The organism is Allobosea rubneri (assembly GCF_032464875.1).
Lineage (GTDB): Bacteria > Pseudomonadota > Alphaproteobacteria > Rhizobiales > Beijerinckiaceae > Allobosea > Allobosea rubneri.
This window is the reverse complement of record NZ_JAWDID010000011.1, coordinates 1-112034: the sequence shown is the minus strand read 5'-3', so window position 1 is coordinate 112034 and position 112034 is coordinate 1. Positions and strand designations below refer to the sequence as shown.

The window sequence follows — 112034 nt, the reverse complement described above, 5'->3', positions numbered from 1 at the left end:
CTCGCTGCCGCGGCGGCGCGCGAGATCCTCGCCGGCCGCAACTGGCGCAATCTCAAGGTCGTCGTGCTGGTCGGGCTCTTGCTCGCCGCCAATCTCGCCTTCCATCTCGAGGCCGGACTGACCGGGGGCGCCGAAGTGTCCCGCCGGCTCGCCATCGCGGTCGTGCTGATGCTGGTCGTGCTGATCGCCGGGCGGATTGTGCCGAGCTTCACGCGCAACTGGCTGGCGCCACGAGGCGAGGGGCGCCTGCCTGTGCCCTTCGCTGGCTTTGACAAGTTCGTGCTGGCCGCCAGCGCCATCGCGCTGGCGCTCTGGGTCGCGTCGCCGGACGGTCCGGCTAGCGGCTTGGCGCTCGGGCTGGCGGCCTTGCTCAATCTTGTCCGGCTGGCGCGTTGGGCCGGCGACCGCTGCTGGCGCAATCCGCTGCTGATCATCCTCCATGTCGGCTATCTCTTCGTGCCGGTCGGCTTCGCCCTGACGGCGGCCGCGAGCTTCGGCCTGGTCGGCACCGGCGCCGGTCTCCACGCATGGACGGCCGGCGCCTTCGGCACGATGACGCTCGCCGTGATGTCGCGGGCGAGCCTCGGCCATACCGGCCGGCCGCTCGTCGCGACTGCAGCGACCCAGGCTTGCTATGTGCTGGTCGTCATCGGCACGGTCGCCAGGATCTGCTCGGCGCTCGGCCATGGCCCGGCCGCGCTGTTGCATGTCGCTGCGCTGTCCTGGTCGCTCGCCTTCCTGGTCTTCGCGCTGGCCTATTGGCAGGTGCTGACCGGCGCCCGCCTCGGCCCCAAGGCGCCGTCCGTCGCACAGCAGGCTTGAGATTTAGGCGCTCTTGAACAGCGCGCCGCTCCGGCGGTGCGCTATTCCGCGTTCTCGGCCAGACGGGTGAGGGCGGCCGCGTCGCAGACCACCAGCCTCTGCCGCCCGCCCTCGACCAGCCCTTGCGTCTCCCAGGCGCTGAGAATGCGCGAGACGGTGTGCAGCGTTGTGCCGGTCATCTCGGCGATGTCGCGGCGCGAGATCGGGAAGTCGACACGCATCCCGGTCTCGACGCGCATGCCGGCCTGCTCGACCAGTCGTAGCACCGCATGCGCGACCCGGCGCTCGACCTCTTCGGTCGACATCTCGCGGATGCGGGTATGGGCCTCGTCGAGGCGCTGGCCGATGGTACGGATCGCGCTCATCGCGAGCTGCGGATTGTTCTCGACGAAACCGTCCCAGGACTCGGTCGGCCAGCTCGCGACCAGGCTGTCGACCGCTGCCGTCGCGGTGCCGGGATAATCGGGGCGGCCGAGCGCGCGGGTGAAGCCGAACAGGTCGCCGGGATGGACGACGCGCACGATGATCTGCTGGCCGTCGCGCGTCACCTGTGTGACCTTCAGCCGGCCGTGCAGCAGGAGATAGAAGGCCTTGGCCGGGTCGCCCTGCTCGAAGACCGCATCGCCCTGCGGGACACGGCGCGCATTCGCCTGCGCCGTCATGCGGTCGAGCTGTTCGTCGCCCATCGTCGCAAACAGCGGAATGCTGCGCAGGACGCTGCGGTCCATTCCCACAGTATCGTCTTTCCTTTTGGCGGACCGGAGACCTCGCCCGCGACGAAGCCCCCGGACCCGGTCGGCGCCGGATTTGAGCGCAACCATCGGCAGCATTCAAGCCCGCGCGCTAGGCGGCAAGGGCGATCCGCAGGCCCGCCAGGGCGCACAGCACGGCCGCGTAGCCGATCAGCGCGCCGGCGAGCGCCCGGCTCTCCTGCTGCAGCCGCATGAAGCCGATCACGAGGAGCGCCGCCTTGATCAGGCTCAAGGCGGCGATGGCGAAACCGCGCGGCACCTGTGGAAGCAGCATGCTGGCGATGAGGCCGAGCGCGGTCGCCAGAAGCAGGGCGCCGAGCACGAGGGGCAGCGGGAGTTCGCGGAGGGAGGACATCTCAACCCAGATAGATGACGGGCAGGATCAGGAGCCAGACGAGGTCGATCGCGTGCCAGATGGCGGCGATCGTCCCGGTCCGGCGCGGCGTCGGCCGCCAGGCGATGGCGAGCATGATCAGCGCGACGAAGAGCACATGGGCCAGATGGAAGCCGGTGATCAGGAAATAGAGCTCGACGAGGCGGCTCTCCACGGCGGTGATGGCGGGGATCTCGCGGCCATAGGCGACGAGCTTGAGCGCGACGAAGGCGAGGCCGCCGAGCGCGGCGGCGATTAGGTTCCAGCGCGGTGACGGGCCGAAGGCGGCGCGGGCGGCGAAGAAGCCGCTGGTCAGCAGCACCGCCGTAGCGGCGCCGGCGAGCGGCAGGTCGAGCGCGCCGTGGAGTCTTGCGAGGGCCTGCGGATCGAGGAGCCCGAGAATCAGGAAGGCGATCAGAAACGCGCCGAAGACGGCGAACTCGCTCCAGATCAGGATCCAGAGCAGCAGTTCCATGCCGCCTTCATTGGTCGACTGGCCCGCTGCGAAGCGGGCCGGCGGAGTATGTGCGTTCATGCGGGGAGCAGCCGGCGCAGCCCGGCGGGAACCCGGTCCTGCCAGCGCTGCTCCTTGACCAGGCGGAAGCCGAGATTGTCGGGCGGGGTGCCGACCGAGCAGCCGCCGCTCTTGGGATTGCGGATGAACGAGGTCATCACGGCGCGGTGCTGGCCTTCGACCACATAGGCTCCGCAATTCCTGGTCTCGCCGGTCATGCGGCCGGCGGCGTCCAGCGTGACGCGGCGCAGGCAGCTCTGGGTCCATTCCCAGACATTGCCGGCCATGTCGTGGATGCCGTGTTCATTGGCGCCGAAGCTGCCGACCGGGCGCGGCACCGCATCGCTCGCCGCCTTGCGGGCCGCCTCGCGGTCGTAGTCGGCGAGCCAGCGCCGGGCGGGGTTGGTGTTCTCCGGATCGAAGCCGCGCGCATCGTCGATGAAGCGCGTGCCGGCGGCGTGCGCCCATTCCCCGTCGGTGGGCAGGCGCCAGGTCATCCCGGTCTCGTGCGACAGCCAACTGGCGTAGTCGGTGGCGTCGGCATGGCTGACGCCGGTCGCCGGCAGGTCACCGCGAGCGGCGATGTTGTCCTGCCGCTTGCAGGCACCGGCCGCGACGCAGCGTGTGTAGTCGGCCACCGTGACCTGGTAGCGCATGATCACCAGCGGCTTGTCGATCTGGACGGCGACGCGCGGCGCGTCGATCGGCCGTCCGGCGCGCAGGTACTCGCCGTCGAGCCGGTGGGTCATCGTCCCCGGCGGCACGATTGCAGTCTGCGGCAACGGCACCAGCGACGGCGCGGTGCGCGGCTGGACCGCGAACAGAAGGGTGGCTGCGCCAGCCATGAACAGGAACCCGAACGAGGTCGTCAGCGCGGGAAGTCCCATACGCAGCGTCGTGCCCATCATCGTCTCCTGTCGCGAAAGGAATAGGCCTCCCCGCCGGAGCGGGGAGGCGGTGGCCGGTCAGATGCCGGCGGGCGCTACGACCTGCTTCATCAGGTCGTCATTCCACTCACCCTCGACCTTGAAGTGTCCGGCGGCGCCGAGTTCGAAGGCTTCGATCAGGTTGTGGTTGACGTAGGCGTAGATGCCCGGCTGCAGGAAGGTGTAGAGCGCCGCTCCCGCGCAGCCGCCGGGGATGAACCAGGTCTCGAGGTCCCGCTCCGGCGGGTTGCGGAACTTGCCGGTCGCCCAGACATAGTCGCCATGGCCGCCGATCAGATGCGGGCGGGTGTCGCGATTGGCCTGCGAATGGACGATCAGCACGGTCTCGCCGACCTTGGCGGTAAGCGCTGCCTTGCCGGTCAGGGCACCGACCTTGCCGTTGAAGACGACATGGGTCGGGGTCAGGGTGCGCATCGCCTTGACGACGTCGTCATGCGACTCGCCGACGCTGGCATAGCGCTTGAAGTTGCCCTTCTCGTCGCGCGGCACATAGAAATCCTGCTCGCCGACATAGTAGACCTTGTCGTACTTCAGCGCCTTGCCCTGATGGTCCTTCAGCCCGTCGCGCGGCAGCACCATGATGGCGCCGTTCATGCCGGCGGTGACGTGCCAGGGCACCATGCCCGGAGGGGCGCAGTGGTAGACGAAGACGCCCGGCCGGGTGGCCTTCCAGCGCAGCACGACCTTCTCGCCCGGGTTGACCTCGGTCAGCCCGCCGCCGCCGAGCGCACCTGTCGACGAATGGAAGTCGATATTGTGCATCAGCTCGTTGGTTTCGGCGTTGATCAGCGTCAGCTCGACATAGTCGCCCTCGTGCACGACCATCAGCGGGCCGGGTACGGTGCCGTTGAAGGTGAAGGCGAAAGTCTCGGTGCCGGCGTCGTCGAGCACGATCTTCTTCTCGTGGATCGTCATCTCGAACGCCACGAGCTTGGGGCCGCCGGTGGCGATCTGCTCATGCGCATGGACGAACGGAGGATCGACCAGCTTCGGCTTGACGCGCGGCAGCTTGGCGACGTCCGTGGCGCTCGCCTTGGTCATCACGCCCTGGGCCTGCGCCGGCGCGGAAGTCGCCGCCTGGACGATCGCCCCGGTGGCAGCTGCTCCCGCCAGAATGCTGCGGCGGGTCAGTTTGAGCTCTTCGCCCATGGCTTGTCTCCTTGCAACGACCGGACATCGACCGGTCATGAAGACTTTAGAGCCAGGGCTGAATCGCTCTTTGTTGCAGCACAACATTTTTGACGATCATGCGCCCGGCGCATGATCGTCGGCGTCATTCGGCGGCGATCATCGCCGGTTCCCAGGCGGGCTCGTAGGTCAGCGTCACCGCGACCGAAGTCACCCCGCTTATGGCGCCGGCCGCCGCGGCGACGGCCTCCCGCAGGAAACCGGCGAGCGGGCAGCCCCGGGTCGTCGTCGTCATGGTGATGGTGACCGCCCCGTCGGGTGCTGCGGCGATGGCATAGATCAGGCCGAGATCGACGACGCTGCGGCCCATCTCAGGGTCGAGCACGTCGCGCAGGGCGATCTCGACCAGACGTTCGAGCCGGGCGCTCATCAGTGCGCGCTCCCGCCGCCATGGCGGACCAGCAGGCGATAGGTCGCGCCCGCTTCGTCGAAATTGCCGGCCCATTCGTGCTGGCGCTTCGCCAGCTCCGGGAACAGGAACACCGGCTCGCGCGCCAGCAGGGCGAACAGCACGTCGCCGGCCTGCAGATCCTCCAGCGCTTCCAGTATCCGGACCATCGGCTCCGGCGGATCGAGGTCGCGCAGGTCGAGCTCCTCGATCGGTGCTCCCCAGGATACGGCCGATGGGCTGCTGCCGATGGCGAGGCCGGCCGTCTCGTCCAGCTCCGCTGCAACCGGCGAGAAGGTGACCTCCCAGTCGCCATTGCCGATGGCGCGGTCGCGCGCGGCGAAGCCGCGATTGGCCATCACCGAAAACAGCGGCACCGGCCTGAACGGCGCGATCAGGCGCAGCGACTGGCCGGGAGCCAGCGTGCTGACGGCGTCCATGATCGCCTGGAACGGCTCCTCGCCGGCCCGCAGGGCCGGCCTCACGTCAAGCTCGCGGGCTTGCAGCGGTTCGGTTGTCGACATGGGGTTGTCTCCTTTCCTCGGCGCGTGCCAGCAGCAGCCGCGGATATTCATGAAAGGCCGGCCGCTGCTCGGCCTTGATTTCGGACAAGCGCCGCACCCTCGCCAGCTCGCCGGCGATGCCGGCGCTCCCGATCAGGGCCGGCAGCATGGCATATCGGAAGGCGGTGGCGAGCCCGGCGGCGAGCGCGACCGTCCCGAGCGCGACGCCGGCATAGTAGAGAATGAACCACAGGCCGGTGCGGGGCATGGCGACGAGGTCGCCGACCCGCGGCGCCGGCCCACGCCCGAGCCGCGAGGCATAGGTTTCGAGCCAGGTCATGAAGGAGACGATCTTGATGAGCTGCGCCAGCGTCAGCCCGCCGAGCCAGCCGAAGGCAAGCAGGAAGATGAGGGACGCCAGCCAGGCGTCGGGCGCACCGGCGGCGGTCGCGACGGGCAGCAGCGGTAGCCCGAAGCCGAGCGCGGCGAAGGCCGGAATGCTCGCCAGCATATTGATCTCGAGCGCTTTCCGCCGGCGCGCGCGATAAAGGGCGAGGATGTCGCGGCCGTAGAGGCCGCCGGCGAACGCCAGCGCCGCGAGCGGCGCCGCGGTGAAGCCGGCCTCGATCCCGAAACCCGCGAGCGGGGCGAGCAAGCCCGCGAGCGCGAGGCCGAGGCCGAGGCTGCCGAAGACCAGCACGAGGCGAACCTGCCCGGCCGGTGGCTCGGGCGCCATCATGAACATGACGAGCAATCTGTAGCTGACGCCGAAGGCGATCAGGCCGAGCCAGCCGCCGAAGCCGAGCAGGGCATGGAAGGGCAGGCCGTCCGGCAGGAGCGCGATCTCTGCGAGCCAGCCGCCGCTGCCGGAGAGGATCGCCGCGAAGGTCGCGCCGCTCACAACGGTGGCGATCAGGCAGCTGAGGCCGACCAGGACGAAACGTGCGAACAGCGTTACCGGCCTTGCGCTCAGCAAGGTCGCGACCAGCATCAGGCCGAGCATCAGGAAGCCGCCGAGCAGCGCCAGGGCGGCCAGCGGCATCAGCGCCAACGGCCAGTCGGCCCAGCCGGCCAGGGTGGTGAAACCGGCACAGAGCAAGAGCAGTCCGGAGAGGATCGCGAGCAGCGCCGGCAGGGCGAGCCCGGGAAAGGCGAGGGGGCGCGCGACCAGCACGGGCACGAACTGGAGCAGCGCCCCCGCCATGGCGAGGCTGAGCCAGCCGATCGCCACGACATGGACGACCACGAGGGTCGCAGGCTCGAGGAGCCCGGCGCCGGGATAGCCGACGCCGGCAACGGTAAGAACCTCGGCCGCCAGCAGAAAGGCCAGTGCGGCCGCGAAATAGCTCATCGTCCAGCGGGACAGAGACGCCATCGGCATGGCCGGGTCTCCCGAGCGGGGCTGGAGCATCGGACCGGAAAGTGCTTTCGGCTTTCCGGCGGAATCCGATGCTTCGAGATAAAGGTGGATCGCAGTCAGCGCCTGATATGGCGCGCGGCGACCTGGCGGGCTTCAGTGGCCGCAGGTGCAGGCATGGCCTTCGTCATGGCCGCCGCAATCGGCGCCATTGGCCTCGCCGCGGCCGATCTCGACCTGCCAGATCTCGGGCCCCTGCACGATGTAGGCCCAGCTATAGGTTCCGGGATAGCGCGCCTCGATCTGTCGGCGCAGCGGCGCCGGATCATGATCGTTGACGATGCTGAAGCTCTCGCCGGGCGGCAGGCGTTCGAGGATTCCGAAGATCGTCGCATGGCGAACGACCGGCGGGATCATGCGGACGTCGAGGGGTTCCAGCGGCATTGTCGTCATGGTGTCGGCTCCGGTAGCGCCCCGGAAAATGCGGGGCCCTGTCGAGCCTAGCGGCGCTGCGCCTGCGGCAATTTGTCGAATCTCAAAGAGCGCGCAGGCAGCCGCCTCATTGTTCGAGAAACAGCACGGTCGCGATGGCGAGCGACATCAGCACCGCCGCGGTGACGCCACCCTTCTGCAACACGCCCATGCGGTAGAGCAGCAGCGCCATCACGATGATGGCGGGCGTGGCGACGGCAAGGCCCATCTGGGCATCGGTCATGGCGGGGGCTCCTCAGGCTGCCAGCGCGCGGTAGATCGCCGGCAGGGCGGTCGGCAGGCGCTCCAGCTTCGACACCACAGCATGGCCGTTGCGTCCGAACAGATAGGGGATGTAGGCGCGCGACTCGCGGTCGACCGTGACCGCGAAGACGCAGATGCCGGCGCGGCGCGCCTCAATCACCGCCATGCGGGTGTCCTCCATGGCGAAGCGACCCTCATAGTGGTCGATGTCGTTGGGCTTGCCGTCGGTCAGCACCAGCAGCAGCTTGCGACGGTCGGGGCGGGCCTTGAGCCCGGCCGCGGCATGGCGGATCGCCGCGCCGATGCGGGTGTAGTAGCCCGGCTTCAGCGCGGCGATGCGCGCCTCCACCGCCGGCCCCATCGCCTCGTCGAAGCGCTTCAGCGTCTCGATCCGCACCCAGTCGCGTCGGCGCGAGGTGAAGGTCAGGATCTCGTGGTGGTCACCGCAGGCGGCCAGACCATGGGCGAAGACGGTGAGCGCCTGCTTCTCGACGTCGAGCACGCGCAGATCGTCGAACCAGGAATCGGTCGAGAGCGAGACGTCCATCAGCGTCGTGACTGCAAGATCATGCGCTTGCGGCCGGCTGGCGATATGGATGCGGTCGCTCCCGGGGCCGCCGGCGGCGAGGTCGGCCTGGCGGCGCACCACCGCGTCGAGATCGAGATCCGGTCCGTCGATCTGGCTGCGCTGCGGCTCGCGCAGCGGGCGCAACGCCTCGAATTGGCGGCGCACCTGCCGCACCAGCGCCCGCGTCGCGGGATCGAGTGCGGGCGCCGCGATCTCCTGGCCGGCGATGGCGGACAGGACGCGGCAATAGTCCTCGCGATAGCTGGCGCTGCGGAAATCCCATTCGGGATAGGTCAGCGGCCCGGCCAGCACCGTCTCGTCCATCGCTTCCGGTGGCAGGTCGAGATCGAAGCGGAAGCGCGAAGCCGGGCGGCCCTTGCGCTCGCTCAGCACCATGTCGTCGAGCTCGTCGGCCGCCTCGGGGTCATGCTCCTCGCTGTCGTCGGCGGGGCGGTCGACAGCGACCATCTCCGACATCGCCAGGATCGTTTCGAAGCGGTTGAGGACGAAGGGGCTGCGCTCGCTCCAGGCTTCCGCGGTCTCGTCGCGGCTGGCGGCATAGGTCTTCATCTCTTCGGCGGCATGCGGCGTCGCCGGGAGCGGCCTGTCCTCGTCCCTGCGGCGCGAGCGCGCGAGCTTGGCGGCGCTGGCGAGCGGCCAGAGCGGAACGTCGAGCGCCGGCAGATAGCCGGGCGGCGCCTTGACCGGCCAGTCCTCGGATTGGATCGGCAACTCCTCGCCGCGCAGCTGCGCCGTGATCAGCGCCTCGACCTTGCTCTCCGTCGCCGGCAGGCTCTGGCGTCGGCGGTCTGCCAGCGTCGCCGCGGCGAGCCTCGCATAGGTCGGTGCCAGGCCGGGGAAGGTCGCCAGGACGTCGCGGACCAGGTCGCGGGCGAGGGCGATCAGGGCGAGGTCGCGCTGCAGAGGGTCGGTTTCCGCGACAGGCTGTGGTGTCATCCGCGCCATGCAGGCGGTCAGCCAGACATAGAGGTCGCGGTTCAGGGCGACCTCGGGGAAGATGGCGATCTCGACAGGCAGCTGCAGGCTGTCGGAGGCGCGCAGCGCCTGCGCCAGACGTTCCTCGCCGAGGCCGACGCGCTGCCGCAGATTGAGCCGGTGGGGCGCGGCGCGCTCGCGGGCGGGGACGATCCTGACGCCGGATTCGCCGCCGAAACCGCGGAAGCAGACGGCGAGCGCCGGCGCCATCGCGGCCAGGCTCACCGCCGCCTGCGGGTGATGCGCCAGGCTGCCGGTGTCGCCGACCAGCTTGTGCCAGAAGCGCCCGACGGTTTCCTCGAGCTCGAGGAAGTCCAGCATGGCGCTCTCCTAGCCGAGAACCGCGCGGGCGACCTCGACGAGGCCGGCTCGCACTTCGGGCTCGTCGGTCAGCGGCTCGATGATCGCAGCCATCACCGCCTCCTGCCGCGGCAGGCCGGCCGCGATCAGGCTCGCGGCATAGACGATCAGGCGGGTCGAGACGCCTTCCTCGATATCCTGTCCCTTCAGGCTGCGCAGCCGCCGGGCGAGGTCGACGAGCGGCGCGACCGCGCTTTCGTCGAGCCCGCTTTCCTGCGCGACCACGGCGATCTCCCGGTCGCGCGGCAGGAAGTCGAAGCTGATCGAGACGAAACGCTGCCTGGTCGACGGCTTCAGGTTCTTCAGGAGGTTCTGGTAGCCGGGGTTGTAGGAGACCGCGAGCATGAAGGCGGGCGGGGCCGAAAGCAGCTCGCCGGTACGCTCCAGCGGCAGGATGCGCCGGTCGTCGGTCAACGGGTGCAATACGACCGCGACGTCCTTGCGGGCCTCGACGATCTCGTCGAGATAGCAGAGCCCGCCCTCGCGCACGGCGCGGGTCAGCGGCCCATCGACCCAGACGGTCTCTCCGCCCTTGAGCAGATGCCGGCCGGTCAGGTCGGCAGCCGAAAGATCGTCATGGCAGGCCACGGTGAAGAGCGGCAGGCCGAGGGTGGCCGCCATATGGCTGACGAAACGGGTCTTGCCGGAGCCGGTCGGCCCCTTGAGCAGGAGCGGCAGCCGCTTCTCCCAGGCCTTCTCGAACAGGGCGCGCTCATTGCCGGAGGCGCTGTAGGCGGGGATGTCGCAGCTGTCGGCGAGCGGTGCCGCGAGTGGCGGAGGCGAGATCATGTTCATCGTCTGAATTCCCTGGGAAGCATGCGGTCGGGGCCCGCCGGCCTGAGCCGGCGGGCCTCAGCGTCATTCTGCGGGCTGGGCGAGGCCGAGGGCCTGCGGCTCGCGTTCGCGGCCGGGCACGAGCACCGCCCAGGCGAACATCAGCACGGCGATCACCACCACGACCCCGGAGCCGAGCCGGACCCAGTAGAACAGGCCGAGCTGGTCCTGGACCTCCATGAAGGACTGGCCGAGCACGCGCTGGAGATGGGTCTGCACCACGCCGGCGAAGGTCAGGGCGAAGGTCATCACCATCATCGCCGGCACCATCAGCCAGAAGCTGACGATCGAGAGCCACTGGTTGTACGGCGCCCGGTTCTTCAGCTCGGGAATGGCGTAGGCCATCACCGCGAGGTTCAGCATCACATAGGCGCCGAAGAAGGCGAGGTGGCCATGGGCGGCGGTCAGCTGCGTGCCGTGGGTGTAGTAGTTGGTGAAGGACAGCGTGTTCAGGAAGCCCCAGATGCCGGCGCCGATGAAGGCCATCACCGAGCAGCCGATCGACCAGAGCAGCGCCGCGCGGTTGGGATGATTGCGGCCGGCCTTCCAGGTCATGTGGACAGTGAACATCACCATGGTGAAGAAGGGAGCGACCTCCAGCGTCGAGAACAGCGAGCCGATCCACTGCCAGTATCCGGGCGCGCCGATCCAGTAATAGTGGTGGCCGGTGCCGAGGATGCCGGAGAACAGGGCTAGGCCGACGATCACGTAGAGCCACTTCTCGACCACCTCGCGGTCGACGCCGTTGAGCTTGATCATCAGGAAGGCCAGGACCGAGGCCATGATCAGCTCCCAGACGCCTTCCACCCAGAGATGGATGACGTACCACCAGTACATCTTGTCGAGCGCGAGGTTGATCGGGTTGTAGAAGGCGAACAGGAAGAAGATCGCCAGGCCCCACAGGCCGAAGAGCAGGATGTTGGTGACGGTCGTCTTGCGGCCCTTCAGCGAGGTCATGGTGATGTTGAACAGGAAGATCAGCACCACCACGACGATGCCGACCTTGATCGCGAAGGGTTGCTCGAGGAATTCGCGGCCCTCATGGATGCGGAAGAGATAGCCGACCACCGCCACCGCCGCCGCGATGAAGAACAGCCAGAACTGGATGACGGCCAGCTTGGTGCTGTAGAGCTCGGTCTGCGCCTCCTCGGGCAAGAGGTAATAGGTCGCGCCCATGAAGCCGAGCAGCAGCCAGACCACCAGCGCGTTGGTGTGGATCATGCGGACGATGCTGAAGGGCAGAAGCTCGGACAGCGTATTGGGCAGGACGTAGATCAGTCCGGCGAGGGTTCCGAACGCCACCTGCGCGACGAACAGCGCCAGTGCTCCGTAGAAGTAGAGCATTGCGACGCTTTGGGTCTTGTATCTCGTTGTGTTGTAGCCACTCATGGCTCTCTCCTGTCGCGCTGTCTCAACCGGCATCGTTGGGCGGCCACTTCTGGGTCTTGATCCGGCTCGTCCATTCCAGGAAATCGGCGAGATCGTTCAGCTCTTGATCGGTCAGGTTGAACTGCGGCATCTGGCGCCGGCCCTCGATGCCGGTCGGCTGCGCCCCCATCCAGGCCTTCAGGCTCTCGCGCGCGCCGGCATGGTCCTTGTCGCCGCCATAGCGCTTCCAGACATTGCCGAGCTCCGGCGCGAAATAGGCGCCTTCGCCGAGCAGCGTGTGGCAGTTGATGCAGGAGTTGCGCTCCCAGACATGCTTGCCGCGGGCGACCGCCTGGGTCAGCGTCGATTCATCGGTCGATTGCGTCCGGATGAACCAGTGGCTGTGGGCCGTAAGGCCGACGAAGATGGCGAAGAAGAAGATCGACCCGCCATAGAAGACGTTTCGCGCCCCCGCCTTTGTCAGACGTTCGGCCATGCATTTCCCCTTCCGCTGAATAGCCGTTGCGGCGGCAGACCGGCGACGGCCGGCGCCGCGCTCCCCGTCCGGTCGCGGAAGGGAGCGGCCTAGCGATAGCTGGTCGCCCTCCGGGCTTGTTTGCGAATTGGCAAACAGGAAGCGCGCGGAACTCCGCCGCGGCCCAAGCGGCTTCGTCGCTGCGATGCCTGCGCCGGAACCTCGCGCGCATTGGCCCGTTGCTCCCGAGAGGAGACAACGCCATGGCCAATCAGAGGACACCGATGTTGACGGACGCGCCGGCGGTCTACCGGACGGCCCAGCGACCGGGGCAGTCCGGGGCGCCGGAGCAGAGGCGCAACGGGCCAAGCCCGCTTTCCCAGCATCCGACTGGGCCCCACGCGCCTTTCGAGGAGCATGAAAGCGACGGCGCCGCGGCGATCAGGCACGGGCGGCAAGTCGCACCGCCGCCCGGCAGCGCGAGCAGGCGAGGCTAGACAGGGACCGCCCGTCCGGCCGCACCACGGTTCGTTGCAAGAGGTTGGTCCCCTCCGGGAACCATCCTGCCTGTCCGGTGTTGACCCAGACCTGCAGCAGCAAGCCAAGGAGGACGACATGGCCGATGTCGGCAATGCGCAGCGGGAGATCCGCAGGATCGCCTACCGGCTCTGGATGGAGGAGGGGCAACCCGAGGGCCGCGACCGCGAGCACTGGGAGAGGGCCAAGGAGATCTGGAACTTCCGCCATCGCGACGACGAGGCCGAGACCTCGGATCGGCAGATGGAGGCCTCGGGTAGCGGGTACACGGCGCCGAGCGACGCCACGCCCCGGCGCAGGCCCCAATAGCCGACGGCAGCCGCCGCCGGCGCTGCAGAGCCCGAGTCCTGCGATGGCAAGTCCTGAGCTTGCGCGCTTTCACGCGCAACGCTGATCTCAGGACGCGTTCGGCATGCGCGGCAGCAGGAAGGCCAGCAGGCCGACGGCCGGCAGCCAGGAGCAGAGCTTGAAGACTGCGACGATGCCGATCTGGTCGGCCAGCGCGCCGATCCCGGCTGCGGCGATGCCTCCGAGGCCGAAGGCCAGCCCGTAGAACAGCCCGCCGACCAGCCCGACCCGGTGGGGCACGAGATCGATGGCGTAGATCAGGATCGCCGAGAAGGCGCTGGCCATGATCAGGCTGATCAGGATGCTAAGCACGCCCGTCCAAAACAGGTCGGCATAGGGCAGCAGCAGGGCGAAGGGCAGCGAGCCCAGGATCGAGATCCAGATCAGCCGGTCGCGGCCGATCCGGTCTCCGATCATGCCGCCTACGATGACGCCCACCGCACCGACGACGAGATAGAGGAACAGCATGATCTGCGAGAGCTGCAGGCTGATCCCGAAGCGCTCGATCAGATAGAAGGTATAGTAGGAGGTGAAGCCCGCCGTGTAGGCGTTCTTCGAGAACAGGATGATGATCAGCACGGTCATCGCCAGGGCGATATGGCCGCGCGGCAGGCGCGCCGCCGCCGGCTCGGCGGGCCTATCCTTGCTCGCCGCCGCCTGGTCGCGCCGCATCGCGGCATAGCGTGCGCCGGTCCAGGCCATCAGCACCATCGCCGCCAGCGCGATCACCGAGAACCAGGCGAGGCTCTGCTGCCCCCGGGGCACGACGATGGCGGCAGCCAGCAGCGGGCCGATGGCGTAACCGGTGTGGCCGCCGATCTGGAAGATGCCTTGGGCGAAGCCCTGCCGGCCGGCGGCGGCATGGCGGGCCATCCGGGTCGCTTCGGGGTGGAACACCGCCGAGCCGAGCCCGACCAGGCCCGCCGAGACCAGCACCATCTCGTAGCTGACCGCGAAGGAGAGCCCGAGCAGGCCGAGCAGGGTCGAACCCATGCCGGCGACCATCGCATAGGGCCAGGGCCGGCGGTCGGTGACATATCCGAGCACCGGCTGGAGCAGCGAGGAGGTCACCTGGAAGGCCAGAGTGATCAGGCCGATCCGCGCGAAGTCGAGCTGGTACGCCTCCTTGATCAGCGGGTAGAGCGCCGGGATCATCGACTGGATCAGGTCGTTGAGCAGATGCGCCATGCTGAGAGCCGCCAGCATCGGCATCAGCGGGCGGGCGGCGCGGGCGTTCAGCGGGATCGAGGTCATGGTTCAGGCTTGGGCGCGGCCAGCCGCTGCGTCAATTGGCGCGCGCTGCATCCGGCGCATGGCGTCCATGGCGCCAAAGCCGAAATCGCGCCCCCAGGTCCAGTTTTAGCGGCCGGGCTGCGTCGCCGGCGCCAGCTTGACCTCCGGCTTCGCCTCCTCGTCGGCCTTCAGCCGGCTCTCGCGCAGGGCATTGGCGCTTTCCAGGATCGGATAGCCGATCGAGGCCGCATGGCCATGGATGCGCTTGAGATCGCGGATGATGTCGAGATGGATCGCGCTGGTTTCGATCGATTCCGGCCGGCCGCTGCGCAGGCGCTCGAAATGGCTCTCGGTGGCGTGGCGCTCGGCGTCGCGCATCGGCGCCTTCTCGGCGAAGAGCTGGCGCGCCAGCGCGACATCGCGGGTGGCGAAGACGTTGAGCGCGAGGCGCAGGCCGGAGGCGACGCGCTGGTGGAAGTCGCGGATCTCGGCGAGACCTTCGGGCGAGAACGCGTAGCGCTTGCGGATCTTCTTCTCGCCGAGCTCGCGCAGGTTCTTGTCGATGATGTCGCCGATATGCTCGAGATTGGTGATCAGGGTGATGATCTCGAGCAGCCGGCGGCTCTCGGCCTCGCTGAGTTCGTTGCGCGAGACCTTCACCAGATAAAGCTTGATCGATTCATGGATGGCGTCGACGCCGTCATCCGCCTCGGCGATGGCGCGCGAGAGCTTCAGCTCGTCCTTCTCGATCATCTGCATGGTGTCGTGCAGCATCGCCTCGACGCGGTCGCCGAGGCTGAGCGCCTCGCGCATCGCGCCGGCGAGGGCCTCGGTCGGGCTGTCGAGCACGCTCGGGTCGAGATGGCGCGGCTTGACGACGGCATCGGCCGACTTCTGGCCCGGCATGAGCTTGCCAACCAGCGCCGAGATCGGGCCGACGAAGGGCAGGAAGATCAGCGCGCCGATCAGGTTGAGGCCGACATGGAACTCGATGGCGAGGCGGGCATCGGGGCCGGGCAGGGCATTCAGCCAGGCCGAGAGCGGCTTGGCGAAGGGCAGCAGGGCGGCGACGAGGATCAGCCGCGTCAGGAGATTGCCGACGGCCGCGCGCCGCTGCGCCGCCGGAGCCCCGATCTGGTCGAGCACCGGGATCAGCGCGTTGCCGAGATTGGCGCCCAGCACCAGGGCGATCGCCGTCGCCGGAGGAAACAGGCCGGAGGCCGCGAAGGTCGCGATCAGCAGGATGACGGCGATGCTCGAATGGGTCAGCCAGGTCGCGGCGACGGCGACCAGCACGGCGAGCAGCGGCTCGCCGGAGAGCGCGCCGAGCACGGTGCGGAAGGTCGGCGACTGGGCGAGCGGTGCGGCGGCCGCGTTGAGTTCGATCAGCGAGAGCAGGATCAGCCCGATGCCGACCAGCACGCGCCCGATATTGCGGGCCCGGTCCATCGCCTCATGCCCGAGATAGAGCGCGACGCCGACCGCAAGGCACAAGCCCCAGACCCAGCCGAGATCCATCGAGATCACGAAGGCGGCGAGCGCGGTGCCGAGATTGGCGCCGAGCAGCACCGCCAGCGCCATTGCGGGCACGATCAGGTCGCGCCCGGCGAAGGAGGAGACGAGCAGCGTCGTCGCCGTCGAGCTCTGCAGCACCATGGTCACGGCGATGCCGCTGCCGAAGGCTGCGAAACGGTTGCGCGTGAAGCTCTGCAGAGCCTGCCGCAGCGAGACGCCGAAGGCGCGCATCGCCCCCGTTCGCACCAGCCGCACCGCCCAGATCAGCAGCGCGACGCCGCCTGCAAGGTGGATCAGGATGGTGGTGGCGTTGTCGCTCGCGTTCATCGTGCCGAGGGTCTTTCCGAGGTTCTATCGACTCAAGGCCGCAGCATAGCTCGGATTCCTGAGTTTTTCATTAGCCAGCTTATAGGCTATGCACGCGAAACATGCTGATATTGCGGCAGAAATCGGCGATTGGAGAAATCTGTTTTTGCGCCGTTCCGCTCAGGCGGGCGGGATCAGCGTGACCCCCGAATTCGCGAAACCGAGCCGCACCGGAGTGCCCGGCTCGAGCATCGCATGGGCGCCGTAGCGGACGACGAAAAGCTCGCCGAGCGCGGTCGCGACCATGATGTCCTGGTGGTTGCCGAGATAGGTGCATTTGCGCACCGTGCCGGGCAGGCCGGCGCCGGCCTCCGCGCCATCGATCAGCAGGCTCTCGGGGCGGATCGCGATCCTGGCCGGTCCGGCCGCAAGCCCGCGCGCCGGCAGCGAAAGCGTCGCCTGTCCGAGCGTCACCGTCGCCATCTCGCCGGAGACCGAGCCGATCGTCGTATCGAGCAGGTTGGCGTCGCCGATGAAGTCCGCGACGAAGGCGTCGACCGGCTGCTCGTAGAGCTCGCGCGGCGCGCCTTCCTGGGCGATGCGGGCGTTGGACATCACGATGATCCGGTCGGAGACGGCCAGCGCCTCCTCCTGGTCATGCGTGACATAGGCGACGGTCAGGTTGAGGTTCTGCTGCAGCTCGCGGATTTCCTCGCGCACTCGCCGGCGCAACTTGGCATCGAGATTGGACAGCGGCTCGTCGAAGAGCAGCACCTGCGGCTCCAGCACCAGCGCGCGGGCGACCGCGACGCGCTGCTGCTGGCCGCCGGACAGCTCCGAGGGAAAGCGCTTCTCGAAGCCCTTGAGGCCGACCAGCGCCAGCTTCTCCAGCGCCATGTCGCGCGCGGTCTCCTTGGAGAGCCCCTTTACGGTCGGCCCATAGGCGGCGTTCTCCAGCACGCTCATATGGGGAAAGAGCGCATAGGACTGGAACACCATGCTGACGTCGCGGTCGGCGGCCGAGAGCTTGGTGACGTCCTTGCCGCCGATCAGGATCTGGCCTTCGCTGGCGATCTCGAGCCCGGCGATCATGCGCAGCGTCGTGGTCTTGCCGCAGCCGGAGGGGCCGAGCAGGGTCACGAGCTTGCCGGCCTCGATCGAGAAGCTGACATTGTCGACGGCCGTCACCGCGCCATAGCGCATGCTGACATTGCGGAACTCGACGGAGGCGGGGCCGGCCTTGGGCATGGCTTATCCTTGTTTGATCGGCTCGGCGGCGGAGGAGGCGAGCGCGGGCGTGCCGCGCCGGCCGAGCTTGCGCTCGCCGACGCCGAGCTGGATCAGGCTGATCCCGATGGCCATCACCACGATCAGGACCGAGGAGTAGGCGATGGCGAGGCCGAACTCACCGGCCTCGACGCGTCCGACGATATAGGCGGTGGCGAGGTTGTACTCGGCCGAGACCAGGAAGATCACGGCGCTGACCGTCGTCATGCTGCGCACGAAGCTATAGACCAGCGCCGCGACCAGGGCAGGGCGCAGGAGCGGCAGCACGACGCGCCAGAGCGTGGTGAAGCTGCGGGCCGAGAGCGTCGCCGAGGCCTCGTCGAGCGATTTGTCGATCTGCGACAGCCCGGCGATGCCGGAGCGCACGCCGACCGGCATGTTGCGGAAGACGAAGGCTATGACGAGGATCAGCCCCGTGCCGGTGATCTCGACCGGCGGCACGTTGAAGGCGAGGATGTAGGCCACGCCGAGCACCGTGCCGGGAATGGCGAAGCTCAGCATGGTCGCGAATTCCAGCGCGCCGCGGCCGGCGAAGCGCTGGCGCGTCAAGAGGTACGCGGTGAGCAGGCCGATCAGCGCTGTCAGCGGGGCCGAGATCGCCGCGAGCTTCAGCGTGGTGAAGAAGGACGGCCAGGCCGAGCCGTCGAAATGCAAGCCGCGGCTGAAATCGATCGAGAAGCCGGTGATGTAGTGCTGCAGCGTCGGAGTGTAGTCGCGCCCCATCGTCTTCACGAAGCCGCCCATCAGGATGACGACGTAGATCACTGCGGTCAGCGCCACCCAGGGCCCTATCACGAGCGCGGAGATCCAGGTGATCCGGCGCGGCAGCGGCGTCGGCAGGCCGGAATCGCCCTTGCCGGTGACGGTCGTGTAGGACTTGCTGCCGAGCCAGCGCTGCTGCGCCCAGAAGGCTGCGAGGGTGAAGCCGAGCAGCACGATGGCGAGTACCGCAGCCTGCCCCTGATTATGCGCTGCGCCGACCACGGCGAAGAAGATCTTGGTCGAAAGCACCTCGAAATTGCCGCCGAGCACCAGCGGGTTGCCGAAATCGGCCATGCTCTCGACGAAGCCGAGCAGAAAGGCGTTGGCAAGGCCGGGCCGTAGCAAGGGCCAGGTAACGGTCCGGAAGGTCGTCCAGCGCTTGGCGCCGAGCGTCTGCGAGGCCTCTTCCAGGCTCGGCGCGATGCCCTGCACCACACCGATCAGCACCAGGAAGGCGATCGGCGCAAAGGCCAGGACCTGCGCCAGGAGCACGCCGGGCAATCCGTAGATCCAGCGCGAGCGCGGGACCCCGAACCATTCGAACATCAGGGTCGAGAACAGGCCTGAGCGACCGAAAAGCAGGATCAGCGCAAGACCGATGACGAAGGGCGGCGTGATGATCGGCAGCACGGTAAGCAGGCGCATGGCGCGCTTGCCGGGCATGCCGGTGCGCAGGATCAGCAGCGCGCAGGCGAGGCCGAGCAGGGTGGTGATCACGCCGGTCAGCACGGCCAGGATCAGCGTGTTCCAGGCAACGCCGCAATTGGTGTTGGCGGTGAGGCAGCCGAGGCCCCAGATCGTCGGGCTGAGGAAACGCTCGACGAACTCCCCGAGCGCCAGGCCGCCATCGGAGTCGACCAACGCGCTCTGCAGGATGGTCGACACCGGCAGGAAGATGAACAGCCCGATCAGCATGATGACGATGCCGATCGAGGACGTCGTGAAGATGTCGCCGCGGCAGACGCCGCGATAGGCCAGGCCGTGGCAGAGCAGCAGCAGCAGCGAGAGCACGGTCAGGAAGGCGCCGAAGCCAATGCCGGGTTGCGCCGCGCCGGCGCCGCCGAGCAGCGCCGCGAGCCAGGGAATCCCCTGGCCCTTGAGCGTGACGGCGAAGCCCTGGGCGAAGAAGAAGACGAGCCCGGCGAGCCCGGTCCAGATCAGGGCGGAGCCTGTCGCGGTGTCGGGTTGCCGGTTGCTCAGCAGCGTCGCCACCACAAGCGCGATGCCGACCGGCAGCAGCCAGGGCGCGCTGCCCGAGAGGGCCAGCGCCAGTGCCGTTCCGGCCTTGCCGAATGGATAGCCTGCGAGCCAGCCGAATCCGGTCAGGCTCATCCCCTCGGTGAGATACCAGGGGATGAGCGCATAGCCGAGCCAGCCGACCAGCAGCGCGAGCCGGGTCGCGGGACGCATCGTCTTGATCTCGCTTTCGTCAGTACCGGATCACTTCGGCAGCGCCTTGATTTCCTTGTCCCACTTGGTCAGCAGGCGGACGCGCTCGGCCGAGGAGCCGTATTTGACAAAATCGTAGTTGATCAGCTTCATCTCCGACATTTTCGGCGCCTGAGCCGGAACCGGAGCGTTCTTGTTCGAGGGCACCTGGTAGGACTTCGCGGGGGCGCCGAGCGCCTGGGCCGCCGGCGTCAGGGCCCAGTCATAGAACTTCTTAGCATTGTCGAGATTGCGCGCGCCCTTGATGATCGACATCGAGCCGATCTCGTAGCCCGTGCCTTCGCAGGGAGCGACCGGCTTGATCGGGTCGCCCTGCACCGCGAACACGACGGCGTCGTGGATGAAAACGATGCCGACCGCGGTCTCGCCCAGGCTCGCTGCCTTGGCGGGGGCGGCGCCCGACTTGGTGTACTGGCTGATGTTCTTGTGCAGGGCCCTGAGATAGTCGAAGCCCTTGTCCTCGCCCATCAGCTGCACCACCGTCGCGAGCAGCGTATAGGCCGTGCCCGAGGAGTTCGGGTCGGCGACCTGGACGTCGTCCTTCAGCTTGGGATCGAGCAGGTCGGCCCAGCATTTCGGCTCGGCGAGGCCCTTGGCCTTGATCTGCTGCGTGTTGAAGCCGTAGCCGAGCGCGCCGGCATAGATGCCGACCGTGCGCTTCTTGGCGGCGTCCCATTGTGAGATCGCCCAGGGATGCAGGTCCTTGTTGACCGGCGATTCGTATTCGAGGGTCAGGCCCTCCTCGGCTGCCTGGAGATGCGGGTCGCCCGTGCCACCCCACCAGACGTCGCCGCGCGGATTCGAGGCCTCCGCCTTGACCTGCGCATAGACCTCGCCGGCCGATTTGCGGGTCATCGCGACCTTGATGCCAGTTTCCTTCTCGAAGGCACCGCTCATCGCGCGGCACCATTCCTCCTGGACGCCGCAATACATCACCAGCGAGCCCTGCGCGCTGGCCGGTGTCGCCGCGAGCAGCGCGCCGCCGGCGAGCGTCGCCAGGAGCCCCGCCCGGAGCCAGTTGGATTTCTGCATGTCGTCCTCCCCGATGGTTGATTTTTGTTCTTTTGTTCTTGCAGCGATACTGATGGTTCGCGGGAAAAGATCAATCACCCTTGCGCCGGCAAATGATCCCGGTGATCCGTTCCAACTCGGCCGAGAGGCCGGGTGTGCAGCAGAGGATCGGGTTGCCGGTGCGGATGCCGTCGCCGGCGAAGAAGTCGTTGAGATCGGCGCCGGCTTCAGCGGCGATCGCCATGGCGGCCGCGACGTCCCAGGCATTGATGTGGTGCTCGGCATAGCCGTCGGTCCGGCCGACCGCGACATGGCAGATGCCGAGCGTGCCGGAGCCGACGCGCCTGACCGATGCACCCGCCACCAACGTCCCCTGCACGGTGGCGAGATAGTCCGCGTGCGGAATCCGGGTCGACCAGCCGATCTCGATGCAGGAATGGGCCATGTTGGTCTGGCCGGAGACCTTGATCGGCTCGCCGTTCAGGGTCGCGCCGCGGCCGCGGCGGCCAACATAGACTTCGTCCAGTGCCGGGGCGCTGACGATGCCGATCTCGGGCACGCCGTTCAGCAGGAGGCCGATCGAGATGCACCAGTTGCGGTCGCCATGGGCGAAATTGGCGGTGCCGTCGATCGGGTCGATGATCCAGACCGCATCGGCCGCCTCGCCGCCGCCTTCTTCGCCGATCACGGCGTCGGCAGGGAAGAGCACCGCCAGCCGTTCGCGCAGGAAGGCCTCGACCGCGCCGTCGGCGACGGTGAGCCAGTCCTGTTCACCCTTCATGGTGATGCCGAGGCTGTCGCGCTTGTTGAAATAGTCGAGTGCCAGGCGGCTGGCCTCGGCGACGAGGCCGAGGACGGCGAACTGGCGCAGGTCGAGATCGGCAGGCGACATGATCAGATCGTCTCCAGCGCGACGGCGACCGGCTTGCCGGTGCGGCGCGATTCGGTCGCGGCGTCGGCCAGGATCTGGGCCTTGAGCCCGTCCTGTCCGGAGGGGGCGGGCTGGCGCCGGTCGCGCACCGCGGCGATGAAGGCGTCGAGCTCGGCACGATAGGCGCCGGCATAGCGCTCGAGGAAGAAGTTCTGCACCGGGTCGGCGCGGAAGCCGGCGCCGGTCGCGATTTCGACCGTGGTCTCATGGATGTTGCCGGCGCGCAGCATGCCTTGCGAACCATGCACCTCGATGCGCTGGTCGTAGCCGTAGGACGCGCGGCGCGAGTTCGAGATCTGGGCGATCTTGCCGCTCGCGGTGCGCATCAGCACGGCGGCGGTGTCGACGTCTCCGGCGGCGCCGATAGCCGGGTCGACCAGGGCCGAGCCGAGCGCGAAGACCTCGACCGGTTCCTCGGCCAGCAGGAAGCGCGCCATGTCGAAATCATGGATCATCATGTCGCGGAACAGGCCGCCCGAGCGCTTTACATAGTCCACCGGCGGCGGGGAGGGGTCGCGCGAGATCACGCTGACGATCTCGATCGCGCCGGCCTCGCCCATGCGCAGGCGCTTTTCCAGCGCAGAGAAGTTCGGGTCGAAGCGGCGGTTGAAGCCGATCATCAGCGGCTTGCCGGATTTCGCGACGATATCGAGGCAGCGGCGGATGCGGGCAGCGTCGAGATCGACCGGCTTCTCGCAGAACACCGCCTTGCCGGCCGAGACCGCGGCCTCGATCAGATCGGCATGGGTGTCGGTCGGCGTGCAGATCAGTACAGCATCGATCGAGGAATCGGACAGGATCGCCTCGGCACTGGCGACCTTGGCGCCGGAGACAGCGGCGAGCGAGGCCGCGGCGTCATGCGAGGCATCGGCCAGCGCGACCAGGGTGGCATCGCCGCGCGCTGCGACATTCAGCCCGTGAATCCGGCCGATCCTGCCGGCGCCCAAAAGACCAAAACGCATCGTGATCCTGTTTCCCGTCGTCGAGTTGCGGCCGCGCTAGTCGTGCGCGCCGAGAATGCTCTGGTCGAAGTCGATATTGGCGCCGGTCATCAGCCCCGACTCCGCCGAAGCCAGATAGGCGACGGCCTTGGCGACCTCGCGCGGATCGATCAGCCGGCCGAAGGGCTGGCCGGCGGCGGCCTTGTCGAGCCAGCCATCCTCGGCGCCATGGCGCAGGCGCATGATCGCGTCCTCGCCCGGCGTCGACATCCAGCCGATATTGAGGCCGTTGACCCGGATCCGGTCGGCGAGCAGCCCGTAGGCGGCGTTTTTCGTCAGCGTCGCGAGCGCGCCCTTCGAGACGCTGTAGGCGGCGAGGAAAGGCTGTCCGCCATGAGCCGACATCGACTGGATGTTGACGATGGCGCCTTGCGTCTTCTCGCGCCGCATCAGCGTCGCCGCGTCCTGGATCAGGAAAAACGGCGCGGTCAGGTTGACCGCCATGATGCGCTCGTAGAGTTCGGGCGAGGTGTCGAAGATGGTGCCGCGGTCGGTGTCGCCGGCGGCGTTGACCAGAATGTCGAGCCGCCCGAAGGCCTTGTCGGCCGCCGGAACGATCGTCCTGACGGCGGCGAGATCGGCGAGGTCGACGCTGTGGAAGCGGGCATCGCAGCCGCCGGAGCGCAGGCTCTGCGCCACCGCTTCGCCGCGCTCGCGGTTACGGCCGGTGAGGATCAGGCCGGCGGCGCCGCGTTCTGCGAGTTCGCGCGTGATCGCTTCGCCCAGCCCTTGAGTCGCGCCGGTGACGACAGCCACCTTGCCTGCCAGATTGCGGCTGAAATCCCGTGCTTCCGACAACTGGCGCCTGCTCCCCAAATCCGAAATTTCGGCACAGATTTTTTGTTCTGCTTGACTAGTGGAACAAATATTTCAATCTTCGCCCCCGCAAGTCAAGGCCGCCGCAGAGCCGGCCGGACGCGATTGGAGCCCCATGTCCGCAGAGCTTCAGCAGGGAACGCCAAGGCCGGATTTCGAGGGCTTCGTCGCATTGCTGCGCGAGCGTGCCCCGCTTCTGCCACGGCGGCTGCGCCAAGTCGCCGACCATGCTCTGGCCCATCCCGATGACATGGCGTTGAACACCGCCTCGCAGATTGCGCAGAAGGCCGGCGTGCAGCCCTCGACCCTGGTCCGCTTCGCCCAGGCGCTCGGCTATTCCGGCTTCAGCGAATTGCAACAGGTCTTCCGCTCCCGGCTGCGCCAGCAATTGCCCGACCATCGCGAGCGACTCGTAGCTTTGCGCGAGGGCGGGGCGGCCGGGCCCGGCATGGCCGCGGCGCTGCTCGACGGCTTCGTCCATGCCGGCGAGGCCTCGCTGAAGCGATTGAGGCGCGGACTCGACGCCGCTCTGGTCGAGCGGGCAACCGACATGCTCGCCGAGGCTCGCACCATCGTGCTCGTCGGCGCGCGCCGCATGTTCCCGGTCGTCGCCTATCTCGCCTATGCCTTCGGCAAGCTCGGCATCCGCGCCGTGCTGGTCGACAATGTCGCGTCGCTGGGGGCCGAGCAGGCTGCGATGGCCCGGCCGGGCGACGTGATGTTCGCGGTGAGCTGCGCGCCCTACACCCCGGCGACGATCGAGATGGCGGCGGTGGCCAAGGCTGCCGGTGTCCCGGTCATCGTCCTGACCGACAACGCGCTCAGCCCGCTGGCGGCGCATTGCGATCTCTGCCTCGAAGTCAGCGAGGCCGATTATGGTGCCTTCCGCTCGATGGCCGCGACCTTCGCCCTCGCGATGACGCTTGCCGTCGGCACTGCCGAGAAAGTCCGCGACGATGCCTGAACCTGTGCTCGATCTCGTCAGCATCGGCCGTTCCTCGGTCGACCTCTACGGCCAGCAGATCGGCGGCCGGCTCGAGGACATGGCGAGCTTCTCCAAGGCGGTCGGCGGCTGCCCGACCAATATCGCCATCGGCACCGCCAGGCTCGGGCTGAAATCGGCGGTGATCACCCGCGTCGGCGACGAGCAGATGGGCTGCTTCATCCTCGAGCAGCTGCAGCGCGAGGGCGTCGAGACCAGCGGCGTCGTGGTCGATCCGAAGCGGCTGACCTCATTGGTGATCCTCGGCGTGCGCGACGAGAAGACCTTTCCGCTGATCTTCTACCGCACCGATTGCGCCGACGCGGCGCTCGACGAGAGCGAGATCGACGAGGATTTCATCGCCTCGGCGAAGGCGGTCGTCGTCACCGGCACGCATTTCGCGATCCCCAACGCCGCGAAGGCGCAGAAGAAGGCGATTGCGCTCGCCCGCAAGCACGGCCGCAAGGTCGTGTTCGATGTCGACTACCGGCCCAATCTCTGGGGCCTCGCCGGCCATGCCGCGGGCGAAGAGCGCTATATCCGCTCGGATAACGTGACCCAGCATCTCCAGGCGATCCTGCCCGATTGTGATCTGATCGTCGGCACGGAAGAGGAACTGCATGCAGCCGGCGGCTCGGAGGATACGCTCGCCGCGATCCGCAACATCCGGGCGCTGAGCCGGGCGACCATCGTCTGCAAGCGCGGCCCGATGGGGTGTGTGGTTTTCCCTGGAGCCATCCCAGAATCAATCGAGGACGGCATCAAGGGCCCGGGCTTCCCGGTCGAGGTCTACAATGTGCTGGGAGCGGGCGACGCCTTCATGTCCGGCTTCCTGCGCGGCTGGCTCCGCGACGAGCCGGTCGAGACCTGCTGCAAATGGGCCAATGCCTGCGGCGCCTTCGCCGTCTCGCGCCTGCTCTGCTCGCCGGAGAGCCCGACCTTCGCCGAACTGCAGTTCTTCCTGAAGCATGGCTCGCCGCATCGGGCACTGCGCCATGACGTTGCGATCAACCATGTCCATTGGGCGACGACCCGGCGGCCGCAGGCCGAAACGCTGATGGCGCTCGCCATCGACCACCGCGCCCAGGTCGAGGCGATGGCGGACGAGGCGGGCGCGCCGCGCGAGCGCATTCCTGCCTTCAAGCGGCTTGCGGTCGATGCCGCGGCGCGGGTCGCCAAGGGCGCGCCGGGCTTCGGTATGCTGCTCGATGGTCGCTATGGCCGCGAGGCGCTGTTCCGCGCCGGCGATCACGGTTTCTGGATCGCCCGGCCGCTCGAGGTGCCGGGCTCGCGGCCGCTGCGCCTGGAGACGGATGCGGACGGCTCGCTGGGCGCCGCCTTGAACGAATGGCCGGTCGATCACATCGCCAAGGTGCTGGCCTTCTACCACCCCGATGACGATGCGGCGCTGAAGGCCGGGCAGGAGGCGACCCTCAAGCGCGTCGCGCTTGCCTGCCGGCAGGTCGGCCGCGAGCTGCTGGTCGAGATCATCTGCTCGAAGAACGGGCCGGTCGGCGACGACACCATGGCGAGCGTCATGCGCCGGCTCTACGAGATCGGCATCAAGCCGGACTGGTGGAAGCTGGAAGGCCAGCCGAGCACGGCGGCCTGGGCGGCGGTCGATGCCGCGATTGCAGAGAACGACCCCTATTGCCGCGGCGTCGTGCTGCTCGGCCTCGATGCGCCGGCCGCCGAACTGGAAGCCGCTTTCCGGCTGGCCAAGGGCGCGAGCACGGTGAAGGGTTTTGCTGTCGGCCGGACGATCTTCGGCGATGCGGCACGCGGCTGGCTCGCCGGCAAGCTCGACGACGAGGCGGCGACCGCGATGATGGCCGAGCGCTTCGGCCAGTTGGTCGGCGCCTGGCAGCGCGGCTGAGGAGAACGGCGATGGCCACGATCAGGCTCACCATGGCGCAGGCGCTCGTCGCGGCGATGGCGGCGCAGAAGACACGCGTCGGCGGCCGCACGCTGCCGCTCTTCGCCGGCGTCTGGGCGATTTTCGGCCATGGCAATGTCGCCGGGCTCGGCGAGGCTCTGCATGGCGCCCGCGACATCCTGCCGACCTTGCGCGCCCATAACGAGCAGGCGATGGCGCATGCGGCGATCGCCTTCGCCAAGGCCTCGCGCCGGCGCCGGATGATGGCGGTGACGAGCTCGATCGGCCCCGGCGCCACAAACATGGTGACGGCGGCCGCGGTCGCCCATGTCAACCGCCTGCCGCTGCTCCTGCTGCCGGGCGACGTCTTTGCCGGCCGCCGGCCCGACCCGGTGCTTCAGCAGATCGAGGACTTTGGCGACGGCACCGTCTCCGCCAATGACTGCTTTCGTCCGGTCTCGCGCTATTTCGACCGGATCACCCGGCCGGAGCAGCTGATCCCAGCCTTCGAACGGGCGATGCAGGTGCTGACTGATCCGTCCGATTGCGGCCCGGTGACCTTGGCGCTTTGCCAGGATGTGCAGACGGAGGCCTACGACTATCCGGAGAGCTTTTTCGCCGAGCGGATCTGGCAGCCACGCCGGGCGCGTCCCGACGAGCAGGAGCTGGCGCAGGCGGTCGCGCTGCTGAAGGGCGCCCGGCGCCCGCTGATCGTCACCGGCGGCGGCGTGCTCTACAGCGAGGCCGAGGGCGAACTCGCCCGCTTCTGCCTGGCGCACGGTATGCCGAGCGCCGAGACGCAGGCCGGCAAAAGCGCCCTGCCGCATGACCATCCGCTTAATCTCGGCGCGATCGGCGTCACCGGTACCGGCGCCGCCAACGATGCCGCGAAGACAGCTGACGTCGTGCTCGCAGTCGGCACTCGCCTGCAGGATTTCACGACGGGGTCACGTGCGCTGTTCGCCGATCCGGACTGCAGGATCATCGGCCTGAACACTCAAGGATTCGATGCCGGCAAGCACGGCGCGCAGCCGCTCCTTGCCGATGCCAGGGCGGGGCTTGCCGAGCTGGAGGCGGCGCTGACGGGCTGGCGGGCACCGTCTGACTGGACGACGCAGGTGCAGGCCTCGCGCGATGCCTGGCTTGCCACCGCCGCCCGCTATACCGCGGCCGGAAACCAGGCGCTGCCGAGCGATGCGCAGGTGATCGGCGCGGTGCAGCGCCAGAGCCGGGCGAGCGATGTCGTGCTCTGTGCGGCGGGCGGCCTGCCCGGCGAACTGCACAAGCTCTGGCAAGCCGGCGCGCCGGGTGGCTACCACATGGAATACGGCTATTCCTGCATGGGCTACGAGATCGCCGGTGGCCTCGGGGCCAAGCTCGCCGACCCCGCCCGGGAGGTCGTCGTCATGGTCGGCGACGGCTCCTACCTGATGATGAACTCCGAGATCGCGACCTTGGTCATGCTCGGGATCAAGCTCACCATCGTCGTGCTCGACAACCGGGGGTTTGGCTGCATCAACCGCCTGCAGAACGCGACCGGCGGGGCCTCCTTCAACAACCTGCTGCGGGATGCCCGCCATGAGGTGCTTCCGGAGGTCGATTTCGCGGCGCATGCCGGCGCGATGGGCGCGATCTCCCGCAAGGTCGCGAGCCTGACTGAGCTGGAAACCGCACTCGCCGAGGCCCGGGGCCACGATCGCACCAGCGTGATCGTCATCGACACCGACCCGCTGATCTCGACCGATGCCGGCGGGCACTGGTGGGATGTCGCGGTGCCCGAGGTTTCTGTGCGCGACGAGGTCAAGGCGGCGCGCCAACGCTATGACGGCGCGCTCGCCGCGCGCGACAACTGAGTCAAAGAGGACGACATGCCTATCCGTATCGGCGCCAATCCCATCGGCTGGTCGAATGATGATTTGCAGGAGATCGGCGGCGCGACCTCGCTTGAGACCTGCCTGGACGAGGCTCGGGAGGCCGGCTTCGTCGGCATGGAGCTCGGCCACAAGTTTCCGCGCGAGCCCAAGGCCCTGAAGGCTGCGCTCGCGCCCTTCGGCATGGCCTGCATTTCCGGCTGGTACTCCGCCGAACTGCTGAAGCGCGATGCCGAGGAGGAGATGAGGCATCTGCGACCGCATCTCGACCTGCTCAAGGCGATGGGCTCGAACGTGCTGGTCTTCGCCGAGACCTCGAATGCGATCCATGGCGACCGCAGCAAGCCCTTGTCGCAGCGCCCGGTGATGGAGGCGGGCGACTGGGCGCAGTTCGGAGCGCGGATCACCGAGGTCGCCGAGCGAACGCTCGCCGAGGGCGTCAGGCTGGTCTACCACCACCATATGGGCACGATCGTCGAGAGCGAGGCCGATATCGACGCCTTCATGGCGGCGACCGGCGAGGCCGCGCATCTGCTGCTCGACACCGGCCACGCGACCTGGGGCGGGGCCGATCCGGTCAAGCTGGCGCAGCGCTATCGCGCCCGCATCAGCCATGTCCACGCCAAGGACGTCCGCAAGGGTGTGATGGAGCAGGCGAGGGCGGAAGACTGGAGCTTCCTCGATGCGATCCTCGGAAAGGGCGCCGATCTCGGGGTCTACACCGTGCCGGGCGACGGCATGGTCGACTACCCGGCAGTGTTCAAGGCGCTGCCCGGCTATTCCGGCTGGGTCGTCGTCGAGGCCGAGCAGGACCCCGAAAAAGCCCATCCATTGACCTATGCCAAGAAGGGCGTCGCCCATCTCGAGGCGAGCCTGAAGGAGGCCGGGCTCGTTTGAGCCCGGGATCGCCATGTCGAAGCTGCTGGTGAAGCCGCAGGCCCCCGATGCCGATGGGTGCATCCACGAGATCACGCCGGAATCTGCGGGCTGGGGCCATGTCGGCTTTGCCGTTCACCGCCTTGCCGACGGCCAGACCCTGTCGCGCGAGACCGGCGATCGCGAGCATTGCCTCGTCCTGCTTTCGGGCAAGGTGGCGGCCCGTGCCGATGGTCAGGATTTTGGTGTGATCGGCGGTCGGGCTTCGCCATTCGAGGCCGATCCCTGGTCGCTCTATGTGCCTGCCGGCTCCGCCTGGAGCGTTGCCGCACGTGGGCCGTGCGAACTCGCGATCTGTTCGGCGCCGGGGATCGTCGGCCAGCGCCCGCCGCGCCTGATCGCGCCCGCCGATGTCGGCTGCCTGACGCGCGGCCAGGGCAGCAATGTCCGCCATGTTCGCAACATCCTCCCCGAAACCGAAGCCGCCGACGGGCTGCTGGTGGTCGAGGTGATCACCCCGGCCGGCAACTGGTCGAGCTATCCGCCGCACAAGCATGACGAGGACCGGCTGCCTGACGAATCGCAGCTGGAGGAAACCTATTACCACCGGCTGAACCCGCCGCAGGGCTTCGGCTTCCAGCGCGTCTATACCGATGACCGCTCGCTCGACGAGACCATGAGTTTCGAGAATGGCGATGTCGTGCTGGTGCCGAAGGGCTATCATCCCGTCGGCGCGCCGCATGGCTACGATCTCTATTATCTCAATGTGATGGCCGGCCCGAAGCGGATCTGGAAGTTCGCCAACGATCCTGCCCATGACTGGCTGATGCCGCGCTAGCCACGGCGGGCCGTCGGTCGCCTGCCTACGCGGTCGCGTTCGACCTTGCCTCGTCATCCCGGGCTGCTTCGATTCGCGGCTTGTCCGGGATGACAGGAGGGAGGCCGCGAGCCTGAACAAAATCTGCGAAAGGCGCTTCAGGTCTTTGAGCTGAAAGGGTCTTTCTGACTTCCGCCACCCGCGGTTGAAACCCTGCCTCAGAGATCGACTAGCACCCAGAGCACGACGGCGTCTGTCGGACCCGACGAGGTCCAGGTGTGCTCGGTGCTCGCGTCGTAATAGACCGAATCGCCCTTGTTGAGCTCGAGCGGCTCATAGAGCGCGCTGTGCACGATCAGCGTGCCTTCCATCACCATCACGAAGATCTCGGCCTCCGACTTGGCCCAGGCCGGATAATCGTCCGGCGAGCGTGCCGTCACCGTGGTCAGGATCGGTGTGGCGCGCTTGTTCTTGAGGTCGGCGCACAGCAGCATGTTGTTGCAGGTCACCGTCGCATGGCGGCTTCCGGCGCCGGCCCGCGTCACGCTGCGCCGGCCGCGGAAGGCGCCAGGGTCATTGTCCTGGTCGTTGAGCAGGGAAACCAGCTCGATGCCGAGCCCCTGGGCGATACGTTGCATCGTCGAGATGGTCGGCGAAAGCTCGTTGCGCTCGATCTTCGAGAACGCCGAGGAAGAGACGCCGGTCAGCCGGCTCGCATCCTGCAAGGTCAGCCCGCGGCGCTTGCGCACCTTCAGCAGCCGCGCGCCGATGTCGAGATGCCCCCGCGCGTCCTCGGAATCGTGATCGACCGGGCGGCCTGCGCCGCGGGCCGTGTCGTCCCGGTCGAGCGACGAGATTTCCGGCATCCTGATCTCCCTGGCGCAGCCGGAAGGCTGCAATGCCTCCGGCCCGGACTCTCATAGCGGGCAGCATAGGGCATGGAAAGCGCTTGATCCATAATGCTCCACAAATTGTCGGATAGTGGATTTTTGTATCTTAGTATTGACATCGGTCGAATGGTGGATGAGCGTTGGATTGGCTGACGAGCCGGCAAACCGCTGCGCGACGCTCCGTCCAGGGCATGCGCCGGCTTGAATCCGGTTGGCAGCTAGACAAGGGAAACGCTTGATGACGCTCACGAAAGACCAGTTGAACGGCCTCTACACGGCCATCGTCACCCCGCTCGCCGAGGATGGGTCTGTCGACGTCAAAGCCCTGAAGAAGCTGGTGCGCTTTCAGCTCGACGCCGGCGCGGCCGGCATCGTGCCGATCGGCGGCACGGGCGAGTATCCTGCCTTCTCTCGTGACGAGCGCCGCACCATCGTTGCGACCTGCGTCGAGGCCGCCGATGGCAAGCCGGTGATCCCGGGTGTGCTCTCGACTGGTTTCGAGGACGCTCTGGAAGCCGGCCGCGACTTCGCGGCGGCGGGCGCCGCCGCTGTGATGACGGTCACCCCCTATTATGCGCCCGGCACCCAGGACGGCATGCGCGCCTATTTCCGGCGCTACCGGGACTCGCTCGACCTGCCGGTCATGCTCTACCAGATCCCGCGCCGCACCACCGTCTCCGCCTTCGCCGACACGGTGCAGGCGATGGCCGAGGACGGCTCGATCATCGGCATGAAGTACTCGTCCTATGACATGCCGGACTATATCCGCACGGTGAAGTACGCCGGCGACAAGATCGCGATCCTCAGCGGCGAGGAGCCCCTGTTCGCGACCCATGTCGCGCTCGGCGCCCGCGGCGGCGTGCTGGCCTCGGCGACGATCTATCCGAAGATCTGGATCGAGATCTTCGAGCTCGCCAAGCAGGGCAAGCTGAACGAGGCCCTGAAGCTCCAGGACAAGATCGATCCGGTCATCGATTCGATCTATGTCGAGACCAATCCCGGCCCGCTGAAGCGCTACATGGCGCTTGCCGGCATGCCGGTCGGCGGCGTCCGCCTGCCGTTGCAGGGCCCGAGCGCCGAGACGATCGCCAAGCTCGAGACCGCCGCCAAACAGGCGAAATCGGTCAGCCTCGCCTGAACGAAGGGAACCGCATCGTGCTCGATCGGCTGCGCGATATCGTTGGCGACAAGGGGCTCATCGCCGATCCCGGCGAGATGGCCCCCTGGCTGACCGATTGGCGCGAGAGGCGCCAGGGCAGGGCGCTCTGCGTCGTTGCCCCGGCCTCCACCGCCGAGGCCGCAGCCGTGATGCGGCTCTGTGCCGAGCAAGGCCAGCCGGTCTTCCCGGTGGGCGGCAACACCGGGCTGTGCTTCGGTGCGGTGCCCGAGAGTGGCCGCGCCGAGAAGCCCGGAATCGTCCTGTCGCTGCGCCGGATGAACAAGATCCGCGCCATCGACCGTGCCGGCAATATCGCGACCGTCGATGCCGGTGTGGTGCTCGGCGACCTGCATACGGCGGCAGCCAACGCCGGACGCCAGTTCCCGCTCCATCTCGGCAGCGAAGGCAGCGCCCAGATCGGCGGGCTGATCTCGACCAATGCCGGCGGGACGGGCGTCGTCCGCTACGGGCCGATGCGCGATCTCGTCGCCGGGCTGGAGGTCGTCCTTGCCGATGGCCGCGTGCTCGACGATCTCGCAGCCCTGCGCAAGGACAATACCGGCTATATGCTTCGGCACCTGTTCATCGGTGCCGAAGGAACGCTCGGCATCATCACCGGCGCGGCGCTGCGGCTGCACCCGCAGACCCCGAATACCGCCCACGCCTGGGTCTCGGTGGCCGATGCAGCCGCTGCGGTCGCTCTTCTCGCCGCCATGCAGGATCGGGCAGGCAGCGCGATCCAGGCCTTCGAACTGGTCTCCGCCTCGCAGTTCGAGCTTGTGGTTCGCCATGTCGAGCGCATCCGCATTCCCTTCGATGCCATTCCGGTCTGGTCGGTGCTGATCGAGCTCAGCAGCGAGGATGGCTCGACCGACCTTGGCGCCGTTCTCGAAGAGGTCCTCGGCGACTGCCTGGAAAAGGGTACGGTGGTCGATGCCGTCGTCGCCGCCTCGCAGCAGCAGGCCGACGAGTTCTGGCATGTCCGCCACTCGGTCTCCGAGGCCAACAAGAAGGAGGGCATCGGCGTCGTCCACGACGTCGCCGTGCGGACCTCCGATGTCGCGGGCTTCATCGCGGCCGCTGATGTGGTTGCCGCCGCGCGCTATCCGCAGGCCGTGACTCAGGTGGTCTGCCATCTCGGCGACGGCAATGTGCACTACATCCTGATGTTCCAGCGCGCCTTCTGGGCGAGCCTGCCGGACACGGAAGCCTTCGCGCTCGAAGTCGAGCAGGCGGTTCATGACGTGGCGGCGCGCTTCCGCGGCACTTTCAGCGCGGAGCACGGCGTCGGCCGCAAGCTGACCGAGGAACTCGAACGCCTCGCCGACCCGCTGCGTTACGAGCTGATGGGCAAGGTCAAGGCGCTGTTCGACCCGCATGAGCTGATGAATCCCGGTGTCCTGCTTCCGGCCAAGGCCGGGTGAGGGCGCTGCAAGAAAATCCGCCAGCGCTTCCCTCGGGGCGCGGGACGGCCTACCCGCCGAGACAAGCGGGATCGCGCTCCATCGACCATGGGGCATGTTTTCAATCGGGAGAGACGACATGACGACACGCAGGGATCTCGCCGGGCTGCTCGGCGCCGGCGCGGTTGCGGCAACGGCGCTGACGCTGGCTTCGAAGGAAGCCAGCGCGCAGGCGGCCACCACCAATACCTTTGAGCGCATCCTCAGCTCGAAGAAGCTCCGGATGGGCGCCGTCGCCGCCGGCCAGCCCTGGACCTTCAAGGACCGGGCGACCGGCAAATGGGGCGGGCAGTTCGTCGACATCGGCACCGCGCTCGCTGCCGACATGGATGTGCAGCTGGAGATCGTCGAGACCACCTGGGGCAACGCCGTCCTCGACATCCAGGCCGACAAGATCGACATCATGTTCGGCATGAACCTGACGCCGAAGCGCGCCCTGGTCGTCGACTACACCTCCACGGTCTATGACAGCGCGCTCGTCGTCATCGCCCGTCCCGGCTTCGAGCCGAAGAACTGGGCCGATCTCAACGACCCCAAGATCAAGATTTCGGTCGATGTCGGCTCGGCACACGACCATGTCGCCGCCCGGCTCTGCCCGAAGGCGCAGATCGTGCGCTTCAAGTCGCTGGAGGAGGCGACGCTCGCGCTCCGCAGCGGCCGCGTCGACGCCCAGAGCATCTTCTGGATGGGCGGCGTGCGCGCCGTGAAGCGCGACCCGGGGCTCGGCAAGGTCATCGTGCCGCAGCCGATGTTCGGCTCGACCTCGAACGCCATCGTGCGCCGCGAGACCGACAAGACCTGGCGCGACTTCGCCTCGGCCTGGATCACCTATTCGCGCGGCCTCGGCCTGATCCGCGAGGCGGTGGTGAACAGCCTCGCCCAGGTCGACCTGACGCTGGATGACATCCCGCCGGGCGTCACCTTCTGAGTGTGGGACAGGGTCTCCGGCTTCGCGCCGGAGACCCTCTTCCGGTTTCACCGGTTCCTGCGGCCTGGTCGCCGGGCAGGCTTGCGAAAGGGAAAAGATGTATACGTGGCGTTTCGATGCCGTCTGGGGCTACCGCGACCTGTTCCTGACCGGAACCGCGGTGACGATCGGTCTTACCATTGCAGTCGTCCTGCTCGGCCTCGTCGTCGGGCTGATCGCCGGTCTCGCGCAATTGTCGCGCTCTCCCGCGCTGCGCTGGCTGTCCTGGCTCTATATCGAGATGTTCCGGCTGACGCCGCTGCTCGTGCTGCTGCTCTGGTTCTACTACGCGCTGCCGATGCTGACGGGCATCAAGATCGACGCGCTGACGGCGGCGGTCGTGACGCTCTCGCTCTATGGCGGCTCGTTCTATGCCGAGGTCATTCGCGGCGGCATCGTCTCGATCGAGACCGGGCAGAGCGAGGCGGGGCTCGCGCTCGGCATGACCCCCGGCAAGGTGATGCGCCGCATCGTCCTGCCGCAGGCGATCAAGCGGATGATCCCGCCGCTGATGAACCAGTCGATCATCCAGTTCAAGAACACGTCGCTGGTCTCGGTTCTGGCGGTGCCGGACCTGCTCTACCAGGGTCAGATCGTCGCCATGGAGACCTATCGCGCCCTCGAGGTCTACACCGTGATCGCCGCGATCTACTTCGTCGTCCTGCTGCCGGCGACCGTGATCGTCAAGCGCGCCGAGAAGCGCCTGTCGCAGAGCAATTGAGGCAGAGATGACCACCAGCAAGATCGAAATCTCGGGCCTGCGCAAACAGTTCGGCGACCTCGTCGTCCTGCGTGACATCAACCTCAAGGTGGAAGCCGGCGCGGTCATCGCGCTGATCGGGCCCTCGGGCTCCGGCAAGTCCACCTTGCTGCGCTGCATGAACCTGCTCGTCGTGCCGGAAGGCGGACGTATCCGCATCGGCGACGATGTCTTCGCCTTCGACGGCAGCGCCAAGCTGCCCGGCGTGCGCGAACAGGCGCGCTTCCGCTCGAACACGGGCATGGTGTTCCAGCACTTCAACCTGTTCCCGCACATGACGGTTCTCCAGAACGTTATGGAGGGTCCGCTCTCGGTGAAGAACATGCCGAAGGCGGAGGCTGACGCGCTCGCCCGGCGGCTGCTCGACAAAGTCGGCCTCAGCGACAAGGTCGATGTCTTCCCGAACAAGCTCTCGGGCGGCCAGAAGCAGCGTGTCGCCATCGCCCGCGCGCTGGCGATGGAGCCCTCGGTGATGCTCTTCGACGAGGCGACCTCGGCACTCGACCCGGAGCTCGTCGGCGAGGTGCTGAACGTCATGCGCGCGCTTGCGGCCGAAGGCATGACGATGATCATCGTCACCCACGAGATCGGCTTCGCCCGCGAGGTCGCCGACCGCCTCGTCTTCATGCGCGACGGCGTGATCGTCGAGGAAGGGCCGGCCCGTGAGGTGATCGACAACCCGAAGGAAGAGGCGACCCGCGCCTTCCTCAGCCACTTCCACAATCGCGGCTGAGCCCTGAGGGCAGGACGATGACGGCTTCTTCCGGTTCGCATGTCGCCGTAATCGGGGGCGGCATCGTCGGCCTCGCCGCTGCGTTGGAAATCCAGCGCTCCGGCCATCAGGTGACCCTGATCGAGCCTGAGGAGCCGGGCGGCCGGCAGGCGGCCTCCTATGGCAATGGCTGCTGGCTCAACCCCGGCGCGATCATGCCGATCTCGCTGCCGGGGCTCTGGCGCAAGGTGCCGGGTTTCTTGCTCGATCCGACCGGACCTTTCGTCATCCGCTGGCGCGACCTGCCCGGGCTCGCCGGCTGGCTGCTCGATTTCGTGCTCGCCGGCCGCAACTGGGATCTGGTCGAGGCCTGCGCGCGCACCCGTTTCGAGCTGTGCAGGACCGCCGTCGACGAGCATGTCGCGCTCGCCGAGGAAGCGGGCGTTCCCGAGCTGATCCGGCGCGAAGGCGTGATGTACGTCTATCTCGATCGCTCGGAGTTCCTGGCCGAGGAGCGCGTCTGGCGGATGCGGCGCGAATTCGGCGTCCCCTTCAGCGAGGTTGGGGATGAGGAGCTGCGCCGGATCCAGCCGGAGCTGGCGCCGCGCTATCGTTTCGGTGCCCGGCTCGATGGCGGCGCCTACGTCGTCGACCCCGGTGCCTATTGCCGCGCGCTGGAGCAACTCCTCCTGCGTCGGGGTGGCAAGCGCATCGTCGCGCGCGCCACGGGCTTCGAATTCGCGGCGGGGCAGCTCAGCGCGGTGCGGTCGCAGGCCGGCCCGGTCTCCTGCGATAAGGCGGTGATTGCCGCCGGTATCGGCTCCCGCGAGCTGGCCCGTCAGGCAGGCGACCGCGTCAAACTGATCTCCGAACGCGGCTACCATGTCGTGCTGCAAGAGCCAGGCTTCGACATCCCTTGCGGCCTGATGCCGTCCGACGGCCTGATGGCGGTGGTCGCGACCCGTGAGGGGCTAAGGCTCGCCGGACAGGTCGAGCTCGCCTCGGTCTCGGCCGCGCCGGACTGGCGCCGTACCGAGATCCTGCTCGGTTTCGCCCGCAAGATGTTCCCGCAGCTGAAGATCGACGAGGCCAGGCTCGACCGCTGGATGGGCCATCGTCCCTCGACGCCGGACGGTCTGCCCTGCATCGGCGTCTCCACCGGCAGCCGCGATATCTTCCATTGCTTCGGACATGCCCATACGGGATTGATCCAGGCGCCGACTTCGGCCCGCCTGGTTGCGGCGCTGCTCGACGGCCGCGCGCCGCCCTTCGACCCGGCGCCATTCTCGGCAGGAAGGTTTGGTTGATGAGCGACGGTCTGCTCTATCTTTCTCGGCGCGAGGTTCGCGCGCTCGGCATCTCGCCCGGCGAGGTCCGCGAATCCGTGCTCCAGGCCTTCCGGGACCATGCTGCCGGGCTGAACCGCAGCCTGCCGAAGAAGTCGCTCGATCTCGGCCCGGGCCACGGCTTCCAGGCGATGTCCGCCGCCTCCGAGCCGGAGGCGATCGCCACGGTGAAATGGGTGTCGATGGCGCCGGTCGCGCCGGACAGCACGGCGCCCGGCATCAGCGCCCTGATCTGCGTCAACGACTATGCGACCGGCCTGCCCCTTGCTGTGCTGGATGGCGACGAGATCACCCTGATCCGTACCGCCGCAATGTCGGCCGCCGCCGCCTCCTATCTCGCTCCGGCTGAGCCGCTCACGATCGGCTTCGTCGGCTGCGGCCTGCAGGCCCACGCCCATCTCGCCGCCTTCCTCGATCTTTATCCCGGGCTGAAGACGGTGCTGGCGCTGAGCCGCAGCCGGGCTTCGGCCGAGCGCTTGGCCGAGGCAGCGGCGGTGCGCGGGCTTAGGACCGAGATCCTCGCCGACGCGGACGAACTGCTCGGCCGTTCCGACATCGTCATCTCGATGGTGCCGGGCGCGCCCGGGCTGAAGCCCTTCCTCGATGCCGGCCGGATGCGGGCCTCGTCCTTCGCCTCGGCGGTCGACATCGGCCGCAGCTGGCTTCCCGAGGCGCTGCCGGCCTTCGACTTCCTCGCGACCGACAGCCTGGCGCAGTCGACCGCGCCCTATGACGTCAATTCGCAGCCGGTCGAGACCGTCCGCTTCCAGGACGACCTGATCCAGATCGCGGCGCGCGGCGCCGGGCCGGCCGGGCAGGGGCGCCGGATGTTCTGCTTCCGCGGCTTCGCGCTGGCCGATCTCGCTCTGGCCGGACTGGTCGTCCGCAAGGCGCGCGCGGCCGGCGCTGGAACGAGACTGGAACGATGATCCTGACCGGCCTGAACGCCATCCTCAATGTCGAGGATGCGCGGCGCGCTGCCCGCCGGCGCCTGCCGCGTGGACTGTTCGAATATGTCGACCGTGGCGCCGAGGACGAGATCTCGATCGGCGGCAACCGGCGCGACCTCGATGCGGTGAAGCTCGCGCCCTCCGTGCTCGTCGATGTCTCGCAGCGCACGCAGGAAGCCGAGGTGCTCGGCCGCCAGCAGCCGTCGCCGCTGGTGATCGCGCCGACGGCCGTCGCCGGCCTGGTCTGGCGCGACGGCGAGATCGCCCTGGCGCGGGCTGCCGCCGCGGCGGGCATCCCGTTCTGCGTCTCGACCCAGTCGATCACCTCGATCGAGCGGATCGCGGACGAATCCGGCGCCGAACTCTGGTTCCAGCTTTATGTCTGGAAGAACCGCGAGCGCACTTTGGCGCTGCTCGACCGGGCCTGGGCGGCGGGTGCGCGGACGTTGGTGCTGACCGTCGACACGGCTGTGGGCCCCAACCGCGAATACAATCTACGCAACGGCTTCGGCATTCCGCTCAAGCCCTCGCTGCGCGCCGGGATCGATCTCGCGCTGCATCCGCGCTGGACCTGCGACGTGCTGCTGCGCTCTCTCATCGCCTCCGGCGTGCCGACCTATGCGCACTACCCGGACGAGTTCCGCACCCAGCTCGGCCGCGTCTCGCTCTCCGACGAGATGTCTCTTGCGACCGACGTGACCTGGGAGGATGTCGTGCTGCTGCGGAAGCGCTGGCAGGGCAAGCTCGTGCTCAAGGGCGTGCTGCGCGTTGACGATGCCCGCAAGGCGGCCGAGTACGGCGCCGACGCTATCGTCGTCTCGAACCATGGTGCCCGCAACCTCGATTGCGCGCCGGGGCCGGTCGAGGTGCTGCCCGCCATCGTCGACGCGGTCAGCGATCGGCTCGCCATCCTGGCCGATAGCGGCGTCCGGCGCGGCGCCGACATCGCCCGTTTCCTGGCGCTCGGCGCCTCGGGCGTGCTGATCGGGCGGGCGACGCTCTATGGCGTGGCGACCGCAGGCGAGGCCGGGGCGAGCCGGGTGCTCGACCTCCTGCGCAACGAGCTCTCAATCACGATGGGCATGCTGGGCGCGAGAACGCTCGCCGACTTGCCGGGCTGTCTTGCCCCGTCGAACCGCAGGTAGGGCGGCGCGAGCAGAGGCTTGAACCGGCGCATCGGCCTGAACCGACCGGCGGCGGCTCACTTTGCGGCAGGAAGGCCGAGCTTCCAGCAGAGTTCCGGCTCGCCGTCCCGCACGAAACTGGCATAGTCGCGCAGATGGACGCCGTCGCTGAAGGCGGCGCGAGGCTCCGGAACGCGTTCCGCTCCGGCAAAGAGGTCTGCATAGACGCAGCGCTGCGGCTCGCATGAACCGGCCAGCAGAGACGAGTAGCGGGTCGCCGCCGACCGCGGAAACAGGACGGCCTCCTTGTCGGCGACCGGCGGGATGGCGATCACGGCGCGGCGGTCGCTCCATGAGGTGCTGAGGCGTTGCCTGAGGCCTCCGAGGCCGGCCTTGAAACTGCTCTCGCCCTTCGCGGTCTCTGGTTCACGCTTCACCCAGATGTCGTTTGTGCCGATCGAAAGCAGCACCGCTTCGGCCTTGTGGGGCGGGGTTATCCTGCGGGCGAGATCGAGAACGTCGCCGACGAGTGCTCCCGACAGGCCGGCATTGACGACTGGCAGGCCGCAGAAGCTGGTCAGGAACAGCCGCTCGGCATGGGAATCGCCCATGACCACGATGTAAGGGCCCCTGACCTGATCGAGCTGGGTCCGTATGGTCTCAAGGCGAAGCTGCCGAAAACCGTCGAAAGGTCGGCGTAGCTCGCCATTGGCGAGCCAGCCATGGCCGGCCCAGCCGATCGTGGCTGCGAGCAGCATGAGGGAGGTGACGAGCATCGTCACTCCGACCCGCTTCAGCGTGTCGTGCGACAATGCGGGCCGGCGAGCAGTTGCAGCAGGCAGGCTCATAGCAGATTGGCCAGCCCTGCGAGCGAGCCGACGAAGGCGAACATCCGCGACGTGACGGAAGGGCGCTTCTGCTGTGGAGCAGCAATCTGGACTGGGCCTTGCGGCGCGTTGAACGAGACCGGGCGCCTCGGTGGCAGCGTCGCGATGACCGGGGATGCCTTGTGCGGCCGCGCCGGCGAAGCGGCCATGATGGCGACTGGCTTGCTGACGGTTGCCGCCGCGGCGGAAGTGCTCCGCATCGGTTCCGCGGCGAAAGCAATGTTGGTGTGGGGCATCGCCGCCAGTGCCCACTCTGCTCGGGCGAGGTGCGTCTCGAATTTCGGTGGTGCCGAAGCATTGCCCGGCAGCCGGTCGATGATCTTGCCCGTCGCGCTGTGCTGTGCCGCGATCGGATGCGGATTCGGTGCGGTGGGTGCCTGGACATTGGGCGCGCCGAGCAATGCGGCCGCGATGAAAGGGGCGGCCAGGGCGGTTAGCCGGCGGCGGTTCTGGGCAATTGCGAACATGACTGTCCCATTCGGTTCGCTGGGACAGTCGCGAGGCGGTCGGGCGAAATGCCGGCGCGAATGTTGCCGAGTGTTTCGCGCGTGTTGAAAGTTGTAGGTGCTTCGGCGCTCACGGCTGCGAGGGAGGCGCATGCCGCAGCAGCCTGATCCGGGCGATGAGGCCGCGCGGCAGGTTGTCATGCAGCGTCAGGTTCCCGCCATGGGCGGCGGCGATGGACTGCGCGATGGCCAGACCGAGGCCGAATCCCTCTGAGTCGATCCGACCGCGCGCTTCGTCGCCGCGCATGAAGGGCTCTAGCAGTCGCTGACGGTCATTTTCCGGGATGCCGGGGCCGTCGTCCGCGACCTCGATCAGCAGGCTTTCAGTCTCATCGTTCAACCGGACGATGGTTTGCGTTCCATAACGCACGGCGTTTTCGACAAGGTTCGTGACGGCACGCTCGAGTTGCTGCGCATCGCCCGTCACGACGATCCAGCGTGGGCCGTCATAGTGGATCTTGTGTCCGATATCGCTGAACTCGTCGGATATGGTCTGGAGCAGGCTCGATAGGTCGAAGGCGGCGCGCTTCTCGCGGCGGTTGGCGTCGCGGAGATAGGAAAGCGCGCCCTGGACCATCGTGTCCATATGAGCGAGATCGCGGGTGAACTGGCCGCGCAGCACGCCGTCCTCGATGAACTCGACCCGCAGGCGCATGCGCGTGATCGGCGTTCGCAGATCATGGCTGATCGCCGCCAGCATGCGCGTGCGGTCCGCGAACAGCGCGTGGATCCGGTCCCTCAGCCTGTTCAGGGCGCGCGCGGCGGTCCGGACCTCGGCGGGGCCTTCCTCCCGCAGCGGCGACGGGTCGCGATCGATCGAGAATTCTTCCGCCGCCGAGGCGAAGCGCGCCAGCGGCGCCGTGATGCCGCGCGAAGCCCAGAGGGTGAGGGCGCCGACATTGAGGCCGACAAGGGCGATGGTGGCGAGCACCAGAACCGAAAGCGGGCGTGGCGGTGGTTCCATGACACCGGCGGCGATCGTAACCTCGAGGCCGGCTCCGTCCGGAAACCCGATCGCGAACTGCCGCGGCGGCCCGCGCCCATCCGGCTCCGATAGAGGCGCTACCCGAAAGCCGTCGCCCAGGCGTCGGGCAATTCCGCCTCTGTCGGGATCCGGAGCAGCCCCCGGCGAGCGCCCGGAGAAGCTCTCGGTGAGCGTGAAGGCGAAGCGCTGATCCGCGCCGTTCGCGGTCGCGATCAAGGACTGGCGTTGTTCAGCCGGCGTCTGCGCCACGAGTTTGCTGATGGTCGCGATGGTTTCGAAGGCCGGCGGTCCCGGCCAGTTGCGTGGGGCTTGCAGGTACAGTGCGATGGCGAGGATCAGGTAGAGCAGGGCGATGACGCCGGCCACCAGCAGAGCGACCTGGGTCCCGATGCGGGCCGGCAGGCGAAACCACCGCCTCATCGCCGTTCGACGGCCGGAGTGAAGAGATAGCCGCCCGAGCGGATGGTCTTGATCATTTCCGGCTCGCGCGGATCGCGTTCGATCTTCTGGCGCAGGCGGCTGATCAGGATGTCGATGCTGCGCTCGAAGGGCGCGGCCGAGCGCCCCTGCGTCAGGTCGAGCAGGATGTCGCGCGAGAGCACGCGCCCCGGCCGCTCGCAGAAGGCCCGCAGCAGATCGAACTCCGCCCCGGTCACGGCGACGCGGATATCGTCGGGATTGCTCAGCTCGCGCTTGCCCGCGTCCAGGGTCCAGCCGTTGAACGCGAAGGCGCCCGGAGGGGCGTCCTGGTCAGGTTGCGCGCCTTGCTGCCGGCGCATCACGGCGCGGATTCGGGCCAGCAGCTCGCGCGGATTGAAGGGCTTCCCGAGATAGTCGTCGGCGCCCATTTCCAGGCCGATGATCCTGTCGACGTCCTCGCTGTGTGCGGTCAGCATGATGATCGGGATCGTTGTGCTCTGCCGAAGGCGACGGCAGATCGACAGCCCGTCCTCGCCAGGCAGATTGAGGTCGAGCACGATCAGGTCGAATCGCCCCTCCCGAAGAGCCCGGTCCATCTCGCGGCCGTCATGCACGGCTACGCTGCGCATGCCATTCTGGGACAAGTAGCGCGCGACGAGCGAGCTGATTTCGCGGTCGTCCTCGACGACCAGAATATTCGCCGATGTGTTCACGTCGATTACCAATGCCTCACGCGCCGCAACCATATCGGAGCGGCTTGTCCTCTGCAGCCCGGTGGATAGGCACCTATTGTTTCTGACGTGCCCGGCGAATGTTGCCGGGGCGTTGCAGTTTGTTTCCGGCAGAAACGTCGCCGCTGGCCGGATGGCTGCTCAGAGCTGCGACTCGATCGGCAGCACTCCGATGACGCTTGCCGCGAGGCGTCGGCCGAGACCCGCTCCAGGTTCCGAACGCAGCTTGCGCGCCTGTGTTGCCGCGGCATCGTTCCAGACGAGGCTGCTGCCTTCGATCGCGACCTGGTAGCTGCAGTTCGGGGAGGTCTGCGAGACGAAGATCGCGCGCATCTGCTCGACCAGCCGAGCGTCGTTGAAGATCACCCCCATCTCGGTATTGAGCGAGGCCGAGCGCGGATCGAAATTGAACGAGCCGACGAAGCCGACCCCGTCATCGACCGTGAACGCCTTGGTGTGCAGGCTCGCGCCGCGCGAACCGAACAGCGAGGGCCCATCGCGAATGATTTCCGGCCGGAGTTCGTAGAGGGCGACGCCGCTTTCGAGCAGGGGCTTGCGGTATCTCGCATAGGCGCCGTGGACGGCGACCACGTCGGTCGCGGCGAGAGAGTTGGTCAGCACCGAGATCTTCACGCCTCGCCGGGCGAGGGCGGCGAAGGCCGAGGCGCCCTTCCTGCCGGGAATGAAATAGGGCGAGGTGATGTTGAGCTCGTTGCGCGCGGCGGAGAGCGCGCGCAGCAGGCGCCCTGCCAGCCAGCCGGTGCCGCGCGGATCCCAGGCTTTCGCCGGCGGGTCGGAGACGACCTCGACCTCGGCGCTCCAGAGCAGGGAGCGGCCGGCCTCGGGCAGCACGTTGGCCTCCTTGCGCTCGGCGAGATTGGTCAGGAAGGGCGCAGCGTTGAGCAGGCGACGCGAGGGCCGCCTTGCCTGGCTCGCGAGCTTGCGGCGCAGCTTCGAGCGGCTGAGCGAGCAGAGCGGGATCACCGCGGGACTGTTCCAGAAATCGTCGAAGATGCGCTCGGCCTGCGGCACGGCCTCGCCGACCAGCAGAACGTCGAGGTCGTGGAAGTTGGTGGTACGTGAGGCGTCGAAATAGGCATCGCCGATATTGCGCCCGCCGATGATGGCGATCCGGCCATCGGCGATCCAGGCCTTGTTGTGCATCCGCCGTGTCGCCTTGAAAGCGCGCAGCGCCAGCTCGATTCCGCGCCGCAGGGAGCTGGAACGGTTGCGGCTCGGGTTGAACAGGCGGACCTCGATGTTCGGGTGGCGGTCGAGCCCGAGATAGCTTGCATCGTCGCCGCGCGTGTTGATGTCGTCGATCAGCAGGCGCACGCGCACGCCGCGGTCGGCGGCGGCGATCACCTCGCGGGCGAGCAGCCCGCCGGTCAGGTCGTCGAGCCAGTAGTAGTACTGCAGATCGAGGCTGCGTCCGGCATTGCGCGCGGCGAAGGCGCGCACGGCGAAGGCCTGGAGATTGTCGGCGACCAGCAGCAGGCCGCTCTGGTTCGGATGGTCGCGCAGCAGGGGTGCGACAGCACGGTCGAGAGCGGTTTCCTCATCGGAAACGGGCAGCGCCATGGTCGGTGCGCCGCGTGCCCGGCGGCTGAAGCGGCCATAGGAATAGATGGCGGCCAGCGACGAGAGGACGAACAGCGTCACGCCGAACAGCACGATCTCGAAAATGTGCATTTCCTCCTGCCGCTTTACCTCTTCCATCATAACGGGCTATCGCCGATGTCGTTCATTCTTTCGCGAACGACAGAACCTCGCCATGTTTGACGCATTGATCTCCTGCCGCCCTGCTGCGATTGCGGCACGGCAGTTGCTTGCGACCGGCTATGGAGATCGATGAAGTCATGCAGGATACGGAGCATCGCGGCCTGGCCCGGATTCGCCGGCTGCGCCCCGTCCGGATATCGACCTGGAGCAGGGATCGAGCGGGGAAGGCCCATGTCGGCAAGCCGCCGCGCAGCACGGATCTTCTGGTCGCCTCCTACAACATCCATAAGGCCGTCGGCCGCGACCGGCGTTTCGACCCCGACCGCATCGTCGACGTGATCGACGAGATCGGTGCCGACATCATCGCGCTGCAGGAGGCCGACCAACGCTTCGGCGAACGCGCCGGGCTGCTCGACCTCGAGGCGCTGAAGCGGCGTACCGGCCTGATCGCGGCGCCGGTGCAGGGCCGCGGCCATGGCTGGCACGGCAATGTCGTGTTGTTCCGCCCCGGCATCGTCACCGCGACGCGCGAGATCGTGCTGCCCGGCGTGGAGCCGCGCGGCGCCCTGATCGTCGATCTGACGCTGCCGGGAGGCGATGTCCGCATCATCGGCGCGCATCTCGGCCTGCTGCGCCATTCGCGTTCGCGCCAGATCGAGACGCTTATCGCCGCCGCCAAGCCGACCGATGGTCGCCCTGTCTTCCTGATGGGTGATTTCAACGAATGGCGGGTCGGCCGCCGCTCGGCGCTGCAGGGGCTCGCCCCGAAATTCGGTCCGCTCCAGGCGGCGATCCCGAGCTTTCCGGCGCGTTTCCCATTGTTGGCGCTGGACCGGATCGTCGCCTATCCCGCCGACCTGATCGCCAGCGTCGAGCTGCACGATTCACCGCTGGCGCGTGTCGCCTCGGATCACCTGCCGATCAAGGCCTCGGTGCATCTGCTGTCGGAAGATCGCTCGCCGCATTGAGAGCAGGGGCCGCGGTGTCACGGTCCAGATCAGCGTGAGTTCTGTCCGCGGCGCGGGCTCGGCCTGTCCGCGGCATGCTCGTCGCGTGTCCAGCGCAGGAAGGCCGACAGGCGCAGCAGGCTCTGCTTGGTCAGGTGCAGGATGACGTACATCGCGGGTCTCCAAACGGCGACGAGCCCACGATAGCATCGTGGTGCTTTTAGCGTTGTTGACGCGGCGCAAGCTGCTCCGACAAATCCCCGCGAACGCCCGGCTCAGCTCCGAGGCGTTGCGCTGATCATCCGCGGTCAGAGCCCTGTGGGTCAATGAAACCGCATTTCAAAGATCGACGCGAAGCCGAGAAAACGTTCTTCCGGGGTGTCGGCCTCCGGAAGAGAATGCTGCCCGCGCCCCCGGCAAGGGGCGCGGCGTTTGGCGGCGAGGCCAAGCGGGCTCGCCTCAGACGGCGGCCTTCTTAATGGCGTCGAGCGTCTCGCTGCCGAACTTGCCGACGAAATCCTTCTCGACCTCGGCGGTCACGATCCTCGCGAAGGAATCGCGGTCGGGGGTCTCGACGGCCTGCATGCCGGCCTTCTTGAGGGCGGCGAGGCTCGATCCCTCGGTGTCCTCGTTCATCTGGCGCTGGATGCCGGCGATCTCGACTGCGATCGTCGGCAGCATCGCCTGGATGTCGGCCGGCATCGCGTCGAACTTGGTCTTGTTCATCACCAGCGGGCCGGTGGTGAAGGCGTGCCGCGTCAGCGAGAGATGCTTCTGCACCTCGTTGAACTTGGCGTTCAGGATCAGCGTCACCGGGTTTTCCTGGCCGTCGACCGCGCCGGTCTCCAGTGCCGTGAACAGCTCGGTGAAGGCCATCGGGGTCGGCACCGCGCCGAGCAGCTGGAAGGCCTTGATATGGGCCGGATTCGGCGTGGTGCGGATCTTCAGGCCCTTGATGTCGGCGGCGGTCGCGACCGGGCGGCGATTGTTTGTCAGGTTGCGCCAGCCGATCTCCCAGGTCGCGAGCGCCTTGAGGTTCGAGCCCTCGAGCTCCTTGCGCAGGCCGTCGCCGATCGGGCCGTCCATGACGATCGCCGCATGCTTGCGGCTCTGGATCAGGAAGGGCAGGTCGAGCACGTTGAGCTTCGGCGCGAGCCCGGTGAAGAACGGATTGCCGGTCAGGCAGATGTCGAGCGAGCCGCCACGCACCGCACTGATCGTCTGCGCGTCGGAGCCGAGCGCGCCATTGGCGAAGACCTGGACTTCGTAGCGGCCCTGGCTCTTGGCCTTGACCTGCTCGGCGAAGAGCAGCGCGGCCTTGTGCCAGCTATCCGCTTCGGGGTGTGGGTGGGCGAAGCGCAGCTTCGTTGTCTGCGCCAGGGCCGGGCGGCCGATGGCGAACAGGGCGATGCCGGCGCCGGCACCGGTGAGGGCGGTCCTGCGGGTGATGCTCATGATGGCGTCCTCCTTGTGTGGTTTTGTCGTCGTCTTGTTCTGTCGTCGGGTGTGGCAGGCGCGTTAGCGCCCGTAGAACCATCGGGCCGGCACGGTGACGATCTCTGGCACGAGGATCAGCAGCAGCAGCACCGCGCATTGCGAGAGCAGGAACGGCATCACGCCGCGGATTACCTTGTCCATCGGGATGCGCCCGACGGCGCAGACCACGTTCAGCACGACGCCGACCGGCGGCGTCAGCAGCCCGATGGCGTTGTTCATGATGAACATCACGCCGAAATAGACCGGGTCGATGCCGGCCTGCTTGACGATCGGCATCAGCACCGGCGTCAGGATCAGCACGGTCGGGATGAAGTCGAGCGCCGTGCCGACGACGACGACGAGGAACATCATCGCAAACATCAGCAGGGTCTTCGACTCGATCAGCGGGCCGAGGAGACCGGCGACCTGGCCGGGGATGTCGGCGATGGTGATGAGCCAGGCCGAGACCATGGCGGCCGCGACCAGGAACATCACCGCCGCTGAGGTCTTCAGCGCGGAGAGCAGCGCCGGCCGTAGATGCTCGATCTTGAGTTCGCGATAGACGAAGGCGCCGACAAAGCCGGCATAGACCGCCGCGACCACGGCGGCCTCCGTCGGCGTGAAAGCGCCGGCCTTCATGCCGCCGATGATCAGGAAGGGCAGGCCGAGGGCCCAGAGCCCGTCGAGCAGCGCCTTGCCGACCTCGCGGCTGCTGGCGCGTTGCACGCGGGCCGCCGGTTCGTCGCGGGCCACGATGTACCAGGTGATGAACAGCGCCAGCGCCATCAGGATGCCGGGCACGATGCCGGCGATGAACAGGCGCGTGATCGAGACGCCGGCCGCGACGCCGAACACGACGAAGCCGATCGAGGGTGGGATCACCGGAGCGATGATGCCGCCGGCCGAGATCAGCCCGGCTGCGCGCGGCAGGTTGTATCCGGCCGCCCGCATCATCGGCAGCAGAATGGCCGCGAGCGCGGCCGTATCGGCGACGGCCGAACCCGAGATGCTCGCCATCACCAGTGCGGCGATCACCGCGACATAGCCGAGGCCGCCACGGACATGGCCGACGATCGTCACCGCGAGCGCGATGATCCGGCGCGACAGCCCGCCGGCGTTCATCAGCTCGCCGGCGAGCATGAAGAAGGGCACGGCCATCAGCGGGAACGAGTCGGCACCGCCGACCAGGTTCTGCGCCAGGATCTGCGCGTCGAAAGTGTCGAGCTGCAGCATCAGCGCGACGCCGCAGACCAGCAAGGCGAGCGCGATCGGCATGCCCAGCGCCATCGCGCCGAGCAGCGAGCCGAGGAAGACGAAGATCGTCACCGCTGCTTCTCCTCGGCCTGATGCGCCTCGAAAGCTGTCAGCTCTTCCGATTCCGCCCCGAATACCAGCTCGGCATCCGGCATCCGGCCGGTGAGCAGCCGCGCCAGCGCGATCAGGTTTAGCGCCGCGATGCCGAGCCCGCCGGCGAGCCCCGCGAAATAGGTCACGGCGACGGGCACGCCGGTGACCGGCGCGTGATTGTCGAGATTGATCACCGCCTGCTGCCAGCAGCCGATGATCAGCAGCACCATGCACAGCAGCGAGAGCGCCTCGACCGCGAGCCGGCACCACCAGCGGCCATTCCGGCCCAGCATGTTGACGACCGTGGTCATGCCGAGATGCTGGCCGTCCTTGGCGACGAGGAAGGCGCCGCCGAAGGTCAGCCAGACGAAGACCATCCGGGAGACTTCCTCCGACATGATGATCCCGGAATTGAAGCCGTAGCGCAGCACGACATTGCCGAAGACCATCGCGATCATCACGACGAAGCCTGCGATCAGCAGGTCTTCGGTGATCCGCAGCAGCAAGGCACGCAGTTTCATCAGCGCGCTCCGGCTGCCGCCACGGGCGCCAGCCCGTACCAGCGGGCGGCATTGTCGTGGAACAGCGCCAGCCGTTCCGCGGGCGCCCGATCGGTGGTCGCCGCCTTGAAGACATCGAAGATCGTGCCGAAATCGGCGCAGAGCCCGTCCACCGGGAAGTTGCTGGCGAAGGCGCAGCGTTCGACACCGAAGGCCGAGATCATGCCCGCGATCACCGGGGCCTGCAGCTCGAGTGTCCACGCGCGGCCTGGGACGCCGATGCCGGAGATCTTGGCAACGACATTGGGCTGCTTCGCCAGGCGCTCCAGCGCGGCTTGCCAAGCCGCGAGCGCTTCGGCACTGCGGTCCGAGGGCAGGCCGGAATGGTTGAGGATGATCGTGGTGTCGGGGAAATCGCGTGCAAGCTCCGCCGCCTCGTCGAGATGCCACCACGGCGTCTGCAGGTCGAAATGCAGGCCGGCCGGGGCGAGCTTGGCATAGCCCTCGCGCCATTTCGGATCGCGCATCGAGCCCGGGGCATTGAAGCCCGCATGATGCGCCTCGCGGCTCACCGCCGCCGGCTTGTGGCGGACGCTGCGCACGATCGGCATGTCGCGATAGGCGGCAGCGACCGAGGCTGCGTCCTCGCCGTCGAGCCAGATCTGGCCGATCGCAGCGTCGGGTGCGCCATGCTCGGCTGCGACCTCTGTCGCCCAACGCATCTCGCCGACGGGGTCGCGCGGATCCCATTCGCCCTCCATCAGCACGCTGCCGACGACGAGATGGCCGGCAGCGACGCGCCGATAGTCGGCCGGCATGAAGTCGCGCCGGATCGCCGTGTAATCGCCGTAGCGGAAATTCGTCAGGATGTGGTCGCTCAGCCAGGGATGACGGTTCCGGCCGAGATCGAAGAAATGGTGATGCGGATCGATGATTGGCAGGACCGCATCGTCCCCGGTGTCGAGGAAGCGGGCGCGTTGTGCGGGGGAGGCGACGGGCATCTGCTCAGTTTCCGGCGGCTGTTCGGGCGCGGCCGGGCGACGAGCCGGGCCGGTCGGAGGCCGGGACTGGGCACATATCGCGGTCTCCCCGATGTTTCCTCGATGGTCTCGTCGCTTGAGCGATCGTTTGGCAGGCTATGCTGTATGCTGCATACAGCATAGCCTTAACAATGTGTCAAACCTTGCCGGTGTTGAACAGGGCGTCCTGCTCGCGGCGCAGCTGCACCAGCGTCGTCGACTCATCCAGCGCGATGTCGGCGCAGGTCAGGATCGCGCCTCGTGCCACCGGCCGAACCACAGGCCGGCCAGCGGTCAGGTAGTACGGCACGGGCTCGTCGGCGCCGAGCGGGCGCGCCGGCTGGAGCAGCGGCTCGAGCCCGCCGATGACATGGCGATAGCCCATGGTCAGCGTCTCGCCGGGGACGAGGTCGCGGCTGGCGCGGGCCACGAGGTCGACGCGCGGCAGCACCTCGGCGCCGCCGGTCGACTGCCCGAGCAGCGCGGCCGAGAGGGCCGACATCGGCGCTTCGGCACCGAGCAGATGGACCGGGTTATGCACCAGCACATAGCGGCCATCGGGCGAGCAGGGGATGCCCTTGCCGGCGAACAGCGCCCCGGTCGTAAGATCGGGCGCCTCGGCGATGACGAAGACGCCGCCGGCGAAGGACAGCTCGTCCGGCCGGCGCAGGCAGTTGAACATGTCGACCTTGCCGGAGCCGGAGAGCAGGCCGCCCTCGGAAGCAGGCCGGAAAAGCGTCGGCAGCTCGGTGGTACGCGCGATCGGCGCGTGCATCTCGGCGATATCCGGCATCAGACCGGTATGGTTCGAGACGATGCCCATCTCGCAGAGGTCGGGCACGGTGGCGCGCGGGAAGGGCAGCTTTGCGCGCTCGGCCAGCAGCGGCAGCGGGTTGCTGCCGAGGCGGCCGAAGGCGGCGGCGAAATCCTTGGCGTCGGCCGGGGTTTCCCAGGCGGTGACCGTGCCGGTCTCCGGATCCCAGACGAAATCCGACTCGCTCGACTTGCCGGCGGCGACGATCGGCAGGCCGAGCATGCGCGCCCAGCCGATCAGGCCGATCAGCAGGCTGGGCTGGTCGCCGTCGACCGGAGTGTGGACGACACCGTTCTGCTTGGCCTTGTGCGCCAGGATCGGGCCGATGATGCACTCGGCCTCCTTGGTCACCATGACGCAGTGGCGGCCGTTCTCGATCGCGGCGAGGGCGACTTTGGCTGCGCCTTCCGGATCGCCGGTCGCCTCGACCACGAGGTCGACGGCCAAGCTGGCGAGATGGTCGGAATTGTCGATCAGCGCGACGAGGCCGCGCTCGAGCGCAGCCTTCGCTTCGGCCGCACTCCGGCAGTCGGCGAGGTCGCTTTCGCTGAAGCCGCCCGCGAGCGCGGCCTTGCGGGCGCGGGCGAGATCGAGGTCGCAGACCACGCGCGGCGCGATATGCGCGGTGCGGCGGGCCTGGCCGATGAAGCTGGCGCCGAATTCGCCGGCGCCGACGAGGGCAGCCGAAACGACACGCCCGGCGACATCCGGCCGGGAGGCGAAGAAGTTCTCGATGTTCAAGGTCTTGGACTTTCAGTTCGGGATTGAATCGGGCCGTGTCAGACCGGCAGACCCTCGATGGCGTAGAAGCGCGCGGGCGCACCGTCGGCGTTCGGAATCAGCAGCGGTGCTGCCGAGAACAGGTTGCGCGGCGCGCTGAGGCGGCTGGTGTTGCAGACGTATTCGATCAGCGTGACGCCGTGCGAGAGCAAGACGTGATGCGTCACATGCTCCGGCTTCGGCACCTCCTTGCCTTCGAGCAGCAGGCGGATCGGGTAATCCTGCGGGAAGTCGAAAGCGACGGCGGTCGGCTTGCGGGCCGCCAGCCACTGCGCCGATTCAAGCGTCAGCCAGGGCGCTTCTGTCCAGAAGGTCTTGTCCTGATAGTCGCGCCGGTCGCTCCAATGCGCGGCGAGCAGGAGGATTTCGCCCTCCTTGCCGCCGGGGTCGGCGGCGGCGAGGTGCTCGGGCTCGATCGGCGCATTCGCCGGGCGGGCGCTGAGGTCGAGCACGCGGCAGGCGCCGACCACTTCCGAGAGCGGCGTCGCCTCGATCGTCGGCGCGCCGGCGACGAAATGCGCGGCGGCGTCGACATGCGAGAAGCCATGGCAGGGGCCGGCGATCTTCGAGACGCGGAACTGGTCGCCCGCGGCGATGTCGCCCTTGATCGAAAGTTCGACGGGCCAACGGAAATGCGGCGCGATCGGCATGCTGAGGTCGATGATTTTCATGGCAGCATCCAGCAGAGCTCGGCTCCGCCCTCAAAAAAATGTTGCGGGCGGGCTCTCGGTAGAGGGTCGGCATCTTGCATGCAAGAAAATTTGACCGTCAAGTGTGACGGGAGTGTACAACCGGCCATGACCATTTCGGACGATACGACGCCGCTCGCGGCGCTTCTCGCGCAATTGCCGCCGCCCGAGCCGGGCAAGCGCAAGGGCCATCTGCACGGCAACACCGTCGCACGGCTGCGCAATCTGATCGTTACCGGCGTGCTGGCGCCGGGGACCAAGCTGAACGAGCGTGAGCTCTGCGATCAGCTGGCGATCTCGCGCACCCCGGTGCGGGAAGCGATCAAGACGCTGATCCAGGACGGCCTGCTGCGCGCTCTGCCCAATCATTCGGCCGTGGTCTCGGAGCTCGATCTCGACGAGGTCGTGGCGCTGATCGAGGTCGTGACGGTGGTCGAGGGCCTCGCCGGCGAGCTGGCGGCGAAGCACATCAGCGACGAGGCCGTGGCCGAGATCGGCATGCTACACTACCGCATGCTGCTGCATCATGCCCGCGACGAACTCCCCGGCTACTTTGAAGCCAACAAGGCTTTCCATCGCCGGATCGTCGAGCTTTCGGGTAATTCGATCCTGCTCTGGGTCTGGGAGCTGTTGGCGCTCAGGGTCGATCGCGCCCGTTTCTCCTCCAATCTCTGGCCGACACGCTGGCGCACCGCGATCGAGGAGCATCAGCAGATCCTCGATGCGCTGACCGCGCGCGATTCGGCCCGCGCCGGCCAGGCGCTGCGCAGTCATGTCCGCAACGGCCTCGAGGGGCTGGTCGCCTCGCTGCGCGCGAAGCAGGCGGCCGCGCAGCCCGAGGCCGAACGAGGCAAGAAGCAAGGCGGGGCCACCTCGCGATAGCGCCGCATCTTTCGGCAGGGCGCCGAACGCGGTTGACGGCCCGCATTCTTGCATGCAACTTTTCCGGTGAGGCCGCACAGACGGCTCGTACGGTCGCTGCTGACAAAGCCGGCGGCCGGCTGCAATCACCGGGGAAGGAAGAACGCCATGGTCGGGAAGATCACGTGGACGCGTCGCTCGCTGCTGGGGGCCGGCGCGGCACTTACTGTCGGCCTGCCGGCGATCAGGCCCGCCCGCGCTGCTGTCGAATTGCGGCTGACCCACCCTGCCGACACCAGCCATCCCGTGCACATCGAGGCCGAGGCGATGGTCAAGCGCATCGCCGAGCGCACCAATGGCCAGGTCAAGATCGCGATCTTCCCGAACAATGCGCTGGGGTCGCCGGTCGAGGCGGCGCAGCAGACGCGGCTCGGCGCAATCGACATGATGATGCTGAACCCCGCCAACATCGAGGCGCTGTCGAAGACGATCGGCGTCATCAACATCCCCTACCAGTTCGACAGCTACGAGCACGCCCACAAGACGCTCGACGTCACCGGGCGCGACTGGATCGCCGAGCAGCTCAAGATCGCCGGCTTCACCTGGATCTCCAATCTCGAATGGGGCTTCCGTGCCGTCACCAACAGCCGCAGGCCGATCAACCAGCCGGCAGACGTACAGGGCCTGAAGATCCGCGTGCCGCCCGAGCTCGCGATCAAGGCCGCCTTCGAGGCGCTCGGAGCCAGCACCCAGACCATCGCCTTCCAGGAGGTCTATCTGGCGCTCGCCAACAACGTCGTCGATGGCCAGGATAATCCGGTCGGGACCACCTTCGCGGCCAAGTTCTACGAGGCGCAGAAGCACATCGCCCTGACCCGGCACATCTACGCCTCGATCATGTTCTGCGCCAATCCGCGGGTCTGGACCGGCAAGCTCACCGAGGAACAGCGCAAGATCATCAGCGAGGAAGGCACCAAGGCCGGTGCCGGGGCCCGCAAGGGGGTGCGCGACAACGAGGAGAGCAATCTCACCGCCATGGAGAAGGCGGGCGTCGCGGTCACCCGGCCGGATGTCGCGCCCTTCCGCGACAAGATGGGCCCTGCCTATGAGCAGCTGCGCAAGGCGCTCGGCGACGAGACCTGGAACAGCTGGACCAAGCTGGTCGCAGCCGCCCGCGCCTGATCGAGAACCAGACGCCGACCATGCTCATCACCGCCATCCTGCTCGGCGTCTGCTTCGTCATCCTGATCGGCCTGCCCATCGCGGTGGCGCTCGGCCTCGTCGCCATCGTCACCATGGTGGCGACGGTCGGGCCCGATCTGCTCGTCATCTTCATCCAGCGTACCTATGCGGGAACGACCTCGTTCCCGCTGCTGGCGATCCCGTTCTTCGTGCTTGCCGGCAATCTGATGAATGTCGGCGGCACGACCGAGCGCATCTTTAGCGTCGCGCAGCTCTGTGTCGGCCGGATCCGCGGCGGCCTCGCCCATGTCAACGTCGTCGGCAGCGTGATCTTCGCCGGCATGTCGGGCTCGGCGGTCGCCGATGCCGCCGGCATGGGGGTGATCGAGCACCGCGCCATGACCAAGGCCGGCTATAGCGGCCGCTTTGCCGCGACGATCACCGCGGTCTCCTCGACCATCGGTCCGATCATCCCGCCGAGCATTCCCTTCGTCATCTATGGCAGCCTCGCCAATGTCTCGGTCGGGGCGCTCTTCCTCGCCGGCATTGTACCCGGTCTCCTGATGGCGGTGGCGCTGATGGCGCTGATCGCCGTCTCGGCCAAGCACATGAACCTGCCGCGCGGAGAGGCGCTGCCGCCCTTGCCCGTCGCCGCGAAGACGGTCGCCAAGGCCGGGCCGGCGCTGCTGCTGCCGCCGACGATCCTGCTCGTCATCTTCACCGGCCTCGCGACGCCGACCGAAGCCGCGGTCGTCGCAGCCGCCTATGCCTTCATCCTCGGCCGCTTCGTCTATCGTGAGCTCGACTGGGCGGCGACCCTCGACGTGCTCTGGGACACGGCGCGCCAGACCGCGCAGGTGATGTTCATCATCGCGCTCGCCGCCCCCTTCGGCTGGGTGCTGATCCAGCAGCAGATCCCCAACGCCATCCTCAACGCCTTTCTCGGCCTCTCCTCCGAGCCCTGGGTGATCCTGCTGGTCATCAACGCGGTGCTGCTGATCCTCGGCATGTTCATCGAGGGCATCGCCATCATGATCATCGCCTATCCGGTGCTGCTGCCGATCATCGCCAAGATCGGCGTCGATCCCGTGCATTTCGGCGTGATCCTGGTACTCAACATCATGATCGGGCTGGTCACGCCGCCGGTGGGCCTCTGCCTCTATGTCGTCGCCGGCATCGCCAAGATCTCGATCGCCGAGATCACCCGCGAGATCTGGCCCTATGTGCTGGCGCTGATCGCGGTGCTGATGCTGATCACCTATGTGCCGGCGATTTCGCTCTGGCTGCCGCACACCCTCGGCTACGGAGTCGCGCGATGATCGCCGCCCTGCGCTTCGCCGACCGGCTGGTCGGGGCTCTCTGCAAGGGCGGGGCGATCGTCTGCCTGCTCGGGCTCTTCGTGCTGCTGGGCAGCGCGATCGTGCTGCGGCTCGTCCCGCTCTTCACGATCATGGGCTATGACGAGATCGTCGAGCTGCTCTTCATCTGGCTGGTGATGCTGACCTCGCTGGCGCTCTGGCGCGAGGGCTCGCTCTATCGCGTCGTGCTGTTCGAGGATCTGCTGCCCGTACCGATGCGCCGGTTCCTCGAGATCGGCATCCATGCCGTGATGTTCGGCTTCGCCCTGGTTCTCGTGGTCTATGGCCGGGAGTTCATGGAGATGTCGGGCGAGACCACACCCTTCCTGCGGCTCGACAAGGGCTGGTGGTACGCCGCCATCCCGGTCACGGGCGCGCTGATGGCGGTCTACAGCCTGGTCTGGATCTGGCGGGCGGTCCGGCGCGGCGAGACCCTCGAAGCGACCGCGACGCTGGTCGGCTGATTCCTCTGATCTCAAGGACGATGCGAATGGCAAGGCTTGCAGGCAAGGTCGCGATCCTCACCGGCGGTGCCGGCGGCATCGGCGCGGCGACCGCCGAACTCTTCGCCGAGGAGGGCGCGAAGGTCGCGCTCGTCGATATCGACGCCACGGCGCTCGCCGAGGTCGCAGCGCGGATTCGCGCTGTCGTGCCGGGCGCGGAAATCCTGGAGATCGCCAGGGATGTCGGGCAGGAGGCTTCGGCGGCGACGATCGTCGCCGAGACGCTCTCCGCCTTCGGCCGGCTCGACATCCTCGTCAACAATGCCGGCATCCGCTCCTATGAGCCGCTCGACGAGGCCAAGGCCGAGACCTGGCAGAAGATCCTTTCTGTTAACCTGCTGAGCTATGCCTATCTCGCCCGGGAGGCGCTGCCGGCGCTGCGGCAGGCGGGGAAGGGCGCGATCGTCAACATCTCCTCGACGCACGCCTTCAACCCGCGCGGCGGCATGGGCCAGTACGACGTCGCCAAGGCCGGCATCATCTCGATGACGAAGACGCTGGCCTTCGAGGAGGCCGATCGCGGCGTGCGCGTCAACGCGGTTTGTCCGGGCCTGACGCTGACGCCATTCCATGTCCGCCGCTTCGCCCCGCAGGGCAAGAGCGAGCAGGACCTGCGCACCGAGAAGGTCGACCACAACATCCAGCGCCGCTGGGCCGATCCACGCGAGGTCGCCTGGCCGATCCTCTGGCTCGCTTCCGACGAGGCGTCGTTCATGACGGCATCGGTGATCATGGCCGATGGCGGCACCCGCGTCTGACGGCGCGGGTACCGGACAGCGGACAGTTCAGGCGGGCTACTTGCCCTGCCAGTTCGGCGTCCGCTTGCCGAGGAAGGCTTCCATGCCCTCGCGGAAGTCGGCGCTGGTGTAGCAGAGCGCGACGAGGTCATCGCCGTCGACATCGGCGCTGGCCGCCTCGGTGAGCCGCCGCAGCGCCTCCTTGGTGGCGCGCATCGTCAGCGGCGCATGGCCGCGAATGGTCTCGGCGAGCTCCTTCACGCGCGCCAGCAGCGCGGCGTGGTCGGCGACGAGCTCGTTGTAGAGGCCGACGCGATGGCCTTCATCGGCCTCGACCAGGCGGGCGGTGAAGATGATGTCCTTGACCCGGGCCGGGCCAAGCAGGCTGGCAAGGCGGGCATAATTCGCCATCGACAGGCAGTTGCCGAGCGTGCGCGCCACCGGGAAGCCGAAGCGGGCCGATTGCGTCGCGATCCGGAGGTCGCAGGCGCAGGCGATCGCCGCGCCGCCACCGGTGACGGCGCCTGAGATCGCCGCGATCGTCGGCACCGAGCAGCTCTCGATCGCCGTGATCACCTTCTCGATGCGGTTCTCATAGGCGAGCGCATCCTCGGCCGTCTTGAACTCGCGGAACTGCGCGATGTCGGTGCCGGCGGCGAAGGCTTTCTCGCCGGCGCCGGTCATCACGATCACCTTGGGCGCGCCGTGGCTGTCGGGGGCGCTGCAGATCTCCGCCAAACGCTCATACATGGCGAAGGTCAGCGCGTTGCGGGCCTGCGGCCGGTTCAGCGTGATCGTGCCGATCCCGTCGGCGACGTCGTAGAGAAACTCGTCAGTCATCGGAAAACCTCTTCAGATCGCGCCGTCGGCGCGCAGTTGCGCGATCGCCGCGGCGTCATAGCCGAGCTCGGCCAGGATCTCGTCATTATGCTCGCCGGCGTCCGGGGTCGGCGAAACCACGCTCGCCGGGGTGCGCGACAGGCCGACAGGCTCGCCGATGACCCGGATGTCGCCGAGAACCGGATGGGTGACGGGCTGCGCGATGCCGAGATGCTGCACCTGCGGATCGTCGAACATGGCGTCGACCGAGTAGATCGGCCCCGCCGGCACCGAAGCCTTCTCGCAGGCGTCGAGCCAGTAGGCGCTGTCCTGCGTCGACATGATCTTCTCGAGCAGGATGCGCAGCTCAGGCCGTGCCGCATAGCGCTTCTCGACGCTGTCATAGCGCGGGTCGCTCGCCAGCTCCGGCCGGCCAAGCACCCCGCAGAAGGAGCGCCAATGCCCCTCGGCGCCGACGCCGAGATTGATGTGGCCGTCGCGCGTCGCATAGACGCCCATCGGGGTCGCGTAGGGGTGGTCGTTGCCGGCCTGGGGCGGCACCGTACCCTCGACCAGGAAGCGCGCCGCCTGGAAATCCATCATCGCGATCTGCGCCTCGAGCAGCGAGGTCTGCACCCACTGGCCCTTGCCGGAGACCGCGCGCTCCTGGAGCGCGACCAGCGCGCCGATCGCCCCATAGAGGCCGGCGGCGGAATCGGCAACCGCGATGCCGGCCCGCACCGGTCCCTGGCCCTGAAGGCCGGTGACCGACATCATCCCGCCCATGCCCTGGGCGATCTGGTCGAAGCCGGCGCGCAGGCGATAGGGGCCGGTCTGGCCGAAGCCGGAGACCGAGACCAGGATCAGGCGCGGATTGAGGGCATGCAGCGTCTCGAAATCGAGGCCGAGCCGGTCCTTCACGTCCGGGCGGAAATTCTCGATCAGCAGGTCGGCATCGGCGATCAGCCGGCGCAGCACCGCCTTCCCGGCTTCCTTCTTCAGGTTGAGCGTGAGCGAGCGCTTGTTCCGGTGCAGGTTCTGCATGTCGTAGCCATGCCGGGCCCCGCTCATATTCTCGTTCGGGTCGACCCCCGGCGGGCTTTCGATCTTCAGCACGTCGGCGCCGAAATCGGCGAAGATCCGGGCGCAGGTCGGGCCGGCGCGGACCCGGGAGAGATCGAGGACGCGCAGATTCTCGAGCGCGGAGGACGGTGTCGGACGAGGCATGATGTTCCAGAAGGGCTCTATGGGGGCGCGACTATCCCGTCATCGGCCGGGAGCGTCAACGCTAAAGCCATTTTGTATGCAAGATTTGCTGGCTGGCTATGTGCACTGCGCTCGCGACGCGGCTTCACGAGGCGGAGAGCGGCGCAACCTTCGGCCGCGATGCCGTTGCGTCGCTTCTCTGCTGCACTATCTTCAGCAGGCCCGGTGACGGCCGACCACGAGCGATCGGCGAGATCGATGCTGTCCGGGCGTTTTCCTCGAATGGAAAGAGATCGTCATGCGCTATCACACGCTTGGCCAGACCGGCCTGCTCGTCTCCGAACTATGCCTGGGCACCATGACCTTCGGCGGCGGCGGCGAGGGCTTCTGGGGGCATATCGGCAGGCTCGAGCAGCAGGAGGCGGACGCGCTGGTCCGGACGGCGCTCGATGCCGGCATCAACTTCATCGACACCGCCAATGTCTATGCCGAAGGGCGTTCTGAGCAGATCACCGGCCAGGCCCTGCGCAACCTCGGCATTGCCCGAGATGAGGTCGTTGTCGCGACCAAGGTCTTCAGTCGCATGGGGCAGGGCCCGAACGGCAGCGGCGCGAGCCGCTACCACATCATGGAGCAGGCCAAGGCCAGCCTGAAGCGCCTTCAGCTCGACCATGTCGATCTCTACCAGATCCATGCCTTCGACAGCGTCACCCCGATGGAGGAGACGCTGGAGGCGCTCGACAGCCTCGTCCGCCAGGGCCATGTCCGCTATGTCGGCGTCTCGAACTGGGCGGCCTGGCAGGTCGCCAAGGCGCTCGGCATCTGCGAGCGGCGCCAGCTCTCCCGCATCGCCTCGCTGCAATCCTACTACACCATCGCCGGTCGCGATCTGGAGCGCGAGATCGTGCCGATGCTGCTCTCCGAGAAGGTCGGCCTGATGGTCTGGAGCCCCCTCGCCGGCGGCCTGCTCTCCGGCAAATACGACCGGCGCAACGAGCAGGGCGGCGATGGCCGCCGCGCCAGCTTCGACTTCCCGCCCGTCGATCGCGAGCGCGGCTACGACGTCATCGACGCGATGCGCGGCATCGCCGAGACGCACGGACGCAGCGTCGCGCAGATCGCGCTCGCCTGGCTTCTGCACCAGCAGGCCGTGACCAGCGTGATCGTCGGCGCCAAGCGCCCGGAACAGCTTGCCGAGAATCTGGCGGCGGTCGATATCGTCCTGTCGCCCGAGGAGCTGGCGAACCTCGACGCGGTCAGCGCCCTGCCGCGCGAATATCCCGGCTGGATGCTGGAGCGCCAGGGCGCCAACCGCACCAAGCCGGACCCGCGCTGAGACCATTGCGTCCCTTTCCGGCGTAATATCAGGATCTTCCGCCGGAAATCTGAATCGATCTCGCAGGGCCCTGAATCGCGATGGCAACTGTCGAAGCCGGCTCTGCGAGGAGCGGCCTCGGCGGCCGGCCCGGTTCATGCTAGGTCGACGGGAGAGGAGCCTGTCCCGGCTGATCGTGCGGCCGGGAGCGCGACCGGCCGGAGGGCGGGATGACGACGAGCGAGAAGCCTGACAGTGAAGTTGCGGACGCGCAGCACTTGCGCGCCCTGGTCGGCGAGGTCCATCTGCTCGCCGAGCGCAAGGTGCTCGACCGGCTCGACCATTTCTGCCGTGACTTCATCGCGCTCTCGCCCTTCCTGGTGCTGGCGAGCTCGGACAGCGAGGGCCGCGCCGATGCGAGCCCACGCGGCGATGGGCCGGGCTTCGTCCAGGTGCTCGACGAAAAGACCCTGCTGATCCCCGACCGGCGCGGCAACAACCGCGTTGACAGCTTCGGCAATGTGCTGAGCTCGCCGGGCGTCGGGCTGGTCTTCTTCGTGCCCGGCATCAACGAGACGCTGCGGGTCAACGGCCGGGCGAGGCTGACGTGCGACGAGGCATTGCTCGAACCGACGACCGTGCAGGAGAAGACCCCGAAGCTCGGCCTGCTGGTCGAGGTCGACGAGGCCTATTTCCACTGCGGCAAGGCCCTGATCCGCTCGAAACTCTGGGCGCAGGATGCGCAGGTCGAGCGCGGCAGCTTCCCGACGCTCGGGCGCATCGTCGCCGAGCAGACCAAGGCGGTGGACGCGGCCGAGGCCGATGCCAATCTCGAAGAGGCCTACCGGACGCGGCTCTACTGAGCCGCGCGCTTCACTGGCCGTCGATCGACACGCTCTTGACCACGGCATAGACGGACTGGCCGGGCTTCAGGCCCAGATGCGCCGCCGATTTGCTGGTCAGCCGCGCGAGCAGGCTGGCGCCATTGCAGTCGATCCCGATCTCGAGGGCCGATCCTCCGCTCCGGCGCGCGCCGATCTCGGCGATGGTGCCGCTGAGCACGTTGAGCGCGCTGATGCCTTGCAGCGGCTGCAGGCTGATCAGCACGTCGCTGGCGAGGATGCGCACGCGCAGCTGGCTGCCGGGAGGCTGCGCCCGATGTGGTACCTGCACCTGCCCGGCCTGGGTTTCCAGCACGGAGAGGCCATGCTCGGGTTCATGGCGCAGGATTCGCGCGTCGAGAACCGAGCCGGCTTCAGGCGCTGCCGACAGCAGCGGCACGTCCGGCCGCGACATCAGGTCGATCGTGCTGCCGCTGGCGATGACGCTGCCCTGATCGAGCACGACGAGATTGGACGCCAGCCGCGCAACCTCCGCGACCGAATGCGAGACATAGACGATTGGAATGCCGAAAGCGTCGCGCAGGCGCTCGATGTAGGGCAGGATTTCGGCCTTGCGCGCTTCGTCCAGCGAGGCGAGGGGTTCGTCCATCAGCAGAAGGCGCGGTTTGGCCAGCAAGGCGCGACCGATGGCGACGCGCTGCTTCTCGCCGCCCGAAAGCCTCCCGGGGTGGCGGTGGAGCAGGTGCCCGATGCCGAGCAGATCCAGCACGTCCGCGATCTCGCTGCCGACGGTATCGGTCTTGGGCGCGAACCATTGGCCGTAGAGCAGGTTCTGCCTGACCGTGAGATGCGGGAACAGCCGCGCCTCCTGGAAGACGTAGCCGATGCGGCGCTTGTGCTTGGGCACGAAGATGCCGCGTTCGCTGTCGAGCAGCACCTGCCCGTCGATCGCGATGCGCCCGCGCTGTGGCCTAATGAGTCCGGCGATGATGTTGACCAGCGAGGTCTTGCCGGAGCCCGAGCGTCCGAACAAGGCGGTCAGGCGGCCGTTCGAGGTGAAATCGGCCGCGAGCGCGAAGGCGCCGAGCTGGTGCGAAACCGCGATTTCGATGGCGTTGGTCATTCGACTGCGATCCGCTTTCCGATAACCCGCGCCAGCACCTCGGAGGCGAACAAGGCCGCGACCGAGATCGCGATCGAGATCAGCGTCAGCCGCAGCGCGCCGGCGTCGCCGTTCGGGACCTGGGTGAAGGTGTAGATCGCTGAAGGCAGGGTCTGCGTTTCCCCGGGAATGTTGGAGACGAAGGTGATGGTGGCGCCGAACTCGCCCATCGCCTTGGCGAAGCACAGGATCATGCCGGCAAGGATGCCGGGCAGGCAGAGCGGCAGCGTCACCGTCAGGAAGACCCAGGCCGGGCTCGCCCCGAGCGTCCCGGCCGCATCCTCCAGCTTGCGGTCGACGGCCTCGATCGAGAGGCGGATCGCGCGGACCAGCAGCGGAAAGCCCATCACGGCGCAGGCCAGCGCCGCCCCGGTCCAGCGGAAGGACAGCACGATCCCGAACCAGTCATAGAGCCATTGGCCGATCGGGCCGCGGCGGCCGAAGCCGATCAGCAGCAGGTAGCCGGTGACGACGGGCGGCAGGATCAGCGGCAGATGCACGACGGCATCCAGCAGCGACTTGCCCCAGAACCTTCCGCGCGCCAGCAGCCAGGCGATGGCGATGCCGAAAGGCAGGCTCGCCACCATGGCGGTGGTGGCGACGAGCAGGCTGAGCCGGACCGCCGTCCATTCCTCGGCGGAAAGCCAGTCGCTCACGAAGAGCTGGCAGGCTTGTTCAGAACCGTGAAGCCCTGCTTCTCGAACGAGCCCTTGGCGCCGTTGCCGCGCAGGAAGGTAAGGAAGGCGGCGGCGTCGGGGTTGGTCGAATCCTTGGTCACCGCGACCGGGTAGATGATCGGCGGGTGGCTGTCCTCCGGGAAGGTCGCGATCACCTTGACCTTCGGATCGGCGGCGGCGTCGGTCGCGTAGACGATGCCGAGCGGCGCTTCGCCACGGGAGACGAGCAGCAGCGCGGCGCGGACATTATCGGCCTGCGCGACCTTGTCCTTGACCTTGTCCCAGCCGCCGAGCTTCTCCAGCGCCGCCTTGCCGTATTTCCCGGCCGGCACGGAATCGACATTGGCCATGGCGAGGCGGCCCGCGCCGAGCGTCGCGGCGAGATCGACGCCGGGCGCCAGCGTGGCGGTCGCGGTCGAATCGGAGGGGGCGATCAGCGCGATCCGGTTGGCGAGCAGGCTGACGCGGGTATCGGGCTTGATCAGGTTCTTGCCGGCCGCATAGTCCATCCAGTCGAGATCGGCCGAGAGGAACATGTCGGCGGGGGCGCCTTGCTCGAGCTGCTTCGCGAGCGCGCTGCTGGCGGCATAGGAGATCTTCGGCGCCGGCTTGCCGCTCTCCTTGACCCAGCTCGCGGCAGCCTCGTCCAGCGCGTTCTTCAGGCTGGCGGCTGCGAAGATCACCAGTTCCTTCGACTGCGCCTGCGCCTGCGAGGTGGCTGCGGCGAGCCCGATCAGCAGCGAGGCGGCAAAACCCAGGACTTGACGACGGGGGAATGACATTGCTGACCTCGCTTTGGCTGTTGTCGCTATATTCATTTGAATATAGCGCAAGGCTGCAAAGGTCGAGTCCGCATGCCGCGGCTCGTCGTTCCATCTGGAGACGATCATGAAGATCAGCGCCCGCAATCAGCTCAAGGGGACCATCGTCGAGATCACCAAGGGCGCAACCACCGCTCATGTCCGCCTCGATGTCGGCGGCACGATCGTGACCTCCGCAATCACCAATGCCGCGGTGGACGAGCTCAAGCTGGCGGTCGGTCAGAAGGCCTATGCCGTGGTCAAGGCTTCCGACGTGATGATCGCAATCGACTGAGGTCGAAGCGCCGGAGCGATTGCCGGCCTGCGTCGGCCCGGCTAGCCTCCCGAAAAGAAAAAGGCCCGCGCCGGAGCGCAGGCCGAAGTCTAGGGAGGAAACGCCCAAGGAGGGCGCCACAGCATCTCTGCTGCGGTGCACAAGAGATAGGGCGTTCCGCGGTGCGGTACAAGGGGGAAAGGGCAGAATTGCTGTCCTTTTTTTGTGCAGCTTGCTGCCTCTTGCGCCGGCCGTGGAAATGGCAGGCTGCGACCATGGCTTTTGGGCAACGGGCAATCGGAAACGCTGTCGCCGGCCTCGTATTTCTGCTGGCGGCGTCGGCCGGATTCGGCTTCCGCACGGTCGCGCAGATTCCGCCGTCGGAGGCCGAGATCGGCGCCTATAGCGGGCTGCATGCTGCGGCCCATCGCGGCGACATGGCCGCGCTGGAGCGAGTTCTGGCGCAGAAGCCGGCTCTCGATGCCCGCGACGGCCATGGCCGCACAGCGCTGCATGTCGCAGCCCATGCCGGCAAGCGCGAGATCATGCGAGCCCTGGTTCGGGCAGGGGCCGATCCGCGTGCGCTCGACGGCCAGCGCTATGACGCGATCACGATCGCGGCGGTCAACGACGATGCCGAAACCATGCGGGTCGCGCTCGCCATCGGCGGCGATGCGCGTGCCGTCACCAGCCCCTATGCCGGCACGGCTTTGATCGCCGCCGCCCATCTCGGCCATGACGAGGTCGTCAAGGCGCTGATTGCGGCCGGTGCGCCGCTCGATCATGTCAACAATCTCGGCTGGACCGCGCTGATCGAGGCCGTGATCCTTGGAGATGGCGGCCGGCGCCATGTCGAGACCGCCCGCGCGCTTGTTGCGGCCGGCGCCCGCCGCGACCTTGCCGACCGCAGCGGCGCGACGCCGCTCGATCACGCGCGCCGCCGCGGCTATGCGGCGATGATCGCGGCTCTGGAGGTTCCCTAGCTCGGAAATTGCGGGTCGGGCAGGCCTGCTACCAAGGCCGTCAGACCGTCGCTGTAGCGCTGGCGCAGATCCGTCCAGTAGGGGTGGTTGCTGTCGTACTTTGCGAGCGTACGCGTCGAGAAGCTGCCGCTCTCGTAGTGCAGCATGTCGATCGGAGGCGCGACGGAGAGATTGCTGCGGATCGTCGCGTCGAAGGAGAGCAGGGCGAGCTTGGCGGCCTCGTCGAGCCCGCTCGTCGGGCTCAGCGCCCGGTCGAGGATCGGCTTGCCGTACTTGGTCTCGCCGAGCTGGAGGAACTGCGTGCGGCCGAGCGCCTCGATGAAGTTCCCGGCAGAGTAGACCTGGAACAGCCGGTGCGGCTCTCCGGCGATCTGCCCGGCAACGAGAAAGGTGCCGTTCGGGTCGCCATAGGGCTCGACGAAGCTGCGGTTGAGCCGCAGCACCTCGCGCAGCGTGCTGCCGACGATCTGCGCCACGTCGAACATGGTCCGGGCCGCCAGGATGTCCCGGTTCTCGACGCTGCCGGCGCTCTCCTGCTTGTGGCGGCTGTACTGGCGGATCATCGTCACCACCGCCTGCGTGGTCGCGAGATTGCCGGCCGAGAGGATGGCGATGACGCGCTCGCCCGGCACTTCGAACAGAGCGAGCTTCTCGACCACGGCGATCTGGTCGACGCCGGCGCTCGACCTTGAATCGGAAGCGAGGATCAGCCCGGCGGGCAGGAGGATTCCAAGGCAATAGGTCATCGCGCGCCTCCGCAGCGATCGCCAGCATGACGCAGCTCGGTTGGACTTGCCAAGGCCGGCACGAGAGGAGAGCCACGCGCGGGCCGATTGCCCGGCGGCCGACGGGATGCGAGGCTGCGCCCGAGAAGGCCCGCATGGGCCGGCGGCTGGAGCCATGGGCGGATGCAGGGTCTTTCCGAGGTCGTCGCCGCGGTCCATGCCGATGTTGCCGGCCATATCGGCGCCGGGCGCGTCGCCGACTACATTCCGGCCTTGTCGCAGGTCGACCCCAGGCGCTTCGGCATCGCTGTCATCACCTGCGATGGCGAGCGGGCCTTCGCCGGCGATGCCGCGGTCCCGTTCTCGATCCAGAGCATCTCCAAGGTCTTCACCCTGACGCTGGCGCTCGAGCGGGTTGGGGCGCGGCTCTGGCAGCATGTCGGCCGCGAGCCCTCGGGCTCGCCCTTCAATTCGATCGTCCAGCTCGAGCAGGAGCGCGGCGTGCCGCGCAACCCCTTCATCAATGCCGGGGCGCTCGTCGTCACCGATGCGCTGCTCGCCGGCCGCCGGCCGCCGGAAACGATCGCGGAAATTCTCGGCTTCCTGCGCGCCCGCGCCGATGATGCCGAGGTCTCGATCGACCGTGAAGTGGCGCGCTCGGAAGCGCAGACCGGCTTTCGCAATGCCAGCCTCGCCAACTTCATCCGGGCTTTCGGCAACCTCCAGAACCCGGTCGCCGAGGTGCTCGAGGTCTATTTCAATCAATGCTCCCTGCAGCTGAGCTGCCTTCAGCTCGCCCGGGCCGGCCTCTTCCTGGCGGCAGACGGCGTCGACCCGCTCAGCGGCGAGACGATCTGCCGGCCGGCGCGGGCCCGCCGGGTCAAGGCGCTGATGATGACCTGCGGCCATTACGACGCGTCCGGCGAATTCGCCTTCAAGGTTGGGCTGCCTGGCAAGAGCGGCGTCGGCGGCGGCATCCTCGCCATCGCGCCCCGTCGCGCCGCCATCGCCGTCTGGTCGCCGGGGCTCAATGCCGCCGGCACGTCGCTGGTCGGCGCCTTGGCGCTGGAGAGCCTGGTGGAGAGGACCGGCTGGTCGGTGTTCTGAGGCCGGCAGCGGAGGCCCAGGCCGGTCTCAGAAGCTGACCCTCAGGGTTGCGGCTCCGGCATAGGACTGGGTGTTCTGCGAGAGTTCGGCGTCGAAGCGGGCGCCGAGGCTGACGGTGTTCGAGAGCCGGACATCGATGCCGGTGGCGATCAGCGCCGCATTGCGGTCGGGCCTCGTGCCCTGGAAGCCGAAGCCGGCGCCGGGCAGGCCGATCAGGCTTGCGGTGAACTGGTTGTCGCGACGGGCGTAGTAGCCCCAGCCGAGCTTGCCGAAGGCGGTGGTCGAGAGCCCGAACAGAGTGGTGGCCGCATCGATCCTGAGGCCGAGTTCGGCGCGGGCTGTGGTGCCGTCGCGGCTTTGGACGGCGACGCCACTGGGCAGGCCGGTAACGCCGTCACGCTCGACGAAGCTAGGAGTGCGAAGGTTCTGGGCGGTGAAGGCGGCGTAGGGCGAGGCGCTGAGCCCGCCGAAGGAGGCGAGGCGCCAGGCGGCTTCGGCGCGGCCGCTCCAGATCTCGGCGCGATATTTGGCGCGGACGGCGAAGGCGCCGATCAGCGGGATGGCGCGGTTCGTCTCGACATCGGCCGAGGCATAGCCGAGCGAGGCGCCGAGCGAGAGTGCGCCGATCCGGGTCATGCCGTAGAGACCGGCCTGCAGCATGTCGGCCTTGGCGTCGCCGAGGGCGCCGGACAGGCTGGAGCGCGTTTCGCCGGCGGCGATCGCGACGCCGAGGATGGTGTCGGGCAGGACGCGCAGATCGACGCCGAGCGCGAGATGGCCGCTCGAAGCGTCGCTGGCGTGGCTGCCGCGCGCGATGTCGGCGCCCGAGCGGCTCCTGCTGCCGAAGCCCTGGCCCCAGACATTGTAGAGCCGGTCGGGCACGAATTGCGGTGCGATGCGCGGGCCCTTCTCCGAGGGCAGCTCGGCCTGCGAGCCGGTCGAGGCGTAGGAGCCGGCCGTGGCGAAGGCGCCGGTGGCTCCAGGCATGGCATTGGGATCGCGGCCGGTGGCGAATGGGTCGAGCATCGCCCGCAGGAAGCCGCCCGCGGCCTCCCAGCCCATCATGCCGATGGTGGAGTGGACCTCGCCGCTCAGGGTGCCGAGCGCCGCGATCAGGGCCTGGCGGTCGCCGCGGGCATAGATCTGGTAGAGGAAGGAGGGATCGGCGCCGTTCGCCACGGCGCGGTCGATCGCGGCGGCCACCGACCAGGTGTTCAGCGAGAGGCCGGAGGCTGTGCTGTAGACCGGATTGGGCGCCGGGCTCGGCGGATTGCCCGGTGACGGGCTCGGGGGCACCTGTTCCGGATTCGAGCCGGCATCGACGAGGGAGCCGGGCTTCAGCGTCACCGTGACGTCGTTGCCGCCATAGGTGACTTCGCTGGTGACGCCGACGCCGAAGCTGCCGCTGGTGTTGACGGCGCCGAAGGTACCGCTGCGCCCACCCGCCGCGCTCAGCACCGTATAGGGCGCGTTGAAGCTGTAGCTGCCGCCGCCGGCGACGAGCTGCAGTGTGCCGGCAAGGCTCGCCGTGCCGCCGACGCTCAGCAGATCGGACGCGCCGCCGACGATCTCGGCCCGATAGGTCGAGCCGGCATTGAAGGTCACGTTGCCGCCGACCGTCAGCATGCCCACCGAGTTTCCGGGCGAAAGCGTGGCGCCACTGGCGAGGGTGAGGCTGCCGATCATGCCGCTGCCGCCGAGCGTTCCGCCGGCGAGGACCGAGATCGCGCCGCCGAGCGAACCACCCGAGGCATCGCCGACCAGCAAGGTGCCTCCGGAAATAGAGGTCGTGCCGCTGAAGCTCCCGCCGTTGCCGGTGAACAGGGTCGTGCCGGCATGATGCTCGATCGTGCCGGCCCCCTTGATCTCGGCGGCGAGCCGAAAATCCGTGCTGGTGTGGTTGAACACCAGCTTGCCGGTGCCGGCGCCGAACTGGACAGTGGTGGCGTCGATCACGCCGGCTGCCGCAGCTGTGCTGCCCGCGGCTGCGCCGATGTTCAGCGTGCCCCGGCTACCGGCTCCAAGCGCGATCTGGACCACGCCGCGCAGCGTTGCGCTGTCGGAGAGCGTCAACTCGCCTTTGCCCAGGTATCCGACTGCGGTGTACGTGCTGCTGGCGATCAGGCTGCCGGCGCCGCGCAGCTCTGCTCGGCCCTCGCCAGTGGCCGTGGTGCCGAGGAGCAGATGTGTGCCCTGAAGCACGCCGCCTGCGTTCACCGAGATCATGGCCGAGGAGCCCTGGCCTGCCCAGATCTGCCCCGCCTCGAAACGACTGCCGGCTCCCGTGACCGTCAGCGCGCCGGAGGAGTTGGCGCTGCTGGCGAGGTTGATACGCCCCGTCTTGGCGGTGGCGCCGCTGCTCAAGGTGAACTCGCCGCTGCCGCTGCTGCCGATGGTGAAGGTCCCGCTCGCAATTTCCCAGCGCGAGCCAGTCCCGCTGACCGTGACCACTCCAACACCGGTCGAGCCGCTCCCGAGGGTCGTTCCTCCCGTGATGATCGCCTTGCCGCCCGCAGCAACGGAGATCGTGCCGCGGCCGTTGCTGCCGATGGTGCTGCTCCCGCTCGCTGTCCACTGAGAGCTCGTTCCAGAGATCGTCAGCGTGCCGTTGCCGGACCGGTTGGTCGTGCTGTTGTGATGCACGCCCATGGTCATGCTGCTCGTGGTCAGCGTGCTGCCGCCGAGGACTTCGACCGTGCCGGCTCCGTAGGAGCCGATGTTCATCGAGCCGCCGTTCCAGCTCGACGCCGCTGAAAGCCGCGCCAGTCCGGATTCTGTCTCCCGCGCATTGCCCGCATTGTTGATAGACTGCTCGCCGATAACGGCTGTGCCGGTCGTCAGGCTGGCGCCGCCCTGAACGTAGAGGCTGGAGCCGCCGAGGCCGTTTTCGTAGCCGACGAACAGGGTTCCAAGGCTGGTTGTCCCGCCCGAAATGACCGGCATCGCCGGCGCCGGGCCCGCGACGACCGGGTTGCTGCCGGCTGTCGGGGCCACGCCGGTGTTCCAGTTGTCGCCGTTGTTCCAGTCGCTGCTCGCACTGCCGTCCCAGCGCATCTGCGCCTGGGCCAGCCCGGGCAGGGCGAGGGCGATGGCCGTACTGCCGAGCAGGCACGCCAAGGAGCGGTTCCGATAGGAAATCCGGTTAGCCATCGCAGGACGGGCTCTCGCAATGTTTGCAGCAGGCGATCCGGGCCGGAGGAACCGGCCGGAGCTACGTCAACTGCGCCCTGCCTGGAGAGGCAGCGGCACCGGGGGCGAGAGTCGTCATCACCCACCGCGCCGCGAGGCCCGGGCTCTGGAGAATCCTGAGTTAACGTAACGTTAGAATGACTTGCATGCAGTCAATTTCGGCGGAAGGCCAAAACGAAACGCCGGGTGGCGATGCCACAAAGAAACCGTAATCTGTGGCGCCTAGGCCACAGTTGCCGCAGGCGGGCGCCCGAGTGTTCCAGCGGCGCCACGCCCGAATGTGAGTGAAAGGCGAGATGCGCCTCAGCCCTTTGCCGGGCCGGTCGCGATCGGGCGGTCGCTCGCGCCCCATTCCGACCAGGAGCCGTCATAGATCGCACGTGCAGGCTTGCCGAGCGTCTCCAGCGCGGCTGAGAGGATCGCGGCCGAGACGCCTGAGCCGCAGCTCGTCACCATCGGCTTGTCGAGGTCGACACCGGCCTCGCGGAAGGCGGAGGCGAGCGCTTCGGGCGCCTTGAGCTTGCCGTTCACCACCAGCGCCGAAGAGGGCAGGTTGAGCGCGCCCGGCATATGGCCGGAGCGGACGCCAGGCCGCGGTTCCGGCGCTTCGCCGCGGAAGCGATCGGCCGGGCGGGCATCGACGATCTGGGCCGAGCCGGTCTCCAGCGCCTTCGCCACATCGTTCATGTCGGCGACGGCGGAATGGTCGAGGCGCGCCGTGAAGCTGCGCGGCTGGCGGGCGCGGGGCGCGCCTTCCTCGACCGGGCGGCCCTCGGCCAGCCATTGCGGCATGCCGCCGTCAAGGATCACCACGTCGCGGGCACCGAAAGTGCGGAAGGTCCAGCGCACGCGCGGCGCCGAGAACAGGCCGAGCCCGTCATAGACGACGATGCGCATGCCGTCGCCGATCCCCATGGCGCCGACCGCTGCGGCGAAGGCCTCGGGGCGGGGCATCATATGCGGCAGCGCCGAAGTCGTGTCCTTCACCGCGTCGATATCGAAGCGCACGGCGCCCGGGATGCGGCGCTCGGCATATTCCGCGGCCGGGTCGCGGGCCTGTGCCGGCAGGTACCAGGAGCCGTCGACGACGACGATGTCCGGCGCGTCGAGCCGCTCGGCCAGCCATTGCGTGGAGACGAAGACATCGTTGCTGGCCATGGGGCGTTTCCTCGAAGGAGTCTGATTTCAGTGACTTGAAGGAATGTCTTCAGGCGAGCGCGATGCGGACGCGCCGGTTCTGCTTGCCCTTCTTCTCGATGTCGGTGACCAGGACCTCACCGATCTCGGAGGTGTTGCGCACATGCGTGCCGCCGCAGGGCTGGAGGTCGATCTCGCCGATCTTGACCAGCCGGACGCGGCCGGAGCCGCGCGGCGGCTTCACCGACATCGTCTTGACCAGGCCGGGATTGGCGTCGAGCTCCTCGTCGGTGATCCAGCTCTCGGTGACGTCGGCATTGCGCGCCACGAGCGCATTGAGCTTCTCGGCGATCTCGGCCTTGTCGAGGCCGCCTTCCGGGATGTCGAAATCGAGCCGGCCGTCGCCCTCGCCGATGGCGCCGCCGGTGACCGGATAGGGCAGAACGACGCTGAGCAGGTGCAGCGCGGTGTGAATGCGCATCCGCTTCAGCCGCCGCTGCCAGTCGAGTCGGGCGGTGACGGCGTCGCCGATGGCCGGAGCCGCCTGGCCTTCGAGCGGGACGTGCAGGATGCGGCTCTTGTCCTCGGGATTGTAGATGGCGGTGCCGATCGCGATCTCGCGGCCATCGGCCGTGACCAGCAAGCCGGCATCGCCGGGCTGGCCGCCTCCCGTGGCGTAGAATACCGTCCGGTCGAGCTCGATGCCGCCGCGTTCGTTGATGGCGAGCACGGTCGCCACGGTTTCGCTCTGATAGGCGTCGGCGCGGAACAGCAATTCGGTCGGCATGAAGATCTCCCTGGGATCGTCAGCTTATCGCAGGCCCGGCGGCCGCGGCAAAGATGCCTGCGATCGGGCGTCCTCTTCGCCGACGGGGCTTCCGCCGCGCTGCAGCTGTGACTAGGTTGCCGGGCTGGATCGCCGGTCCGTCACCGGCGTGGGGACCCCTCGATGACCATGCCACGCATGCAGCCGAAGGACGGCGTCGCCTGGATCACCGGTGCGAGCTCCGGTATCGGCGCGGCGGTGGCGCTCGAACTGGCGCGGCGGGGCTGGACGGTCGCGATCACGGCGCGGCGGCTCGAACTGCTCGAGGAGGTCGCATTGCAGGGCGCCGGCCTTTCGGGGCGCATCGTCGCCCATGCCGGCGACGTTACCGACCCCGAGGCGATGCGCGCCGTGGTCGAGGGGATCGAGAGCGTTCACGGGCCGATCGCGCTGGCGTTCCTGAATGCCGGAACGGCCCAGGGAAACCGGCCCGACGGCCTGGATGCGACGACCTTCGAGCGCATCTTCGCTGTCAACCTGTTCGGCGTCGTGCGCGGGCTTGCGGCGCTGATGGAGAACATGAGCGATCGCGGCAAGGGCCAGATCGCCGTGAATGCCTCGCTCGTCGGTTATGCGGGCATGCCCGGAAGCGGCGCCTATGGCGCGTCCAAGGCGGCCGCGATCCATCTCTGCGAGAGCCTGCGCTTCGAATGCGACCGCCTCGGCATCCGCCTGCAACTGGTCAATCCCGGCTTCGTCGACACGCCGATGACCAAGCGCAACACCTTCGCGATGCCGCTGCTGATGACGGATCAGGCGGCAGCGGCGCGCATCACCGATGGCTTCGCCCGTGGCGGCTTCGAGATCGTCTTCCCGCGCCGTCTCGCCTGGACCCTGAAGCTCATCAGGCTGTTGCCCTATCCGCTCTATTTCTGGGCGGCGCGGGCGCTGGCAGGCGGTGCGAACCGCGACGGCTGAAGCGGCCGCCGCACCTCGCACCGGATGCTCAGCGTTCGACGATGGTGGTGAAGCCGCCGAAGATCATGCGCTTGCCGTCGAAGGGCATGTTCTCCATGTCCGGCTTCAGCCGTGGGTCGGCCATCACCTTGGCCATGACCTCGTCGCGCTTGGCGCGCGATTCATAGGTTGCCCAGGAGAAGACGACGATCTCGTCGTCCTTGGCCTGCACGGCTCGCGGAAACGAGGTGAGCTCGCCATAAGGCACGTCCTCGGCGACGCATTCGACATAGCTCAGCGCGCCATGCTCCATCCAGACGTCGCCGGCCAGGCTGGCGAGCTTGCGGTACTCCTCGATCTTGGCTTTGGGAACGGCGAGCACGAAGCCGTCGACATAATAGGACATTTGCCTCTCCTGTTTCGAATTCAGGACCATAGGACGATCGGTCTTAGGTTGATCCGACAACACGGCGCGGACAGTTTCGTTCAGGAGCCTGCGGAGCGCCCAAGTTCCCGCAGGCCCGGAGGTCATGTGTCAGGCGGATTCCGATCCGGTCTCGGCCCGGAGCTCTGCCAGCGCGGCCAGCGCACGCCTGCGGCCGAAGTCGAGATCGACGATCGGGCGGGGGTAGTCCTCGCCGAGACTGATTCCAGCCTCCCGCAGAACGGTTTGCGGAGCAGTCCAGGGCTTGTGGATGAACTTGGCGTCGAGCTTCGTCAGCTCCGGCACGAAGCGCCTGACATAGGCGCCGTCTGGGTCGAACTTCTCGCCCTGGGTCACCGGGTTGAAGATACGGAAATAGGGCGCGGCATCGGCCCCCGACCCCGCCACCCACTGCCAGCTCGCGGCGTTGTTGGCCGGGTCGGCATCGACCAGCGTGTCCCAGAACCAGGCTTCGCCCGCGCGCCAGTCGGTCAGCAGATGCTTGATCAGGAAGGAGGCGGTCACCATGCGCACCCGGTTATGCATCCAGCCCGTTTCCCAGAGCTCGCGCATGCCGGCGTCGACGATCGGGTAGCCGGTCAGCCCTCTCTGCCAGGCAGCGAGACCGGCGGCATCTTGTTCCCAGCCGAAGCCGTCGAAGCGCCGGTTGAAGTTGCGGGTCGCCAGCTCCGGGTTGTGAAAGAGCAGGTGATAGGAGAATTCGCGCCAGCCGAGCTCCGACAGGAACTTCTCGGCGTCGGCGGGACTGCCTCTCGTCTCGCCCGTCTCGAGCGCCATCTGCACCGTATGCCAGATCTGGCGCGGGCCGATCTCGCCGAAGCGCAGATGCGGCGAGAGCCGTGAGGTCCCCGGCCGGTCGGGCCTGTCCCGCTCGGTGCGATAGCCCGCGAGACCGTCGTCGAGGAAATCGGCGAGGCGGGCCTGGGCGCCGTCCTCTCCGGGCATCCAGCTCGCACGCAGGCCCCCGGCCCAGTCGGGCTTGCGCGGTTCGAGACCGAGCTCTTCGATCGACAGCGTCATGCTGCGCAGGGTTGCCGGCAGCTTCGCCTGGCGAATGCCCTCTGGCGCCGGCAGGGGCGGGCGCGGCGTGCCGCGCTCGCGCGCCGCGCGCCAATAGGGCGTGAAGACCTGCATTGGCCCGCCGGCCTTGCTCTTCACTTGCCAGGGCTCGTTGAGCAGGGCCGCGTTGAAACTCTCCACGACGACCCCGCTGGCGACGAGCTCCGCCTTCAAGGCCTTGTCGAGTGCGATCGCGCTGGCCTCGTAGCGCCGGTTCCAGGCAACGAGGCCGATGCCGGCATCGCGGACGAGCCGGGGCAGGATCTCGGCCGGATCGCCGCGCATCACGAGCAGTTCGCCGCCGCGTGCTGCAATCGCCGTCGAGAGCGCCATAAGCGAGCGCGACAGCCACCAGCGCGCGGCGCCGCCAAGCGCGCGCCGCTCCGGCGATGTGTCGAAGATGTAGAGGCAGAGGCTCGGGCCATGATCCAGAGCGCCAGTCAGGGCCGGATTGTCGGAGAGGCGCAGATCCTCGCGGAACCAGACCAGGGCAGGGCTTTGTGTCACCGTCCCACCGCTCCCTTCCGCCGATGCCGGCACCCGGGATGAGGGTGCTGGTCGCTTTGCCGTAACGTCATTGCGTGCTGCTGCCTGCCGGGGCCGTGATACACTTGCCCCGGCTGCGGGTCGAGGACGGGGTCCAGCTCAGGGGAGGCGGTCTCATGGCGACACCGGAAGTGGAGGCACTGACGCGCCGCGTGGCCGCGCTCGAAGCCCAGCTCGCGGCCCTTCTCCAGGCGATCAATGTCGGTCGCGGCGGTTCGGTGGCGATTACCGCGCCGAACGGGCTCAGCATCACCGTGGGCGGCAACTGCACGATCAGCGCCGGGGCCGAGCTGGCGCTGAACGCCGGCAGCAATTTCAGGACCAGCGTCGGCAGCGCCTATACGCTGCAATCCGGCGCCGGCATCAGGCTCGCGGCCGGCACGGGCATCGGCATCTTCGCCGCGACGGCGCTCAACCTCAATGCCAACAGGCAGATCAGCCTGGCGACGCGCGCCTTCGAGGTCGCGGCCTCGGTCAGCATCGACATCGACAGCAGCAAGGATTTCACCATCGCCAGTGGCAGGGCGCTCAGCGTCGAGGCTGCCGACGGCATGCTGCTCGATTCCGGTGCGGCCTCGCTCCACCTGAAGAAGGACGGCTCGGTCGATCTCAAGGGCAAGGACGTCAACATCCGGGCCGGCGGCAGGATCAACGCAGTCGCCAGCTCCGACGTGACGATCAAGGGCTCCAAGATCCTGCAGAACTAGGATCTTGCGGAACTCAGAGCCCTCGCTCGGCTACACCCTTCGGAAATGAAAACCCCGCCCGGGCCGGGTGGCCGGGGCGGGGCTCGTTTCGTGTTCGCGCCTCAATGGCCTTGGGGTGCGGTGCCTTCCGCGACCGGCTTCTTCTTTCTCTGCGGGGCGAGCGACGCGAGCCAGCGCACAACCACATAGAACACCGGCGTGAACAGCAGGCCGAACAGGGTGACCCCGATCATGCCGGAGAACACCGCAATGCCGAGCACCTGGCGCATCTCCGCGCCGGCGCCGACCGAGATCGTCAGCGGCAGCACGCCGAGGATGAAGGCGAGCGAGGTCATCAGGATCGGCCGCAGCCGGGTCCTGGCAGCGGCGATGGCGGCATCGCGCCGGCTCATGCCCTCGTCCTCGGCCTGCTTGGCGAACTCGACGATCAGGATCGCGTTCTTGGCCGCGAGGCCGACGAGCACGACGAGGCCGATATCCACCAGCACGTTGCGATCGAAATCCTTGTAGCCGACGCCGATCATCGCCGCGAGGATACACATCGGCACGATCAGGATGACGGCGAGCGGCAAGGTCCAGCTCTCGTAGAGCGCCGCCAGCAGCAGGAAGACGAACACCACGGCGAGACCGAAGGCGATGATCGCGGTGTTGCCGGCGAGCTTCTCCTGCAGCGCGATCTCGGTCCATTCGAAGCCGAAGCCGGCCGGCAGGACCTGGCTCGCGATCTTCTCCACCGCCGCGATGCCCTGGCCGGTCGAGTAGCCGCGTGCCATCGACAGCTGCACCTCGGCTGCCGGATAGAGGTTGTAGCGCGGCACGCGATAGGCGCCGGTCGTGTCAGAGAAGGTCGCGACCGAGCCGATCGGCACCATCTCGCCATCGGCATTGCGGGTCTTCAGGTTGGCGACGTCGCGGATGTCGAGCCGGTGCGGATTATCGGCCTGGGCCGTGACGCGGAAGGTCCGGCCGAGCAGGTTGAAGTCGTTGACATAGGCCGAGCCCATATAGATCGACAGCGTTTCGAAGATCCGGGTCACCGGCACGCCTAGCATCTCGGCCTTGGTCCGGTCGATATCGGCATAGATCTGCGGCGTCCGCGTCGAGAACAGGGTGAAGGGCTGCTGGATGCCGGGAGTCTGGCCCGCGGTTCCCGCCACGGCCCAGGTCGCTGCTTCCAGCGCCGTGAGGCCTCGGCCGCCGCGATCCTGGACATAGCCCTTGAGGCCGCCGCCGCTACCGATGCCCGGCACCGCCGGAGGTTCGATGATCAGCGCGAAGGCCTCGCCGATCTGGAACAGCTGGGTCCTGAGGTCGTTGAGGATGCCCTGGGTCGTGAGGCCAGCCTTGGCGCGCTCGCGGAAGTCGCTGAGCGTGACGAAGGCGACGCCGGCATTGGGGGCGAGCGTGAAGGTCGCCCCGTCGAGACCGGCGAAGGCGACGGCATGGGCGACGCCGGGCCGCGACAGCAGAATGTCGGTCGCCTTGCGGATGACCGCGTCGGTGCGCGGGAGCGACGAGCCCGGCGGCAGCTGGAAGACGGCGATGAAGTAGCCGCGGTCGAGCTGCGGGACGAGGCCGGTCGGGACTGCGGCGAGGCGTTGGCCGGCGACCGCGATGAGGGCGGCATAGACCAGCAGCATGATCACGCCGAAGCGGATCAGGCGCGAGGTCACCGCGCCATAGGCGCGCGAGAGCCAGTCGAACGCCATGTTGAAGTACTTGAAGAACCAGCGCAGCGGCGCGGTGAGCGTCGCCAGGACGCCCCTCGGCTCCTCATGGCTATGCGGCTTCAGCAGGATCGCAGCCAGCGCCGGCGACAGCGTCAGCGAGACGAAGCAGGAGATCGCCGTCGAGGCTGCGATGGTCACCGCGAACTGCTGGTAGAAGGTGCCCTGCAGGCCGGTGATGAAGGCCGTCGGGATGAACACCGCGCAGAGCACGAGCGCGATCGCGAACAGGGCGCCGCCGACCTCGTCCATGGTCTTGTGCGCGGCGTCCACCGCGCTCATACCTTGCGCCAGATAGCGCTCGACGTTCTCGACGACGACGATCGCGTCGTCGACGACGATGCCGATCGCCAGCACCAGCGCCAGCAGCGAGATCGTGTTGAAGGAGATGCCAACCGCGCTCATCACCAGGAAGGTGCCGACCAGCGAGACCGGGATCGCGATGATCGGGATGATCGCGGCGCGCCAGGTCTGCAGGAACAGGATCACGACGATCACGACGAGCACGACCGCCTCGAGCAGCGTCGTCACCACGGCGGAGACCGATTCCCTGATGAACTCCGTCGGGTTGTAGACGATGGTGTGTTCGACACCGGCCGGGAAGTTCTTCGACAGCTCCTGCATCGTCTTGATGAGAGCGTCGGAGGCCGCGAGCGCATTGGTGCCCGGGCGCTGGAACACGCCGATCGCGACCGCTTCCTTGTTGTCGAGATAGGAGTTCGAGAGATAGTCCTGCGCGCCGAGCTCGACGCGCGCGACGTCGCGCACGCGGATCGTGCCGCCATCCGCGTCTGAGCGGACGACGATGTTGTAGAACTCGTCGACGGTGGTGAGGCGACCGAGCGTGTTGACCGAGAGCTGGAAGGCGCCGTCCGAAGTGGCCGGCGGCTGGTTGATCGCGCCCGCCGCGACCTGGATGTTGGCGGCGCGGATGGCGGCGACGACATCGCCGGCCGTCAGGTTGCGCGAGGCGACCTTGGCCGGGTCGAGCCAGACGCGCATCGAATAGTCGCGCGCGCCGAAGACCTGGACGTCGCCGACGCCCTCGACGCGGGTCAGCACGTCCTTGACGTTCAGCGTCGTGTAGTTCGAGACATATTGCTGGTCGCGCGAGCCGTCCGGCGACAGCATGTGGATGACCATCAGGAAGTCCGGCGAGGCCTTGCGGACCTGCAGGCCGAGCGTGCGCACCTCCTGCGGCAGGCGCGGCTCGGCCGCCGAGACGCGGTTCTGCACCAGCACCTGGGCCTGGTCGACATCGGTGCCGCCCTTGAAGACGACGTTGATCGTCACGCGCCCGTCGCCGGTCGATTGCGACGAGATGTAGAGCATGTCGTCGACGCCGTTGACCTCCTGCTCGATCGGCGCCGCGACCGTGGCGGCGACGACCTCGGCCGAGGCGCCCGGATAGGTCGCGGTGATCGTCACGGTCGGCGGCGCGATCTCGGGATACTCCGCGATCGGCAGCGTGCGCAGCGTGATGGCGCCGGCGATCGTCAGCAGCACCGAGAGCACGGTGGCGAAGATGGGCCGGTCGATGAAGAAATGGGCGAAGCGGAACATTGTCGGGTCCTGGCCGGAAGGGCAGGGCGGACGGGCGGGCCGTCAGCGCTGGTCGCGGGGCGCGCCTACTTGGCGGCCGCCGCCTTGATCTCGGATGGCTGCGGGGTCACCGTCACGCCGGGCCGGACCATCGGATTGGCGAGGCCGTTGACGATCACCTTGTCGCTGGCGCTCAGGCCCTTGGTGATCACGCGCAGCCCGTCCGTGATCTGGCCGAGGGTGACGGGCTTGGGCACGACCTTGTTGTCGGCGCCGACCGTCAGCACGATCTTGTTGGCCTGGTCCGAGACGATCACCGAATCCGGCACCAGCAGGCCATCGACCTCGCCGGCATCGAGACGCAGCCGCCCGAAGGCGCCCGGCGTCAGGAAACGGTCGGGATTGGCGAAGACGGCGCGGCCGCGGATCGTGCCCGAGCGCGCATTCAGCGTGTTGTCGACGAAGTCGATCTTGCCGATGCGCGTCCACGTGGTCTCGTCGGAGAGACGCACGCGCGCCTCCGGAGCGACGCCGCGCAGGCTCGCGAGGCGGGCGTAGCGCAGGTAGTCCGACTCCGAGACGTCGAAGACGAACTTGATCGGATCGAGCGCGACGATGGTCGTCAGCAGGGTTGCGCCCGACTGGCCACCCGCGATCAGGTTGCCTGGGTCGACACGGCGGTTCGAAAGTCGTCCGGCGAGCGGCGCGCGCACCTGCGTCCATTCGAGGTTGAGCTCGGCCGTCTTCAGATTGGCCTCGGCCGCCTGGTGCGAGGCGATCGCGCCGTTGAGGTTGGCGCGGCGCTGGTCGATGTCGCGGGCGGTGATCGTCCGGTTCTGCGTCAGCGCCTCGGCGCGTTCGACCTCGTTCTGGTTGAGGTCGACCTGGGCCTTGGTGCGGGCGACCTCGGCGCGCGCGGCGTCGACCGCGAGCGTGTAGGGTCGCTGGTCGATGGTGAAGAGCAGGTCGCCCGCCTTCACCATGTCGCCGTCCTTGAAATGGACCTTGTCGACGAAGCCCGAGACGCGGGCTCGCACCTCGACCTGCTCGTCGGCCTCGAAGCGGCCGGTGAACTCGTCCCAGTTGGTGACGCGTTTGGCGAGCGGCGTCGCGACGGTGACCGGCGGCGCCGGCGGCGCGCCCTGGGCCATGGCTTCGAGCGAAAAGGCCGGAAGCAGGGCCGCCAATGCGAGGAGCGCCCGGCTGGAGCGACGGCGGATCATATGAAACTCCGAAAATGCGTGTCCGGCGCAACCTTGCGCGGTTTCCGGCCAATCCGGCTAAAAGGCCTTGCCGCTGACGATTGTCAAGTTCCATCACTCGACAGTGCAGCGGTCTTGTGCGTTGCGGAAGGGATTGTGGCCCTACCGCAACGTGACGGCAACAGATGCTTGCTGGCGGCTGCCCAACGCTCTACCTGAGGTGGTCGTCAATTTCTGGCAGGGCCGGCCCGCCCGCCGTTTCCGGAATATCGCCATGAACGCCCATTCACGTCCCGCCGATCCGAAGAAGCTCATCAAGGGCGCAACCGGTGACTGGGAGGTCGTGATCGGCCTGGAGATCCACGCCCAGGTCACGTCCAACGCCAAGCTCTTCTCCGGCGCCTCGACCGAATTCGGCGGCGAGCCGAACGCCCATGTCAGCCTCGTCGACGCCGCCATGCCCGGCATGCTGCCGGTGATCAACGAGGAATGCGTGCGTCAGGCGGTGCGTACCGGCCTCGGGCTCAACGCGGCGATCAACCATCGCTCGGTGTTCGACCGGAAGAACTACTTCTATCCCGACCTGCCGCAGGGCTACCAGATCAGCCAGTACAAGCACCCGATCGTCGGAGAGGGCGAGATCGCGGTCGACCTGTCGCCGACCGAGCAGATCAGCGTCGGCATCGAGCGCCTGCATCTCGAGCAGGACGCCGGCAAGTCGATGCACGACCAGCACCCGACCATGAGCTTCGTCGACCTCAATCGCTCGGGCGTCGCGTTGATGGAGATCGTCTCCAAGCCGGACCTGCGCTCGGCCGACGAGGCCAAGGCCTATGTCTCGAAGCTGCGCACTATCCTGCGTTATATCGGCTCCTGCGACGGCGACATGGAGAAGGGCAATCTGCGCGCCGACGTCAACGTCTCCGTCCGTAAGCCGGGCGAGCCCTTCGGCACGCGCTGCGAGATCAAGAACGTCAACTCGATCCGCTTCATCGGGCAGGCCGTCGAGGTCGAGGCCCGCCGCCAGATCGGCATCCTCGAGGATGGCGGTAAGATCGACCAGGAAACGCGCCTCTACGACCCCGGCAAGGGCGAGACCCGCTCGATGCGCTCGAAGGAAGAGGCGCACGATTACCGCTACTTCCCCGATCCCGACCTGCTGCCGCTCGAATTCGACGATGCCTTCGTCGACGATCTGAAGCAGCACCTGCCCGAGTTGCCGGACGCCAAGAAGGCCCGCTTCATCGCCGAATACGGGCTCTCGCCCTATGACGCCTCGGTGCTCGTCGCCGAGCGCGACCAGGCCGACTATTTCGAGGCGGTGGCGAAGGGCCGCGACGGCAAGGCCGCTGCCAACTGGGTGATCAACGAGCTGTTCGGCCGCCTCAACAAGGAAGGCAAGGACGTCTCGACCTCGCCGGTCTCTGCCGCGCAGCTCGGTGGGCTTGTCGACCTGATCGGCGAGGGGGTGATCTCCGGCAAGATCGCCAAGGACCTGTTCGAGATCGTCTGGACTGAGGGCGGTGATCCCCGCGAGATCGTCGAGGCCCGCGGCATGAAGCAGGTCACCGACACCGGCGCGATCGAGAAGGCAGTCGACGAGATCATCGCCGCCAACCCAGACAAGGTCGAGCAGGTCAAGGCGAAGCCGACCATGCTCGGCTGGTTCGTCGGGCAGGCGATGAAGGCTTCGGGCGGCAAGGCCAACCCGCAGGCCCTGAACGAGATCCTGAAAGCAAAATTGGGAATCTAAAGCCTGAGACACGCGGTCATCCCGGACAAGCGGCATAGCCGCGAAGATCCGGGATCCATCGAGGGGCTGGATGCTCTACGATGGATCCCGGCGCTCCGCTTCGCTGCGGCCGGGATGACGTGGCTGGGGCGTCGCCGACCCTCGTCTCGCAGGCGCACGCCGTGACCCAGACCGGTCTCATCATCCGCGATGCGCTCGCCGCCGATCTGCCGGCGGTCCGTTCGCTGCTGGTAGAGACCTGGCACGCGACCTATGACGGCATCTATGGCTGGCGCCGTGTCGCCGAGATCACCAATGCCTGGCATTCGCTCGATGCGCTTTCCGCCCAGCTCGGGCGCCAGAGCGGTGTCTTCCTGATCGCCATGCTCGGCCAGGAGGTCGTCGGCACCGCCTCCGCCCGCAGCGAGCCCGATCATGCGGCGCTGCTGACCCGGCTCTATGTCCTGCCGGCCAGGCAGGGCGAGGGGATCGGCCGGACTCTGCTCCAGGTCGCGCTCGCCTGCTTTCCGGATGCGCCGGTGGCAAGGCTCGAGGTCGAGAGCCAGAACGAGCTCGCCATCGCCTTCTACGAACGCATGGGCTTCTTCCTGCAGCGCCAGGCCCGTTTCGACGGCCGCGAGGACACGCCCAACACCCTGATCATGGCCAAGCGGCTGTTCGTGAGCTGATCGTGCCCGCGCCCTCCCTTCCTCCGGAGACAACGATGAACGACGTGTCCAATCGAGATGGAATTGCGATGCGCGAGGCGACCCGTGCCGATGCAGCGCGGATTGCCGGCCTGATCCTGATGGGCGCGGCCAAGCAGACGCGAACGGCGGCCGAGATCGAGGACGAGGCGGCTCATCCGGCCTATCTCACCGCATTCGACGAGGTCTCGGCGAGCCCGCACAACACGCTCTTCGTCGCCGAGATCGACGGCGCTGTGGTCGGCACCTTGCAGGTGACCCTGATCCCGGGCCTGGTCAATCGCGGCCGCAAGCGCGCCAAGCTCGAAAGCGTCCATGTCGACCCGGCTCAACGCAGCCGCGGCATCGGCGCCGTCATGGTCGCTTTCGCGGTCGATTTCGCTCGGCGCAACGGGGCCGGCCTGGTCGAGCTGACCTCGAACAAGTCCCGCGAGGCGGCACACCGCTTCTACCGGGGGCTCGGCTTCGAACAGAGTCATGAGGGCTTCAAGCTGGAGCTCTGAGCCGGCGGCCTTGCCCTCTCACGGCATGGCGCGCCCGCCCTGGACGCGCGGCGAATCGGCTTACGCAGCCGCAGGCGGCTTCCTAGATTGATCGGCCAACCTCAACGCAGACGAGGAAGCATCGCATGTCGCAAGTGCAGGCCAAGCCGATCGACCTCTATTACTGGCCAACGCCGAACGGCTGGAAGATCACCATCATGCTCGAGGAACTCGGGCTGCCCTATAACGTCATTCCGGTGAACATCGGCAAGGGCGACCAGTTCAAGCCGGAATTCCTCGCCTTCTCGCCGAACAACCGCATGCCGGCGATCATCGACCCCGAGGGGCCGGACGGCGAGCCGATCTCGGTCTTCGAGTCCGGCGCGATTCTGCAATATCTCGGCCGCAAGACCGGCAAGTTCTATCCGACCGACGAGCGCGCCCGCGTCGCGGTCGACGAATGGCTGTTCTGGCAGATGGGTGGCTTCGGCCCGATGCTCGGCCAGACCCATCATTTCCGCATCTACGCGCCGGAGAAGGTGCCATATGCGGTCGACCGCTACACCAATGAGGCGAACCGGCTCTATGGCGTGCTGAACCGGCGCCTCGAAGGCCGGGACTATATCTGCGACGCCTATTCGATCGCCGACATGGCCTGTATCGGCTGGGCCCGCGGCTGGGAGCGCCAGGGCCAGGACATCAAGCAGTTCCCCAATGTGGCGCGCTGGATCGAGACGATGCTGGCGCGCCCGGCCGTCCAGCGTGGGCTCAAGGTCGCCGAGGAGCTGCGCAACCCGGCCGGCATCTCGACGCCGGAGGAAAAGGCCGTGTTGTTTGGACAGAAGGCACGCTGAGGCGCTTCAGGGTCTACCGTCATGCTCGCCCTTGTGGCGAGCATCCACGTCTTGAACACCGCACGCGATTGGCGAAGCGAAGACGTGGATGGTCGGGACAAGCCCGACCATGACGGTTGGCCGAGCTTAGCGGCACTGCGTCAATTGCTCCGCGACCACTTCACCGAGCGGCAGATCAGACCGCCCATGACGCAGCCGGCGGTGGTCAGCGTGTCGCCGGCGAGCGTCATCGTGCCCGAATAGGTCTTGCCGTCCTCGGGATTGAACGCACTGCCGCTCCATTTCCCTGCACCTGACGGCTTCATGTCGTAGAAGATGCGCTGGCCGAGCTTGGCCGGGCCGCTGCTGTCCTTGAGCCAGGAGATCGTGCCGCAGACGGCATCGCCGCATTTCGCAAGGCGCACTTTGGAGGCGCCGCTGTCGCGCAGCCAAGTGCCGGTGACCTCCTGGGCCAGGGTCGGGGTTGCGAGCATGGCGAGCGTGGCGGCGACCGCGTATGGGCGAAGCCTCATGACGTTCCTCCTCAGGCAGTGACCAGCGTTGATCGCATGGTTCAGATGTAAACTATATCCGAGCCTGGACTGGCTTCAAGAGGGCGCGCCGGCTGGCGCCTAGCCTCAGCCGAATGCTCGCGAAGGTGAATCCTCCGTCAATGCCTGCCGTTGCGTAACGTTGGCAGCGCTTTGAAATCATTCGTCATTTCGGATTTAGAGGCTGAATCGAACGTTGATTTAACCGCGCGCTTACGAGTCGTTGAGCTTCGATTCATCTCGAATTTTAGCGGAGTCTTTTACCGCCGGGCTCGAACCTCCTCCTCACGAAGCGCGGCCCAGGAAGGGCCGGGCCACGATGAAAACAGGGTGGTTTGTCATGGCACGCATGGAGATGAACGCGATCCCGGCTTCGCTGGCGATCCCGATGGAAGCCTCGGCGGAGGCGTATTACGAACTGGGGCTGATGCACGCCGCCGGCCGCACGGCCCCGGTCGATCTGGTCGCCGCGCAGAAATGGTTCAACGTCGCGCTCGCCAAGGGCTGCAGCCGCGCCGCGGCCCACCGTGCCGAGCTGGCCCAGGAAATGAGCCGCGAGGAAATCGCCGAGGCGCTGCGCGAGGCGCGCAGGTTCTTGACGCGCCATTGAGGCGGGAAAGCCGTCGGTAGCCTTGTGGCACGGAAGGGGCGCCGCTATAAGCGCGCCGCATTCTCCCGATTTTGCCCCAAGGATTACAACGATGGCTGTCCAGCGTACCTTCTCCATTCTCAAGCCCGACGCGACGCGCCGCAACCTCACTGGCGCGGTCAACGCTGTCATCGAGAAGGCCGGCCTGCGCATCGTCGCGCAGAAGCGCATCCAGATGACCAAGGCCCAGGCCGAGACCTTCTACGCCGTCCACAGCGCGCGCCCCTTCTTCGGCGAGCTCGTCGAGTTCATGACCTCCGGCCCCGTCGTCGTGCAGGTCCTCGAAGGCGAGAACGCCATCGCCGCCTACCGTGAGGTGATGGGCGCCACCAACCCGGCCAACGCTGCCGAGGGCACCGTGCGCAAGCTCTTCGCCGAGTCGGTCGGCGAGAACACCGTCCATGGTTCGGACGCCCCGGAGACCGCCGCGATCGAGATCGCCCAGTTCTTCGCCGGTAACGAGATCGTCGGCTGAGCCGACTGCCTCTTTCAGGCATCGAGAACAAAGAAGGGCGGGTCCGCAAGGACCCGCCCTTTCTCTTTCGGCCACCGCCCCGGACGAGGCGGTGGAATATCTGGCGAGTCTGCTACTTGAAGCCGAGATCGAAGGCGTAGGTCGCGGAGACGCCGACCGTGATCGAATCGCGCGCGCCATAGGTCTTGACGATCGGCGCCTTGGCGGCGTCGCCCATCAGGTGCTTGTACTCGACATAGGCCGTGGTCTGGAGCTTGTCGCTCCAGGCATAGGTCGCCTGGGCGATCGCGCCGACCGAGTGCACGCCGGTGTTGAAGCGCTGCAACAGGCCGCCATTGCCGGCCCAGGCGCCGCCGAAATAGGTGCGCACATAGTCGGCACTCGCGACGGTCATGCGTGGCCCGGCGCCGATCGACCAGGCGCCGATGCGCTGGAAGGCCTCGACCTTGAACTCGGCGACGACGCCGTCATGCGCGACGATGCCCCGGCGCAGGTCGACGCGGCCGCGCAGCCAGGACGTCGGGTAGAATTCGGCGAAGGCGCCGGCCTCGCCGCCGAACTTGGTGTCCGGCACGCCGGTGATGCGCAGCGCCGCGTTGGTGCTCGCCTTGCGCTCCCAGAGCAGGTTGCCGGAGAAGCCGACGCGCCAGGCCTTGCCGGAGAAGAAGCCGATGCTGATCGCGTCGTCCTCGGCCGACCACCAGGTGCTGCGAGTGCCGCGTCCGAGCGAGATGATGCCGCGCGGCCGGAAGATGTAGTCGTTGGAGCCGACATAATCGGGCTGGTAGCGCAGGCCTGCACCCAGCGTCAGGTGCCAGTTCTGGACCGATTCAGGCGAGGTGTACTGGGTGTATTCCGGAGATTGTGCCTTTGCAGGAGCCGCAAGCACGGAAGCCAGGCCGACAAGACCCGCAAGGAACGCAACGCAACGCATCATCACAACTCCGGCGCCGAGGCGCCCCAGACCAGACCAACGGCGACAATGTGATTCATTAGTCTTAACCCGAGGTTGATGCGCCGCGTCGGGGCGGACGGAAAGCTGCTGCCTACCAGAAGAGGCCGATTCGGTACGAATCGGAACCATGCGCCCTCTCGCCGCCGGTCTTGGCGGGAACGACTTCCGGAGAGCCTGGACCTGTTCTAGGAAGGATGCATGACAGAACTTCCTCGCGTCCAGCGCCTGCCTTCCGTCTGTCCGCATGATTGCCCATCGGCCTGTTCGCTGGAGGTCGAGGTCATCGACGGCCGCAGCATCGGGCGGGTCCGCGGCAGCAAGCGACAGACCTACACCGACGGCGTGATCTGCGCCAAAGTCGCGCGCTACGCCGAGCGCATCCATCATCCTGACCGCCTGCTGTATCCATTGCGCCGCGTCGGCCCGAAGGGCTCGGGCGCCTTCGAGCGCATCTCCTGGGACGAGGCGCTGGACGAGATCGCCGAGCGCTTCCTCGCGCTGGAGGAGCAGTTCGGCGCCGAGACGATCTGGCCCTATTACTATGCGGGCACGATGGGGTTGGTGATGCGCGACGGCATCAACCGCCTGCGCAATGCCAAGCGCTATTCCGGCCAGTTCTCGACGATCTGCACGACGTCCGCCTGGACCGGTTACATCGCCGGCACCGGACGGCTCGCCGGGGCGGATCCGCGCGAGATGGCGAAGTCCGACTGCGTCGTGATCTGGGGCACCAACCCGGTGCACACCCAGGTCAACGTCATGCACCACGCGGTCAAGGCCCGTAAGGAGCGCGGCGCCAAGATCGTGGCGATCGACATCTATCGCAACGCCACGATCGACCAGGCCGATCTCGGCCTCGTATTGCGGCCGGGCACCGACGGCGCGCTCGCCTGCGCCGTGATGCATGTGCTCTTCCGCGACGGCCTCGCGGACCGCGATTACCTTGTCCGTTTTGCCGACGGAACCGAGGAGCTGGAAGCGCATCTGGCGACGCGCACGCCCGAATGGGCCGCGGCGATCACCGGCCTTTCGGTCGAAGAGATCGAGGCCTTCGCCGAGCTCGTCGGCACCCGCAAGCGCAGCTATTTCCGGCTCGGCTACGGCTTTGCCCGCCAGCGCAACGGCGCGGTCAACATGCATGCGGCGCTCTGCGTGCCGACCGTCACCGGCGCCTGGCAGCATGAGGGCGGCGGCGCCTTCCATTCGAACAGCGGCGTCTACAAATGGCGCAAGGGCCTGATCGAGGGGCTCGACAAGGCCGACCCGAAGGTTCGTCAGCTCGACCAGTCGCAGATCGGCCGCATCCTGACGGGCGATGCCGAGGCATTGCGGCAGGGCGGGCCGGTGAGGGCGCTGTTCATCCAGAACACCAATCCGGTTTCGGTCGCGCCCGAGCAGGAACTGGTCAAGCGCGGCTTCGCTCGCGACGACCTCTTCACCGTCGTGCACGAGCAGTTCATGACCGAGACCGCCGCCATGGCGGACATCGTGCTGCCGGCGACGCAGTTCATGGAGCATGACGACCTCTATCAGGGCGGCGGCCACCAGCACATCATGTGGGGCGGCAAGCTGATCGACCCGCCGGGCGAGTGCCGCTCGAACCATGAGGTGATCTGCGCTTTGGCCCAGCGCCTCGGCGCCGAGCATCGCGGCTTCTCGATGAACCCGCGCGAGATCGTCGACTGGACCTTGCAGCAGACCGGACGCGGCACGCTCGAGGAACTGATCGCTAGCGAATTCCATGACATCCAGCCGGATTTTGAGACGGCGCATTATCTCAAGGGCTTCGGCTGGCCGGGCGGCAGGTTCCGCTTCAAGCCGGACTGGAGCAAGGTCCCCAACAGCAATGCCGGCCTCACCGGCCCGCATGCCGCGATCCCGGCCATGCCCGACCATTGGAACGTCATCGAGACGGCAGATGCCGAGCATCCCTTCCGGCTCGCCACCAGCCCGGCCCGGAACTTCCTGAACTCGTCCTTCACCGAGACGCCGACGGCGCGCAAGAAGGAGGGCGGGCCGACGCTGATGCTACATCCGGACGACGCGGCGAAGCTGGGAATCGCTCAGGGCGACGCGATCCTGGTCGGCAACCGTCGCGGCGAGGTGCATCTCGACGCGGTGCTGTTCGACGGGCTGGTGCGCGGCGTCGTCATCGCCGAGTCGATCTGGCCGAACGGCGCCCATCGCGGCGGGCGCGGCATCAACACCCTAACCGGCGCGGACTCGATCGCGCCTTTCGGCGGTGCGGCCTTCCACGACAACAGGGTCTGGATTCGCAAGGTGTGACCTTTGCGTCATTGATTTTTCACCGATGCTGTGGACCATCCTCCGCTACGCAGGCGGGTCAATCGAGAGCGGATTCGGGGTTTCGCTCGGGCTGCGCCGCGAAGACGGAACGGTATCGACAATGATCACGCGGCGGGTTGGTGCGGCCTTCTGGGCCGTGGGTTTGTCCATGCTGGTTTCGCAGGGGGCGCTGGCCGCCGCCGGCACCAGCGCCTTGCCGCCGCCGGACCCAACCGCCAAGAACCTGACGCCCTACATGATCCAGCTGCGGGCCTTCGACGCCTGCCTGGTCACCCAGTCGCGGCTGATGAACACCACCCGCGAGGCGGTGCATTCGCCGTGCAGCTGCTACGCCAAGGGCACGGTCAACGCGATGACCAAGGACGAGCTCCAGGCTTTCCGGGAGACCGGCTACTTCAACGATTCCGCCCGCGCCAAGGGCTATGACTTCATCGACCGCTGCAAGCTGCAGCGGCCTTGAGCCCGTCTGGCGTCAGACCGGCGCGGCCTCCGCGTCGGCCTTGAAGTAGCGATCCCGCATCCGGCCCGCATAGGCGACGAGGTTGGCGTGCTCGGCGAGCGCGCCCCGCAGCGGTGAGTCGAAGGTCTCGCACAGCCCCGAGATCATGAAGGCGCCGAGCGTCGCGTCGCCGCCGCACGGGGCCGGACCGGTCAGGTAGGGCTTGCTGCCTAGCAGCCCGGACAATGAATCCAGCGCCTGCCGTGCCAGGATCAGCCGTTCTTCGTCGCTGTGCCGGCCGATGCCGTGGCCGTGCAGGTTGCGGCGCACTTCGCGCTTGACCATGGCGATCACAAGCGGTCGCAAGGGCGCGGGCACGGCGTTGAAGAAATGGCGCGGGCCCTTGTCGAAATTGGCGGGATTGGCCCAGCGCTCCTGGACGATCTGCCAGTAGAGGTGATCTTCCAGCATCTTCTCGACTGCCCAGGCGAGGCCGCGCTGCTCGGCGCTCAGCCCCTTGTCGAAGTCGATGACGTGCTTGCGCTCGAGATGCAGCCTGATGAAGCTGGTGTCCGGAATGATCTCCCCATCATCGACCAGCACCGGGAACTTGCCTTTCGGCGCCTTACGCAGATTGCCGCGAATCCGGCGATAGGGCAGTCCCGACATCTCCATCAGGATCATGGCCTTGACGCAGAAAGGGCTCGGGTCCGGCAGGCCGAAGCCGGGGCCGAAAACGTGCAGCTCCAACATGAATCCTCCTCGAGCCGACACATTTTCAGGCTGGCCGGCCACCATACTGCTGCCACGCTCCTGACAATGATTGTCAGGGCGTCTGCGGCAGAGTGACGCTAACCGATCTTTCCCGAAGCGGAAGCCCCGTCATGCAACGCGCTGAACGTTTGCTCGATCTGATTCAGGGGCTGCGCCGTCGCCGCCGCCCCGTCACCGCCGAGACGCTCGCTTCCGAGCTCGATGTCTCCGTGCGCACCGTCTATCGCGATATTGCCGCGCTGCTGCGTCAGGGCGTGCCGGTGCGCGGCGAGGCCGGCATCGGCTATGTCCTCGATGCCGGCTTCGACCTGCCGCCGCTGATGTTCTCGCCTGATGAGATCGAGGCCGTGCTGGTCGGCATGCGCTGGCTCTCCGAGCGCGCCGACCCGACGCTGGCGCGCGCCGCCGAGGACGTCGTCTCCAAGGTCGCGGCGGTTCTGCCGGCACATCTGCGGCCGATCCTGCTCGACGGAGCGCTGTTCGCGCCGGCCTATTGCAAGGACATGGTGGTCGATCAGGTCGACGTCGCGGCGGTGCGCGCCGCGATCCGCAATGGCCGCAAGCTCGAGATCAGCTATCGCGACGAGGCCGGGAAATCGTCGAGCCGGGTGATCTGGCCGATCGGCCTGACCTTCTTCGAGCGCGTGCGCATGGTCATCGCCTGGTGCGAGCTCAGGCAGGCCTTCCGCCATTTCCGGACCGACCGCATCGCCGAGCTGACGGCGCGCGAGGAGCGCTATCCGGCGCGTCGCGCCGACCTTTTCCGCCGCTGGCAGAAGGAGGAGCAGGAGGTCGCGGCCCGGCGGGCGCTGGAGCAGCAGGCGGCGGTGGCGGCGAGCGTCCAGTAGGCGTGCGCTGTCCGTTCGGGGCGCGCTGGGCTAGCGCATTTGCTGGTCCAATGCGCGCAGACTTTCCGCCGCTTGCAGCAGGCCGGCCTGCATTGCCTTTTCGTACCAGATGCGGGCTTGCGGAAGGTCTTGCGGGCCGCCTTCGCCTTTTTCAAGCAGGACGCCGAGATTGTACATCGCGATCTTCTCGCCGCCTTGCGCGGCCTTCTCGAACCAGCGCCGTGCTTCCGACATATCCTGCGGTCCGCCGAGGCCACCCTCCAGCATGGCGCCGACATTGATCATGGCCCTGATCTCGCCGGCCTGAGCTGCCTGCTCGTACCAGCGCCGGGCCTGTGGCAGGTCCACAGAGCCGGCAACGCCCATGCGCAGCATGTCGGCCAGGTTGTTCATGGCGTCCAAGTGACCGGACTGGGCGCTTCGCACGAGCCAGAGCCGCGCCTGAGGCACGTCCTTAGGGCCGCCACGGCCCTGCGCCAGCATGATGGCAAGGTTGTTCATGGCGTCGGGAGCGTTGTCCGGGAAGCGCTCGGCGAGCCAGCGGCGCGCCGCTGGTAGATCACGAGGCATGAGCGGGTCTTTGACGACATCGAACCATAGCATCACGCTTCGCTCGCCCTCCTGCGCGGCCTTCTCCAGCCATCGCCGGGCATCCGGCTCATTCCGCGGGCCACCCAGCCCGCTGTCGAGAACGCGGGCCAAATGATACATGGCGTCGTCATTGCCGGCCTTCGCCGCTTCCTCATACCAGTGCCGTGCAGCCGGCAAGTCCGCAGGGCCGCCGAGCCCGTTTTCCAGAATCTGGGCGAAATCGCGCATCGCCCAGACGTTCCCGGCTTCCGCGGCCTGCCCGTACCATCGCCGGGCCCCTGGCAGCTCCTGGGGGCCGCCTTGCGCGCGCTCCAGCATGATCGCGAAGAAGTACATTGCTTCGGGATTGCCGGCCTGTGCGGCCCTTTCGAACAGGCGCCGTGCCTCCGCGCGGTCCTCCACGCCATCGAAGCCCTGTCGCAGCGACTTGCCGGCTTTGACCATGGCGAGGACATGGCCTGCTTCGGCCGCCTGGCGGTAGGCCGGGAGTGCCTCCTTGCCGCGCTGCGCGCTCTCATAGGCGCGGCCGAGCTGATAGCTCAGCCGGCGCACATGCGGCTGCTCCTCGATCGCGGCGCTGCAGGGGGCGATGGCGTCGCTTTCGTTCGCGCCAAGAAAAAGGTTGGGCCATTGGGCTCGCGTCGCGGATGCGATGCGGCGGTGGTCGATGCGTTCTAGGCTCCACCGATCCAGCCCAGCGGATCAGGGAGAAGAGCGATGGAGTGCTTTGTCGGCTTGGACGTTTCGGTGAAGACGACGAGCGTCTGCGTGATGGACGCAGGCGGAACGATTATCCGGGAGGGCAAGACTGAGAGTTCGCCCGAAGCCATCGGAGCGTTCCTGTCCTCATGTTGCGACCGCTATGCGCGGGTCGGCCTGGAAGCCGGCCCGCTCTGCCAGTGGCTGTATGCCGGTCTGGCGAAGGCAGGCTTCCCGGTGATCTGTATCGAGACGCGCCACGCCCAGGCGGTGTTGAGCGCCCGGCCGAACAAGACCGACCGCAACGATGCGCGCGGCATCGCGCAGATGATGCGGGTCGGGCTCTACCGCCCGGTCCACGTCAAGACGCTGGCCAGCCAGAAGATCAGGGCGCTCCTGAGCGGCCGACGCTTCCTTCAGGCCAAGCTGCTCGATGTCGAGAACAGCATTCGCGGCCTGCTCCGCAACTTCGGCCTGAAGGTTGGCATGGTGACACGGACTCGCTACGAAGCGCGCATCCTCGAACTGATCGAGGAGATGCCCTCATTGCAGGCGATCATCGAGCCGATGCTGGCGGTACGCCGGGTCGTTCGAGAGCAGTATGTCGGTCTGCACAAGAAGATGCTGGCTCTGGCGCGCGCCGACGATGATTGCCTCCTGCTGATGAGCGCGCCTGGCGTCGGCCCGTTCGTCGCTTTGACCTATCGTGCCGCCGTCGATGAGCCAGCCGGGTTCCAGCGTTCGCGCTCTGTCGGCGCCCATTTCGGATTGGCACCGCGAACCCATCAATCGGGCGAGATCGACAGACGCGGCAGGATCACCAAGAACGGTGACGAGACACTCCGATCAGCCTTGTTCGAGGCGGCGCTGGTGCTCTTGCGACCGCAGGCCAAGCCCTCGGCGCTCAAGGCGTGGGGCCTGCGTGTTGCCAAACGGCGCGGCATGGCCAGGGCGATGATCGCGGTCGCGCGCCGCTTGTCCGTCATCCTGCACCGCATGTGGGTCGACCGCGTGCCGTTCCGCTCGACGGCCGAGCCAGCCCAAGCCTGACCTCACTAACAGCGTTTCGAGATCCGTCGCAGGGCGGAGCGATGTCCCCTAGGGACCGGAGGGCGGTGAGATCGAGGCGGGGTTGAAGGACCATCAGTCACTTCGCGAAAAAGCATGATCCACCACTCGTCGGACCCAACCATGAAGCGGCCACTGCGCCGACTTCGGAGAGAAGCCAGAGACCTAGCGGGACTGTTAGCTTAAGGCCATAGCGGACGCTCTTGCGATCGTCGCAACCCCGATGGCATGCTTCCCGGCTAGACCCCCGCGGGAGTAAATTGAGGATGCACAGCGGCTCATGCCTTTGTGGTGCGGTCACCTTCGCGGTGGCTGACACTCTGCCAAATCCTAACTTCTGCCATTGTCGGATGTGCCGGAAGCACTCGGGTCATTATTTCGCGTCCACCGACGTGCCGAGGAGCGCCCTAACGATAGTCGGTGAGGAGAACGTGGCGTGGTTTCAGTCGTCGGAGAAGATCCGGCGCGGCTTCTGCTCTACATGCGGCTCGTCTCTGTTTTGGGATCGGGCGGATCGGGACTGGATTGCCATTGCAATGGGCGCTTTCGACGGACCGACAAGGACCAAGGCAAATTTGCATATCTACGTCGGTGACAAGGGGGATTACTACGAGATCGCTGACGGCCTGCTGCAGTACGACACCGTCCCACCCCGCAACTGAGAAATTAAAGCGGCTTGACACCCATGGCCCAATAGAGAAGCCGGCCGATCAGGTTCGTGGCATTCGGGACCGCAAGGACCCGTTCCGGATCCTCCGGATTCCCGGCGAGCACGTCGCAGTTGCGCACATTCGCGCTGTGTTCCGGGGACGAGGCGCGGGGAGACCCTTGCGCCAGCACTGCGCCGACATAGTCGGAAAGCGGCCCCCACATCGCATAGCCCGTCAGGCCCAGCGATATTGCGAGTGATACCCAGCGGAAAATGGCCAAGCCCGCCTCCGATACAACGCTCGGTTGCGGTCATGCGTCGCCAAATGGCGGCTGTCGAGGTGAGCTTGCCGGGATAGTTAGCGGCGCAGCCTTGTCTGTGCTGTAGCCAAGCAAGCTACGTGGTTGGCGCCCTCAAGTTCCGACGCCAGCGCTGGTTTCCAGTCTGGCCGCGCCAGACGCCACCAGAGCGAGCGCCCTGGGATAGAGGGCGTGCTCCTGCTGCAGCACGCGCGCAGACAGGCTTGCCTCGTCGTCGCCCGGCAGCACCGGGACTTTCGCCTGGAGGATGGTCGGGCCGGCGTCGAGCTCGGGCACGACGAAATGCACGGTGCAGCCATGCTCGGCGACGCCGGCTTCCAGCGCCCGGGCATGGGTATGCGTGCCACGGAAGTCAGGCAGCAGGGAAGGGTGGATGTTGACCAGCCGGCCCTGCCAGCGCGTCACGAACCAGGGCGTCAGCACCCGCATGAAGCCGGCGAGCGCGACGAGCTCGATCTGGTTGACGCGCAGGACCTCGTCGAGCTTGCGCTCGAAGGCCTCACGGTCCTTGCCGAAGGGGCGATGGTCGACGCTGGCGGTGGCAATGCCGGCCTGGCGGGCCCGCTCCAGCCCGCCGGCCTCCGGCAGGTTCGCGGCGACCAGCACGATCTCGGCCGGGAAATCGGCGGCCTGCGCTGCTTCGATCAGCGCGACCATGTTCGAGCCGCGGCCCGAGATCAGGATCGCGGTGCGGACCCGCCGCGGCGTCGTGCTCACAGGCCGAGCTTCCCGCGATAGGCGACCTGGCCCTCGCTGCCGGCCGGCGTGACCTCGCCGAGCCGGACCGGCGCTTCGCCGGCCTCGCGCAGCGCGGCGACGACGGCGTCGGCCTCGGCCGCCGAGGCGACCACGATCATGCCGATGCCGCAGTTGAAGGTGCGCAGCATCTCACGCTCGGCGACGCCGCCGACCTCGGCGAGCCAGCCGAATACCGGCGGCACCGGGATCGCGGAGAGATCGAGCGTGACGCCGAGATCGTCGGGCAGGACGCGCGGGATGTTGTCGGGGAAGCCGCCGCCGGTGATGTGCGCCAGCGCCTTGATGCCGGGCGCCGCCTTCAGCGCCTGGAGCAGCGGCTTCACATAGATCCGCGTCGGCGTCAGCAGCGCTTCGGCGAGGCTCTGTCCGGGCGCGAAGGGGGCGGGGGCCTCCCAGGCGAGGCCGGAGAGCGCGACGATGCGCCGGACCAGCGAATAACCGTTGGAGTGCACGCCGGAGGAGGGCAGGCCGAGCACGACGTCGCCAGCCACCAGATCGGCGCGGGGCAGCAGCGAGCCGCGCTCGGCAGCGCCGACGGCGAAGCCGGCGAGGTCGTAATCCTTGTCGGCATACATGCCCGGCATCTCGGCGGTCTCGCCGCCGATCAGGGCGCAGCCGGCCTGACGGCAGCCTTCGGCGATGCCGCGCACGATCTCGACGCCGGCCTGCGGGTCGAGCTTGCCGGTCGCGTAATAGTCGAGGAAGAGCAGCGGCTCGGCGCCCTGCACGACGAGATCGTTGACGCACATCGCGACGAGGTCGATGCCGATGGTCGAATGCCGGCCGCTCTCGATCGCGATCTTCACCTTGGTGCCGACGCCGTCATTGGCGGCGACCAGGATCGGGTCGCTGAATCCCGCCGCCTTCAGGTCGAACAGGCCGCCGAACCCGCCGATCTCGGCATCCGCACCCGGCCGCCGGGTCGAACGCACCAGAGGCTTGATCGCATCGACCATGGCATTGCCGGCATCGATGTCGACGCCCGCCTGCGCATAGGTCAGCCCGTTGCCGCCTGTCTTGGTCATGAAACCGCGCTCCTTGCTGTGCGGGGAGCGATAGGCAAGGGCGGCCCCGCTGGCAAGCCGGCAGCGGCCTTTCCGCGAAAGCGTTTCGCAGTTGTCCAGCACATGCATTAGCCTTCAGTCGTAGTTCTCGCGACGAATCCTGGCCACGATCCCGGCGATGACGCTTCCGAACCTGATCACCATCGGCCGTCTGATCCTCGTCCCCCTGGTGATCGCGATGATCATCAACGAGCGCTGGCTGGCTGCCTTCCTGCTCTTCGTCGCGGCCGGGATTTCCGACGCGATCGACGGCTTCATCGCCAAGCGCTTCGACATGGGAAGCGAGCTCGGCGCCTATCTCGACCCGATCGCCGACAAGGCGCTGATCGTCTCGATCTACATCACCCTCGCCATGGTCGGGGCCATCCCGGCCTGGCTCGTCATCCTGGTCGTCTCGCGTGACATCATGATCGTCACGGCGGTGATCCTGTCCTGGCTGATGGAGAAGCCGCTCGAGATCGCCCCTTTCGCCGTCAGCAAGCTCAACACGGCGGCGCAGCTCATCTTTGCCGCGCTGATGCTGGGCTCGCGCGCCTTCGGGCTCGATCCCGGCCCTGCGATCCCGGTCGCTCAGCTCGCCGTGGCGCTCTTGACGGTCGGTTCGATGGCGGCCTACCTCGCCTTCTGGCTGCGCCATATGGCGGCCTGAGCTTGGAACCTCGCCGATGCGCTCCTATTCTCTAGGACGCCCGGCCGGCCTCCCGGGCCCTGCGGACAGTGCGTAACGGCGAGTTCAGGACAGCGGATGAGTCTTCAGCGTCAACTCGCCTTCTGGGCCCTCACCCTCGCGGTTTTCGTGCTTGCGCTGCTCCTGTTGCGCGACGTGCTCCTGCCGTTCATTGCCGCGCTGGCGCTGGCCTATCTGCTCGATCCGCTCGCCGACCGGCTGGAGCGGTTCGGCATGCGCCGCCTGACCGCGACCATCGTCATCCTGTGCGTCTTCCTGCTGCTCTTCGTGCTGGCGCTCGTGCTGCTGCTGCCGCTGCTGAGCCAGCAGCTTGCCGGCCTCGTGGCGCGCCTGCCTGAAGTCGCCGCCAAGCTCCAGGCGCTGGTCATGGAGCGCGGTGCGCCTTTGATCGAGCGCTTCGGCGGGGCCAAGCTCGCCGAGGATGCCCAGAGCCAGCTCGGCAATTTCGTCGGCGAGGCGACCAAATGGGTCGGCGGCCTTCTGCAATCGCTCTGGTCGGGCGGCACCGCGATCATTGGCGTCTTCTCGCTGCTGGTGCTGACGCCGGTCATCGCCTTCTATCTGCTCGCCGACTGGGACCGCATGGTCGAGACCGTCGATGGCTGGCTGCCGCGCGACCATCGCGACACGATCCGCGGCCTGCTGCACGAGATGGACACCGCGATCGCCGGCTTCCTGCGCGGGCAGGCGCTGGTCTGCCTGCTGCTCGGGCTGTTCTATGCGGTCGGGCTCTCGCTGCTCGGGGTGAACTTCGGCGCCCTGATCGGCATCATCTCCGGCTTCCTCTCCTTCATCCCCTATGTCGGCTCGCTGACCGGGCTCGTGCTGTCCGTCGGTGTCGCGACCGTGCAGTTCTGGCCGGACTGGACGATGCCGCTGGCGACGCTCGCCGTCTTCGCCGCGGGTCAGTTCTTCGAAGGCAATATCCTGCAGCCCAAGCTGGTCGGTGACTCCATCGGCGTCCACCCGGTCTGGCTGATGTTCGCGCTGCTCGCCTTCGGCTCGCTCTTCGGCTTCGTCGGCCTGCTGCTCGCGGTGCCGCTGGCGGCGATCATCGGCGTCTTGATGCGCTTCGCCCTGCGCCAATATCTCGCGAGCAATCTCTATCATGGCGCTGCCCCGAAGGCCGCAGCCAAGCATGTCGACCGTCATGCCGGGAACTGAGCCGCCGCGCCGGCCGCGCCAGCTCGCCTTCGACCTGCCGGTCGACAGCCGGCACGGCGTCGAGGATTTTCTCGTCGGCCCCTCCAACGAGCAGGCCTATGGGCTGGTCGAGAGTTGGCCCGCCTGGCCGGATGCCTGGCTGCGCCTGGTCGGGCCCGAGGGCTCGGGCAAGACGCATCTTGCCGCGATCTGGGCGGCCCGTGCCCATGCCTGGACCTTGCAGGCCGGCGAGATCGACGAGGCCAAGGTGCCGCATCTCGCCTCCGGCGGGGCGCTGGTCATCGAGGATTGCGATGCCGGCCGGCTCGACGAGCGGGCGCTGTTCCATCTGCTCAACGCGATCAAGGCGCGCGGCGGCTTTGCCCTGCTGACGGCGCGGACGTCGCCGGATCAATGGGGGCTGAGCGTGCCGGACCTGCTCTCGCGCCTGCGGCTCGCCCCCGCCGCCGAGATCGCGCCGCCTGACGATGCGCTGCTGCGGGCGCTGCTGGTCAAGCTCTTCGTCGACCGGCAATTGATCGTCGACACCAGCACCATCGAGGCACTGGCGCTCCGCATGGAACGCTCCTTCGCAGCGGCCCGCGACCTCGTCGACGCCATCGATCGGCTCTCGCTCGAGCGCGGCCGGCGCGTCACCCGCGCCATGGCGAACGAAGTCGCGGCCAGCCTGTTCGACGCCGACTAGGTTCAGGCCTTGGCGGCTGCTGGCGTCGCCACCAGCCGGGCATGGATCGCCTCGAGCAGCATGTCGTGCGCACGCGCGGCGATGGCGTCGAGCGACGGTGTCTTGACGAACATAGCCGCCGCCTTCTCCGTCAGCTCCTCGCGGGTCGGCAGCGTCGGCATATGCCATTGCGCCATCGCCTCATGGGCCTGGAGCTGGATGGCGTGCAGACGCTCGCCGGCGCGGCTCTGCATCGCGGCGAGCGCCTCGCGCAGCTCAGGCAGGGTCAGGGTTGGCAGGGCGGGCAGATGCATCTCCGGCAGGCCGGGCGCGTTGGCATAGGCATCGCGCAGACCCTGGACGATCCGCTCGACCGGCACGGAGGCGGCGAGGCGCTCCGCGGAGCGCTCGATGACGCGCGGGGGCAGGGCCTGCGAGCGGTCGATCACGGCCTGCGGCGGCGCCTTCAGGTCCCAGACCAGACGAAGCTTCGACAGGCCGAGGATCAGGTAATAGGTCGGGTCCCACTGCCACCAACGGAAGCCCTGGCGCACGCTGTACTGATAGGCATGGTGGTTGTTGTGCCAGCCTTCGCCCATGGTGATGATCGCCAGCCACCAGTTGTTCCGGCTCTCGTCGCCGGTGACGTAGTGCTTGTCGCCATGCACATGGGCGAGCGAGTTGATGCAGAACGTGCCGTGGTAGACCAGCACGGTCGAGATGAAGAAGCCGACGAACAGGCCCGACCAGCCATCGATGGCGAAGCAGGCGAGGGCGAGCAGGATCGCCGGCGCGAGTTCGAAGCGGTGCAGCAGCTGAAGCTCGGGGAAGCGGGTGAGATCGGTGACGGTCGAGCCGTCGAACTCGTGGTGCTGGCGGCTGAAGATCCAGCCGACATGCGAATAGAAGAACGAGCTCTGCACCGGCGAGTGCACATCGTGCTCGGTGTCGGCGAAGCGATGATGATGCCGGTGCTTCGAGGCCCACCAGATCACGCTCTTCTGGGCCGTCGATTGGGCGAGGAAGGCGAGGACGAACTGGCCGATGCGGCTGATCTTATAGGAGCGATGCGAAAAGTAGCGGTGATAGCCGGCCGTGACGGCGAACATGCGCAGCCAGTAAAGCCCGAAGCAGAGCCAGAGCGAGGTCGCGCTCACGCCGCTCCAGAGCGCGCCGAAGCAGGCGAGATGCGCCAGGATGAAGGGCACTGCCGAGGGGTAGACGATGTCGTCATGGTCGTGGGCTGAAGAGAGTTCTGACAAGATCGTTCTCTGGAAATGTCTGGCGCGGCATGCGGGATTCGCATGCGACCAAACAGGAGAGCGAGTTTGAGCGCAAGGTTCCCGAGCCCTTATGGCGACAATTGCGGCAGCGGGCCGCACGGCATGCGCCGCCGTCATGGGAAAAGGGCCGGAACGCACCCGCCGCGAGCATTGCTCATGGCGTTGGACCTCGAATGTCATCGAAGCGTTACGCTAGGATGCCTTGAGGGTGAGTGGGCCGATGGTCGGCCGACGGCAAACCGACACAGACGACAGCTACAGGATCGGCAGTGACACGAGCGGCAGCGGCGAAGGCGAGGCGAATGAACCAGGATCTGGCCGAAGCGGCGGCTTCGAGGGCAGCGACGCCGGCACCGGACGCCACGGTGCTCACTATCGACCATGAGCTGCGCCAATCGCCGCAGCGCTTCATGAATCGCGAACTGTCCTGGCTGCAGTTCAACCGCCGGGTGATGGAGGAAGCCTCCAACCGCAACCATCCGCTGCTGGAGCAGCTGCGCTTCCTCTCGATCTCGGCCAACAATCTCGACGAGTTCTTCATGGTCCGGGTCTCCGGGCTGCGCGAGCAGCTCAAGGCCGGCGTGGTGACGCCGAGCCAGGACGGGCTGAGCCCGGCCGAGCAGCTCGTCGCATTGGGGGCGGCGGTGTCCGACCTGACCCGCGACCAGCAGACGCGCTGGGTCGAGCTCAGGCAGGACCTGCAGGACAACCGGATCATCTTGCTGAAGGCTGCCGATATCGGCCCGCAGGAGCGTGTCTGGCTCGAGGATCGCTTCCTGCACTATGTCTTCCCGGTGCTGACGCCGCTCGCGATCGACCCGGCCCATCCTTTCCCGTTCATCCCGAATCTCGGCTTCAGCCTGGCGCTGGCCCTGGAGCGCATCAGCGACGGGCGCGCGCTCGACGCGCTGATCCGCGTCCCCGGCAAGATCGACCGCTTCATCGAGGTGCCTGATCTCGCCCGCGATGGCGTGCAGCGCTTCATCATGCTCGAGGACCTGGTCTCGCTGTTCATCGGCAAGCTCTTCCCCGGCTACGAGATCAAGGGCACCGGTTCCTTCCGAATCATCCGCGACTCCGATCTCGACATCGAGGAGGAGGCCGAGGATCTGGTGCGCGTCTTCGAGAGCATGCTGAAGCAGCGCCGCCGCGGCGTCGTCATCCGCCTCGAGCTGCATGCCGACACGCCGGACCACCTGCGCCAGCTGATCGTGCGCGAGCTCCGGGTCGATCCTGACGAGATCGTGATCGTCGACGGGATGATCGGCCTGAACGAGCTCTCGCAGCTCGTCGGGGTCGACCGGCCTGACCTGAAGTTCAAGCCCTACAATGCCCGCTTCCCCGAGCGGATCCGCGAGCATGGCGGCGACTGCTTCGCCGCGATCCGCCAGAAGGACCTGATCGTCCACCACCCCTATGAGAGCTTCGACGTCGTCGTGCAGTTCCTGCAGCAGGCGGCGCGCGATCCCAATGTCGTGGCGATCAAGCAGACGCTCTACCGGACGTCCTCGAACTCGCCGATCGTCCAGGCGCTGGCCGAGGCGGCCGAGGCCGGCAAGTCCGTCACGGCGCTGGTCGAACTCAAGGCCCGCTTCGACGAGGAAGCCAATATCCGCTGGGCCAAGGACCTCGAGCGCGCCGGCGTGCAGGTCGTCTACGGCTTCATCGAGCTCAAGACCCACGCCAAGCTTTCGATGGTGGTGCGCCGCGAGGCGGGGCAGCTCGTGACCTACTGCCACATCGCGACCGGCAACTATCACCCGATCACGGCGCGCATCTACACCGACGTCTCCTTCTTCACGGCCGATCCGGTGATGGCGCAGGACGTGGCGCGGATCTTCAACTTCATCACCGGCTATGCCGAGCCGGCCGAACTCGAGCGCATGGCGGTCTCGCCGGTCAACCTGAAGAAGCGCCTGCTCGACGACATCGCCGAGGAGATCGAGCATGTGAAGGCAGGCCGCAAGGGCGCGATCTGGGGCAAATGCAACTCGCTGGTCGATCCCGAGATCATCGACGCGCTCTATGACGCCAGCCAGGCCGGCGTTCAGATCGATTTCGTGGTTCGCGGCATCTGCTGCCTGCGACCCGGTGTCCCAGGCCTTTCCGACAATATCCGGGTCAAGTCGATCGTCGGGCGCTTCCTCGAGCATACCCGTGTCTATGCCTTCGGCGCCGGGCACGGCATGCCGTCGCCCAAGGCGAAGCTCTACATTTCCTCGGCCGATCTGATGCCGCGCAACCTGGACCGCCGTGTGGAGGCGCTGACGCCGATCCTCAACCCCACCGTGCACCAGCAGCTTCTCGAGCAGATCATGCTGGCCAATTTTCTCGACAACGAACAGAGCTGGACCATCTTGCCCGATGGCGGCTCGCGACGCATTGTCCCGCCGTCGGCCGAAGAGTCGTTCAACGCCCACAAGTACTTTATGACGAATCCGAGCCTGTCCGGTCGTGGAAAATCACTCTCCAGTTCAAGTCCTCGCAGCCTTTCCCGCCGTTCCGGCAAGAAGGCCTGAGCAGGCGCAAGGGCGTTTGAGCCTGGGTGATACCGTCGCCATCATCGATATCGGTTCGAACTCGGTCCGCCTCGTCGTCTATGAGAACCTGTCCCGGGCTCCGGGGCAGGTCTTCAACGAGAAGGAGATGGCGGGGCTCGGCCGTCAGGTCGCCTCGACCGGCATGCTCGCCGCCGATGCGGTCGAGAAGGCGCTGGCGGCGCTCGTCCGTTTCCGCATCCTCTGCGAGGCGATGCATGTCGCGCAATTGCGCGTCATCGCCACGGCAGCGGCGCGCTATGCCTCGAACGGCCCCGATTTCATCGCCCGCGCCGAGGCGGCGGTCGGCCAGCCGATCGAGCTGATCTCGGGCGACCGCGAGGCCTATCTCTCGGCGCTCGGCGTCATCTCCGGTTTCGACCGGCCCAATGGCGTGGTCGGCGATCTCGGCGGCGGATCGCTCGAACTCGCGGCGGTCGACGGCAGCAGGGTCGGGGAGGGCGTCAGCCTGGCGCTCGGCGGCCTCGCGCTGATGGACCGCGCGAAGAACTCGATCAAGGCTGCCGAGAAGATCGTCCGGGACGATCTCGACAACCACCCGCAGCTCGCCGCGATGCGTGGCCGTGATTTCTTCGCCGTCGGCGGCACCTGGCGCGCGCTCGCGACGCTGCATCAGCGCCAGTCCGGCTATCCGCTCAACGTCATGCACGGCTACACGGTATCGGCCCGCGAGGCGAGCGAGTTCGTCCGTCTTGTCGAGCGCGCCGACGCCGCCATGCTTGAATCGATCGAGGCGATCTCCTCGGCCCGCCGGCCGCTGCTCGCCTATGGCGCGCTCGTGCTCGACCAGCTGATCAAGCGCGGCCGCCCGCGCCAGGTCGTGATCTCGGCGCACGGTGTCCGCGAAGGGCTGATGCATGAGCAGCTCGCTCCGGCGGAGCGGGATGCCGACGCCTTGCTCCGCGGTGCCCAGGACTACAACCAGCTGCGCGCCCGCGATCCGCGCCATGCCGCGGATCTGATCCCCTGGGCCGAGCGGCTGCTCGACAGTGCCTATCCGAACGATGAACCGGCCTTGAAGCGCCTGCAGATCGCTGCGTGCCTGCTCTCCGATATCGGCTGGCGGGCCCATCCCGACTATCGCGGCGAGCAGACCCTCAACGTTATCGCCCACGCGCCGTTCAGCGGCGTCGACCATGCCGGCCGCGCCTTCCTGTCACTGACCGCCTTCTACCGCTATGCCGGGCTGAAGGGCGCGGCTCCGGCTGCGGAAGGCCTTCGCCGCCTGCTGACACCGCGCGTGCTGGAGCGAGCGCATGTGGTCGCGGCGATCTTCCGCGTCGCCTATCTGATGTCGGCCGGCATGCCCGGAATCCTGTCGCAGACGACGCTGGTCTGCGATGACCGCCGCCTGATCCTGAGCCTGCCGCCGGAATTCCGCTCGCTGGCCAGCCAGCGCGTCACCGGGCGGCTGAAGCAGCTTGCCCGCCTGCTCGGCCGCGAGGTCGAGATTCGCTGAGGCGCGAGCGCTCGGCGCGCGCTCAGAGCACTTCGAACCAAGTCCAGAGGCCGAGGTCGAAGCGCTCCAGCACCGTCGATGAAATCAGCCAGCGGCCGGGATTGTCGGCGATGAAGGCGATGTGCAGGCGCTTGCCCTCGGGAATCTGCACCGTGTCGAGGAAATAGGGCTCCCAGCCATCGTCGAGCGGGTGCAGCAGCCGGAAGCTGTGGCCGTGGACATGGAAAGGCTGCAGGAAGTCGGTCTTGTTGGTGATGCCGATCACCACCGGCGAGCCCCGCCGGACGCTGAGCAGCGGCTTGCCCTGCGCATCGCCCGTTCCGCCGTTGAGGCGCCATGGCCGCGCCTGGTCGACGCCGTCGAGATTGAGCTTGTTGTCCGCGCCGACCTTGGCGCCGCCTTCGACGAGGATTTCGGCCCGGCTGGCGTTCTGCAGCCTGACCTCGGCCGGCAGCGTCGGATTTGGCGCCAGGGCCGAGATCGGGCCGGCGGCGACGCGTTTTGTCCCGGGCTTGGCGGCCTCGCTGACGAAGCGCACCAAGGGCATGCCGGGGCCGATCAGCGCCGTGACGCTGGCGCTCGCGCCGATCTCCTCCGGCATGTCGAAGATCACGTCGTAGCGCGTGCCGGGCGCGAAGGGCAGTTGGGCCCGCACCGGCTCGAAGGTTTCGGTCGGCTGGCCGTCGACCGCGACGACGAAGGCTTTCAGCCCGTCGAAGCGCAGGCGCATGATCCGGGCATTGCAGGCATTGGCGAGGCGCAGGCGCACGCGTGCACCCGGCGGCAGCGCGACCCGCTCCGGCGGCGGCTTGCTGTTGACGGTGAGCCAGCTGCCGAGCCGGCCGGCGGCGGCACCCTCCTGGCCGGTCGCGGGGAAGGGCAGGAGCTTGTGATCGTCGCCGAGCAGCCAGTCGCCGACCAGCACCGGCAGGTCAAGGTCGACCGCCGGCGGCTCCTTTTCCTCGACGACGAGAAGGCCGCAGAGCCCGCGTCCGGCCGGCTCGGACGAGCCGCCGAGCAGGAGTGGCCGATAGAGGTAGCTGCCGGAATCGCGCGGTGTCAGCCGGTATTCGAAACTGTCGCCCGGAGCGGTCGCCTCCTGGCTGAAGCCGCCGACGCCGTCCATGGTCTGGTCGTGACGCAGTCCGTGCCAGTGCAGGGAGAGCGGCTTGTCGGTGCGGTTCTGCAGGTTGAGCCGCAGCGTTTCGCCGAGCTTCATGCGCAAGGTAGGTCCGGGACTGCTGCCGTCGAAGGCCCAGACCTCGCTTTCCGTCGCCGGTGCCGGCCGCAGCCGTGCCTTGGCGGGCGCGGCGATCAGCTCGCGCGCCGCTGGGGTGGGTGCGGGCTCGCTAGCCTGGCTGGCCACCGCCGGCGCCGGCGCCTGCGCTCGTAGCGGCGCGGCGCTGCCCAGAACGGCTATTCCCGCGATGCCGGCGAGCGCCTGGCGGCGATTCGGTCCGGCCTGCGGGCCGGTCGCGGGAAGATCGGTTTTCATGACCAAGCGACATAGCGCGGCCCGTCGCCGCTGGCGAGAGTGGGTGCCTGACAGGCTCCTTCGCAGAAACGTCGCATTTTTTTGCTGCATCCTCCGTCGCAAATGCGTATAGCACCGCGGCCCAACGATGGCGGCGCTGCGTTTGCTCGCACGCGGTGTATCGGTTGGCGGGCGTGGCGGAACTGGTAGACGCAGCGGATTTAGGTTCCGCCGACGCAAGTCGTGGGGGTTCGAGTCCCTTCGCCCGCACCAGGATGCGAATTTCGCGAGCGCGGCGGCGGTCATCCGGCGTCGCGCTTTGGACATTGAAGTAACGAGCTGTTGGCGGATCAGAACGATGAACGTGACCGAAACCCTGTCCCAGGGCCTCAAGCGCGAATTTCAGGTGGTGCTGAACGCCGCCGACCTGAAGACGAGGCTCGATGACGAACTGCAGAACCTGCAGGGCAAGGCCAAGATCAACGGCTTCCGCCCCGGCAAGGTCCCGGTCGGCCATCTGCGCCGTCTCTATGGCCGCTCGGTCATGGCCGACGTCGTCCAGAACGCCGTCAACGAGGCCAACCAGAAGATCGTTGCCGACAACGGCCTGAAGCTCGCCTTCGAGCCGCAGATCAAGTTCCCCGAGAACAAGGACGAGATCGAGGCCGCGATGGAGGCCAAGGGCGACCTCGCCTTCACCGTCGCCCTCGAAGTGCTGCCGAAGATCGAGCTCGCCGACCTGTCGGACGTCTCGCTGGTCAAGCCGGTCACCGAGACCCCCGAGGCCGATGTCGACGCCGCGCTCGAGCGCATGGCCGGCCAGAACCGTCCCTTCGCCAGCAAGGGCGACGACGCCGTCGCGGAGAAGGGCGATCGCCTGCTGATCTCCTTCACCGGCACGCTCGAAGGCCAGCCCTTCGACGGCGGCACCGGCACGGGCATCCCGCTCGACCTCGGCTCTGGCCAGTTCATCCCGGGCTTCGAGGACCAGCTCCAGGGCGCCAAGAAGGGCGAGCAGCGTACCGTCTCGGTGACCTTCCCCGAGAACTACACCGCGACCCACCTCGCCGGTAAGCCGGCCGAGTTCGCCGTCACCGTCGACGACGTGCAGGCCCCGGGCGAGCTCAAGATCGACGACGAGCTCGCCAAGGGCTTCGGCATGGAGTCGCTCGATGCGCTGAAGGCCGCGATCCGCGAGCAGCTCGGCCGCGAGCTCGGCGCCCAGTCGCGCCGCAAGCTGAAGAAGAGCCTGCTCGACGCGCTCGACACCAAGTACGCCTTCGAGCTGCCCCCGACCCTGGTCGACCAGGAATTCGGCAGCGTCTGGAGCCAGGTCGAGGCCGACATGAAGGAGGCGAAGAAGAGCTTCGCCGACGAGAATACCACCGAGGAAGAGGCGCGGGCGGAGTACCGCAAGATCGCCGAGCGCCGCGTGCGCCTGGGCCTCGTGCTGGCCGAGATCGGCGAGCAGGCCAAGATCCAGATCGCCGACGACGAGGTGACGCAGGCCCTGATCGAGCGTGCCCGCCAGTTCCCGGGCCAGGAAAAGGAAGTCTGGGAGTTCTATCGCAAGAACCCGCAGGCGCTCGCCGAGATCCGCGCCCCGATCTTCGAGGAGAAGGTCGTCGATCACCTCCTCGGCCAGGTGAAGGTCGAGGACAAGAGCGTCTCCCGCGAAGAGCTCTACGCCGATGACGAGGCCGAAGGCGAGGAGAAGGCCAAGCCGGCCAAGGCCAAGAAGGCCAAGAAGGCGGCCGCCAGCGACGAGGCCTCGGCCTGAGCCCGTTTCGGCGCCAAGGTTGATGATTTCGCGCCGCCCGGCTTCGGCCGGGCGGCGCTTCCCTTTTCAGGCGGGGCCGGCATGCTTATGTGGGGCCTTCGCCGATATCGGCTGATTCCCGCCCCCTGCACCTCAAGGACTGGCTGCGATGCGCGATCCAATCGAGACCTACAACAATCTCGTCCCGATGGTGGTCGAGCAGTCGAGCCGCGGTGAACGCGCCTTCGACATCTATTCGCGCCTCCTGCGCGAGCGGATCATCTTCCTGACCGGCCCGGTCGAGGACTACTCGGCGTCGCTGATCGTGGCGCAGCTGCTTTTCCTCGAGGCCGAGAACCCGAAGAAGGAAATCTCCTTCTACATCAACTCGCCCGGCGGCGTGGTCACCTCCGGCCTGTCGATCTACGACACCATGCAGTTCATCCGTTGCCCGGTGACCACGCTCTGCGTCGGTCAGGCTGCCTCGATGGGCTCGCTGCTGCTCACCGCCGGCGCCAAGGACATGCGCTTCGCCCTGCCGAACGCGCGCATCATGGTCCACCAGCCCTCCGGCGGCTTCCAGGGCCAGGTCACGGACATCCTGATCCATGCCCGCGAGGTCGAGAGCCTGAAGCGGCGCCTGAACGAGATCTACGTCAAGCACACCGGCCGTTCCTACGAGGACATCGAGGCGGCGCTGGAGCGCGACAACTTCATGACCTCCGAGCAGGCTCGCGATTTCGGCCTGATCGACAAGGTCATCGACAAGCGTCCGGAAGAGGCCGCCTGAGCGACCGGGATCCTCCTGCCAGGCCAAGGCTTGGCGTGCCGGGCAGGAGGGCCCATATTGCCTATCACTAGGCCTCATGTTTGCATGAGGGAATCGGAAGGGCGCGTTAGGCGCTCGATGGGTCCGATTTTGGGTCAGTTTCGTCGGCGCCTGAGCCACAGCGATGCGTTAACCCAATAATCGTGATCTGAGCGCCTACTATGACGGAGAGACGACATCGGCCCGCCGTTATTCGGTGGCTGGCTTCGTCTTCCGAGATGGAGATCGACAATGAGTAAGGTCAGCAGCGGCGATTCGAAGAGCACGCTCTACTGCTCGTTCTGCGGCAAGAGCCAGCACGAGGTCCGCAAGCTGATCGCGGGCCCGACGGTGTTCATCTGCGACGAGTGCGTCGAGCTGTGCATGGACATCATCCGCGAGGAGTCCAAGTCCGCGCTCGTGAAGTCTAAGGACGGCGTGCCGACGCCGAAGGAGATCCGCAAGGTCCTCGACGACTATGTCATCGGGCAGGACCACGCCAAGAAGGTGCTCTCCGTCGCCGTCCACAACCACTACAAGCGGCTGTCGCACGCGACGAAGCACAACGACGTCGAGCTGGCGAAGTCCAACATCCTGCTGATCGGGCCGACCGGATCGGGCAAGACGCTGCTCGCGCAGACGCTCGCCCGCATCCTCGACGTGCCGTTCACCATGGCTGATGCGACGACGCTCACCGAGGCCGGCTATGTCGGCGAGGATGTCGAGAACATCATCCTGAAGCTGCTCCAGGCCTCCGACTACAATGTCGAGCGGGCGCAGCGCGGCATCGTCTACATCGACGAGATCGACAAGATCAGCCGCAAGTCAGACAATCCCTCGATCACCCGCGATGTTTCGGGCGAGGGCGTCCAGCAGGCGCTGCTGAAGATCATGGAAGGCACCGTCGCCTCCGTGCCGCCGCAGGGCGGGCGCAAGCATCCGCAGCAGGAGTTCCTGCAGGTCGACACCACCAACATCCTGTTCATCTGCGGCGGCGCCTTCGCCGGGCTGGACAAGATCATCTCCGGCCGCGGCAAGGGCACCTCGATCGGCTTCGGCGCGACCGTGAAGGCCCCCGACGACCGCCGGACCGGCGCGATCTTCCGCGAGGTCGAGCCCGAGGATCTGCTGAAGTTCGGCCTGATCCCCGAGTTCGTCGGCCGTCTGCCGGTGCTGGCGACGCTCGAGGATCTCGATGAGGCCGCGCTCAAGACCATCCTGACCGAGCCGAAGAACGCGCTGGTCAAGCAGTACCAGCGCCTGTTCGAGATGGAGGACACCGAGCTGACCTTCACCGACGAGGCGGTGAGCCTGATTGCCCGCAAGGCAATCGAGCGCAAGACCGGCGCGCGTGGCCTGCGCTCGATCATGGAAGGCATCCTGCTCGAGACCATGTACGAGCTGCCGGGGCTGGAAGGCGTCGAGCAGGTCGTCATTGGGCCGGAAGCGGTCGAGACCAAGTCGCGCCCGCTGTTCATCTACTCGGACAGGGAAGAAGAGGCCAAGTCGGCTTCAGCCTGAGTTGGCACTAAGCTGTCCCACTTTCAGACGCGCGCCTCATGGCGCGCGTTTTGCTTTGTCGAGCTGGTGGCCGCGACTGCACGAAACTGCTTCGGCCATCTGCCCGGGTCGCGGCTTCGTGTCCTGGCATGCAGTGGAAGCTGCGGTGGACTGCGCCGGCGGGTCGCTTGAAAGCTGGCCGGGAAGCATCCACTTTAACATCACCTGCGAGACAGCGTGCCTTTGAGGGCGTGAGTCGCAGGGGCGGTTGGCGCGAATGGTCGCGCCGGCGCGGAACGTCCGGTTCGGTCGCCCATCCAGGGGATCGGTCGGGCGAAAACTTGAAGGACAAGACATGACAGGCTCGACGCCCCGCGCTCCGCTCGTCCCCGGCACGACCGGCACTTATCCGGTCCTTCCGCTGCGCGACATCGTCGTTTTCCCGCACATGATCGTGCCGCTCTTCGTCGGCCGCGAGAAGTCCATTCGCGCGCTCGAGGAGGTGGTCAAGAACGACGGTCTGATCCTGCTCGCCACCCAGAAGAACGCTGGCGACGACGATCCGGAGACCAAGGATATCTATGAGATCGGCACGCTCGCCCGCGTGCTGCAGCTGCTGAAGCTTCCCGATTCCACCGTCAAGGTGCTGGTCGAGGGCGTCGGCCGCGCCAAGGCGCTGAGCTACAGCGCCGATGACAGCTTCTACCAGGCCGAGGCCGTCGCGCTCGAAGAGGAGCCCGGCAAGAAGGTCGAGGTCGAGGCGCTCGGCCGCTCGGTCGTCAGCGAGTTCGAGAGCTATGTGAAGCTAAACAAGAAGATCTCGCCCGAGATCGTCGCTGCGGTCTCGCAGATCGACGAGCCGGCCAAGCTCGCCGACACCGTCGCCTCGCATCTCGCCGTGAAGATCGCCGACCGCCAGGCCGTGCTGGAGGTGATGAACGTCGCCCACCGGCTCGAGAAGGTGCTCTCGCTGATGGAAAGCGAGATGTCGGTGCTCCAGGTCGAGAAGCGCATCCGCTCGCGCGTCAAGCGCCAGATGGAGAAGACCCAGCGCGAGTACTATCTCAACGAGCAGATGAAGGCGATCCAGAAGGAGCTCGGCGACGGCGAGGAGGGCCGTGATGAGCTCGCCGAGCTGGAAGAGCGCATCGCCAAGACCAAGCTGACCAAGGAAGCGCGCGACAAGGCGCTGGCCGAGGTCAAGAAGCTCAGGCAGATGTCGCCGATGTCTGCCGAGGCGACGGTCGTGCGCAACTATCTCGACTGGCTGCTGGGCATCCCCTGGCAGAAGCGCTCGAAGATCAAGAAGGACCTCGCCGCAGCCCAGCAGGTGCTCGACGACGATCATTTCGGCCTCGACAAGGTCAAGGACCGGATCGTCGAATACCTCGCCGTCCAGCAGCGTGCCAACAAGCTCGCCGGCCCGATCCTGTGCCTCGTCGGCCCTCCGGGTGTCGGCAAGACCTCGCTCGGCAAGTCGATCGCCAAGGCGACCGGCCGCGAGTTCGTGCGCATGTCGCTCGGCGGCGTGCGTGACGAGGCCGAGATCCGCGGTCACCGCCGCACCTATATCGGCTCGATGCCCGGCAAGATCATCCAGTCGATGAAGAAGGCCAAGACCTCGAATCCGCTCATCCTGCTCGACGAGATCGACAAGATGGGCCAGGACTTCCGCGGCGACCCGTCGGCGGCCCTGCTCGAGGTGCTCGATCCCGAGCAGAACGCGACCTTCAACGACCATTACCTCGAGGTCGACTACGACCTGTCGAACGTGATGTTCGTGACCACGGCGAACACGCTGAACATCCCGCCGGCCCTTCTGGACCGGATGGAGGTGATCCGCATCGCCGGCTACACCGAGGACGAGAAGGCCGAGATCGCGCGTCGCCACCTGATCCCGGGTGCGATCAAGAAGCACGGCCTCGAATCCAAGGAATGGTCGATCGACGACGAGGCCCTGACGACGCTGGTCCGCCGCTACACCCGCGAGGCCGGCGTGCGTAACCTCGAGCGCGAGATCGCCAACACCGTCCGCAAGGCGGTGAAGGAGATCGTGCTGTCGAAGAAGAAGAAGGTCGCGGTCACTCCCGCGGTGCTGGAGGACTATCTCGGCCCGCCGCGCTATCGCTATGGCATGGCGGAAACCGAGGATCAGGTCGGTGTCGTCACCGGTCTGGCCTGGACCGAGGTCGGCGGCGAGATGCTGACGATCGAAGGCGTGATGATGCCCGGCAAGGGCAAGATGACCGTCACCGGCAATCTGCGCGACGTGATGAAGGAATCGATCTCGGCGGCGGCGTCCTATGTCCGCTCCCGCGCCATCGATTTCGGCATCGAGCCGCCGCTGTTCGACCGGCGCGACATCCACGTCCACCTGCCGGAGGGGGCGACCCCGAAGGACGGTCCGTCAGCCGGTATCGGCATGGCCACGGCGATCGTCTCGATCATGACCGGCATCCCGGTCCGTCGCGACGTCGCCATGACCGGCGAGGTCACGCTGCGGGGCAGGGTGCTGCCGATCGGTGGCCTGAAGGAGAAGCTGCTCGCCGCCTTGCGCGGCGGCATCAAGAAGGTGCTGATCCCCGAGGACAACGCCAAGGACCTCGTCGATCTCCCGCAGTCGGTGAAGAGCGGGCTCGAGATCGTCCCGGTCTCGCGCATGGACCAGGTGCTCCAGCACGCGCTGGTGCGTCAGCCGACGCCGATCGTCTGGGAGGAAGACCTGAAGGCGGCGACGCCGAAGGCATCCGAGGACGACGCCGCGGCGGGCCTTGTCGCCCACTGACGCGGGAAGCATCGCAAGCAGGGAGCCGCCGGCGCCAGCCGGCGGCTTCTCTATTGGGCCATGGGTGTCAAGTCGGCTGACGACGAATGTCTCAGATGGGCCGGAAGGGGAAGTTGGCTCTCTGATCAGTCGCGTGTTCCCCGTGGAAGAGGCCGGCCCGTGACGACTGT

The 112034-nt window shown here is 67.4% G+C and carries 105 protein-coding genes and 1 tRNA gene (1 of these 106 running past the window's edge); 49 read left to right on the top strand and 57 right to left on the bottom strand.

Going from position 1 to position 112034, the window contains the following annotated elements; genetic code table 11:
• On the top strand, window positions 1-822 hold the 3' portion of the coding sequence (locus RKE40_RS10030) for an NnrS family protein (RefSeq protein ID WP_316018092.1). 384 nt of this gene lie to the left of the window's left edge; 822 of the gene's 1206 nt are visible here — the last part of the coding sequence; the start codon falls outside the window, past its left edge; its stop codon occupies window positions 820-822.
• A gap of 41 nt (window positions 823-863) precedes the next feature.
• On the opposite strand, the gene RKE40_RS10025 is transcribed toward RKE40_RS10030, so the two are convergent.
• The 14 genes from RKE40_RS10025 to RKE40_RS09960 all read right to left on the bottom strand — a co-directional run bounded on the left by RKE40_RS10025 (window position 864) and on the right by RKE40_RS09960 (window position 12201).
• Window positions 864-1556 carry a Crp/Fnr family transcriptional regulator gene (locus RKE40_RS10025; RefSeq protein ID WP_316018091.1) on the bottom strand — a complete coding sequence of 231 codons (693 nt, stop codon included), beginning with the start codon at window positions 1554-1556 and terminating at the stop codon, window positions 864-866.
• 109 nt (window positions 1557-1665) lie between these two features.
• The gene (locus RKE40_RS10020; protein ID WP_316018090.1) at window positions 1666-1929 is read right to left on the bottom strand and encodes a hypothetical protein; all 264 of its coding nucleotides are present in this window, start codon (window positions 1927-1929) and stop codon (window positions 1666-1668) included.
• Between the two features lies 1 nt (window position 1930).
• Window positions 1931-2482: a cytochrome c oxidase subunit 3 family protein gene (locus tag RKE40_RS10015; RefSeq protein ID WP_316018089.1), complete on the bottom strand. Its 552-nt coding sequence runs from the start codon at window positions 2480-2482 to the stop codon at window positions 1931-1933.
• Window positions 2479-3366, bottom strand: a complete 888-nt coding sequence (locus RKE40_RS10010) for an SUMF1/EgtB/PvdO family nonheme iron enzyme (protein ID WP_316018088.1) — start codon at window positions 3364-3366, stop codon at window positions 2479-2481. The genes RKE40_RS10015 and RKE40_RS10010 overlap by 4 nt, the downstream gene beginning before the upstream one ends.
• Window positions 3367-3426: 60 nt before the next feature.
• On the bottom strand, window positions 3427-4557 hold the full coding sequence (gene nirK, locus RKE40_RS10005) for a copper-containing nitrite reductase (protein ID WP_316018087.1): 1131 nt from the start codon (window positions 4555-4557) through the stop codon (window positions 3427-3429).
• A gap of 124 nt (window positions 4558-4681) precedes the next feature.
• Entirely contained in the window at window positions 4682-4966 is a 285-nt protein-coding gene (locus tag RKE40_RS10000) for a metal-sulfur cluster assembly factor (protein ID WP_390893303.1), read from the bottom strand.
• Complete coding sequence (locus RKE40_RS09995) at window positions 4966-5508, bottom strand: DUF2249 domain-containing protein (RefSeq protein ID WP_316018086.1); 543 nt, start codon at window positions 5506-5508, stop codon at window positions 4966-4968. Before RKE40_RS09995 ends, RKE40_RS10000 begins: the two co-directional genes overlap by 1 nt.
• Entirely contained in the window at window positions 5471-6868 is a 1398-nt protein-coding gene (locus RKE40_RS09990) for a hypothetical protein (protein WP_316018085.1), read from the bottom strand. Before RKE40_RS09990 ends, RKE40_RS09995 begins: the two co-directional genes overlap by 38 nt.
• A gap of 132 nt (window positions 6869-7000) precedes the next feature.
• A complete protein-coding gene (locus RKE40_RS09985; protein ID WP_316018084.1) occupies window positions 7001-7297 on the bottom strand; it encodes a DUF2249 domain-containing protein in 297 nt (98 codons plus the stop codon).
• A 106-nt stretch (window positions 7298-7403) separates the two neighbouring features.
• Window positions 7404-7559, bottom strand: coding sequence for a hypothetical protein (locus tag RKE40_RS09980; RefSeq protein ID WP_316018083.1), 156 nt, complete (start codon window positions 7557-7559; stop codon window positions 7404-7406).
• A gap of 12 nt (window positions 7560-7571) precedes the next feature.
• The gene (locus RKE40_RS09975; RefSeq protein WP_316018082.1) at window positions 7572-9464 is read right to left on the bottom strand and encodes a nitric oxide reductase activation protein NorD; all 1893 of its coding nucleotides are present in this window, start codon (window positions 9462-9464) and stop codon (window positions 7572-7574) included.
• A gap of 9 nt (window positions 9465-9473) precedes the next feature.
• Window positions 9474-10292, bottom strand: coding sequence for a CbbQ/NirQ/NorQ/GpvN family protein (locus RKE40_RS09970; protein WP_390893304.1), 819 nt, complete (start codon window positions 10290-10292; stop codon window positions 9474-9476).
• A gap of 69 nt (window positions 10293-10361) precedes the next feature.
• Entirely contained in the window at window positions 10362-11726 is a 1365-nt protein-coding gene (locus RKE40_RS09965; RefSeq protein ID WP_316018080.1) for a cbb3-type cytochrome c oxidase subunit I, read from the bottom strand.
• A 22-nt stretch (window positions 11727-11748) separates the two neighbouring features.
• Window positions 11749-12201 carry a c-type cytochrome gene (locus RKE40_RS09960; RefSeq protein ID WP_316018079.1) on the bottom strand — a complete coding sequence of 151 codons (453 nt, stop codon included), beginning with the start codon at window positions 12199-12201 and terminating at the stop codon, window positions 11749-11751.
• Between the two features lie 594 nt (window positions 12202-12795).
• Between RKE40_RS09960 and RKE40_RS09955 the strand changes: the two genes are divergently transcribed.
• Window positions 12796-13026, top strand: a complete 231-nt coding sequence (locus tag RKE40_RS09955; protein WP_316018078.1) for a DUF2934 domain-containing protein — start codon at window positions 12796-12798, stop codon at window positions 13024-13026.
• Between the two features lie 87 nt (window positions 13027-13113).
• Here RKE40_RS09955 and RKE40_RS09950 read toward each other — a convergent pair whose 3' ends face one another.
• From RKE40_RS09950 to RKE40_RS09915, 8 genes are all read right to left on the bottom strand, one after another.
• Window positions 13114-14319, bottom strand: coding sequence for an MFS transporter (locus tag RKE40_RS09950; RefSeq protein WP_316018077.1), 1206 nt, complete (start codon window positions 14317-14319; stop codon window positions 13114-13116).
• 105 nt (window positions 14320-14424) lie between these two features.
• On the bottom strand, window positions 14425-16140 hold the full coding sequence (locus tag RKE40_RS09945; RefSeq protein ID WP_316018076.1) for a Na/Pi cotransporter family protein: 1716 nt from the start codon (window positions 16138-16140) through the stop codon (window positions 14425-14427).
• 159 nt (window positions 16141-16299) lie between these two features.
• Window positions 16300-17367 carry an ABC transporter ATP-binding protein gene (locus RKE40_RS09940; RefSeq protein ID WP_316018075.1) on the bottom strand — a complete coding sequence of 356 codons (1068 nt, stop codon included), beginning with the start codon at window positions 17365-17367 and terminating at the stop codon, window positions 16300-16302.
• A gap of 3 nt (window positions 17368-17370) precedes the next feature.
• The gene (locus RKE40_RS09935) at window positions 17371-19578 is read right to left on the bottom strand and encodes an ABC transporter permease (protein WP_316018074.1); all 2208 of its coding nucleotides are present in this window, start codon (window positions 19576-19578) and stop codon (window positions 17371-17373) included.
• 30 nt (window positions 19579-19608) lie between these two features.
• Complete coding sequence (locus RKE40_RS09930; protein WP_390893302.1) at window positions 19609-20649, bottom strand: ABC transporter substrate-binding protein; 1041 nt, start codon at window positions 20647-20649, stop codon at window positions 19609-19611.
• 70 nt (window positions 20650-20719) lie between these two features.
• Entirely contained in the window at window positions 20720-21520 is an 801-nt protein-coding gene (locus RKE40_RS09925) for an inositol monophosphatase family protein (protein ID WP_316018073.1), read from the bottom strand.
• Between the two features lie 2 nt (window positions 21521-21522).
• A complete protein-coding gene (gene iolG, locus RKE40_RS09920) occupies window positions 21523-22521 on the bottom strand; it encodes an inositol 2-dehydrogenase (RefSeq protein WP_316018072.1) in 999 nt (332 codons plus the stop codon).
• A 36-nt stretch (window positions 22522-22557) separates the two neighbouring features.
• Window positions 22558-23358, bottom strand: a complete 801-nt coding sequence (locus RKE40_RS09915; RefSeq protein WP_316018071.1) for an SDR family oxidoreductase — start codon at window positions 23356-23358, stop codon at window positions 22558-22560.
• Window positions 23359-23491: 133 nt separating this feature from the next.
• Between RKE40_RS09915 and RKE40_RS09910 the strand changes: the two genes are divergently transcribed.
• From RKE40_RS09910 to iolB, 5 genes are read left to right on the top strand one after another with little or no spacing between them, the layout of a single operon-like run.
• Entirely contained in the window at window positions 23492-24340 is an 849-nt protein-coding gene (locus tag RKE40_RS09910; protein ID WP_316018070.1) for a MurR/RpiR family transcriptional regulator, read from the top strand.
• A complete protein-coding gene (locus tag RKE40_RS09905; protein ID WP_316018069.1) occupies window positions 24333-26234 on the top strand; it encodes a bifunctional 5-dehydro-2-deoxygluconokinase/5-dehydro-2-deoxyphosphogluconate aldolase in 1902 nt (633 codons plus the stop codon). The genes RKE40_RS09910 and RKE40_RS09905 overlap by 8 nt, the downstream gene beginning before the upstream one ends.
• 11 nt (window positions 26235-26245) lie before the next feature.
• Window positions 26246-28087 carry a 3D-(3,5/4)-trihydroxycyclohexane-1,2-dione acylhydrolase (decyclizing) gene (gene iolD / locus RKE40_RS09900; protein ID WP_316018068.1) on the top strand — a complete coding sequence of 614 codons (1842 nt, stop codon included), beginning with the start codon at window positions 26246-26248 and terminating at the stop codon, window positions 28085-28087.
• A gap of 15 nt (window positions 28088-28102) precedes the next feature.
• Entirely contained in the window at window positions 28103-29002 is a 900-nt protein-coding gene (gene iolE / locus RKE40_RS09895; protein WP_316018067.1) for a myo-inosose-2 dehydratase, read from the top strand.
• A gap of 13 nt (window positions 29003-29015) precedes the next feature.
• Entirely contained in the window at window positions 29016-29819 is an 804-nt protein-coding gene (gene iolB / locus RKE40_RS09890) for a 5-deoxy-glucuronate isomerase (RefSeq protein ID WP_316018066.1), read from the top strand.
• Between the two features lie 197 nt (window positions 29820-30016).
• On the opposite strand, the gene RKE40_RS09885 is transcribed toward iolB, so the two are convergent.
• Window positions 30017-30664 carry a helix-turn-helix domain-containing protein gene (locus RKE40_RS09885; protein ID WP_316018065.1) on the bottom strand — a complete coding sequence of 216 codons (648 nt, stop codon included), beginning with the start codon at window positions 30662-30664 and terminating at the stop codon, window positions 30017-30019.
• Window positions 30665-30926: 262 nt separating this feature from the next.
• On the opposite strand from RKE40_RS09885, the gene dapA reads away from it, so the two are divergent.
• From dapA to RKE40_RS09845, 8 genes are all read left to right on the top strand, one after another.
• Entirely contained in the window at window positions 30927-31826 is a 900-nt protein-coding gene (dapA, locus tag RKE40_RS09880; RefSeq protein WP_316018064.1) for a 4-hydroxy-tetrahydrodipicolinate synthase, read from the top strand.
• 17 nt (window positions 31827-31843) lie between these two features.
• Window positions 31844-33271, top strand: coding sequence for an FAD-binding oxidoreductase (locus RKE40_RS09875; RefSeq protein WP_316018063.1), 1428 nt, complete (start codon window positions 31844-31846; stop codon window positions 33269-33271).
• 118 nt (window positions 33272-33389) lie between these two features.
• Entirely contained in the window at window positions 33390-34238 is an 849-nt protein-coding gene (locus tag RKE40_RS09870) for a transporter substrate-binding domain-containing protein (RefSeq protein ID WP_316018062.1), read from the top strand.
• Window positions 34239-34335: 97 nt separating this feature from the next.
• Window positions 34336-34998 (top strand): amino acid ABC transporter permease, encoded by a 663-nt coding sequence (locus tag RKE40_RS09865; RefSeq protein WP_316018061.1) that lies wholly within the window; start codon window positions 34336-34338, stop codon window positions 34996-34998.
• A gap of 7 nt (window positions 34999-35005) precedes the next feature.
• Window positions 35006-35770, top strand: a complete 765-nt coding sequence (locus tag RKE40_RS09860; RefSeq protein ID WP_316018060.1) for an amino acid ABC transporter ATP-binding protein — start codon at window positions 35006-35008, stop codon at window positions 35768-35770.
• A 17-nt stretch (window positions 35771-35787) separates the two neighbouring features.
• Window positions 35788-37056 carry an NAD(P)/FAD-dependent oxidoreductase gene (locus RKE40_RS09855; RefSeq protein ID WP_316018059.1) on the top strand — a complete coding sequence of 423 codons (1269 nt, stop codon included), beginning with the start codon at window positions 35788-35790 and terminating at the stop codon, window positions 37054-37056.
• On the top strand, window positions 37056-38024 hold the full coding sequence (locus RKE40_RS09850; RefSeq protein ID WP_316018058.1) for an ornithine cyclodeaminase family protein: 969 nt from the start codon (window positions 37056-37058) through the stop codon (window positions 38022-38024). Before RKE40_RS09855 ends, RKE40_RS09850 begins: the two co-directional genes overlap by 1 nt.
• Entirely contained in the window at window positions 38021-39190 is a 1170-nt protein-coding gene (locus RKE40_RS09845) for an alpha-hydroxy acid oxidase (protein WP_316018057.1), read from the top strand. The genes RKE40_RS09850 and RKE40_RS09845 overlap by 4 nt, the downstream gene beginning before the upstream one ends.
• A gap of 56 nt (window positions 39191-39246) precedes the next feature.
• Here RKE40_RS09845 and RKE40_RS09840 read toward each other — a convergent pair whose 3' ends face one another.
• The 5 genes from RKE40_RS09840 to RKE40_RS09820 form a co-directional block, all read right to left on the bottom strand.
• The gene (locus RKE40_RS09840; protein WP_316018056.1) at window positions 39247-39945 is read right to left on the bottom strand and encodes an SGNH/GDSL hydrolase family protein; all 699 of its coding nucleotides are present in this window, start codon (window positions 39943-39945) and stop codon (window positions 39247-39249) included.
• Window positions 39946-40013: 68 nt separating this feature from the next.
• Complete coding sequence (locus RKE40_RS09835) at window positions 40014-40523, bottom strand: hypothetical protein (RefSeq protein ID WP_316018055.1); 510 nt, start codon at window positions 40521-40523, stop codon at window positions 40014-40016.
• 109 nt (window positions 40524-40632) lie between these two features.
• Window positions 40633-41967, bottom strand: a complete 1335-nt coding sequence (locus tag RKE40_RS09830; RefSeq protein ID WP_316018054.1) for an ATP-binding protein — start codon at window positions 41965-41967, stop codon at window positions 40633-40635.
• Window positions 41964-42713, bottom strand: coding sequence for a response regulator (locus RKE40_RS09825; RefSeq protein ID WP_316018053.1), 750 nt, complete (start codon window positions 42711-42713; stop codon window positions 41964-41966). The genes RKE40_RS09830 and RKE40_RS09825 overlap by 4 nt, the downstream gene beginning before the upstream one ends.
• Window positions 42714-42839: 126 nt before the next feature.
• A complete protein-coding gene (locus tag RKE40_RS09820) occupies window positions 42840-44390 on the bottom strand; it encodes a phospholipase D family protein (protein WP_316018052.1) in 1551 nt (516 codons plus the stop codon).
• 167 nt (window positions 44391-44557) lie between these two features.
• Here RKE40_RS09820 and RKE40_RS09815 point away from each other — a divergent pair, with 167 nt between their 5' ends.
• The gene (locus RKE40_RS09815) at window positions 44558-45388 is read left to right on the top strand and encodes an endonuclease/exonuclease/phosphatase family protein (protein ID WP_316018051.1); all 831 of its coding nucleotides are present in this window, start codon (window positions 44558-44560) and stop codon (window positions 45386-45388) included.
• 29 nt (window positions 45389-45417) lie between these two features.
• Here RKE40_RS09815 and RKE40_RS09810 read toward each other — a convergent pair whose 3' ends face one another.
• The 7 genes from RKE40_RS09810 to RKE40_RS09780 all read right to left on the bottom strand — a co-directional run bounded on the left by RKE40_RS09810 (window position 45418) and on the right by RKE40_RS09780 (window position 51974).
• Complete coding sequence (locus tag RKE40_RS09810) at window positions 45418-45540, bottom strand: hypothetical protein (RefSeq protein WP_316018050.1); 123 nt, start codon at window positions 45538-45540, stop codon at window positions 45418-45420.
• Between the two features lie 286 nt (window positions 45541-45826).
• The gene (locus tag RKE40_RS09805; protein ID WP_316018049.1) at window positions 45827-46822 is read right to left on the bottom strand and encodes a TRAP transporter substrate-binding protein; all 996 of its coding nucleotides are present in this window, start codon (window positions 46820-46822) and stop codon (window positions 45827-45829) included.
• Window positions 46823-46885: 63 nt separating this feature from the next.
• Complete coding sequence (locus RKE40_RS09800) at window positions 46886-48169, bottom strand: TRAP transporter large permease subunit (RefSeq protein WP_316018048.1); 1284 nt, start codon at window positions 48167-48169, stop codon at window positions 46886-46888.
• The gene (locus RKE40_RS09795) at window positions 48166-48711 is read right to left on the bottom strand and encodes a TRAP transporter small permease (protein ID WP_316018047.1); all 546 of its coding nucleotides are present in this window, start codon (window positions 48709-48711) and stop codon (window positions 48166-48168) included. The genes RKE40_RS09800 and RKE40_RS09795 overlap by 4 nt, the downstream gene beginning before the upstream one ends.
• Entirely contained in the window at window positions 48711-49691 is a 981-nt protein-coding gene (locus RKE40_RS09790) for an amidohydrolase family protein (RefSeq protein WP_316018046.1), read from the bottom strand. The genes RKE40_RS09795 and RKE40_RS09790 overlap by 1 nt, the downstream gene beginning before the upstream one ends.
• 175 nt (window positions 49692-49866) lie before the next feature.
• Complete coding sequence (locus tag RKE40_RS09785) at window positions 49867-51264, bottom strand: flagellar biosynthesis protein FlgA (protein WP_316018045.1); 1398 nt, start codon at window positions 51262-51264, stop codon at window positions 49867-49869.
• Between the two features lie 38 nt (window positions 51265-51302).
• Window positions 51303-51974 carry a cyclase family protein gene (locus RKE40_RS09780; protein WP_316018044.1) on the bottom strand — a complete coding sequence of 224 codons (672 nt, stop codon included), beginning with the start codon at window positions 51972-51974 and terminating at the stop codon, window positions 51303-51305.
• Window positions 51975-52100: 126 nt separating this feature from the next.
• Here RKE40_RS09780 and RKE40_RS09775 point away from each other — a divergent pair, with 126 nt between their 5' ends.
• From RKE40_RS09775 to RKE40_RS09755, 5 genes are all read left to right on the top strand, one after another.
• Window positions 52101-52874 carry a GntR family transcriptional regulator gene (locus RKE40_RS09775; RefSeq protein WP_316018043.1) on the top strand — a complete coding sequence of 258 codons (774 nt, stop codon included), beginning with the start codon at window positions 52101-52103 and terminating at the stop codon, window positions 52872-52874.
• A 147-nt stretch (window positions 52875-53021) separates the two neighbouring features.
• The gene (locus RKE40_RS09770; RefSeq protein WP_316018042.1) at window positions 53022-54035 is read left to right on the top strand and encodes a TRAP transporter substrate-binding protein; all 1014 of its coding nucleotides are present in this window, start codon (window positions 53022-53024) and stop codon (window positions 54033-54035) included.
• Between the two features lie 20 nt (window positions 54036-54055).
• Window positions 54056-55354 carry a TRAP transporter large permease gene (locus tag RKE40_RS09765; RefSeq protein WP_316018041.1) on the top strand — a complete coding sequence of 433 codons (1299 nt, stop codon included), beginning with the start codon at window positions 54056-54058 and terminating at the stop codon, window positions 55352-55354.
• Window positions 55351-55857, top strand: a complete 507-nt coding sequence (locus RKE40_RS09760) for a TRAP transporter small permease (protein ID WP_316018040.1) — start codon at window positions 55351-55353, stop codon at window positions 55855-55857. The genes RKE40_RS09765 and RKE40_RS09760 overlap by 4 nt, the downstream gene beginning before the upstream one ends.
• A 26-nt stretch (window positions 55858-55883) precedes the next feature.
• Window positions 55884-56654, top strand: a complete 771-nt coding sequence (locus tag RKE40_RS09755; protein ID WP_316018039.1) for an SDR family NAD(P)-dependent oxidoreductase — start codon at window positions 55884-55886, stop codon at window positions 56652-56654.
• 36 nt (window positions 56655-56690) lie between these two features.
• Here the strand turns inward: RKE40_RS09755 and RKE40_RS09750 are convergent, their stop codons facing one another.
• Together RKE40_RS09750 and RKE40_RS09745 are read right to left on the bottom strand one after the other, a co-directional pair.
• On the bottom strand, window positions 56691-57473 hold the full coding sequence (locus RKE40_RS09750) for an enoyl-CoA hydratase/isomerase family protein (RefSeq protein ID WP_316018038.1): 783 nt from the start codon (window positions 57471-57473) through the stop codon (window positions 56691-56693).
• 12 nt (window positions 57474-57485) lie between these two features.
• The gene (locus RKE40_RS09745) at window positions 57486-58679 is read right to left on the bottom strand and encodes a CaiB/BaiF CoA transferase family protein (protein WP_316018037.1); all 1194 of its coding nucleotides are present in this window, start codon (window positions 58677-58679) and stop codon (window positions 57486-57488) included.
• A 277-nt stretch (window positions 58680-58956) separates the two neighbouring features.
• On the opposite strand from RKE40_RS09745, the gene RKE40_RS09740 reads away from it, so the two are divergent.
• Together RKE40_RS09740 and RKE40_RS09735 are read left to right on the top strand one after the other, a co-directional pair.
• Window positions 58957-59994 carry an aldo/keto reductase gene (locus tag RKE40_RS09740; RefSeq protein ID WP_316018036.1) on the top strand — a complete coding sequence of 346 codons (1038 nt, stop codon included), beginning with the start codon at window positions 58957-58959 and terminating at the stop codon, window positions 59992-59994.
• A gap of 209 nt (window positions 59995-60203) precedes the next feature.
• Window positions 60204-60836 (top strand): pyridoxamine 5'-phosphate oxidase family protein, encoded by a 633-nt coding sequence (locus RKE40_RS09735; protein ID WP_316018035.1) that lies wholly within the window; start codon window positions 60204-60206, stop codon window positions 60834-60836.
• A 10-nt stretch (window positions 60837-60846) separates the two neighbouring features.
• On the opposite strand, the gene modC is transcribed toward RKE40_RS09735, so the two are convergent.
• From modC to modA, 3 genes are read right to left on the bottom strand one after another with little or no spacing between them, the layout of a single operon-like run.
• Entirely contained in the window at window positions 60847-61938 is a 1092-nt protein-coding gene (gene modC / locus RKE40_RS09730; RefSeq protein WP_316018034.1) for a molybdenum ABC transporter ATP-binding protein, read from the bottom strand.
• Window positions 61935-62633, bottom strand: coding sequence for a molybdate ABC transporter permease subunit (gene modB / locus RKE40_RS09725; protein ID WP_316018033.1), 699 nt, complete (start codon window positions 62631-62633; stop codon window positions 61935-61937). The genes modC and modB overlap by 4 nt, the downstream gene beginning before the upstream one ends.
• Window positions 62630-63436: a molybdate ABC transporter substrate-binding protein gene (gene modA, locus RKE40_RS09720; protein ID WP_316018032.1), complete on the bottom strand. Its 807-nt coding sequence runs from the start codon at window positions 63434-63436 to the stop codon at window positions 62630-62632. Before modA ends, modB begins: the two co-directional genes overlap by 4 nt.
• 106 nt (window positions 63437-63542) lie before the next feature.
• Here modA and RKE40_RS09715 point away from each other — a divergent pair, with 106 nt between their 5' ends.
• Together RKE40_RS09715 and RKE40_RS09710 are read left to right on the top strand one after the other, a co-directional pair.
• Window positions 63543-63749, top strand: coding sequence for a TOBE domain-containing protein (locus tag RKE40_RS09715; protein WP_316018031.1), 207 nt, complete (start codon window positions 63543-63545; stop codon window positions 63747-63749).
• Between the two features lie 254 nt (window positions 63750-64003).
• Entirely contained in the window at window positions 64004-64711 is a 708-nt protein-coding gene (locus RKE40_RS09710; RefSeq protein WP_316018030.1) for an ankyrin repeat domain-containing protein, read from the top strand.
• On the opposite strand, the gene RKE40_RS09705 is transcribed toward RKE40_RS09710, so the two are convergent.
• Window positions 64708-65457 carry a proteasome-type protease gene (locus tag RKE40_RS09705; protein ID WP_316018029.1) on the bottom strand — a complete coding sequence of 250 codons (750 nt, stop codon included), beginning with the start codon at window positions 65455-65457 and terminating at the stop codon, window positions 64708-64710. The two genes, RKE40_RS09710 and RKE40_RS09705, sit on opposite strands and share 4 nt — an antisense overlap.
• A gap of 162 nt (window positions 65458-65619) precedes the next feature.
• On the opposite strand from RKE40_RS09705, the gene RKE40_RS09700 reads away from it, so the two are divergent.
• The gene (locus tag RKE40_RS09700) at window positions 65620-66543 is read left to right on the top strand and encodes a glutaminase (RefSeq protein ID WP_316018028.1); all 924 of its coding nucleotides are present in this window, start codon (window positions 65620-65622) and stop codon (window positions 66541-66543) included.
• Between the two features lie 27 nt (window positions 66544-66570).
• Here RKE40_RS09700 and RKE40_RS09695 read toward each other — a convergent pair whose 3' ends face one another.
• From RKE40_RS09695 to RKE40_RS09685, 3 genes are all read right to left on the bottom strand, one after another.
• On the bottom strand, window positions 66571-69660 hold the full coding sequence (locus RKE40_RS09695; protein WP_316018027.1) for an autotransporter outer membrane beta-barrel domain-containing protein: 3090 nt from the start codon (window positions 69658-69660) through the stop codon (window positions 66571-66573).
• Window positions 69661-70035: 375 nt separating this feature from the next.
• Complete coding sequence (gene sseA / locus RKE40_RS09690; RefSeq protein WP_316018026.1) at window positions 70036-70890, bottom strand: 3-mercaptopyruvate sulfurtransferase; 855 nt, start codon at window positions 70888-70890, stop codon at window positions 70036-70038.
• A 49-nt stretch (window positions 70891-70939) separates the two neighbouring features.
• The gene (locus RKE40_RS09685; protein ID WP_316018025.1) at window positions 70940-71656 is read right to left on the bottom strand and encodes an alanyl-tRNA editing protein; all 717 of its coding nucleotides are present in this window, start codon (window positions 71654-71656) and stop codon (window positions 70940-70942) included.
• Between the two features lie 162 nt (window positions 71657-71818).
• Between RKE40_RS09685 and RKE40_RS09680 the strand changes: the two genes are divergently transcribed.
• Window positions 71819-72613, top strand: a complete 795-nt coding sequence (locus tag RKE40_RS09680) for an SDR family NAD(P)-dependent oxidoreductase (RefSeq protein ID WP_316018024.1) — start codon at window positions 71819-71821, stop codon at window positions 72611-72613.
• A gap of 28 nt (window positions 72614-72641) precedes the next feature.
• On the opposite strand, the gene RKE40_RS09675 is transcribed toward RKE40_RS09680, so the two are convergent.
• Together RKE40_RS09675 and RKE40_RS09670 are read right to left on the bottom strand one after the other, a co-directional pair.
• The gene (locus RKE40_RS09675; protein ID WP_316018023.1) at window positions 72642-72998 is read right to left on the bottom strand and encodes a DUF1428 domain-containing protein; all 357 of its coding nucleotides are present in this window, start codon (window positions 72996-72998) and stop codon (window positions 72642-72644) included.
• A gap of 129 nt (window positions 72999-73127) precedes the next feature.
• Complete coding sequence (locus RKE40_RS09670) at window positions 73128-74603, bottom strand: cryptochrome/photolyase family protein (RefSeq protein WP_316018022.1); 1476 nt, start codon at window positions 74601-74603, stop codon at window positions 73128-73130.
• 155 nt (window positions 74604-74758) lie between these two features.
• Here RKE40_RS09670 and RKE40_RS09665 point away from each other — a divergent pair, with 155 nt between their 5' ends.
• Entirely contained in the window at window positions 74759-75349 is a 591-nt protein-coding gene (locus RKE40_RS09665) for a DUF2345 domain-containing protein (RefSeq protein WP_316018021.1), read from the top strand.
• A 101-nt stretch (window positions 75350-75450) separates the two neighbouring features.
• Here the strand turns inward: RKE40_RS09665 and RKE40_RS09660 are convergent, their stop codons facing one another.
• Together RKE40_RS09660 and RKE40_RS09655 are read right to left on the bottom strand one after the other, a co-directional pair.
• Window positions 75451-78639 (bottom strand): efflux RND transporter permease subunit, encoded by a 3189-nt coding sequence (locus RKE40_RS09660; RefSeq protein ID WP_316018020.1) that lies wholly within the window; start codon window positions 78637-78639, stop codon window positions 75451-75453.
• Window positions 78640-78704: 65 nt separating this feature from the next.
• Complete coding sequence (locus RKE40_RS09655) at window positions 78705-79841, bottom strand: efflux RND transporter periplasmic adaptor subunit (protein WP_316018019.1); 1137 nt, start codon at window positions 79839-79841, stop codon at window positions 78705-78707.
• A gap of 253 nt (window positions 79842-80094) precedes the next feature.
• Between RKE40_RS09655 and gatB the strand changes: the two genes are divergently transcribed.
• From gatB to RKE40_RS09635, 4 genes are all read left to right on the top strand, one after another.
• Window positions 80095-81573: an Asp-tRNA(Asn)/Glu-tRNA(Gln) amidotransferase subunit GatB gene (gene gatB, locus RKE40_RS09650; protein WP_316018018.1), complete on the top strand. Its 1479-nt coding sequence runs from the start codon at window positions 80095-80097 to the stop codon at window positions 81571-81573.
• A gap of 161 nt (window positions 81574-81734) precedes the next feature.
• On the top strand, window positions 81735-82241 hold the full coding sequence (locus RKE40_RS09645; RefSeq protein ID WP_316018017.1) for a GNAT family N-acetyltransferase: 507 nt from the start codon (window positions 81735-81737) through the stop codon (window positions 82239-82241).
• Window positions 82242-82276: 35 nt separating this feature from the next.
• Complete coding sequence (locus tag RKE40_RS09640; RefSeq protein ID WP_316018016.1) at window positions 82277-82762, top strand: GNAT family N-acetyltransferase; 486 nt, start codon at window positions 82277-82279, stop codon at window positions 82760-82762.
• Between the two features lie 125 nt (window positions 82763-82887).
• On the top strand, window positions 82888-83595 hold the full coding sequence (locus RKE40_RS09635) for a glutathione S-transferase N-terminal domain-containing protein (protein ID WP_316018015.1): 708 nt from the start codon (window positions 82888-82890) through the stop codon (window positions 83593-83595).
• Window positions 83596-83735: 140 nt separating this feature from the next.
• On the opposite strand, the gene RKE40_RS09630 is transcribed toward RKE40_RS09635, so the two are convergent.
• Window positions 83736-84107 (bottom strand): DUF2147 domain-containing protein, encoded by a 372-nt coding sequence (locus RKE40_RS09630; RefSeq protein ID WP_316018014.1) that lies wholly within the window; start codon window positions 84105-84107, stop codon window positions 83736-83738.
• Window positions 84108-84348: 241 nt separating this feature from the next.
• Between RKE40_RS09630 and RKE40_RS09625 the strand changes: the two genes are divergently transcribed.
• Window positions 84349-84735: an SEL1-like repeat protein gene (locus tag RKE40_RS09625; protein WP_316018013.1), complete on the top strand. Its 387-nt coding sequence runs from the start codon at window positions 84349-84351 to the stop codon at window positions 84733-84735.
• A gap of 91 nt (window positions 84736-84826) precedes the next feature.
• Window positions 84827-85249 carry a nucleoside-diphosphate kinase gene (gene ndk, locus RKE40_RS09620; RefSeq protein ID WP_066475354.1) on the top strand — a complete coding sequence of 141 codons (423 nt, stop codon included), beginning with the start codon at window positions 84827-84829 and terminating at the stop codon, window positions 85247-85249.
• A gap of 112 nt (window positions 85250-85361) precedes the next feature.
• Here ndk and RKE40_RS09615 read toward each other — a convergent pair whose 3' ends face one another.
• Window positions 85362-86183 carry a MipA/OmpV family protein gene (locus tag RKE40_RS09615; protein ID WP_316018012.1) on the bottom strand — a complete coding sequence of 274 codons (822 nt, stop codon included), beginning with the start codon at window positions 86181-86183 and terminating at the stop codon, window positions 85362-85364.
• Between the two features lie 219 nt (window positions 86184-86402).
• Here RKE40_RS09615 and RKE40_RS09610 point away from each other — a divergent pair, with 219 nt between their 5' ends.
• Window positions 86403-88490: a molybdopterin-containing oxidoreductase family protein gene (locus RKE40_RS09610; RefSeq protein ID WP_316018011.1), complete on the top strand. Its 2088-nt coding sequence runs from the start codon at window positions 86403-86405 to the stop codon at window positions 88488-88490.
• 169 nt (window positions 88491-88659) lie between these two features.
• A complete protein-coding gene (locus RKE40_RS09605; RefSeq protein WP_316018010.1) occupies window positions 88660-88971 on the top strand; it encodes a hypothetical protein in 312 nt (103 codons plus the stop codon).
• Between the two features lie 12 nt (window positions 88972-88983).
• Here RKE40_RS09605 and RKE40_RS09600 read toward each other — a convergent pair whose 3' ends face one another.
• Window positions 88984-89703, bottom strand: a complete 720-nt coding sequence (locus RKE40_RS09600) for a glutathione S-transferase family protein (protein WP_316018009.1) — start codon at window positions 89701-89703, stop codon at window positions 88984-88986.
• Window positions 89704-89834: 131 nt separating this feature from the next.
• On the opposite strand from RKE40_RS09600, the gene RKE40_RS09595 reads away from it, so the two are divergent.
• A complete protein-coding gene (locus tag RKE40_RS09595) occupies window positions 89835-90572 on the top strand; it encodes a helix-turn-helix transcriptional regulator (RefSeq protein ID WP_316018008.1) in 738 nt (245 codons plus the stop codon).
• 30 nt (window positions 90573-90602) lie between these two features.
• Here RKE40_RS09595 and RKE40_RS09590 read toward each other — a convergent pair whose 3' ends face one another.
• Window positions 90603-91715 carry a tetratricopeptide repeat protein gene (locus RKE40_RS09590; protein WP_316018007.1) on the bottom strand — a complete coding sequence of 371 codons (1113 nt, stop codon included), beginning with the start codon at window positions 91713-91715 and terminating at the stop codon, window positions 90603-90605.
• Window positions 91716-91880: 165 nt separating this feature from the next.
• Here RKE40_RS09590 and RKE40_RS09585 point away from each other — a divergent pair, with 165 nt between their 5' ends.
• Window positions 91881-92912: an IS110 family RNA-guided transposase gene (locus RKE40_RS09585; protein ID WP_316018006.1), complete on the top strand. Its 1032-nt coding sequence runs from the start codon at window positions 91881-91883 to the stop codon at window positions 92910-92912.
• 284 nt (window positions 92913-93196) lie between these two features.
• Window positions 93197-93592 (top strand): GFA family protein, encoded by a 396-nt coding sequence (locus tag RKE40_RS09580; protein ID WP_316018005.1) that lies wholly within the window; start codon window positions 93197-93199, stop codon window positions 93590-93592.
• 4 nt (window positions 93593-93596) lie between these two features.
• Here the strand turns inward: RKE40_RS09580 and RKE40_RS09575 are convergent, their stop codons facing one another.
• The 3 genes from RKE40_RS09575 to purM all read right to left on the bottom strand — a co-directional run bounded on the left by RKE40_RS09575 (window position 93597) and on the right by purM (window position 95683).
• Window positions 93597-93860, bottom strand: a complete 264-nt coding sequence (locus RKE40_RS09575; protein WP_316018004.1) for a hypothetical protein — start codon at window positions 93858-93860, stop codon at window positions 93597-93599.
• 132 nt (window positions 93861-93992) lie between these two features.
• Complete coding sequence (gene purN, locus RKE40_RS09570) at window positions 93993-94616, bottom strand: phosphoribosylglycinamide formyltransferase (protein WP_316018003.1); 624 nt, start codon at window positions 94614-94616, stop codon at window positions 93993-93995.
• Window positions 94613-95683: a phosphoribosylformylglycinamidine cyclo-ligase gene (gene purM, locus RKE40_RS09565; protein ID WP_316018002.1), complete on the bottom strand. Its 1071-nt coding sequence runs from the start codon at window positions 95681-95683 to the stop codon at window positions 94613-94615. The genes purN and purM overlap by 4 nt, the downstream gene beginning before the upstream one ends.
• Before the next feature lie 157 nt (window positions 95684-95840).
• Here purM and RKE40_RS09560 point away from each other — a divergent pair, with 157 nt between their 5' ends.
• From RKE40_RS09560 to RKE40_RS09550, 3 genes are all read left to right on the top strand, one after another.
• On the top strand, window positions 95841-96371 hold the full coding sequence (locus tag RKE40_RS09560) for a CDP-alcohol phosphatidyltransferase family protein (protein ID WP_316018001.1): 531 nt from the start codon (window positions 95841-95843) through the stop codon (window positions 96369-96371).
• A 96-nt stretch (window positions 96372-96467) separates the two neighbouring features.
• A complete protein-coding gene (locus RKE40_RS09555) occupies window positions 96468-97574 on the top strand; it encodes an AI-2E family transporter (RefSeq protein ID WP_316018000.1) in 1107 nt (368 codons plus the stop codon).
• The gene (locus RKE40_RS09550) at window positions 97549-98259 is read left to right on the top strand and encodes a P-loop NTPase family protein (RefSeq protein ID WP_390893301.1); all 711 of its coding nucleotides are present in this window, start codon (window positions 97549-97551) and stop codon (window positions 98257-98259) included. Before RKE40_RS09555 ends, RKE40_RS09550 begins: the two co-directional genes overlap by 26 nt.
• Window positions 98260-98261: 2 nt before the next feature.
• Here RKE40_RS09550 and RKE40_RS09545 read toward each other — a convergent pair whose 3' ends face one another.
• Window positions 98262-99500 carry an acyl-CoA desaturase gene (locus RKE40_RS09545; RefSeq protein ID WP_316017999.1) on the bottom strand — a complete coding sequence of 413 codons (1239 nt, stop codon included), beginning with the start codon at window positions 99498-99500 and terminating at the stop codon, window positions 98262-98264.
• A gap of 323 nt (window positions 99501-99823) precedes the next feature.
• Here RKE40_RS09545 and RKE40_RS09540 point away from each other — a divergent pair, with 323 nt between their 5' ends.
• A complete protein-coding gene (locus RKE40_RS09540; RefSeq protein WP_316017998.1) occupies window positions 99824-102040 on the top strand; it encodes an RNA degradosome polyphosphate kinase in 2217 nt (738 codons plus the stop codon).
• Between the two features lie 16 nt (window positions 102041-102056).
• Window positions 102057-103538 carry an exopolyphosphatase gene (gene ppx, locus RKE40_RS09535; RefSeq protein ID WP_316017997.1) on the top strand — a complete coding sequence of 494 codons (1482 nt, stop codon included), beginning with the start codon at window positions 102057-102059 and terminating at the stop codon, window positions 103536-103538.
• Between the two features lie 22 nt (window positions 103539-103560).
• On the opposite strand, the gene RKE40_RS09530 is transcribed toward ppx, so the two are convergent.
• Entirely contained in the window at window positions 103561-105033 is a 1473-nt protein-coding gene (locus tag RKE40_RS09530) for a multicopper oxidase family protein (protein ID WP_316017996.1), read from the bottom strand.
• Window positions 105034-105200: 167 nt separating this feature from the next.
• Here RKE40_RS09530 and RKE40_RS09525 point away from each other — a divergent pair.
• The 5 genes from RKE40_RS09525 (at window position 105201) to lon (ending at window position 111864) form a co-directional block, all read left to right on the top strand.
• Window positions 105201-105285: transfer RNA gene (locus tag RKE40_RS09525), tRNA-Leu, on the top strand.
• A gap of 85 nt (window positions 105286-105370) precedes the next feature.
• On the top strand, window positions 105371-106792 hold the full coding sequence (gene tig, locus RKE40_RS09520) for a trigger factor (RefSeq protein ID WP_316017995.1): 1422 nt from the start codon (window positions 105371-105373) through the stop codon (window positions 106790-106792).
• A gap of 148 nt (window positions 106793-106940) precedes the next feature.
• Complete coding sequence (locus tag RKE40_RS09515) at window positions 106941-107561, top strand: ATP-dependent Clp protease proteolytic subunit (RefSeq protein ID WP_316017994.1); 621 nt, start codon at window positions 106941-106943, stop codon at window positions 107559-107561.
• A 270-nt stretch (window positions 107562-107831) separates the two neighbouring features.
• Window positions 107832-109100 carry an ATP-dependent Clp protease ATP-binding subunit ClpX gene (gene clpX / locus RKE40_RS09510; RefSeq protein ID WP_316017993.1) on the top strand — a complete coding sequence of 423 codons (1269 nt, stop codon included), beginning with the start codon at window positions 107832-107834 and terminating at the stop codon, window positions 109098-109100.
• Between the two features lie 334 nt (window positions 109101-109434).
• The gene (gene lon / locus RKE40_RS09505; RefSeq protein WP_316017992.1) at window positions 109435-111864 is read left to right on the top strand and encodes an endopeptidase La; all 2430 of its coding nucleotides are present in this window, start codon (window positions 109435-109437) and stop codon (window positions 111862-111864) included.
• The last annotated feature ends 170 nt before the right edge of the window (window positions 111865-112034 follow it).

Bases quoted from the DNA above. Each gene is read 5' to 3' on its own strand.
- RKE40_RS10020 (WP_316018090.1), bottom strand. From the start codon at position 1,929: ATGTCCTCCCTCCGCGAACTCCCGCTGCCCCTCGTGCTCGGCGCCCTG.
- RKE40_RS10015 (WP_316018089.1), bottom strand. From the start codon at position 2,482: ATGAACGCACATACTCCGCCGGCCCGCTTCGCAGCGGGCCAGTCGACC.
- RKE40_RS10010 (WP_316018088.1), bottom strand. From the start codon at position 3,366: ATGGGCACGACGCTGCGTATGGGACTTCCCGCGCTGACGACCTCGTTC.
- nirK (WP_316018087.1), bottom strand. From the start codon at position 4,557: ATGGGCGAAGAGCTCAAACTGACCCGCCGCAGCATTCTGGCGGGAGCA.
- RKE40_RS10000 (WP_390893303.1), bottom strand. From the start codon at position 4,966: ATGAGCGCCCGGCTCGAACGTCTGGTCGAGATCGCCCTGCGCGACGTG.
- RKE40_RS09995 (WP_316018086.1), bottom strand. From the start codon at position 5,508: ATGTCGACAACCGAACCGCTGCAAGCCCGCGAGCTTGACGTGAGGCCG.
- RKE40_RS09990 (WP_316018085.1), bottom strand. From the start codon at position 6,868: ATGCCGATGGCGTCTCTGTCCCGCTGGACGATGAGCTATTTCGCGGCC.
- RKE40_RS09985 (WP_316018084.1), bottom strand. From the start codon at position 7,297: ATGACGACAATGCCGCTGGAACCCCTCGACGTCCGCATGATCCCGCCG.
- RKE40_RS09980 (WP_316018083.1), bottom strand. From the start codon at position 7,559: ATGACCGATGCCCAGATGGGCCTTGCCGTCGCCACGCCCGCCATCATC.
- RKE40_RS09975 (WP_316018082.1), bottom strand. From the start codon at position 9,464: ATGCTGGACTTCCTCGAGCTCGAGGAAACCGTCGGGCGCTTCTGGCAC.
- RKE40_RS09970 (WP_390893304.1), bottom strand. From the start codon at position 10,292: ATGATCTCGCCTCCGCCACTCGCGGCACCGCTCGCCGACAGCTGCGAC.
- RKE40_RS09965 (WP_316018080.1), bottom strand. From the start codon at position 11,726: ATGAGTGGCTACAACACAACGAGATACAAGACCCAAAGCGTCGCAATG.
- RKE40_RS09960 (WP_316018079.1), bottom strand. From the start codon at position 12,201: ATGGCCGAACGTCTGACAAAGGCGGGGGCGCGAAACGTCTTCTATGGC.
- RKE40_RS09955 (WP_316018078.1), top strand. From the start codon at position 12,796: ATGGCCGATGTCGGCAATGCGCAGCGGGAGATCCGCAGGATCGCCTAC.
- RKE40_RS09950 (WP_316018077.1), bottom strand. From the start codon at position 14,319: ATGACCTCGATCCCGCTGAACGCCCGCGCCGCCCGCCCGCTGATGCCG.
- RKE40_RS09945 (WP_316018076.1), bottom strand. From the start codon at position 16,140: ATGAACGCGAGCGACAACGCCACCACCATCCTGATCCACCTTGCAGGC.
- RKE40_RS09940 (WP_316018075.1), bottom strand. From the start codon at position 17,367: ATGCCCAAGGCCGGCCCCGCCTCCGTCGAGTTCCGCAATGTCAGCATG.
- RKE40_RS09935 (WP_316018074.1), bottom strand. From the start codon at position 19,578: ATGCGTCCCGCGACCCGGCTCGCGCTGCTGGTCGGCTGGCTCGGCTAT.
- RKE40_RS09930 (WP_390893302.1), bottom strand. From the start codon at position 20,649: ATGCAGAAATCCAACTGGCTCCGGGCGGGGCTCCTGGCGACGCTCGCC.
- RKE40_RS09925 (WP_316018073.1), bottom strand. From the start codon at position 21,520: ATGTCGCCTGCCGATCTCGACCTGCGCCAGTTCGCCGTCCTCGGCCTC.
- iolG (WP_316018072.1), bottom strand. From the start codon at position 22,521: ATGCGTTTTGGTCTTTTGGGCGCCGGCAGGATCGGCCGGATTCACGGG.
- RKE40_RS09910 (WP_316018070.1), top strand. From the start codon at position 23,492: ATGTCCGCAGAGCTTCAGCAGGGAACGCCAAGGCCGGATTTCGAGGGC.
- RKE40_RS09905 (WP_316018069.1), top strand. From the start codon at position 24,333: ATGCCTGAACCTGTGCTCGATCTCGTCAGCATCGGCCGTTCCTCGGTC.
- iolD (WP_316018068.1), top strand. From the start codon at position 26,246: ATGGCCACGATCAGGCTCACCATGGCGCAGGCGCTCGTCGCGGCGATG.
- iolE (WP_316018067.1), top strand. From the start codon at position 28,103: ATGCCTATCCGTATCGGCGCCAATCCCATCGGCTGGTCGAATGATGAT.
- iolB (WP_316018066.1), top strand. From the start codon at position 29,016: ATGTCGAAGCTGCTGGTGAAGCCGCAGGCCCCCGATGCCGATGGGTGC.
- RKE40_RS09885 (WP_316018065.1), bottom strand. From the start codon at position 30,664: ATGCCGGAAATCTCGTCGCTCGACCGGGACGACACGGCCCGCGGCGCA.
- dapA (WP_316018064.1), top strand. From the start codon at position 30,927: ATGACGCTCACGAAAGACCAGTTGAACGGCCTCTACACGGCCATCGTC.
- RKE40_RS09870 (WP_316018062.1), top strand. From the start codon at position 33,390: ATGACGACACGCAGGGATCTCGCCGGGCTGCTCGGCGCCGGCGCGGTT.
- RKE40_RS09865 (WP_316018061.1), top strand. From the start codon at position 34,336: ATGTATACGTGGCGTTTCGATGCCGTCTGGGGCTACCGCGACCTGTTC.
- RKE40_RS09860 (WP_316018060.1), top strand. From the start codon at position 35,006: ATGACCACCAGCAAGATCGAAATCTCGGGCCTGCGCAAACAGTTCGGC.
- RKE40_RS09855 (WP_316018059.1), top strand. From the start codon at position 35,788: ATGACGGCTTCTTCCGGTTCGCATGTCGCCGTAATCGGGGGCGGCATC.
- RKE40_RS09850 (WP_316018058.1), top strand. From the start codon at position 37,056: ATGAGCGACGGTCTGCTCTATCTTTCTCGGCGCGAGGTTCGCGCGCTC.
- RKE40_RS09845 (WP_316018057.1), top strand. From the start codon at position 38,021: ATGATCCTGACCGGCCTGAACGCCATCCTCAATGTCGAGGATGCGCGG.
- RKE40_RS09840 (WP_316018056.1), bottom strand. From the start codon at position 39,945: ATGCTCGTCACCTCCCTCATGCTGCTCGCAGCCACGATCGGCTGGGCC.
- RKE40_RS09835 (WP_316018055.1), bottom strand. From the start codon at position 40,523: ATGTTCGCAATTGCCCAGAACCGCCGCCGGCTAACCGCCCTGGCCGCC.
- RKE40_RS09830 (WP_316018054.1), bottom strand. From the start codon at position 41,967: ATGAGGCGGTGGTTTCGCCTGCCGGCCCGCATCGGGACCCAGGTCGCT.
- RKE40_RS09825 (WP_316018053.1), bottom strand. From the start codon at position 42,713: ATGGTTGCGGCGCGTGAGGCATTGGTAATCGACGTGAACACATCGGCG.
- RKE40_RS09820 (WP_316018052.1), bottom strand. From the start codon at position 44,390: ATGCACATTTTCGAGATCGTGCTGTTCGGCGTGACGCTGTTCGTCCTC.
- RKE40_RS09815 (WP_316018051.1), top strand. From the start codon at position 44,558: ATGCAGGATACGGAGCATCGCGGCCTGGCCCGGATTCGCCGGCTGCGC.
- RKE40_RS09810 (WP_316018050.1), bottom strand. From the start codon at position 45,540: ATGTACGTCATCCTGCACCTGACCAAGCAGAGCCTGCTGCGCCTGTCG.
- RKE40_RS09805 (WP_316018049.1), bottom strand. From the start codon at position 46,822: ATGAGCATCACCCGCAGGACCGCCCTCACCGGTGCCGGCGCCGGCATC.
- RKE40_RS09795 (WP_316018047.1), bottom strand. From the start codon at position 48,711: ATGAAACTGCGTGCCTTGCTGCTGCGGATCACCGAAGACCTGCTGATC.
- RKE40_RS09790 (WP_316018046.1), bottom strand. From the start codon at position 49,691: ATGCCCGTCGCCTCCCCCGCACAACGCGCCCGCTTCCTCGACACCGGG.
- RKE40_RS09780 (WP_316018044.1), bottom strand. From the start codon at position 51,974: ATGAAAATCATCGACCTCAGCATGCCGATCGCGCCGCATTTCCGTTGG.
- RKE40_RS09775 (WP_316018043.1), top strand. From the start codon at position 52,101: ATGACCATTTCGGACGATACGACGCCGCTCGCGGCGCTTCTCGCGCAA.
- RKE40_RS09770 (WP_316018042.1), top strand. From the start codon at position 53,022: ATGGTCGGGAAGATCACGTGGACGCGTCGCTCGCTGCTGGGGGCCGGC.
- RKE40_RS09765 (WP_316018041.1), top strand. From the start codon at position 54,056: ATGCTCATCACCGCCATCCTGCTCGGCGTCTGCTTCGTCATCCTGATC.
- RKE40_RS09760 (WP_316018040.1), top strand. From the start codon at position 55,351: ATGATCGCCGCCCTGCGCTTCGCCGACCGGCTGGTCGGGGCTCTCTGC.
- RKE40_RS09755 (WP_316018039.1), top strand. From the start codon at position 55,884: ATGGCAAGGCTTGCAGGCAAGGTCGCGATCCTCACCGGCGGTGCCGGC.
- RKE40_RS09750 (WP_316018038.1), bottom strand. From the start codon at position 57,473: ATGACTGACGAGTTTCTCTACGACGTCGCCGACGGGATCGGCACGATC.
- RKE40_RS09745 (WP_316018037.1), bottom strand. From the start codon at position 58,679: ATGCCTCGTCCGACACCGTCCTCCGCGCTCGAGAATCTGCGCGTCCTC.
- RKE40_RS09740 (WP_316018036.1), top strand. From the start codon at position 58,957: ATGCGCTATCACACGCTTGGCCAGACCGGCCTGCTCGTCTCCGAACTA.
- RKE40_RS09735 (WP_316018035.1), top strand. From the start codon at position 60,204: ATGACGACGAGCGAGAAGCCTGACAGTGAAGTTGCGGACGCGCAGCAC.
- modC (WP_316018034.1), bottom strand. From the start codon at position 61,938: ATGACCAACGCCATCGAAATCGCGGTTTCGCACCAGCTCGGCGCCTTC.
- modA (WP_316018032.1), bottom strand. From the start codon at position 63,436: ATGTCATTCCCCCGTCGTCAAGTCCTGGGTTTTGCCGCCTCGCTGCTG.
- RKE40_RS09715 (WP_316018031.1), top strand. From the start codon at position 63,543: ATGAAGATCAGCGCCCGCAATCAGCTCAAGGGGACCATCGTCGAGATC.
- RKE40_RS09710 (WP_316018030.1), top strand. From the start codon at position 64,004: ATGGCTTTTGGGCAACGGGCAATCGGAAACGCTGTCGCCGGCCTCGTA.
- RKE40_RS09705 (WP_316018029.1), bottom strand. From the start codon at position 65,457: ATGACCTATTGCCTTGGAATCCTCCTGCCCGCCGGGCTGATCCTCGCT.
- RKE40_RS09700 (WP_316018028.1), top strand. From the start codon at position 65,620: ATGCAGGGTCTTTCCGAGGTCGTCGCCGCGGTCCATGCCGATGTTGCC.
- sseA (WP_316018026.1), bottom strand. From the start codon at position 70,890: ATGGCCAGCAACGATGTCTTCGTCTCCACGCAATGGCTGGCCGAGCGG.
- RKE40_RS09685 (WP_316018025.1), bottom strand. From the start codon at position 71,656: ATGCCGACCGAATTGCTGTTCCGCGCCGACGCCTATCAGAGCGAAACC.
- RKE40_RS09680 (WP_316018024.1), top strand. From the start codon at position 71,819: ATGACCATGCCACGCATGCAGCCGAAGGACGGCGTCGCCTGGATCACC.
- RKE40_RS09675 (WP_316018023.1), bottom strand. From the start codon at position 72,998: ATGTCCTATTATGTCGACGGCTTCGTGCTCGCCGTTCCCAAAGCCAAG.
- RKE40_RS09665 (WP_316018021.1), top strand. From the start codon at position 74,759: ATGGCGACACCGGAAGTGGAGGCACTGACGCGCCGCGTGGCCGCGCTC.
- RKE40_RS09660 (WP_316018020.1), bottom strand. From the start codon at position 78,639: ATGTTCCGCTTCGCCCATTTCTTCATCGACCGGCCCATCTTCGCCACC.
- RKE40_RS09655 (WP_316018019.1), bottom strand. From the start codon at position 79,841: ATGATCCGCCGTCGCTCCAGCCGGGCGCTCCTCGCATTGGCGGCCCTG.
- gatB (WP_316018018.1), top strand. From the start codon at position 80,095: ATGAACGCCCATTCACGTCCCGCCGATCCGAAGAAGCTCATCAAGGGC.
- RKE40_RS09640 (WP_316018016.1), top strand. From the start codon at position 82,277: ATGAACGACGTGTCCAATCGAGATGGAATTGCGATGCGCGAGGCGACC.
- RKE40_RS09635 (WP_316018015.1), top strand. From the start codon at position 82,888: ATGTCGCAAGTGCAGGCCAAGCCGATCGACCTCTATTACTGGCCAACG.
- RKE40_RS09630 (WP_316018014.1), bottom strand. From the start codon at position 84,107: ATGAGGCTTCGCCCATACGCGGTCGCCGCCACGCTCGCCATGCTCGCA.
- ndk (WP_066475354.1), top strand. From the start codon at position 84,827: ATGGCTGTCCAGCGTACCTTCTCCATTCTCAAGCCCGACGCGACGCGC.
- RKE40_RS09615 (WP_316018012.1), bottom strand. From the start codon at position 86,183: ATGCGTTGCGTTGCGTTCCTTGCGGGTCTTGTCGGCCTGGCTTCCGTG.
- RKE40_RS09610 (WP_316018011.1), top strand. From the start codon at position 86,403: ATGACAGAACTTCCTCGCGTCCAGCGCCTGCCTTCCGTCTGTCCGCAT.
- RKE40_RS09605 (WP_316018010.1), top strand. From the start codon at position 88,660: ATGCTGGTTTCGCAGGGGGCGCTGGCCGCCGCCGGCACCAGCGCCTTG.
- RKE40_RS09600 (WP_316018009.1), bottom strand. From the start codon at position 89,703: ATGTTGGAGCTGCACGTTTTCGGCCCCGGCTTCGGCCTGCCGGACCCG.
- RKE40_RS09595 (WP_316018008.1), top strand. From the start codon at position 89,835: ATGCAACGCGCTGAACGTTTGCTCGATCTGATTCAGGGGCTGCGCCGT.
- RKE40_RS09585 (WP_316018006.1), top strand. From the start codon at position 91,881: ATGGAGTGCTTTGTCGGCTTGGACGTTTCGGTGAAGACGACGAGCGTC.
- RKE40_RS09580 (WP_316018005.1), top strand. From the start codon at position 93,197: ATGCACAGCGGCTCATGCCTTTGTGGTGCGGTCACCTTCGCGGTGGCT.
- purM (WP_316018002.1), bottom strand. From the start codon at position 95,683: ATGACCAAGACAGGCGGCAACGGGCTGACCTATGCGCAGGCGGGCGTC.
- RKE40_RS09560 (WP_316018001.1), top strand. From the start codon at position 95,841: ATGACGCTTCCGAACCTGATCACCATCGGCCGTCTGATCCTCGTCCCC.
- RKE40_RS09555 (WP_316018000.1), top strand. From the start codon at position 96,468: ATGAGTCTTCAGCGTCAACTCGCCTTCTGGGCCCTCACCCTCGCGGTT.
- RKE40_RS09550 (WP_390893301.1), top strand. From the start codon at position 97,549: ATGTCGACCGTCATGCCGGGAACTGAGCCGCCGCGCCGGCCGCGCCAG.
- RKE40_RS09540 (WP_316017998.1), top strand. From the start codon at position 99,824: ATGAACCAGGATCTGGCCGAAGCGGCGGCTTCGAGGGCAGCGACGCCG.
- RKE40_RS09530 (WP_316017996.1), bottom strand. From the start codon at position 105,033: ATGAAAACCGATCTTCCCGCGACCGGCCCGCAGGCCGGACCGAATCGC.
- tig (WP_316017995.1), top strand. From the start codon at position 105,371: ATGAACGTGACCGAAACCCTGTCCCAGGGCCTCAAGCGCGAATTTCAG.
- RKE40_RS09515 (WP_316017994.1), top strand. From the start codon at position 106,941: ATGCGCGATCCAATCGAGACCTACAACAATCTCGTCCCGATGGTGGTC.
- clpX (WP_316017993.1), top strand. From the start codon at position 107,832: ATGAGTAAGGTCAGCAGCGGCGATTCGAAGAGCACGCTCTACTGCTCG.
- lon (WP_316017992.1), top strand. From the start codon at position 109,435: ATGACAGGCTCGACGCCCCGCGCTCCGCTCGTCCCCGGCACGACCGGC.